Here is a 115,343-nt window from a genome sequence, read left to right as displayed (position 1 = left end):
TCGGCGTCATCGCGTACGGATTGGTGGCAGCGATTGCCGCGATGGTGATCTTTGCGTTGTTCGGCCAAATCAAAGCGGTCGCCATCGCGGCACTGGTGGTAATCGGCCTGACCGGTGTCTCGATGAACCCAGCGCTAATTACCCGAGGGGCGCGTGTTGGACATAACAACATGCTGGTCAACTCCGTACATACGGCATGTATCATGCTCGGCGTTATGGCGGGCTCTTGGATCGGAGGCTGGGGCATCGCAGCTGGCTTGGGGCTACAGGGGGCGCTTTGGGTTGGCGCTGGCCTAGGTGTACTGGCACTGTTCTCGCTGTTACCGGAGCTAAGGACACGTGCCTCTGAATCAACGTTTGCTCGATAGAGGCGACCTGTGGGGCGATTCACCCTGAGGCCAGATTTCAACGTACAAAATTGACCAAGCCTATCCATGGCAAAAAGCTTGAAAGGCTAGCTCTGAGGTTTGAGGGTGAAAACTTCCTCTCGGAGACAATTGAAGAAAAGCCCATCATCCGATGGGCTTTTTCATATCTCTAAGAAACCTCAGTAAACGTTAGCTCAACCACAACCTGTGGAACGGCCGCTTTAGGAACGTGCCGGCCTCATCAGTCGGCTCAGAAGTAAGCGTGTGAGGCACGCTTCCTCCCCGACGCGTCCATGAATGGGAAGAGCGTAAAGAATTCATGTTCTACTCCGTTGGTGTTGACGGTGCGGATATGTCGTCTCTCTCGCAGTTGGGTACACGTCAGCCATTGAAGCTGAAGGGATTGGCGTTTCGCGAGCTCTTTGCTTGGCTTTCCAGCTCGCTAAGCGCCGTATCGCAGTCCAATCCAGGGGATGTAGTTCCACTTGCCAATCCGACTGGTCCAGAGGGTTGGGCCATTGCTGGATAATCCTCGCTGGCGTTGGGCGGCTGCGTCGTGTATCGGCACGTCCCATCAGCGCATTGGGACGCGAAAGCAGGATGCCTACAGCGTTACTCGGATCAACTCGCATACGTTCTGTGCGGTAGTCTCCGACGCAGCGGGAAGCGCGAGTTACGGTGGGCAAGGCGCGTCCTTGGTTTGCCGCAGCCTGATAGCTAACTTCCGATCATGGTTCGAACGTAATGACAGCTTGCCAGATAATGAGCTGATCCTGTGTTGGATTGATCTGGTGCGAGACCGTCTATCCGAGGCATCCGCGCGGCGTGGTCTGACTCGGCGACAGTTCGCTGCGACGCTGGTGATGCTGGTTGTTTTCAAAGGGCGTGTCTTGGCTTTGCAGATTGGCGACAGTGCGCTTGTCGCTCGTAAGGCTGGTGTATGGGAGGCTTTGTGCTGGCCAGAAAACGGAGAGTTCGCGTCGACGACCTATTTCGTTACGGATGACCCTGAGGTTCGGCTGCGTACCTTCAATTTGGATCTTGAGTATGACGCCTTCGCTTTATTTTCGGATGGATTGGAGTCAGTCGCTTTGGAGCAAGCAACACAGCAGCCCTTTGCTCGGTTCTTTGATCCGATGATTAATCCGGTCGATTAAGTAGCAGGGGAGGGACGCTTGGTTGAATTGTCAGGCGCACTTGCGCGATACCTGAACAGTCCCGCGCTCTGCGTGCGAACGGATGACGATAAGACTCTCATCCTCGTTTCATGTCGATGAACTCTCCACCGGTACGGATCGCCGGTAAGAATGAGCAGCTCGATAAGCGCCTTGGCAAAGGAGGCGAGGGGGATGTGTACGCGCTGGCGGGACGTACCGATCGTGCAGTGAAAATCTACAAGGCTGAGCTTCGGCGCTCCCGCGAAAGTAAGTTAGGGCGATGGTAGAAGGGCGGTTGGCGGATGCGACCACTCTGGTGGCTTTCCCATCTGAGGTGGTTACTGATTCCTCGGGCAACTTCGCTGGTTTTTCTATGCGACTGGTTGCGGGGTATAGGCCGCTCCATGAGCTGTACAGCCCGAAGTCACGCAAAATCCAATTTCGGATAACGTCTGTTTCAGTCCACCGCTGCAAGGTCCGCAGCGATAGGCCGATTTCCCGACAGGCCCTGATTTTTCTGGCGCCCTTGCGGCGCAGTTCGCGCTCAAGTTCCTGGATACGTTTCTTATCTTTGCTCCCGGTCTTCTTTTTGCTGGGCCTTTTCCGATTTCTGGCCGGTGATGAAGGCTTGTCGCCACGCGCTGATTTGCTCGGGGTAAAGACCTTTGCGGCGGCAATACTCGCCCAGGTCGATCTCGGACAAACCGGCGGCTTCAAGGACGACAGCAAACTTGGTTTCGGCTGACCAGTTCTCGGTCAACGGCTTGTTTTCGGACACTGCACTTCCTTCAGAACTGAGCTGCTTGCGCCAGTTGGACAAAGACATTTCGCTGACCCCTTCGCGCCGGGAAACCTCGGCCATCGACAGGTTCAGTGGGGGAAGCAGTATTTTGAGTAATGAGGCTCTGCGTTCAGGTGAATAGTACGGCACGACCAGTCTCTTTCCGCCCCCGATGTGCTTTTTTAGGAAAATTCGGAGAGGCGACAACTATCCTGACACCGGGGGGCGTGATGCCAAGTTAGTGGCGTATTCCCCGTTCCCCCTCTAAGCCATTAACCGACTCAACTATGGATGGGTCGGTACGATGGAGTCTTATTCTGCTAAGGGTAATAGCAACAACAAAGGACAGGGTGACGCAGCGATTCCGAGTTTCCACAGTGCAACGGTGGGCACTTCCAGCAATCAAGGCTTTGCAGTTTGGCGGCAGACCATTGAGGTTCTGTTTGACGCAACCGCTCTTGATACCAACGACTTTTCCGCCTCAATGGCGGTTTACCATTTCAACCGTTTTCTGTTTTGCATGGGTAGCCTGGGGGGGGCCCGCTACTGCCGCGACAGGGCACGGTTGGGATGGTGCGACCTGGATCATTACCTGCTTCATATTCCCTTGCACAGAGGCCTGGTGTGCGGCAATGGCTTACGGGTGCGTCCGCTGGATGTGGTGGTGCTTGACCTGTCTCAACCGGCCGGCTTTTCCATGGCTGCAGGCGAGGGCGTCAGCCTGCTGATTCCCCGCACGGCACTGTCGCCTTTGCTGTATGACACGGGCCAACTACATGGCCTGGTGCTGCGTCGGGAGAGCGCATCCGGCGCACTGCTGACCCAACTGATGTCATCACTGGCGATCGCGGTGCCGAGGCTTTCGATGGATGAGGCCTTCAGGCTCACCCTGCCCGTGCTCGGCATGGTCGCCGCCTGCCTGGGCCAGGTAGCGGCCCGGACAGCCGCTGCACCGCGCTCCGGCCCAGCCCATCTTGGCCGCAGAGTGCGCCTTTACATCGAACAGAATCTGCAGCGCGAAGACCTCACGCCCGGCGTGCTTGCCAAGGAGCTGGGGGTTTCGCGCAGCCAGCTCTATCGGGAGTTCGAAAAATTTGGCGGTGTGCGCCACTACCTCCTTCAACGTCGCCTGCGCCGGTGCCTGTTCGCGCTCTGCGATCCGGGCAACGCCGCAAGGCGCATTTCGGACCTTGCCTACGACCATGGTTTCGCCGATGAAGCGCATTTCAGCCGGCTGTTTCGCAAGGCCTTCGGGCTGTCGCCGCGGGCTGCCAAAGGCGCCATGCAGCGCGGTGATCTGGCGGGGTTTGCACCTCTGGTGCCATACGCGGGCGATACGCCCGGGCTTGCGGATTGGGTGCGTGAATTGACCAGCAGCTAAACCCTTCAGCGGCCGTTCAACCGGGCGGCCGCTTTTTGGGACGCGCATCCAGGTTTTCGGGACGCACGTCCACAGACATCACCAGGCCCCCGGGCATAACCTCGACTCACCAACCAACCCATTAGTAAGTGGCGTTGCCAGGCACAGCATTCTGCATTGGCACTGACATCTGACAAGGAGTGTCTCGCGTGGCGAACCAATCTCTGCACCTTCTCATCCAGAGCATCGCTGGGGCCGTCGCCGAAGCACAGGACAAGATCCAGCGCTTCCAGGTGTCCACGGTGCGCCAGTATTTCGATGAAGATAACCGGCCGGTCAGTATCGAGGTCCGGTTGCCATCCACGTCCCATGGGGCAAAGGAAGGTGAGGAACGCGTGGTCTCCATACCACTGCTTTCCCTCGTAGGCTCACGGCTGCTTGCCGTGAAGGACATGGAAATCTCCTTCGAGGTTGGCCTCAACGCCGATGAAAGTGGCGCACCGACCCCTGTGCAAAACGCGGCGCCCGACGAAGGCGATGCCGATTCCCCATGGCCGACTGAATCCCACAAACCTTTGAGCGTCGATCTCGGCGCTCGCCGTAATGGGGAAGGCGGGCCACTCGCGCGCGTCACCCTCAGAGTCGAAACCCAACCCTCGTCCGAGGGGATGGCTCGGCTGGTTCAAAACCTCGATAAATTGATCTGAGTACAAATGGAGATGACTTATGCCTAACTTCTCGATGGGTGACCAATTCCGCGGCCTTCCCATGGGTGACCTGATCGGCGGCCCCCTGACCGCCGCTTGCGATGCCCAAGTACGCCTGGCCAATGCCACCGCTGACTTCATCAAGGTGATTGGCTTTCTGCCGCCCGCTACCGACGACGATCCCAACGCGGTCGGTGGTGTGCGAACGGTGATGTTCCGTTTCGATCGACCTTCACAAGCCAACCCAGGCACGGCCGGGGCGAACCCGATGGAAACGGTGGAGCTGCAAGTACCGCTTCTGGCCGTGGTCAAGGTGCCGAATTTGTCCATCAACAAGGTCGACATCAGCTTCGACATGGAAGTGAAAAACTCCGAGCAATCCCGCGAGTCCAGCGACTCCCAAGCGGCGTTGTCGGCCGAGGCGAAGATCGGCTGGGGCCCGTTCAGCGCCAAGGTGAACATCTCGGGCTCGGTGTCTTCCCACAAGGAAAACACGCGATCAAGCGACCAGTCTGCCAAGTATCACGTCGAGGTACATGCCTCGGACGATGGCATGCCTGAAGGGTTGGCCCGGGTGCTCGACATGATCGCCCAGTCCGTCGCGCCCAAGGCGATTACCCAGGCGGCGTAAGCCGGCATCGCTAGCGCTTAACAGCCAGCGGCTATAGGGGATTAACCCGGCGCTGGTCGTCAGGCTTTTCAGGAAAGGAGATCCAGGATGTTTGACCTGACGGACGTGGGATACGTGAAGCGCATCGTGGTCGGCAGTATCGATCCGGAAAAGCTGACTCCCGAAGTGGTGGTGCAGGCGCAAGCCGCGCTGCTTAATCGCTGCCTGACCGAAACCCCCAAGGGGCGGATTGTCGGCATCGAAAAGAATTTCACTTTGCTCAACATTGGTGAGCACCAGGTGGTGCTGCAAGCCCTGATCTATCACCTGGGCTTTGCCCGCAAACCGTACTGGCTGCCTGATGACGAAGGGCAGTCTTGATGACCCGCCTGGAGGAGTTCATCCGGGCATTGGGCGGCGAAATGCACCAGGCGCAGGTGGCCTCAGGCCGCTTGTGGCCCGGTACTTACGTGGCGGGCATGGAGGTGGTCATGGACGCCACAGTGGAGCGGGCTGCATCCGGGGCGCTGGCGCTGCGGATCGGGCGCGCACCACGGGGCACGGCGACCTCTCATCAGCTGTTTATCGAGGTCCCGGGCAATGGTGCCGAGGCGATCACCGTTCGCCTCGACGGCGATCTGCTTGGGCGCTACAGGGGGCATGGTGATGGCGAAGCGCGCTGACCGTTCGATGTTGTTGACCCTGTCGGAACAGGAGACGAAGACGTTGAGAGACATCATCAAGCCAAAAGTCGAAGGGCCCGAACGGATGTCGCTGCCCAAGCGTGTGTTGTGCGGGTTGAGCGCTGTCTTCCTGTTCGCCCTGGTGGTACTCGGGATGGTCAAGCCCGATATGGCGATAGCCATTGCCAAATTGGCGGGCCTTTTGCTGGAGCTGTGGTTCTAAACTAATCACTTAACAAGGAGAGTCAACATGAGACATATCGCATCCATATTCGTCGGCGCGATGTTGCTGGCCAGCATCCTGCCGGCCTCTGCCGATGAAAAGTTCGCAGGCACCATCAGCGACGGTAACGACGATATCCCGGTCGCCCTGACCATCACTGCTACCAAGCAACCGGGTAGCGCTGCCGGGCAGATCCGCTTCGAGGACCAGTGGAAGTGCGGCTTCGCGCTGCAGTTCTCCAAAAAACGCGACAAGGTCGATGTTTACTCCTTGCAGGGGGCAGGGTCGGGCCGCTGCATTGCCCTGGCATCCGGTTATTTGCACCGGGGGGCAGGTGCTGACGGCAGCACCGTCATTCAACTGTTTGATCGTCCCCACAAGGACCCGGTCTACACCGTCGATCTGGTCCTTCCGGGCAACTGACGATCACCACCGCTTCCTGAATTCCACCTTCAGTCAAATCCAGCAAGGCACGTTTTCCGTCGCCTGACGGGGAACGTGTGCCTGCGGCGAGGAGCAAGCCATGTGCATTAGCAATACGGTCGGCGACGGCGGCAAGAATACTCCGGCAGATGTTCGCAGCCTGCAATTTCTGCTCAACCTCAATAGCGGCCAACACGGCCTGGCCTGCAATCTCGCCACCGATGGTGCGTGGGGGAGCGGTTCACGCGGGGCCCTCAAGAGTTTCCAGCAAGGCGTTGGTGTGGCCCCGGGCGCGCTAGTGGCACCGGGCGACCAGACGATGGCGGCGCTGCGCAAAGGGCTGCCCCCAGGCCTGACGGTGGAAAAGCTGCGCATCATCATGACCACCGCCAGCGCCTTGCGCGTCGCCGAGTTTTACCAGCCGATTGTCGATGTACTCGCGCGCTACAAGCTCAATACACCGCTGCGCATCGCGCATTTCCTGGCGCAGATCGCCCACGAAAGTGGGTGCCTGCTCTACACCGAAGAGCTGGCTTCGGGCGCTGCTTATGAAGGCCGCGCAGGCCTCGGCAATACGCAAACAGGCGATGGAAAGCTGTTCAAGGGCCGGGGGCTGATCCAGCTCACCGGTCGCGCCAACTATCGCCAGTACGGGCTGACCTGCCACCGGGATTTCGAGAACCGTGATGCACCCGACCTGGTGAGCACTGACCGTGGCCTGGCCGTGGACGTCGCAGGCTGGTTCTGGTCGAGCAATAGCCTCAATGACTTGGCCGATACCGACAACGTGGAAAAAGTCACGCGGAAAATCAACGGCGGTGTCAACGGCCTTGCCGAGCGTACCGCGTACCTCGAACGGGCCAAGTGGCTGCTGTTGAATTGATCCTGTTTTGACGGCTTTCCTGCGCTGCGAGGCGCGGGAGAAGGGCGCAACCGCGCTCCCCTTTGAAAGGGGAATAGATGTGAAAGCAACCTCTCAATGTTCGTAACCTCATGCAAGGAGCAAGACCATGAGCACAACCCTGCTTTGCTGGTGCCGCGATGACACCCAGCTCACCGCCGCCGCGCGTAATTTTCGCGCCGACTACCGCTACAGCGGCTGCCGCCGCGCAGCCCTGCCGGCGACACTCGGGCGCCTGCGCAATGGCGACACCCTGGTCATCACCGCACACGGCTCACCGCAAGCCTTCGGTGAAGAAGGCGTCAGCTTCACCGATTTCACCCCCCGTCAGTTCGCCGATGTACTGCTGGCATACCCGCCGGGAGGGTGGAGCGGCAGCCTGTACCTCGACATATGCAACGGTTATGCCTTTGCCCAGAACGTACGCCCGCTGATTCGCGCCGGGCTTCCGAACCTGCGCTTGTTCGGTTGCGAAGGTGATACCGATATGGCGGTTGACCTGAGCCATCACCGGGAGGCCACGGCGTAAGTCGGTCTCCTATGGGAGCTGTCGAGCGTTAGCGAGGCAGCGATGGCAATGCCCCATCCAACACAATGTTGGCAGGACTGACACCATTGCAGCCTCGCTAAAGTTCGGCAGTTTTTGATCTTGCCTTGCCGATGTTGTACAGGCTTGGCAAGACAGGTGGCCTTGCGCTCTGATGTAACCAGCCATTGAGGTATACACCAAGATCGATTGCTGTCCGCCTCAGGCGGACTGATCGAAAGAGGCCAAGGCCCCAGAGTTTTCACTTGAGGCATTCATCAGACAGAAGATCAAGCTATTGCTCGCACGCAATAACCACGATGAACAAATTTTGGCTACGCTGTCTTGATGCTATCCCTACGTCGGGACTCAAGGTTCCCAACCAAGCCACTAGCCCCACTATTAAAATCGCCGTTGATAATTCGACCAATACGCTGCGCCTTAACGCATTCGCCGCCACTCGAAACTCCCCCTCCCGCAACGACCGCTCCAAAATCGGGCCAAGGTTAAATGGGTTCAGTGCGGCCGGCACCAGCATTCCGGCAAACAACACCACTTTGATGATCAGCTAAGAAGCGCTTGTTCAGCATTGAGAGTGGCACGCAACGTTGAACATCGTGTTTCTGGTTGTGGGGCTCGATAGTCCGGTCGGACCCAGAACCTCACGCTTCAATTGGCCGCCGAGTCGGCTGGCAGCGAGGGCGCTCAGGTTGCGATGTAGAGGCGGGCGCCTGACCTTCGCTGTTCATGGCCAGTTAAGCCGTTGGGCCAGGTCGGTGATCAGTCGTTGGGCAGGTGCAGTTGCACTTCCATGGCGTCATGCAGGAGTCTGACGACCTCGATCACGTCGTCGTTTGCCACACGATAGAACACGATATGGCGCGGGCTTTTGACCGTTCCATGGGTTTGTTTGGCCTGCTGGCGTGAATAGATGAGGTGATAGCTGCGAAGGCCCGGTGCCAGCTCATCGCGTTCGTGGCTGCCAATGCGATAAGGCGTGTCGGCAATCGCTTGCAGCGCCGCGAGGATCAGTGCCTGGTAGCACTGGCGTGCTTGATCGCCGAACTGCGTCTGGGAGAGTCTGAGGAGGTCGACAATGTCGGCGCGCGCCGCGTTGGAAATCCGATACTGCGGCATGCTCAGGGTTTCTCACGCGCGGGGAGGGTGGCTTCCAGGCTCAAGCCCTCAAGGTAGTGCTCCAGATCCCCTTCGTTCAACTGCGTGAAGCGCCCGTGCTCAAGGTCCATGATGCCGATCGAGGTCGCCTGGCGCAGGGCCTCAATTTTGGCGGTGTCTTCGGCGACGCGCTGTTCCAATAGACGCAAACCTTCTCGCATCACTTCGCTGGCATTCTGATAACGGCCGGACTGAACCAGGTCATGGATAACCTGTTCCTGGTGAGGGGTGAGCACAACGTTTCGCGTCGCCATAATTAGCTCCAGCTTGGGCAAACAGGTTCTTTCGACCATTGGCATATTATGCCATTACGCTTGCAAAAGCATAATTTGGGGTTTGAATCTGACGAGCTGGAGTCTAAGGTTGATCAGCACTGCAGGATAGCGCGTGCTGATTCGGGAAGCGGGAGCCGCGCGACAGAGAGTTTTTGAAGGAAGGAGGTCGGAACCACCTTGATTAGTGTGGCCGTTGGGTCCTCAGCTTGGGCAAGCCCTGTTTGATGTGTCCGGCGTTCTCACCGATCGTGTGAAGCGCTCCGCGGACATTGTCGCCAGTATCCGTCGCGCCTTGACGCTCGATCCTCAAGGTCAGCTCCATCAAGACCGCCTCTAAGGCGAGCGCAGGCCCCAGACGTTTGCAAGCTGTCTTGCAGACTTCGGGGGCAGTATTGTCGATCCGCTGCGACGAACCGCTGCCGCATGATCAGCAAGTCCGTCGACGAGTGCGGCCCACTCCGATCGAGGGTCCTTGACATAGTCCCAACCAAGTCCGAGCCATGGGCATCGCCCGCCGACCCGGGCTAGCACGGCGGGTGTAGCTTGCGTGGCATAGTTGGGGAGTGCCGGCTCATCTTGTCGGGGTTCGCGTGCCTTCACAGCCGGCACATGCAATCGCAGAGCGCCATTCGCCTCTCGTGTCACGTGCATCGCCCCGAGAAGCGCGATGTCATAGGGCACCGCTTGGCCTTGGGCAACATAAAAATAAGCCATGCGCCGGATGTTGTCGTAGTCGGCCGTCGCACGATAGAGATAGGCGCAGATGACGCCTAGCATTGGATCGGCATGCTTTTCGTGTCGTAGGTCTGCGGCGAGTTGATCAAGGCTGTCGACGCGGAGCCGACCGGCTGCAAAATCGTCGATGGCCCTCAGGGCCTCCAGGTATCTTTCGGGGGAGCCTCGCACCCCATAGGCCTGGAAAACGTCCCCGTCGGTGCCGGGTGCGATGACGGCATACAGACCATCATAAGGAACAACGGGCGTAAACAGCCCATCGGCTAACTCCACCAGAACAGGTAGCCCCTCAGAACTGCGATCAACGCGGAATCTGTAGAACGAGGGGCCGAGTCTTAGTGGTTTGGCCGGGGCGCTGGACAAGAGCTTCACCTGATCGCCCCAGACGATTAAATTCGCGCTACCGGGATGATTGATTTGTTCCAGTCGGCGTCGAACCTCCCCGGCGGCTGCCTCAGTTTCGAGCCGTTGGACCAGCGCCCGTACCTTTTGCTTCTTGCCAGGAGTGTGGGTGCCTGGGTGCCGCAGCTCAACCAAATCCAGCAGTAAATCCTTACTGTCGCTGGGTATCGTGATGACGTGGCTGTCTGGAGCCACGAGGTTGAAACGCTTGAGCCCAAAATCAGTGCCGAGTATTTGATCCCGGAAGTCGGGGTCGGTGTGTACCCGTTCAAGGATATGGTCGGCGGAATCCGGTACTCCGACGGTGGTGGTAGCGCCCAGGATCGCCGCATTGCTCCCGGGTGGCCAGGGTTGCAAATCGGCGGGGCCTTGCAGTGGGGTGGCGGTGTTGTAAAGCACCACTGACTCGGGATCGACCTGGCATTGCGGATTTAGCCTGAGGTGATACTCGCTTGCTCGCTCGGTTGTTCGCGAGCGAACGCATGTACCCAGTGTGGACGTAGTAATCAATCCATTGACGATGGCGGCCGGTTCCAAGCCCCAGAGCACATCCGCGATGACGCCAGAGAACACACACTTGCCCGGCGCGGCGGACGCCGGATCATAGACCATATAGCCGAGCTGTCCGTCCTGACAAGACGCCAGGCGATCAAATCTCGGGCTTTCAACTTGAGCACCCTGTACAACGATCCCGCGAACTCCATCAAGCCGCATCAGCTCGAGACTCTGGGGCGCTTCGCGGCAGGCATCGGTAATGAGCGTGATGCGCTTGACGCCGTGTAGTAGTAATTCCGCATAGAACAAATCGGCCACAATACGGTATTTCAGGCGCAGTGAGTCGCTGAACAGCCATGAGATCGAACCGATATTTGCATCGGTGAGTCCATGACCGCAAAAGGCCAGGATCAACTGATCAACCACCTCGGCGCCCACTGGAAACAACTCATCGACCGCCCGTTGCACCCGTTCGCGTGTGACGGGATTCTCGATACCGCCGGTGGAACCGTCGTCGACGACTCTTACATTGTCGGCGCCGAAACCGGTGCTCAGCGCCCATTCACCCATTGAACGGGCAGCGAAAATGGCGCCGTCCAGATACGCGAAGCGCAGGGCCTGGTTCAGGACAGGTGTAACCGTGCTCACTCCGATTGCCAGACAAACGCGCCTAACCATGGGGACGCTCCACATTGCGCTTAGTGAGGAGGGTGTAAAGGTGAACCGGTGAAAAAGCCGGGTGCCAGCCCCAGCGCACCGGCCCAGGAGGTGTGAGCCGTTCAGTCAGCATGATGACGCCGGCGAACAGCATCATCGGAATGTGCCATGCCCCGCTGACCAATGGCACTAGCATCCAGGCCCAGCACGAAACAATGCAAAAGACGCCATGCGTCATGCCGAAGATCAGGCAATCCCGGTCGGCAGCCCAGCCGAACAGGCCTATTCGCCGCCGTCGATGGCCACGATTGAGTGCTGCGCGGTGCCACGGGCTCGCGCTCCATAGCATCGCGATCAGCAGTGCCACGACCAGGGCGTTTTTGACGACAGCAATCTGTAGCAGCAGCGCCAGGGCTGTCAGGATGGGGCCGACTGTCATCCACAGCGCACAGTAACCGAGTAGAAACCCGACTGACGCTCGTATTCGCCTGCTTGGCAGGCTGGAGCGCCAGACATGCATGAGTGGCATCGCCAGAAGAGGCGGCATCATGGCCAGCAGCATCAAGGCCCAACCCGCCAGGATTCGGTGGATTGGGTTCAACGCGAGCTCCGCTTGCAGTGCGGCGGGCCAACTCGTGATGATCGATAGCCCATTCACGGCCACGCAAAACGCGGGACCTTCTGTGTTCACCTCGTTGTAAACGGAAAGGGCCAGGCCGAGTCCCCCCGTGGCCAAAAGCAATGGCCAGGGGGCGTAGATAAAACTGCGTAGAACAGGGCCTGGCCGCATGAGGTCGCTCTCAACTCACGACGCCACTTCGCTTGAGAACGCTTATGCGTTCAACCGTTACAGGTTGGTCTTGCGATATTTGTTCTCCAGGGACAAGTGTTACTCGCAGATGGTTTGGATCGAAGTCTCCGGCGCTTGTCAGTCGCTGGGCCAGGTCGGTTATGTCGATCGTATAGCCCAACCCATTGCCGGCGTGGGGGCCATCCGGCTCCGAGGCGACGTTGAGCCCGAAAAGTGTCAGGCTACCGGCGTGCCTATCGGGATGAAGCGCTGGATCGGCGCCTTCCGGCAGATTGACGTACACCTCTAGCAAAGGTGACGGTGCGGTGCCGCGCACAGACTCGAGGGAAAGGTAGAGCCGGGCCACTTCATTGCCTGGAGTCGTCGCGCCCATGGTGGCCATGCTTTTTGTGGTCGCGAGTGGTTCGAGGTCGATGTGGGTGTGTGCTGGTGTCCCACCGACCGTGACTACCGCTGCATTCGCACCGATTGGTTGAATGGTTTGTTGATTGGGCAAGCCCATTTTGACCCGTGCCACAGACTCCTCTCCTGGCGTTACGCCCGTGCCACTGATCAAGTCATCATAGGCCCGATAATATTTTCCACCCTTCAAGGTGTCTTGACTGGTGAACGTTACTCCGGGCGCATCCCCGCCGGGGACTGGCATGATGAAGCGGCGGTCGGCCGGGCCCTCGAACCAGCGCGGATCGCGAACCATCGTCTTGCCCGGCGTGTTCATCCATGCCTCCCACAGTCGATCGATGTTGCAATGGTGAAGCCAGAAGATTGGGTCAAGACCCGCTAACAAGGCATTCCCCATGAATCCCTGTGCGCCTCCGATGAGACGATGGACAGTGTTGTGCGGGTTGCCTTCCAGATCGCCGGTCATTCCGTCGAACTGCTCGAAATTGCCAGTGATCCCTCCGCCGAATCCTAGGGTTCCATCGTTGCCCACCAAAAAATCGTTCTCATCCATCGCGACGAGGCTGAACCCATCGTTTGGGCCCGGCTGCAGTGCGGTGAACCCTGGTCGGCGAGGATATTTGTTGAGCGGGTTTGGAGCCCCGTTGGGTAATGTTTTTGCCAGAAAGGCATCTGGCATCTGCCGCGCATCCGGATTGCTACTGTTGAGGTAGTTCCAATAGGGAAGCGCCCAGTCATCGCCCGTCAGCTCCTTCACTTTAGCCGCGACGATGGACTCGAATGCAAACAAATAAGCACGGTGCCACGAAACGAAGTACCAACTGCCGTGCTGACATTGATTGCCGTATGTATCGTTGGTTAAATCCGTTGGAATTGTGTCCGTTGCTTTGATGACGTGCTCGTCAATCCACAATTGGCGGCGGAATCCATGCATGGCGCCGAGGAACTTCCAACTATTGCGATTCGCTATTGGCAGTTCGTCCAACGCTTGCATTGCCAGTGCATAGTTCAGTAACACCTTGTTCCATCCCGGGCCGAGTGTTGCAACATCCTGGCGAGAAGTGGACATGAGCTCTCCCTCCGTTTCTGTTAAGTGATGCCTGTCTGACGTTCGTCAGGGGCTGAGGCCGGATATCATCACTTGAGCTCCGGCACTCATGGTCCAGCAGCGCTACTCTGTTTGCAGCAATAGATGCACATCGATAACGGGGTTGCCCATCAGCTTCTGTGGGTGCCGGTCGCCGACAAAGTCTTTGTTCACCGGTTCCACCCAGACGCTCAGCTTGCCGCCCAGCACTTCAGCCATCGGCAATTCGAAATCGAATTGGGTCATGGCGTTGGCCACGCAGTTGGCGCAGCTTTGAACCTCCACCGGCTGAAACAGAGCTCTGGACGCGATCATCTTTCCGTCTTTCTGCAAGCGCACCGAAAAGCTGCCGGGGATCTTCAAGCGATTAATGCCGCTGACCCGCACCCAGGTAGGGTTAGTGACAGGCGCTGTGGTGGAGGTCATTGTCATGCCCGACTCCTTGTCGTCAGTAACAAACAAAAGTTCCAGTGGACCGGATCCTGGTCGCCAGCATGCTCGTGCTGGGCCACCCGTGTTTCCGGATCACCGTCTGTCAACGCAGGGTTGTTGAGAAAACTTCTATAAGTCCATTTTCCTGTAAAGGGATTGCTCATTACTGACATCTCCTTATCAGTGTTGCTTTGAATCTGAGTGTTGATTCGATGCGTGCTTCATACCTGCCATGCCAATGCCACCGCCGATGGCATTGATGTCTGGAACGATCTGGATGTTGGTCATCATGCCGCCGTCTTCGTGGTCGAGGATGTGACAGTGGATGACGAACTCACCGATGTAGCGGTCGTAGTGCGTGCGCACCAGAACCTGGTAATCGTTCTGCACGAAGATGGTGTCTTTGAATTCGTGCCACATCCCGCAGTATTGGTTTTGCAGTCCCAGCTCATCGGCCGGAACCAGGCACTCGCCGTTGGGGCCGAAGATACTTTTGGGTTTCTCACCGGGCTTGGCGTAGAGCACATCCATCACCTGGAATGGGTTGACGTGAATGTGAAAGATGTGGGGTTCGCCCTGCGAGCTCAGCACCCAGTCGTCGGTGGTGTTGACCTGGCGAGTGAAGTCGATGCGGTCCGGGTCATAGGACTTGTAGTTGATGAAGAAGCCGAACGCGCTTGTCCACGGATCTCCCGATTTTTTCGGCTGGGTGGCAGGCGGAGAGGGCGGGAATGGTGGATTGCCGATGAAGAAGTCAACCTTCTGGATGTCGTTGTTGACCACCGCATCCTTGAGGTTGTCCATCCCGCGCCAAGGGTTCAGATTGCCGCTGCGCAATCCTTCGAGTGCGGCGACCGGCAGCGATGGGTCCGTTTTGTTGGCGTCGTAGAGCGCCTGCTGGATATAGCTTTGCGGATCGTCGGTCACGACCTTGCCGCCAGAGACGATCACCGTCGCCAACAATTGGGTTTCGTTCGGGCCCTGGCCGCCCGGGCCTCCACTGGGGCCGGCATTGGCGCGTTCTGCGGGTGTTGCCGCCTGGTTCAGCACACAGTAGGTGCCGTCGCGGGGGAATATCAGCAGCACATCACTGCGATAACCGGGTTGCAGGAAGTTGCTGCCGATGCCACCGCTGACACTCTTTTTGTTCACACCGATGGGGCGAATGGCGGTGCGCGTGAGTCCGTCGGCGGCGATCTCGAATTGAGGGACAAGCTCGACCGGTTTGCTGGAGTTGGGCACGGTCACCGGGCATAGGTCGGCGATCAGCGCAGCCTGTTCCTTCGGTGTACCGCTGAGCACGCCTTTGAGCGCGAGACTGGCTTTGGGGCTGGTCGTGTTCATGGGCACGATCTGCAGGTTCACGGTGTCGTGGATGCCCCCGTGAATGAAGCGCCAGCGTTGGATTTCTCCCGCGGCAATGCCTTGGAGGGTCGGTTGCACCACACCGTTGATGCTGGTGAACCGACCGCTCTCATCCCAGGCAGTAGCCGAGGAGAGTTGCGCATCGAAGTTTTCTACAACACCTGTTTTGCCGCTGGGACACGTCCAGGTGCCATCCTTTTGCGTAATGATGGCGCCCTTATCGTCGAAACAGGCATACGGGATTTGCTGGAACAGAAAGACTTGTTCGGTAATGGGCTTCCCGGCAGCGTCCTTGAGAATGGTGTCGATGTCACCTGGTTTGCCACCGGCGTAGGGGCGGCTGCCGCGCACAATCAGGGCGCCCGCGGCACCGCTGGCGACTTGCAGCGCCGTGGAACCATGCCGGTGTGCGTGATACCAGAAGGTGCCCGAAGGGTGATCGGTGGGGATGTTGATCTCGTATTCGAATTTGGTTTGCGGAGCGATGTTCAACAGCACGTTGTCGCTGTTGCCGGACGGTGAGACGTGCATCCCGTGGTAATGCAGATTGATCGTATTGAAGCAACCCGCCCCACCATTCGCTGGATCGCTTCCCCCCGGACAACTGGGATCGTTTTTATCCAGCTGGTTGTCCAGGTGCACCCGCAGGGTGTTGCCTGGCTGCACATCAATGAGCGGCCCCGACAGGCAACCGCCATAGGAGCGCAGCTTAACCTTGTCCTTCGCACCGTCGGGATTGCCCGGGTTGAAGATGTAATTCTCGCGTTTCTGCACTTGCAGGTTGAGTTCAACGGTTTGACCGTCACGGGTGATGTCCCCCACCGGGTTGCATCCTGTTTCCGGAAGGGCCAGTTCGGTCGCCTTCAGCGTGTCCGGCGCTCCTTTTTCAAGAAGTCTGGGCGGTGCGAGGAATGGCTGGGCTATGAGTTCGGCGAGCGCAGCAGAGGAGGTTGTACAGGCCATCAACCCGGCCAGAATTATACGAAGCGAAGTCATGTTGTTCTCCCTGCGCCATTGCGCGAATGTGAGCGACAGCCTCGACGGCTGGAGCCGGCATCGACCTTGCGGTGGCTGCGCGACTCCTAGGAAGAACCTTTGCGCTTGAGCACATTGGCGATGGTCGCGGCCATGCCGGAAAAGTCGCATGTGCTGCCGGCCCCTGGGGTGTAGACCGGCGGATGGGCGACGGAAGGATCACCGCTGTTGAACGGAGGGTCGGGGTTGTACTGGATGGTCAACTGCACCTTTTGGGCGACGATATTGCTGGAGATCATTGCGATAATTTCCAATGCCTCATCCAGCCCCGACGAAATACCACCACCTGTGATGCGTTGCCTGTCGACGATGTATCGTGGATAGCCTTGCACTACCTTGATCTGGGGAAACAGTTTCAGGCAGGCGATGAAGGCCCAATGAGTCGTGGCATCGTAACCGTCCAGCAAACCTGCCGCGGCTGCCAGCAATGCACCCTCGCAGACGGAGGCGGAAAATTTCGCGGCCTCGCCTTGTCGCAACAACCAGTTCATACGCTTTGACTCGTCCATCAGGCGCTTTAAATCGTCAGGTTCGCCGCCGGGAATCCATAGCAGACTGATGTATTCAGAATGTTGATCGAAAATCGGTAAATCGCCACCGAGGGTCAGGCCGTCCCGGGTGGTGATGGACGGCCCATCAAGGGATATCAGCCGAACTACTCGGGGGGGGGCTGCGGGATTGTGCTGCGGTTCGATCCGGGCCATCCAGTTGAACAGCTCGTACGGGGCACTGACGTCGAGCAAGTCCACGCCATCGTAGACCGGGATTGCAATCAAGTACTGTTCTGGTGCGGGCATGGCTCCCTCCTGGAGTACACCGCGGCGAACGCGCTTGCGTCGTCAGGTGTGTAGCGTCCTGCTAATCAACATTGCGATACCCGGACGGCAAAACCGGGGGTCCTGCTGCCTGAAACAAATGCCCAAGGGCAGCTTCTGGGGAGCATAGTTGGCGCCCTTCCACCTGCAAGGCGTTTTCTTAGCCAGGTGCTGAGTGGTATTGATCGATGCTGGGGATATCTATGGAGGTGTGGGGGAGTGATTAGCGAGGAGGGGAGTTCAGTCGGTGTTTTTAGCGGTCGCGGCAGGACCGTTTCAGGCCGAAAGTATTCGGACCCTTTGCAATTTTTCGCGAAAGATAATGCGACGAGTGTCTATCTTAAGTTCGCCATTGTCGAAAGCGGTTCCATGGCCGGCTTGAACACGAAAGCCAAGGCTGAGCTCAAGGCGTGGACCGACGCGATGGGACCGGTTGCAACGGATGCCTGGAAGAAAAAACTGGATAAAGCGGATGGCAAATGATTTTTCTGGCCGTAAAGGTGTTTTTGAAGGTGCTGGCGGTGACCTCGAAGGGTGACCGCCAGTTTTTTTTGCGGGTGCAATTTCATTGTGCTATTACCTTGGGACCTTATCCGCAGCGCCCTTTGGTAAAGACGCTAGCGTCGCAGTAGGGAAGGATCCGAGAAACACTGGACCAGGGCCTCGCTGAAGTCTCGCGTCTCCCCCAGCCTTGATTGCTCTCCTGTGTACTGGAGGCTTGACGTGAGATGCCTGTCCCGGATGATTTTGCAGATCAGCTGAATTTTAACGCCGAAGATCTCGAGCGCATCTTCACTGACCCTGGCGCTTATGCCCTGGCAGTCGAAGCGTTGGCGCAGATGCGGCTGGGGCGAGAAGCGCGGATCCCAAGCGCTGATGGCCTGAATGCCGGTGCCGATGGGCTCGGTGTAGATCGGGCCAGCTTCTGGGTCGAAGTGCTCAGGCTCAAGGAGTGTCTTCCCACGTTCGTGGTCGCTTTACGTGGGCGAGGCATCCTGTCTGCGCAAGCCTCTGACACCCCAGCAGAACCCGACGATTACGCAGCGATGTTCGACCCCGAAAGGTTGCGTGATTTTCTTGGTCGAATGGATTCCTTTCGTTGCACGATCCGCGTTCACGGTAACGTGAAGGGCTCAGGGATTCCCTGTGTCGCTGGCTTTGGTATCAGGGGTGGTGATGTTTATATTCTTGGCTCAGGCCGCCATATCCATACGCACTGGCCCTGCAATCGATGACGTGGATATTGGAGTGTGGATGCAGGTTGCCGATTTCCCCGGCCAATAGCGCGAAAGCCTCACGCTGAAAGCGCGCCTTCTGCGCTTTGGTGTTTGTCTCATCCGTGATGGTGACCTCCAGGCGGAACGAGTTGTAACCCAGTTCGGCCAGCGAGCAACTGTTGATGAACCACTGCTCATGGGGCACGAAATCCACGATCACAAGCGTCTGCTCCGGATGTTTCTCCAGCACGTCGCAGGTTAGCGCGGTGAGCTGGGTGACAATCCCCCGGACTCGCGCAAGGTCAGGTTGGCCAGAGATTTTGAGGGTGATGCCGGGCATGTTGGAGACCTCGTAGGAAGTTAATGTCTGGCTCAGAGTAAGGAGTGGGTTGAGTGCTGAAAAGCCGGAAGATATGATCATATCCTTCGGAAAAACAGCAGGATGAACATGCGCCCCTTTGACCTAGAACTGTTGCGAGCCTTCGCGGTTGCGATGGAGTCAGGCAGCCTTGCGGAGGCCGCGCCTAAGTTGTGTCGGTCGCAGTCGGCGTTAAGCGAGCAATTGCGCAAGCTCGAGGCCTTCACCGGGGTCACGTTGCTGGAGCGGGGTAAAAAAGGCGTAAGACCGACACCGGCTGGCGAACGCTTATTGGTCCATACACGAGACATGCTTGCCTTGAGTGATCGTGCCCTTGAAAGCGTGCGTGGCGTGACCTTTGTCGGCGAGTTGCGGCTCGCCATCACCGACTACTTTCTGCCCAGCTCGATCGCCGACCTACTGAAGAAACTGCGAGTACGCTATCCGCTCCTTCGCCTGCATGTGTCGGTACGCAAGAGTATGCAAATCGAGAGCGGGGCGGATTCGGGTGAATTCGATATCGGCCTTTCAATGCGAATTCTCGACGGGCGCAGCCTGCCTGAGGGCCAGCCGGTTCGACGGGAGGCACTGCGTTGGGTGTCGGTCGCGGGGTTCGAGGCTGAGCTGGAGGAAAATACCCCGTTGCCACTTCTGGTACTGCCGCAGGGATGCAGCCTACAGCGCCTCGCCAGAGAGACCTTGGAGGCGCACGAGGTGCCCTACGTGGTTGCGCATTCGGCGTCCGGAGTCGCGGGGCTGCAATCAGCGTTATTGGCAGGGTTGGGTGTCGCTTGTTTGAATGCGTCCGCTGTACCGATGGGGGCGGAGGTCTGCCGGTCGGCGCAACATTTACCGGTATTGCCGGATGTTGAGTTCAGTCTGTTGCCCCCTCGTCCTGGCGAATCTCAATTGGTAAGTGCCGTACGGGAAATGCTTGCGAGCCAGTTCAGTTAATCTTCCAGGCATCCATCAGCGCAGCTATGGCGCTCGGCTTGACCCTGCGTTTAGGAGAGTGAGGGGCCGCTGCTAGGGCCTTGAGCGTTTTCCAGCTAGTCTCGAATAGTAAATGTATTTACTATATCGCTTCGATACATGACCCAAGGAGCGAGCCATGCAGATCAAAGCGTCCATTGAGATTAAAACTGAGCCTGAGCGCGTTTTCCGTCTGTATCAGGACGCTGCCCACTGGGTCGACTGGGATCCGGAGGTGACCGCGGCAAGTTTGCCCGATGGTCTCAAGTTGGGGGCTAAGGGGTGGCTGAAGCCCAGGAGCGGACCGAAGGCCAATATACAGATCGTGGAGGTGACGCAAGGCACGTCATTCTCGGTGCAGACCCGGTTGCCGTTGTGCCGCATGTGGTTCGGTCACAGCCTGTCGGCGAGTGGTGGATCGACCGTTGCAACCCATTGGGTCGAATTCAGAGGCCCGCTGAGCTTTTTGTTTCGATATTTGGTTGGCAGGTCCATTCAGGCTTCGTTGCCCAACACGATGTGCGGCCTTAAGCGCGCCAGCGAAGCCCAGGTGAGTGCACCGTGAGTGGGGACACGTTGGCCATGGACGATAAATGGAGTGGTTCCGCCTACGCGGGACCCAGTGGTAGCCCGGGGTTCCGACTCTGGCGCGAATTCTTGGATTGGCAGCGCCAACTCAATGTGCTCTTGAAACCCTTGGGGCTCACCCAGCCGCAGTTCGCGATTCTGGCTGTGTGCGGTTGGTTGACGCGGGACTGTGAGCAGATCACTCAACATGGCATTGCGAACTTCACCGGCATGGACCGTATGCACATCTCGCAGATCGTATCTCGCTTGGAAAGAGATGGGCTTATCGAGAAACGGATAGACCCGCAAGATCAGCGTGCGAATCTGCTATCACTCAGTAAGGAGGGGCTTGCTCAGTTGCGCATCGCCATGCCTGTGGTTGAAGCGTTCGACACAGCGTTCTTTCTCAAAACCGCAAGCCGTGACTGAAGGACGTTTTTGAGTGTTTAACTGCGCTGAACGCCAGTAAGCCCGGCACGTACTTGTCGTGTCGTTTCACTCAGTCAAACCAACGGGTGCAACCCATGTTGGAGCATCAAAGGTTTTGATTGTCGAGGCGTCGTTTAAAAGCGCCGAGGGCAGTACCCATCAGTGGGCCCATCACCGGGTCGGTGGCAATGCTCTCGGCGCTCAATCGACTGGAGAGGAGGTTAACAGTCATTGACGCTTCCTCGATGATGCGAGCCGACATCGTATCCAGGACCAGCCGCAATGCAGCTTGCGCGTGACTGGCTCTGGGCGATGAGTTGAAAAGCGCGACAGGCTTGTCCGGAAACTCTTCACTGCTCACGAGCCAATCGAGCATGTTTTTGAATGCGCCAGGAATACCTCGAGCGTACTCGGGGCAAGAAAACAACAGCCCATCCGCCTGCCCGATAATTGCACGTAACGCTATGACTGCCTCGGGGGGATCCTCGAGCAGATCCGGGTTGAAGTGAGGCAATTCAGCTAGGCCTTCGTAATGCACGACCAATACCCCTTCGGGGCATAGACGCTCAGCTGCTCGTAGCAGAACTGAGTTGGAGGAGGCCTGACGCAGACTTCCAGAAACAGCAAGCAGACGCACCATTTCAACACCGTTCGTGATTCGTAAGTCGGTGAAGTTTCGCACGAGCCGGACCTCATGCACCATTGCTGCATAGCAATGCGGCGATGAACATATTCTTCCATCTTGCTGCTACGAACGACTGTGTTTACAGGATAAAAACCTATTCGTTGGATTCAGGGAGATGATTGGTCGGATGTCTACCGCCCTATCGTCATTCGAGTACTTGCGCGTTTCGAGCCAAAGGCTTGCGCATCTGCCAAAGCATCCAGGTGATCGCCAGACCGATGACAATAGCCCCGACCCAGGCGGTACTGATCAGGCCCATCCCCTCCAAACTCGCGCCCCCCAGCAGTGCACCCAGCGCGATCCCACCATTGAAGCCTGCGATATTCAGACCCGCCGCGACTGCCGGCGCCTGCGGTGCGTGTAAGTGCGACAAGCCGAGCACCCGTGCCTGCAATGCCGGCACAGCCGCATAGGTCAGCGCACCCAAGGCACCGGTCAGTAGAGTCATCAGTGACAGGGACGAAGTTGACAGCCAGATGGCCAGCAGTACCACCAGCAACCCAGCCAGCACCGTCATCACCGCAAAGTCAGCGCCTTTTCGATCGGTCAGGCGTCCGCCCCAGAAGTTGCCGATGGCCGCCATCACGCCGTACCCCAACATCAACAAGCTGGCTGTACCCTCGCTGACTCTCGTCTCCTGCAACAGAATCGGAGAAATATAGGTGTAGAGCGCGAATGACCCTGCGTAAGCCAGCACCGTGATGCCAGCGCCGGCTAACAGGTATGAATTAAAGATGGCTTTGATCCCATCCATCGCATTTGCCTGTGTTGATGCATCATCACGAACCGCTGGCATCATGATCAGCAAACCCAGGAAGCCGAGGGTGCCACTCGCAGCCACGGCCATGAAGATGACTTGCCAGCTAAACAAACCGCCCAGATATGTGCCGAGCGGAACACCTATCGCCAGGGCTAAAGTCAGGCCGCCAAATACCACGGACACAGCCGCTCCAGCGCGATGCCTCCCTGCCAGTTGCGTTGCGACGCTGGACGCCACGGCCAGGAATACGCCATGGCCCAGCCCGGAGGCGAAGCGTGCCATCAGCATGGGCATCAACGTATCGGACATGCTCACCAACACATTGCCCAGCGTGAACAAACCCATTGCCACTAGCAGCAGCCGCTTACGCGGCCAGCGTGTTGCCAGTGCGGTCAGCCCTGGTGCACCCATCATCGCGCCGAGCGCATAAGCGGTGACAGCCGCCCCCACTTGGCTAACGCTGGTATGCAAATCCGCGGAAATGGTCGAGATCAATCCGATCGTGACGAACTCGGTGAAGCCCAGGGCAAATGTGCAGAGTGCAAAAACATAAATCACAAAAGGCATGCGCTCGTTCATGAATCAAACCCACCGAGATCGAGACCATCGACTTGCGTATCGCCTCCCTTGGCGCTGACCAAGTCATTGGCGTCGAGGTGAACCGCAGGTCCTTTGCGATCGCGGTGGATCAGGGCGAAAAGAATGCGTTGTGTCATCAAAAACTCCTGGAATCTGGCAGGCGTATGCGGCCGGGAGCGCCATTCTGGCGATTTTGATATACCCTTTAAACGACCAGAATGGACAAGTACTTGCCCTGTAATTGCCCAAATGAGTGTGCGTAATCTGGATGACCTAGCGATATTCGTGCAGGTGGTAGACCGTGTGAGCTTCTCCGCCGCCGCACGTGATCTACACCTGGCACCCAAGAAGGTGAGCAAGCAGATTGCCCGTCTTGAGCACGCGTTGGGCACCACCCTGTTCGAGCGCAACACCCGCAATCTACGGATTACGGACGAAGGCCGCGCCATCGCTGAGCGAGCGCGAGTTGCCCTGGCGGTGCTAGAAGAAATACAGGAATTGGCAGCGGGGGGACGCCAGGAACTCAGGGGCATCATTCGCTTGACCGCACCCGCGCCGTTTGGCCGCAAGTACGTTACTGCGGCCATCCATGACTTTTGCCGTTTGTATCCCGGAGTAGGCTTCGATTTGCGTCTGTCCGATTCGGTGCAAGATCTGTTCAGCGCTGATCTGGATTTAGCGATCCGCATGGGCGAACTGGCCGATTCGCGATTGGTAGCGCGGCGAGTGGCTGATAACCGGCGTGTGCTGGTGGCATCTGCCTCTTACTTGCAGAAGTACGGCCAACTTGAACAGCCGGCGGAGCTTGAGCAACACAACTGCCTGGTATTCGCCTATCCGGGGTTGTTGCAAAATACTTGGCCACTGCGCAACGGGCGGCGAGAGGTGGCAATCGCGGTCAGTGGCACACTTTGCAGCGACAGCGGCGATGCGCTGCATGAGTGGTGCTTGGCCGGGCTGGGCATTTCGCTGCGTGAGACTTGGGATATCCACGAGGAGATACGCGATGGGCGGTTGCTGCGGGTTTTGCCGGATTGGGAGGCGCAACCCTCGAAGATAAGCATGGTGCGGGCACGCCGCGAGCCGGTGCCTCGGCGGCTGACGGTATTCAGCGATTTTCTTGTCGAACGCTGGCGTAAGGCGCCTTGGGATCTGATTTAGTCGAACAGTCGCTCTGATTACGGGATTTCAGCACAGTTTGCCTGGCTAAACAGACGCCCAGCCGTGGAGGCACAAGCTTAGTCATCCCCTTGTCTGTTGCGTCGTATCCGTTCGGCCAAGTCGTGTACTGGATACCGTATGACAGGAGACTGTCATGTGCGGTTCAGTGAGGATCCGAGGGGAAACTCCCTACAGTTGACTCGACTCGCAGGCGCACTGCGCAGCGGAAAACGGAGATGGTCCGTATGCATAGTTGAAGGATGTTCTTACACGCCTGCCGATGGATAGTGCGGGTGAGACCGGAGAACTACTGCCGTATCAGTGGATCCATTTCGAGCTTATGCAGGATGATCCAGCGGACGCTTGAAATGATACTGGGGAAACATATGAGGCTAAATGACATAAGCCTTCGTCAGTGTACGTCGGAGGACGAACCGTTTCTACTTGCCTTGCGGCGTGTGACCATGGATGAGCACCTGAGGCGTGCTGGGGAGCCTACTGATGATGCCGCTCACTTGGCCCGTATCAGATACCGAGCCTGCGATGCACATATCGTATTATGGGCATCTGTCCCTATTGGCTTACTTAAATACGTTGAAGGTCTAGCTGAATGGGAAATCGTTCAAGTTCAAATTTACCGGCTTACCAGGGGCAAGGTATTTCGAAGCAACTCCTAACCGAATGGCTGGCCCGGGCAGATCCAGCTGATATTGCTGTATCGCTCGCTGTTTTGAAGGGTAACAAAGCCATAAATCTCTATAGGCGGTTGGGGTTCCAAATCGTTACGGACTCAGGAAACTCTTTCAAGATGAAACGGGAGCGACAGAAATATCATACGGACGACGTGAGCGCCGATATTCGTCCTTGATGCACCGATGCGCCAGCGCTACGTGGGTGAACTGCATGGCGCCATACAATCGAGCCTGGCCGCGGGGGATCAGCGCCGGTTGCTGAGCTCGATACAGATCGAGGAGGTTGTTGATGGAACGTGGGGGGCGAACGGTGAGATCTGGCATTTGGCCGACTTCACCCGTGCAGCCGGATACGGGCATCTCGCGGACTAGCGATATGGGCCCTTCAGAAAGCGTACACCTGTACGCTTATTCGTCCCCCGGCTGAACTGTCGGTTGTTTCAGTCCCCGTCGAGATAAACGGTTGGCGGTACTGTTGCGATTCGCTGTGAGGCAGGGGGAGATGCTCGCCTGCCGCCAAATCGCTGTTGAACCTGCGTCACATCCCTGACTGCACCGCGAGCTGCGTTCGATGTCAGTGCCGCGTAGGCCTGAAGTGCCGCCGACACTTTTCGAGCCCGTGCGGCTGGCTGCCAGGCTTGCCCTTCCTTGGCATCCATCGAGTGGTAACGCTGGTTCAACGTTGCCTCATCGACCATCAGTTCAACGGAACGGTTGGGAATATCGATCTTGATCACGTCCCCTGTTTCCACCAGGCCTATCAGTCCACCTTCCGCCGCTTCCGGTGATACATGGCCGATGGACAGGCCGGAGCTGCCGCCCGAAAATCGCCCGTCGGTCAAAAGAGCGCAGGACTTGGCCAGCGCTTTGGATTTGAGATAGCTGGTGGGGTAGAGCATTTCCTGCATACCAGGGCCGCCCTTGGGGCCTTCGTAGCGGATGACCACAACATCGCCAGGCACCACCTGGTCGCCGAGGATGCCAGCCACCGCCGCCTCCTGACTTTCGAAAACCACGGCTTTGCCTTCGAACACCAACATGGAGGGGGCGACGCTGGCTGTTTTGACGATACAGCCCTCCGGCGCCAGGTTGCCAAACAGCACCGCGAGGCCGCCGTCCTTGCTGAAAGCCTGTTCAGCGCATCGGATCGCGCCCGTTGACCTGTCTGTGTCCAGATCATCCCAGCGCGCTGACTGACTGAAGGCTCGCTGGGTGAGGGCATTGCCCGGCGCGGCACGGAAAAAAGTCTGCACTTGCTGGTCTGGGTTACGGGCGATGTCCCAGCGATCCAGCGCATCTCTCAAGGTGGGCGCGTGGATTGTAGGCAAACTTGTGTCGATCAAGCCTGCACGGTCCAACTCGCCAAGGATCGCCATGATGCCACCGGCTCGATGCACGTTCTCGATGTGCACATCGCTACAGGCGGGCGCGACTTTGCACAGCCACGGGACTCGGCGAGACAGCAGGTCAATGTCGGCCATGTTGAACTCCACGCCGCCTTCGCGCGCAGCTGCCAATAGGTGAAGGACCGTGTTGGTCGAGCCGCCCATGGCGATGTCCAGGCTCATGGCGTTTGAAAAAGCCGCTCGGTTGGCAATGTTGCGCGGCAACGCCCGCGCGTCGTCTTGTTCATACCAGCGCTTGGCTAACTCGACGATCAGCCGCCCGCTCTGGCGAAACAATCCCTCACGCTCAACATGAGTCGCCAGCACCGTACCATTGCCCGGCAATGCCAGGCCAAGCGCTTCCGTCAGGCAGTTCATTGAGTTGGCGGTGAACATGCCGGAGCATGAGCCGCAGGTTGGGCAGGCGGCGCGTTCGACCGCCGCGACCTCTTCGTCGCTATAGGCGTCATCGGCGGCGATCACCATCGCGTCGATCAGGTCCAGAGACTGTCGCTTGCCTTTGATTACCGCCTTCCCAGCCTCCATCGCACCGCCAGAAACGAACACGGTCGGAATGTTTAGGCGCATGGCAGCCATCAGCATGCCGGGGGTGATTTTGTCGCAGTTGGAGATGCACACCAGCGCATCTGCGCAATGTGCGTTGACCATGTATTCAACGGCATCGGCGATCAGCTCCCGCGAGGGCAGCGAATAGAGCATGCCGTCATGGCCCATGGCGATACCGTCGTCGACGGCGATGGTGTTGAACTCCTTCGCCACACCACCGGCCTCCACCACTTCGCCGGCAACCAGTTGGCCAAGGTCCTTGAGGTGTACGTGGCCTGGGACAAACTGCGTAAAGCTGTTGGCGATGGCAATGATGGGTCTGCCGAAGTCGTCATCGGTCATGCCTGTGGCTCGCCACAGGCTGCGGGCGCCGGCCATGTTGCGGCCATGGGTAGTGGTTCTCGAACGATAAACGGGCATAGAGTCCTCCTGGGCTGACGGTATGGACTCAGGCTAAAGACTGGTTTTGTGGCTGTGAAATATATTATTTAATGCTTATTAAGTCTCTGGAGGTATAAGAAATGGATGTTCGCCAGCTCAGGCATTTTGTTGCTGTCGCCCAGACCTTGCATTTCAGCCTGGCAGCGCAGCGCCTGTGCATGACCCAGCCGCCGTTGAGCCAGTCGATCATGGCGCTGGAGCGCGAAGTCGGCGCGTCGTTGTTTGTACGGACCAAGCGCAGCGTGGCGCTGACCCCGTTCGCCGAGCAATGGCTACCTCAGGTGCGGGCCGCGCTGGGTGCTATCGATGCGCTTGGTAATACGGCGCAAGCCATCCTTCGCGGCGATGCCGGCGTGTTGGAGCTGTCTTTTGTCAGTACCGCTGACTACAGCATTCTTCCCGTGCTGGTCCAACGGTTCCGCAGCATGTACCCGGCGGTGGAACTTTCGTTGATGGAGGCTACCAGTGATCTTCAGATCGCTGCGCTGGTCGAGGGCAAGGGGCACGCAGGCATTGTTATTGCCAACCCGTGGGCCACGATCCCCGATCAATTGGCCTACCGGTCTTTGGTCGTCGAGCCACTGATTGCCGCTGTGCCGGAGGCGTGGATGGCGGACGGGCGCTTGGTCGATGTGGAGGGCCGACTACCTTCAGACGCGATGATATTTTGCCCGCTGGTGGTCTTTCCCAGGCGTGCGGCACCGGCGTTCTTTGATCTGGTCACCGGCTACTACGCCGCGTGCGGCGGTAGCCTGCATATTGCCCAGCACGCTATTCAGATGCAGACGATCATTAGCTTGGTATCGGCAGGCATGGGCATCGCCCTGGTGCCGGCCTCATTGCGCCATCTCGCTCGCTCGGGGGTGCGCTATCTCGCTTTGGAGGATAATGCGCCTCGTCTGGAAACAGGCCTGGTTTACCGCCGCGACGATATGACACCGACCCTCGCCAACTTCCTGCACATGGCCAGTCAATTGCTCGAACTGGACATGAGTTGAGCCCAGGTCGGGCGATTTGGCACCGGACACCTCAGGTCGACACGGCGACCTGTTACGGCGTTGGTGCCGGTTGGCGTTTTCAGAGGTGACGGCTCTGTCGACACGCGCGCAAATACGTTGTCACCAACGCTAAAGAGCCGGCTCCAGACTCGCTCCGCCGACAGCCTTGTACAGCGCGACCACTGCCAGTGCCCGCTGCTCGACAACGTCCGCGCTGCTCAGCTGAGCCTCGCGCAAAGCCTTCGCGGTATCGAGACGATTGAGCATGTCCGTGATGCCGCGTTGGTAAAGCGTATCGGCATGGCTGGCTGTGCGCTGGGCAGCCGCCAGACGAATCTCTTCCTCCATGGCTTTGCGGCGCCCGGTATCAATGGCAGTGAGTGCATTTTCGGTATCTTCGATACCTTCAAGCACTGCCAGGCGGCACGCAAAGATCGCTTCCGTCAAACCCGCTTCGCGCGCACTCACGGTCGCGCGGCGTGCGCCCCAGTCCAGCAATGGGATGTGGATTGATAGCCCAGCGGACGCGTTCGTCGCGCGTTCGGCTAAAGGTGTGCCGAGCAGGCTGCCGCTGGCTTTGATGTCTCCTGTTAGCGTCATGCGCGGGTAGAGATCGGCGACAGCGATACCCAACTCCGCACTGGCTTGTGCAATCAGGCGTTCTGCACGTTGGATTTGCGGGCGTACGCGCACAAGATCGGCAGGTAGAACACGCAGCGCCAAGCGTTCGGCAACGGGTTGTGGCATTGGCTTCAGTAAGTCCGAGTCGAGGGTGGCTTTACCGGTCAATACGGCGATGCGCTGGGAGGATTGCTGTATGGATTGTTCGAGCAGCGGCAGTTGCGCCGCTGTCTCCGAGGCTGCCGTCAGACTGCGATCGAGGTCGAGATCGCCCACAATGCCTGCGGTGCGTCGGTCACGCGTCAGCGCGACGAGACGGTTTTGATCTTTGAGGTTTTCTCTCTGGAGCGCCAGGCGGCGCTGTGCGGCGCGTAACTCGATGTAGCTGCGCGCCACTTCGGCGACCACGGAGACGCGCGCCATTCGAGACTCGGCCAGCGCACTACCCGCTGTTGCGCGGGAGGCTTGTTCGGTCGCTGCGAAGTGCCCGAACAGATCTAGCATCCCAGGATGCATCGAAACCCGCCTGGAAGTAACTGCTGGTTCGCGAACCGGTAGAAGACTGTAGGTTATCTTCCGAGGCTCGCTCGAAGTCACTTTCGGCGGGGCCGGACAAGCGCTTCTGGCGGCGGCCTTCAGTGGTTGCGCCCACCTGTGGCAAACGCTGAGCCTCGGCTGTTCGCACCAGTGCCCGGGCGGCTTGCAAGCGGCTGCTGGCCTGCAACAGCGTCAGGTTTTGTTCAAGCGTCTGTGCAACCAACGCATCAAGCACCGGCTCATCAAACGCCTTCCACCACTGAGCTGGGTCGACGATCGGTGTGCGAGGCACGGTGCCACGGTTCGCCCAATCGGTTGCAACGGGCTGCACGTTTTCGGGCTGCGGGCCAAGCTTTGCGCATCCTGCAAGCGTGGCGGCTAAAACCATGACCGCGGATAGAAGCGGCCTTTGCGTTATAGGGGAGTTTGCCGGTCGGCTCACGGAAAGATCCTTTCGTATCGTCGCTTGACTGTGCCTGGGGTTTTCTAAATACTAGACTAAGTAGTCGATCTAATGAAGGGGGCGAACATCAACACCTGCCTCTATGGAGAAGAAATGAGAAAAGTTGATCCTGAGAAGCACCAGGCCAAGCTGCACCAGATCCTCGAAGCAGCGGTCATGTGCTTTGCTGAAAAAGGCTTTCGCGGTACTTCGACCAACGAAATCTGTGCTGCTGCGGGCATGAGCCCTGGCAATCTGTTTCACTATTTCCCCAATAAACAGGCAGTGATTGAGGCCATTGCGGAGGAGGACCGACGCGAAATGAGTGAGCGCTTCGCCCGACTTGCCGATGAACCCGATGCCATTGTGGCTGTCGAGCGATTGGCGAAGGACCTCTTGAAGCAGTGCGCCGATCCTATCTACGCCAAGATCGGCGTTGAGGTTGTTGCTGAGTCCATGCGCAACCCTGAAATGGCAGCCTTATTTGCTGCCAGCGAGGCTTCGATCAAGGGGGATCTGGTCGCGCTTCTACAGCGCGGAATCACACAAGGTCAGATCGATGCAACCTTGGATCCGAAAATCGCTGCTACCTGGCTCATCGCTCTTATTGACGGTGCAGTTTCCCGCTCTGTTCTGGACCGGGATTTCAAGCTCAAAACCTATACGCCAACGTTGATGCGCATGATTCGACGATTTCTTGAGTAGCGCTTTTCACTAAGTTCATTGCCTGTACGCCGTTCCTTCTCCGGTGAAAACTGGAGCTGCACCGGTGTGCGCAAAGCCTTTTTGCCGACACGTTTTTTCGGACTACCTCAATGAAAACTCCGATGAACCCGAACCTCGCCTTTGCGGGTGCGCCACGATCTCACCGCCTGTGGCTTGGGGCGGGTGTATGCCTGCTGCTGGTCAGCTTGGGAATATTGCTGCTTTGGCCTTCCGACGAGCCCGCAGCCTCCGTTGTACCCCCGCTGCGCGTCAGCACAGCCACGGCAGGTCCAGCGATGCTCGATCGTTCTGTACAGGTGAATGGAGCACTGGTTGCCCGCGAGGAAATCGCCATCAGTTCATCCGTGCCGGAACAGCGTGTGGCAAAGGTGAATGTGGAGGAGGGCGACAGTGTCCAGGCGCAACAGTTGCTGGCTCGCCTGGAAACCCAAGGGCTGGACGCGCAGGTTCGCCAGGCGCAAGCGGTATGGGCACGTGCGCGTGCTGCAGTCGGCCAACAGGAAGCTGTCACTGTTGAAGCACAAGCCACCTTCAAACGCATCGAGTCGCTGGGGGAAAGTGGGGCGGTCAGTGAGCAGCAGGTCGATGAGCGTCGTGCCCAGGCGGACTCAGCAGCCGCCAACCTGCGAGCTGCGCGTGCAGAAGTTGAGCAGGCGCTCGCGCAACTTGCCGACGCTCGCCACCACCGCAGCAAAGCTGATATCCGGGCACCTTTTGCAGGTGTCATCGTGGAGCGTATGGCACGTACCGGCGCGTTGAGCGGTGGTGAACCCATGTTCCGGCTGATTCGAGAGGGGGTCATCGAATTTGAAGGGGAGGTGGCGGAAACCGATCTGGTCGATATCACACCTGGGCAAACGCTCCGCGTCCAGATTGCCGGGATATCGTCTCCCATGAAGGGCACGATTCGACGGGTGGTACCCAAGGTTGATGCGCGATCCCGACTCGGTCGTGTGCGTATTGAGTTGGGCTATTCGCCTCTGCTTCGCGTTGGTACCTATGCCCAGGCGACGTTGGTCCTTGCGCCGCGCAAGCTCGACGTGACGCTGCCGGCTCGGGCGTTTTCTATCATCGATTCCCATCGGGCCTGGGTGATGCGTATCAATGATCAGGGGCTCATCACTCGTCAAACAGTGGCAACCGGTCGGCGCAGTGGCGACTTACTGGAGATTACCTCGGGCTTGCAGGCCGGCGAGCGTGTAGTCGCGAATGCATCTGCGTTTGTGCGCGAAGGCGACGTGGTGAACGGCTCCGCCGCTCCTGCGCCGCTGATCGAGGAGGCGCCATGAGCTTCCAGGTATCATCCTGGGCGATTCGGCGGCCCATTCCCACGCTGGTTCTGTTCTTCCTGTTGGCTGTTGTCGGCATCAGCGCGTTCGTGCGCCTGCCCATCAACGCGAACCCACGTGTGGACTTTCCCGTCGTCACCGTTGCTGTCACCCTGCCGGGAGCCGCGTCGAGCGAGTTGGAAAATGCTGTCACCCGCCGCGTGGAAAACGCCATTGCCGGGCTTGCCGGTATCCGGCACATGAGTTCAACACTGAGCGACGGCACTTCTCTGACCACGGTTGAATTTCAACTCGGCGTCGATCCTGACCGTGCAACGAATGACGTGCGCGAGGCCGTTACCGTGGTGCGCCCCGAGTTTCCTCCAGCCGTGCTGGAACCGCGCATTTCGCGGGTAGATGTCGAAGGGGGCGCGATCCTCTATTACGCAGTCGACTCCGCTGAGCGCAGTACCGTGGAGCTTTCGTGGTTTGTGGACGATACCGTCAGCCGAGCCTTGCTCGCGACACCCGGTGTTCAGCGTGTGCAGCGCATGGGGGGCGCGGACCGAGAGATCCGGATTGAACTCAAGCCGGAGCGGCTTGCCGCGCTAGGCATCAGTGCCGAACAGGTCAACACACAATTGGTGCAGGGCAATGTGGATGTGCCTGGCGGACGTATCATTCTCTACGGCCGCGAACAAGCCATCCGCACGCTAGGGAGCGCCGCAAGCATGGAGGCGCTAGCGGCCCGTCCGATCTCACTGCCTGGGGCGCGGTGGGCCACTCTGGCCGACCTCGCGACCGTGCACGACGACAGTAGCGAGAATCGGGAACTTGCCCGGTTGAATGATCGGGAAGTTGTTGGTTTTGCCGTTTATCGCGCCAAAGGCTCCAGTGACACCGTGGTTGCTCAGGGCGTTGAAGACACCATCGCCGGCCTCCAACGCAGTTATGGCGATCTCAAGATCCAACAGTTCGCCTCCACGGTGGACTACACCCGCGCCAGCTACAAAATGTCTATGATGACGTTGTTGGAAGGCGCGGGCTTGACCGTCATAGTGGTGTTCTTTTTCTTGCGCAACTGGCGCGCCACCCTGGTCGCGGCCATCGCGCTCCCGTTGTCGATCCTACCGACATTCGCCGCCATGGCATTGCTGGGCTACACCCTGAACAGCATCACCTTACTGGCCTTGACCTTGGTTATCGGCATCCTGGTCGATGATGCGATTGTCGAAATCGAAAACATTGAGCGTCATCTGGACATGGACAAACGCCCGTTCCGTGCCGCGATCGATGCCTCCGGTGCGATCGGCTTCGCAGTCGTTGCCATCACCGCGACCATTGTGGCCGTGTTTCTTCCGGTCAGCTTTATTGGTGGCTACATTGGACGTTACTTCACACAGTTCGGCATCACGGTTTCCGTGGCCGTACTGGCCTCTATGTTGGTCGCAAGGCTGGCAACACCGCTTCTCGCCGCCTATCTGATGCAGCCGAAGGCAGGTGTGGGTTCAGTAGGTCATGGCCCGCACGCCCAACCAGGCAAGTTGATGGCGCTCTATCTCAGATTGTTGGACTGGTCACTTCGGCATCGCCGCATAGCACTAGGGAGTGGGGTGGCGTTCCTTGTCAGCTCGCTTCTTTTGATTCCTTTGCTCCCCACGGGGTTCATGCCCGTGAGCGATCTGAGCCTTACGCAAGTCAACGTCGAGCTGACCCCGGGTACACCACTGGCTCAGACCGACGAGAAGCTCCGAGAGGCCGGCAACCAGATCGCCCAGCGCAAGGAAGTGAATGCTGTATTCACGCTGGCCGGAGGACAGGATGCAGCGGGCGCGAACGATGTCACCAAAGGCATGCTTCTGGTCCGCCTCAAGCCCCCGAGCGAACGGGAGCTGGATCAAAAAGGGTTCGAGCAATTGTTGCAGCAAGATCTGAATCAGTTAGACGACATACGATTCACATTCCAGGGGGGAAGCGATGCGCGTGATGTTTCCATCATCCTGCTCAGCGCGGATCCCGCAAAGCTGTCAGAGACAGCGAACGAACTTCAGCGACAAATGCGTGGAGTTGCAGGCATTGCCAACGTTCAGGTCAACGAGCCGCTTGCTCGCCCGGAATTGTTGATCCAGCCGCGTCTCCATGAAGCAGCACTGGCGAGAGTCTCTGCGTCCAGCATCGGCAACGTCATGCGTATCGCCACACTCGGCGAAGTCGATGCGAGTTCTGCTCGATTCGACCTGACTGATCGACAGGTACCTATTCGCGTCGTGCTGGATGAGCGCTCACGCAGTGACCTGGAGACTCTTCGAAATCTGAGCATTCCAACCGATGATGGCAATAGCGTTCCGCTTCATGCCGTCGCCACTCTCAGTTTCGCAGATGGGCCCGCGCGCATCGAACGCTTCGACCGTCTTCGGCGGGTGTCGGTGGACGCGGACCTGAGTTCTGGCTCCACCCTGGGCGATACCCTCGACAGCATCAATACCTTGCCTGTGCTGCAAGCGTTGCCTGAAGGCGTGCGTCGCGTTGAATATGGTGACGCCGAGTACATGAACGAGATGTTCGACAAGTTCGGTGTGGCTATGGGGTTTGGCATCCTGATGGTGTATGCCGTCCTCGTGCTGTTGTTCAAAGATTTTCTGCAGCCCATCACGATCCTGGTCGCGCTCCCGCTGTCCATCGGCGGCGCCATTGCAGGTCTGCTGCTCTATGGCGCAGCACTCGACCTTCCCGCGATGATCGGCATTTTGATGTTAATGGGCATCGTCACGAAGAACTCTATTCTTCTGGTCGAGTTCGCCAATGAAAAGCGCCGGGAAGGGGTTTCGCGCCGGGACGCACTTCTGCGGTCGGGAGCAGAGCGGGCCCGCCCGATCATCATGACGACCATCGCCATGGCCGCCGGCATGGTGCCCGCGGTCCTCAGCAGTGGTGCCGACAGTGGCTTTCGGGCGCCCATGGCGATTGCTGTGATCGGAGGTTTGATCACGTCTACCGTCCTGAGTCTGGTTTTCGTGCCGGTGGTATTCACTTATATGGACGACTTGCGAAGGTATCTCGCCCAAAGATTAATGCGATTGACCTCGGTCACCGAGATGGATCGGAAGGAAAGCGATTCCTTGCTCCCCCCGCACAGCTGAAATGCGAAGCAGGTGCGACGAGTGTCTCGGTATGGATCAAGGTCCGCAAGGACGTGCTCGCCAATACCAAAGCGACTTATCTGCAGCAGTGCAAGCGGTAGAACATCGGAAAGACAGGTGTGCCTCAACGACTGCGCATTAGCAACGAAATCAGGCCAACGGTTCGTGCTTGCAACTGGAGCGAGTCAGGGAGCCAATTTAGGTTAGCGTTCGCATGTCTCAACTCGCACAGCTATCGTGGAGAGAGCAACTCAATGGATAAGGCATTTCATGATCGCCGTTTATGGCCGCCAACGATGATCAATATCCCAGGCGGGCAAGCAAGTGTTAAAGACGAAGCGGCAGGGACTCGATGGACGGCGGATCTTCCACCGTATCGCATCGGACGTTATCCGATAACTGCATGGCAATACCAGCAACTCGTCAATGATTTCGCGGTCTCTGATGAGGAAGGCGACACCCCAAAAGTTGAGGTGTCGTGGCTGGACGCGATCAGTTTTTGCAACCAAATCTCCCTGCAGCAGGGGCTTACGCCGAGCTATCGCACGACTGTTGACGGGAAATAGAATGCGACTGGGGTGTGAACGGCTACCGGCTTCCCTCGGAAGCAGAATGGGAATTTGCATGCAGAGCCGGCAGCTCGGAGGTGCGATACGGGCCACTCGAAGACGTCGCTTGGTACCGTGAAAATTCAGAAGGGTGCATTCATCCAGTTGGAAGCAAGGCGGCGAATGCATGGGGCCTACATGACACTATTGGGAATGCATGGGAGTGGTGCTGGGATATCTACGACCCGGCAGTCTATGGCCCATATCGGGTGTTTCGCGGCGGAGGCTGGTGCGATCCGGCTCATGGATGCCGAGCCTCTTGCCGCCGGAAGAGCCACCCCACCTACTGCATTGATGACGTTGGTTTTCGGCTGGCTCAGTCTGTTTGTAACGGCCCGGTTATGAGTAGTGTGAAGCCAGAACTTTAGAGGTCGAAATATCTGGCCTGTACGGTAGGCGTGCGCCGTATTGAATATGGTGACACCGAGTACATGAACGAGATGTTCGACAAGTTCGGTGTTGCGTCAATAGATAAGGGGCGGGTCGGTAATGCTCCGTGCTACGAGTTCTCTTTCGCAGGCGTCTCTTTGTGAAGCGAGAAGCGTACGAAAACAAGGCCGCGAGGGAGCGCTTGAAGGAGGGGCTCAATGCCCCGACTTTACAAGCGCACCGTAAACGCCATTGAGCTTCGTCAATTCGGTATGTGTTCCCTTTTCAACGACGCGGCCACGTTGCAGAACGACGATTTGATCTGCGTGGCGAATGGTCGAGAGGCGGTGTGCGATCGTGATTGTGGTTCGCCCTTTTGACAGAGCTGCAAGGGCAACCTCCATGGCTTTTTCGGTACGGGTATCCAGCGCACTGGTCGCTTCATCAAGAAGAAGGACCGGAGGGTTGCGCAAAATCGTGCGTGCGAGTGCAAGACGCTGCTTTTCTCCTCCCGAAAACCTGTATCCACGATCTCCAACCAGCGTGTCATACCCTTCGGGCAAGGCGGATAAACTGTTGTGGATTTGCGCAATCTTGGCGGCCGCGATCAACTCTTCGTCGGTCGCGTCTGGTTTTGCAAAACGCAGGTTCTCTGCCACAGAGGCGTAGAGGAGATAAGGTTCCTGCGTTACTACGCCTAGCAAATCGGTAAGAGATTCAAAACTGAGACTACGAACATCCACGTCGTCATAACGGATTTCACCGGCATTGACATCGTACAGACGAGCCAGCAGATAACCCAGCGTGGTCTTACCTGATCCTGTGGCTCCCACGATGGCGACACTGGCCCCGGCAGGAATGTCGATTGAAATATCCGACAGTGTAGGTTCCTGGCTGCCGGGATAAGAAAACTCAACATTCTCCAGTCGAACCGCGCCTTGCATTTGCTGCCGATCTAAACAGACGGCGTCAGGTTGTTCGGTGATCTCTACGGGCTTGTCGAGGTACTCGAAAACCCGGGTGAACAAGGCTCGGGTGGTGCGCAACTCTCTCCCGATCTCCAGCAGACCTTCCAGCGGCCAAAGTAATTGCTCCTGCAAAGCGATCATCGCCACTAGCGTTCCGATAGTGACCAGAACGCCGGCATGCATCAACAAGCCACCCAGTAGAAGGGTGAGTGCCGGAAACATCGACAACATCAGCAAAATCAATTGCCACTGCCATTCTCCTGTGGTGTTAGAACGGACCTCCAGCCTTGCGACTTCCTTGGATGTACGCGTGAAACGTTGGGTCAAATGTGCGCCACGCCCCATAGTACGAGCCAAGATGACACCTGAAATTGAAAGAGACTCTTGGACCACAGCGGACATATCGCCAAGACGAACCTGCTGTTCGTGCGTAATGGCTTCACGCATCTTGCCGACGCGATCACTCAAGATGATAGAGATGGGCACCGCAATCATCGAAAACAGTGCGAGGCGCCAGTCAAGTAGAAACATGGCGATGGTTGTCATCACCACGATGCTGAAATTACGCGCCAGCTCGTTGGCCGTATTGGTGACGAGCATTTGTAGGCCCCCGATATCGCTGGCTATGCGTGATTGGATTTCACCAGAGCGTGTCGCTGAAAAGAAGGAGAGTGAGAGCGATTGCAGGTGCGAATATAACCTTACGCGCAGGTCGTGCATGATCGATTGGCCGATCTTCGTAGACATGACAATCTGAAGTGTATTGAGTCCTGCCGTTAGGGCGGCAACGCCAATCAGCCCACCAGCGAGATAGGCGAGCAGGCTCATATCGGCGTTAGGTAACGCCTCGTCAATAATTGTCCGCAGCATGAAAGGTGAGGCCATTCCGATGGCTGAACACACCAGGATCAGGCAGATGACCCGTGCTATTTGCAGTTTGTATGGAGTGAACAGCGCAATGATCCTGCTTGCCGAAACATGCTTGGCTGCAAGGTCATGGTAGGTGTGATTTTTTGCTACTTCAGGCTCTGACATTTTCTATTCCTGGCGTGTAGGTACTGAATTGTTTGCCTACTGTCGGTAGGTGTTCCAAACACCGATATTCCTAGGCCGGAACCACCCTGACGCGCGTTGTATCTCGGTCTATTCGCGGCAAATGCTCTCGAACGAAACGATGTCCTTCCCCCGGCGAGTCGTGATCCAGCGCCGCTGGCGAAAATCTGCCTTTCTCCCGGCCTTCTCATTCCCATAGACGAGGGACTTGGCAGCAGCGTATTATAGACTAATCACTTAGTCTATTAATTGTGAAGGAGTAAAGCAGTGCTACCAGCAGCGACCGCAAACACCTGTCCTAACCATCGGCAGCCGTCAGCCTGCTATCCACTCTGGGGGGTTAGCGGGCTGACGTGAAGATGCAGGGAGTTTTTAGATATGACGTTGGAAGCCTCGGTTTTCGCTTGATTCATTGATGTATGACGACACAAGCGATTAATGCGTGGGCTGCTATTTTCGGTGCGGATTCGAGGTCAGGATGTCAAAAAAATATACGGTTCTGGGTGTCGCTAGTGTCGTTGCGGTACTTCTAGGATTGGCTGTATTCGTGTTCCAAAACTTATCCGACATAGAATTCAAAGATGCTCGGGTCTCTACGTTGCAGTTTCGGGCAGGTGGAGCGGAGTTGGTCGGCACGCTGGCATTGCCCATGAATGTTCAATCAGCGCCCGTGGCTTTGATCATTCATGGTGATGGTCCTGTGGATCGCTTCGCATCCGATGGATACTTCCCGCTAATTAACAGCCTTCTCGATGCTGGGATAGGTGTCTTTACTTGGGATAAACAGGGTGTCGGGGAAAGCAGTGGGAATTGGCTCAACCAGTCGATGTCAGATCGTGCCACGGAAGCCGTGGCCGCACTTGCTCGAGTGCGCAAGGAAAGTGGCGTTGCAACAAATAAGGTAGGTTTTCTTGGTTTCTCCCAAGGTGGATGGGTAATACCGAGGGCTGCGAGTGAAGGGGATCCGGATTTTTCGGTAATTATCGGTGGGGCTGTAAGCTGGCGACGGCAGGGCATGTACTACACCGGGTTGCGACTGGCGGCTGAGGGGCGTACTCAAGATGAAATCAACGTAATCGTACGGGAGGAATACGAAAAGAATGACAAGATTTTCGGCAATCCAAATGAAAAATACACCTCTGATACTTTTCCAGATATGGACCGCACCCATTTCAACTTCGTTCTGAAAAATTACAACGAAGACGTGACTCCATCATTGAAAACCATGAAGGGGCCGGTTCTGGCGATTTGGGGGGCTATGGATTTGAATGTCAATGCAGCCGAAGACTCGAAAGTCTACAAGGAGCTATTTTCTGGCGTCAGGGACAGGCAAGTTATCGTTATCCCCGATGCCACTCACGGCCTGTTGAGAGCAGGGCTGTTTAATTATCAGTTGGTATCGCAATGGCCGATATGGAAGGAGTATTTATTCGTGGCTCTCGGGCGCCGATCATATGCTCCCGGCACCTTGCACTTTATTAGTGACTGGATCAGATCTTCGTCATCGAACGACCAATCGTAAGATGGCAAGAGGACAGCCGTAAATTGATTTGTTTGTAAGCGTCTGTGGGACAAACTGAATCGCCCCAAGTTTTGTAGATATCTCTTTACTTTAAACTGAGGCCAATCAGGAGGTGTCATGAGTAACCTGTGTTACTCCGAAGAATGCAAAACCCAAGCGGTCAATCTGGCGACTGAGAAGAAATTACCCGGCATCACAAGCAGCTCGATGCGCCAACAGTCAGTTGTGGCTCTCCTGAGATGATGAGGAGTGGTCGACGATACGGGCATTTTTCGAGCATACCTGCACTCCTGATCCCATCAGGTTGATAACAGTTTTCAGCGGGCTCAGCGCAGAATCTAATAGCTTGTCTTGGAGTTTGGTCTTTTTTGCTGTTGCAACGATCCGATAATAAGTCAAAAATTAAGTCTTCTATTGTTTAGGCAAGAAAAGAAACCCTTTAGATTTCAAACGGTCGGACGCTAGTGTGCTGTTTTGAAAATAACTTACCCGCGAGCCTGTGAGGCCATTACCTCACGGGCTCGCTGTATCTTGTTCAAGGTATCCTCTCCCTTCGCATTCCACACATAGCGGGTTGGCTGCGCATTTCGCAATGCCAGGAACGTGGTAATCGAACTCTCCAATTCGCGAACCGGACTGAAACTGCCCTCGCGTAAGTACACCGTGATGTCACGAAAGAAGCGCTCAACCATGTTCGTCCACGAGCTGGAGGTCGGGGTGAAATGCATGTGGAAGCGCTTGTGCTTCTCAAGCCAAGCCTTCACTTTCGGGTGTTTGTGGGTGGCGTAATTGTCCACGATCAGATGCAACTGAAGATGCTTGGGCGTTTCGCGATTGATCTTTTTGAGAAACTCCAGCCACTCCTGATGCTGGTGTTGTCGCTCGATGCAGCTGATCAAGCGTCCTTGAAGATAATCCAGTGCAGTGAACAAGGTGACCGTGCCGTGACGGATATAGTCATGCGATTGCGTACGGATATGTCCGATCCCCAGAGGCAAACCAGGTTGCGTGCGCTCCAAGGCTTGAACCTGGCTTTTCTCATCGCAGCAGAGCACCAACGCCTTGTCTGGCGGGTCGAGATACAGCCCGATAACATCCCAAAACTTCTCTTCAAAATGCGGATCATTGGACAGTTTGAAGGTGCGTGTCAGGTACGGTTTCAGGTCATTGGCGGCCCAGAGTCTGTGCACGCTGGTGGACGAGATCCCGGCGACTCGTGCCATGCTCCGGCAGCTCCATCGAGGCTCACCTATTCGCGGCTGAGTGACCTGCTCAAGGACACGGCACACGGCGTCAGCCGGCAAGGACGTTTTGCGCCCACGACCCGGCTTGTCGAGCAAACCGTCCAATCTCAGCGTTTGAAAACGCTGGCACCAACAGGTGATTGTGGGGAGTGAGAAGCCGGTCAAGCGAGCGATCTCTATCCGCGAACAACCTTGGGCTGCCAGCAGGATCAGCCGGGCGCGACGGCCGTCGCGCTGACTGATGATGGCCGAGCGTACTCGGCGGCTCAGTTCGGCTTGTTCTTCTGGGCTGAGGACGATCTCTTGGGCGTTCACTTGCGTTCCCCCGAGCGCTGAATGACAGAGAAAGTGTAGCTAAGACCGCAGAAAAATTATTTCGAGAACAGCACACTAGCTGGCGCTACCATCCGTGCGCTTCTGGCCAAAAGAGGGCCACAGGAGTATCAATGCTGGCCAACGCTTCCAGTTACAGACCCACCCTGACCGCCCCTGCGCAGTATCAATACCGTCGCCTCATAAACAAGGACGTTTCCCCCCCCACGTCGTAGCGACGTGAATTTTAAACACAACCCACCCCTGTTCATTGTTTTCCGCATGGATGAGTTTAATTTCGCAAGGCGTATTTGCTGGACGCTTACGGGTAGCCTGGTTCGGATTCCGTTACAGAAACTAATGATGTCGTTTTATGTTCTAATGACCACCGAAGGGAAGGTAGGCACTAATTGCAATAGGCTGGGTAAACCCAAAGTTTATAGTGACACCTATGGAAACCTTCAGAAGTATCGAATGCGTTGTGCGTAGCGCCGGGGTCGGCAGCTTCGCCGAGGCCGCACGATGCTTGAGCGATACCAGCTGCGGGGCCAAGAGTGTCGCTAAGCTGGAGGTGCACCTCGGAGTGCGGCTGTTCAGCGCCGCACCGCGGAAATTCCTTGCGAGGTGAAACGGCTTGCGCCGCATAAGGTTATCCCCGGAAATCGACCAAGCAATACCTTAGTTCTTGAGCGCATCGATCCCAAGCGGCTAGGCGCACTGATCGCGATGTACGAACACAAGGTCTATGTGCAGAGCGTGCTCTGGGGCATCAATGCGTTCGATCAGTGGGGGTGGAGTTGGGCAAAGAGCTGGGTAAAGGTGTGTACTCGCGAATTGTGGGGCAGGAGGAGGTGCGGGCGGAAGACGGCTCGACCCAAGGGCTGATTGGCTTTTTCCGCGGTCGGCATAGAGGCTGACCTTAGCCGGGGCAGAGGCCATCGGAATTACCTATTTTCAAGGTGGGCTGCCACAGCACCTGGAGGTTCTCGGGTGATTCGCCATCGAGCAGCGCGAGCATAAGCTCTATGATTTTTTTGCCGACGGCGAGTGGCTCGGCGGATTGCAAGGCGGTTATCTCATACCCCATGAGTGCGTCCGGAGGGAGGCCGTCATGAACAATGACCGACATTTCACTGCCTAGTTCGACACCCGCCTCGACGAGCGCGCGCATGGCTCCCGCCCCGCAGGGAGGATTATCCACAATGACTGCGGTTGGTCGAGGATCGCATAAGAGAAGGCGACTCATGGCCTCATAGCCCCCAGTGCGATCCAGGGTACTCTCCACCATGTACTGCGCTTCGACCGGTAGTTTCGCATCGGCCATCGCCTTGACGTATCCCTCGCGGGCCTGCGACACAAAATACAGCTCCCGCGGGCCGCTCAACAAGGCTATACGTTGGTGTTTGAGGCTGACCAGTCGTTCTACTGCCATGCGCAGGCCTGCCGCTGTGTCGAAGTCGAGCCAGGCGTATGGATCGGGCAGAATACTGCGGCCATAGGCCACGAAAGGAACACCTTTTTTGGCAAGATAGGACAATCGGGCGTCATGCAAGTGTGTTCGCGCCACGACCATACCGTCGATGCGTCGCCCTTCGATCATGCGCTGGTAGGTGCGGATTTCATCAGAGCCGGACGCTGAAGCGAGCATCAGATCCATATCCGATTTACCCAGCGTTTCAGTCATACCCGCGACAACTTGTACGAAATAGGGGTCGCCAAGGTCATGGACCATGAGCGGATAGACAATGCCGATGGCATCCGCGCGCCCGGTAGCCAGACGACGTGCCACGGGATTGGGTCGGTAACCCGCGGCTGCAGCGGCGGCGGTGATTCGTTCACGGGTCTTTTCGCTGACATCCGTGTAGCCATTGAGTGCGCGACTGACCGTGGTCTGGGACAACCCAAGCTTGTGGGCAAGTTCTTTTAGATTCATCGACGATGATCGCCTGAATGGGCAAGAGCGCTGTGCGGCTGCATCAGGCGCATGAAGTGAGTATTTTTACCAATACTACATTTCCCATGCTGATCATCAAAGCGCTTTGACTCATCGCGACAGTGGCGTCGGCCAACAGGGCGTATCCGTGTCACTCGATGCGGAGTCGCACTGATCTCCTGCTTGCACGTGTGACGGCATAGCGCCTTTGCCTCGGCGTACGCCGCCCTTCATGTAGCCACTGGCCAAGCCGCCAAAAATCCCGCTTGCGTCTTTTTTTGAGCTGCTATAGTCTTTTCTCCAAAGCGCTTTGGAATAAATTAGAAGCGCTTTGGTAATGATTAAAAGCGCTTTGGATTCAAGTATGTGATGTGTCTACAAAAACAATAATAGTTGGAGATATGCCATGGGTAATACAGCGAAAAGAGGCCGGTTCAGCCGCCCTCGCTCATGCGGCAGCAACGTTTTCACTGCTGGTCAATCAGGTGGCCAATTGGGCTCGTGGATTTCCCACGGTTACTTGCGTAGTCGCACAGGCAGTCATAGAGGTGGGCGTTGTACGCACATGAATGTGCTGCTATTGACCATCGGCTCCCTGGTTGGGATGTCGACCGCCATCGCGTCGGATCAAGAAGGGGAGTGGACCCAATTCAAGGGGTACCTGCGCGCAGGAGTCGGCAGCAGCGAAGGCCAAAAACAAGCGTGTTTCCAGTTGGCCGGCGCTCAGAGCAAATATCGACTTGGCAACGAGTGCGATAACTACAGCGAGCTTGAGCTCGATCAAAAGATGTTCCAGTTCGAGAGTGGCATGCAGTTGTCGGCCGTTGGTATGGTGAATCTGGCAAGCGATCTCAACAGGACACCCACCTTTAACGACAGCGATGGCAACAATGGACGTATTCGATTGCCACAATCGTACGTGCAGTTGACCGATATTCCCGGGTGGGACACTGCTCGCGTCTGGCTCGGCCGGATCTATTACCACCGCAACGACGTGAACATTAACGACTTTTACTATTGGAACCCGAGTGGTCTGGGCTCTGGCATCGACAATATTTCCGTCGGTCATGACCTCAAGTTCAGCTATGGCTTTTTCCGGGAAGACACTGTCGACTCCAAGGATCTGGCAACCCGTCACGATTTTCAATTGTCCGGCTTCCACCCCAACCCCGACGGCGAATTGCAGTTTGGTTTGTCTTATATCCCTGCGCGCGCCCCGCTCAGAGGGGACGATGGCGTTCAGGAGAATGCCCATGGTGGTTGGTCGGTCGCTGCGCAGCATACCCAGATCAATCTGCTGGGCGGCAAAAACAAACTGGCTTTCCAGTATGGCGTTGGGCCGGGTACCGGGCTTGGCAGCACCGGCTCCTTGACCAATGACACTCGCTACAAGAGCTACCGGATCGTTGAAGCATTCGGTTGGCAGGCTACCCAGAATTTTGGCGGTCAGTTGGTGGGCGTTTATCAACGTGATATCGCCCCGACCGGGTCGCAGACCTGGGTATCCCTGGGTGTGCGCCCGGAATACGCGTTTACTAAACATTTCAAGCTGCAAGGTGATCTGGGGCAAGACATCGTCACGCCGGACGATGGACCCACGCGCAACCTGACCAAGGCGAGTATCGCGCTGACACTGGGGGTGGATCGAGCGTTCATGGCACGCCCGGAACTGCGCCTCTTCTATACCTACGCGCGCTGGAACCAGGCGGCACAACAAGCGGCCGCTCCCGGTGACACGTTGTCGTCAACCGGCACCTTCGGTGATTCCCGCGACGGCTCGACAGCGGGATTGCAATTGGAGTGGTGGTGGTAACACGGGCGTTTCCTGAGTAAGGCAAACGTTTATAAAAACAAGAGACCAACGCGCTAGCGTTTACTAGAGAAAAGTTCATGACTGACAAAGTATTAAGACACGGCTACGTGTTACCTGAAATTAAGGTGACTTCTCTGGGTGAACGCTCCCGCGTAGATACTCTAAGTAAGGGTTTTGTTTTTCGTTATATGTTGTTGACCCTTGGTTTATTTACCGGTCTTATGACGCCGGTCACCATGTCGCTGGCGATCAGAGTGAGTGAACTTGTACCTGCCAACAAAAACGCCACACTCGGCTGGATTCTGGGGCTGGGTGCACTGTTCGCAACATTAGCTAACCCAGTTGCAGGTATGTTATCGGACCGTCTGCGCTCGCGTTTTGGTCGTCGTCGTCCGCTGCTCATCGGAGGGGTCCTAGGCGCCGTAGCGTGCTCAGTAGTGATAGGAGCGAGTACCAGTATTTCCGTTATCGCAGTGGCATGGTGCCTGACTCAGTTATTTAGTAATGCGTCCATTGCAGCGTTGGTGGCAATTGTCCCGGACCGGGTCCCGGTTTCGCAGCGCGCACAAATATCAGCTTTTTATGGCATGTCCGCCAATGTGGCAGTCTTTGCTGGAAGCACGATCGTGGCACTGACAGGAACTCAGGGGCCTGACATGTTTGTCTACCCGTGTTTGTTTGCCTTGTTCACCATGCTGGTATTTATCGCCTTCTATGACGACGAACCGACCGACCAGGCGCCAAAACGCCCGCTGAGCCTGGCGACGGTGGGTTCTGCTTTCTGGCTTAACCCGATGCGTCATCCTGATTTTGCATGGGCCTGGTTCAGTCGCTTCATGGTCTATCTCGGCACTGCGACGCTGATGACCTATCAGGTTTATTACCTTAGGGATGGCCTGGGTTATGAGCCGGCTGAAATCAGCGAAAAAATGCTGCTTACCACCCTTGGAATGACATTGATGGTGATTGTGGCTTCTTGGGGCTGCGGCCGGCTGTCTGACCGTATGCAACGACGCAAACCGTTCATTGTTATCTCGGGTGTCGTTTATGCACTCGGCGTCTTGTTGATTCCTTTGATTGGGGGTTTTAACGGCCTGATGGCGGGCATTATCGTTTCGTCTATTGGTTTGGGTGCTCACTTGGCTGTCGATCAGGCTCTGGTCGTGGATATCCTTCCCGGTAGTCAGACCGACGCGGCAAAGAATTTGGGAATAATCAACATCGCCAATGCGGTTCCGCAGACGGCGGCACCGATCTTTGGCCCATTGTTTTTGGCGATTAACTCTGTAGCGCAACAGAACTATGACGCGCTGTTCATGGCCGCAGCGATCTTCGCCATCGTAGGCTCATTTGCCGTGTTATTTGTTCGAGGCGCCCGTTAAGGCAATTGTTTTCTCAAAGTTATCATCTTACATGTTCAAACAAGTGGAGTTTCAAATGTCGGCTCAGATTAAACATCCGTTCGTGGCGGAATGCAGTACGGGGGCAGAGTGGTGGCGCAGTGCTGTCATCTATCAAATCTATCCGCGCTCTTTCGCCGACTCAAACGGTGACGGCATAGGTGATATTGTTGGGATTTCCTCGAAACTTCCCTATCTTTCTTCATTGGGGATAGATGCTATTTGGCTCTCTCCCTTCTATCGCTCTCCCCAGATGGATGGGGGTTATGATGTGGCGGATTACTGCGATGTAGATCCACTGTTTGGCACGTTGGGTGATTTCGATCGGATGCTGGAGCAGGCACACGATAAAGGGATCAAGGTCATCATCGATCTGGTCCCCAATCACACGTCTAGCGCCCATAAATGGTTTCGGTCGGCTCTCAAGGCGCCAGCGGGGGGGGGCGAGCGTAATTTCTACCACTTCCGTGAGGGCAAAGGCGAGAGCGGCGAGTTACCGCCGAACGAGTGGAAAAGCATTTTCGGCGGAAATGCGTGGTCGCGCATCCCCGGGGAAACACAGTGGTATCTGCACCTGTTTGATAGCAGCCAACCGGATCTTAATTGGGAAAACCCCGAGGTCCGGGCGGAGTTTGAAGGCATCTTGCGCTTTTGGTTGAAGCGTGGCGTCGATGGCTTCCGTGTCGATGTGGCACATGCCTTGGTGAAAGAGCCTGGTCTACCCGATTGGGATGGAAAAATCTCGGAAGATAGCGGCATCAACTTTGGGCCGATGTGGGACCAGGAAGGTGTCCACGAGATCTATCGCAGTTGGAACAAGGTGCTAAAGGAGTTCCCTGGCGATCGCATGCTGGTTGCCGAAGCCTGGGTACAGCCGCAATCTCGACTGGCGCGCTATGTACGCAATGATGAAATGCACCAGGCCTTCAACTTTGATTATCTGCTGGCTCGCTGGGATGCCACGGCATTGAGATATGTCATCGATACCTCCCTGGCTGCAGCAGCCGAGGTGGGCGCGCCGACGACCTGGGTGATGTCCAACCACGACACCGTCAGGCATACATCACGCTACGGCCTGAGCGAGCCGGGTTTGCGCCCTAACGGTATTGATGCATCGAGAGAGCAGCCAGATGAAGCGCTGGGGTTACGCCGGGCTCGTGCTGCGGCGCTCTTGACGCATGCATTGCCAGGCTCGGCTTACATCTATCAGGGTGAGGAGCTGGGTTTGCCTGAGCATACAACCCTTGATGCCGCTCACCGACAGGACCCAAGCTTTTTCCGTACCGACGGGGTGCTAATTGGTCGCGACGGTTGCCGTGTGCCGATCCCTTGGGTTTCGGGGGAAGCGTCCTGTGGGTTCAGCGTAGCCGGGGATTCCTGGTTGCCTCAGCCGGACTCATTTTCCCGGTACAGCGCAGATGTGCAGCAGGGGGATCCGCAATCAACGCTAGAGCTCTATCGTCAATTGCTGAAGCTGCGTCATGACTATGCATTAGGTAACGGTAGGTTGACCTGGTTGCCTTCGGCACAAGGTGTACTGCTGTTTGAAAATGGTCCGATCCGCATCGTAATCAATTTCACCGATCTGACCACCGCACTTCCTGACGGTCATGTGCTGATTTCCAGCGTGCCGATCGATCAACCGGGCGTTTTACCGGCCAATGCGGCGGCGTGGTTGACGTGAGGTGATTGATACCCCGCCCGGTAGGGCGGGGGAGTATCAACCGTGCGTCCATCGGTATTCACGAATGGGTGTCTGGGCGCGCAGTTTCTATAGTTTACTCAAGGCGCTCTGGGCGGTACTGCAAATGCCTGAGCGCAACGATAAGAACAAGAAGAAAGTTGGAGATATTTATGATCAGTACCGCTGGCCATCGTGAGCTCAACATTGCCCCTTCATTCGGGAGCGACGCTTGCACTGCCAATCACATCACGACCACAGCGCTCGTTTACTACCGCGATTTTCTGTACCCATTCGGCCTTCTGGCTATCTCGTCCCGAAAGATAAAGCTTTCCACTGGCCGCTGCCCGCGAATCGAGCAAGTGTCCAACCATTAATTGTGCGCTTGGCGCGATGCGGTCCGCTCAAGTTGTTCGCGTGGATGCTCTGGAGGAAAAATGTCACGAGTTCAGTTACGTAACGTAGGTAAGTCATACGATACCCACCAGATTATCAACAATGTGGATCTGGATATCGAGGACGGTGAGTTCTGTGTCTTCGTAGGTCCTTCCGGGTGCGGAAAATCGACATTGTTGCGCATGATTGCGGGGCTGGAGGACATCACCGCCGGCGAACTATTGATTGGCGACGTGCTCGCTAACACCGTGCCACCGGCCAAGCGGGGTGTGGCAATGGTATTTCAGTCTTACGCGTTGTACCCGCACATGAGCGTGTACGACAACATGGCCTTCGGGTTGAAACTGGCCGGCAAGGACAGCAAGGACATCAGGGCGCGTGTCTTGCGAGCGGCGAGTATTCTGCAGCTCGATCATCTGCTCGATCGCAAGCCCAAACAGCTTTCAGGTGGCCAGCGGCAACGGGTCGCCATTGGCAGGGCGATTGTCAGGAAACCCGGTGTGTTCCTGTTTGATGAGCCACTCTCCAACCTTGATGCCTCATTGCGCGTACAAATGCGGATCGAGATCGCCAAGCTGCATAAAGACCTCAAGGCAACCATGGTGTACGTGACTCACGATCAGGTTGAAGCCATGACCCTGGCGGATAAGATCGTGGTGCTCAATAAAGGCAATGTGGAGCAGATTGGAGCACCGCTGGAGCTGTACAACTATCCGAAAAATCTATTCGTCGCCGGATTCATTGGTTCACCCAGGATGAATTTCATCGATTGCAAGGTTGTTCGCATTGATCGCCAGGAAGCCATTGTCGCTCTGCCTGGCGGTACGCAGGTGGCGGTGGCAGTAGAGGCGGTCAGCGCCAAGCCAGGTGACGAGGTGATCCTTGGTATCCGCCCCGAACACTTGGTCATCTCTGAACAGGGCTTCAGCGGCAAGGTGGAAGTAGTGGAGCAACTCGGGGACGAGACCTATGCCTACCTGGACGTACCGGGGACCCGTGAAGGCCTGCTGACTGTTCGTTTGCCTGTGACGACGCTCGTCCGACTGGGCGATACGTTGACGCTCGGTGTGCCGAAACACAGTAGTCATTTGTTTGCCGCAGACCAAAGGGCCTACCCGAGGGGCAGGCCAACTGAGGTCACGCCCGTCGAGAGTAACCCTGTTCTGGTGGTGCCCGGCAATTCATCTGGTGCAGGCCAATTATCCGGAGGCGCGCTCCACTAGGATGCGGTCACCGAAGGTCAGAACACAACAATAATAATTTCGCAGGGCGCAACGCTATCCACGTGTGGCCCGTGCGTCAGCAAGGCTGGAGACAATATGAATATTCGTAACTTCACCACATCCGGATTGGGCCTACTCTTGGGTTCGTTACTGCAGGCAGGTGTCTGCAGCGCAGCGACTATTAGCATTTCCTGCAGCGCGACTGGCAAAGACCTGGAAATGTGTACCCAGAGTGCCGAGGCCTGGGCAAAACAAAGTGGCAACCAGGTCAATGTGGTGTCTTCACCAGACGCGGGCCGATTGGCGCTGTATCAACAATTACTGAGCGCTGGTTCATCGGATATCGATGTATTGCAGATCGATACCGTCTGGCCGGGTATCCTGGGGCAACACCTGGTTGACCTGAAGGAAAAGGCTGGTGGCGTGACAGACCAGCACTTTGCTTCCCTTATCCAAAACGACACAGTCGGCAATCGGCTGGTCGCAATGCCTTGGTATGCCGACTCAGGGGTGCTGTATTACCGCACGGATCTACTGGAAAAGTACAAGGCCAAGGTCCCCGAAACCTGGGAAGAGTTGAGCGCCACGGCAAAGATGATTCAGGATGCCGAGCGCACTGCCGGCCAAGACAAGTTATGGGGGTTTGTCTGGCAGGGCCGCAATTACGAAGGGCTTATGTGCAATGCTCTTGAGTGGGTGTCGAGCTACAACGGTGGCGCGATCGTCGATGCCACCGGCAAGGTGACGATTGACAGTCCCGAGGCGGTCGCCGCTCTGACGCTCGCCAAGAGCTGGGTGGGCAGCATCAGCCCGCAAGGCGTTCTGAACTACAGCGAGGAGGAGGCCCGCGGGGTATTCCAGTCCGGCGATGCGGTGTTCATGCGTAACTGGCCTTACGCACTGGCGCTGGCCAACAATGCCGGTAGTCCTGTCAAGGAAAAGGTCGGTATAGCGGTACTCCCCAAGGGAGGCGAAGAGGGGCGGCATACACCAGTCCTCGGCGGCTGGCAGTTAGCTGTTTCCAAATACTCGAAAAATCCCGACGCGGCGGCGGATCTGGTGATGTACCTCACCAGCGCGGCGGAGCAGAAGCGACGTGTCATCGCAGGAGGTTACTCCCCAACGATTACCGCCCTTTACAGCGACGAAAGTGTTCGCTCGGCTGTGGGGCCGGTCGTTGATGTCCTTCACGACACATTGACCAATGCCGTATTGCGACCTTCGGCGATCACCGGGGGCCGATACAGTCAGGTGAGCGCCGAGTTCTCCAATGCCGTTTATTCCGTTATTTCCGGCCGTACTGACGCCGCGACGAGTTTGAAGGATCTGGACAGCAAACTGTACAGAATGGGTCGAGGTGGAAAATGGTAAATACTACTGCTAAAGCATCTGCCGCTGATGCTTTTCCCTCCGGGAAACCAGGCAACTCAGGACCTCGTAATAGCTCTTTAACGCGTGACCGTGTGCGCTCAGCGTGGTTGTTTCTAGCCCCGATGCTGATAGTTCTGGTACTCATCGCTGGCTGGCCGCTCGCACGCACTATCTGGTTTGGCTTCACCGATGCCAACCTCGCGGATTTGAGCAGTGCACGGTTTGTTGGTTTTGGCAATTATCTGACTATTGACGATGGGCGCTGGTCGGGCTTGCTGACGGATCCTGATTGGTGGCATGCAGTATGGAACACCGCGTACTTTGCGGTTGTATCCGTCAGCCTGGAAGTCGTTTTCGGGACGATCGTTGCCTTGGTACTTAATGCCAATTTTCCAGGGCGAGCATTGGTGCGTGCGGCCGTTCTCATTCCCTGGGCTATCCCTACCATTGTCTCGGCGAAAATGTGGGGTTGGATGCTGAATGATCAGTTCGGGATTCTGAATCACGCATTGATGGCGCTGGGAATCATCAGTCATCCGCAAGCGTGGACGGCGGATCCGGACCTCTCGATGATTGCCGTTGTGATAGTAGACGTCTGGAAGACCACCCCATTCATGGCGTTGCTGATTTTGGCCGGCCTGCAGATGCTTCCTTCCGATTGTTACGAGGCAGCGAAGATTGATGGCATCCACCCGGTGCGGGTGTTTTTCAAAGTCACGTTGCCGTTGGTTCGGCCAGCCATCATGGTCGCCGTGCTTTTCCGCGCGCTTGATGCCTTGCGCGTGTTCGATCTCATTTATGTGCTGACCTCCAACAGTAAAGAGACAATGTCCATGTCGATCTATGCACGCCAACAGCTCCTGGACTTCCAGGAAGTCGGCTACGGTTCTGCTGCGTCCACGCTACTGTTTCTGGTCGTGGCCTTCTGCATCGTTCTATACATCGTGGCCGGTCGCGTTCGCTTCGACGAAGAGCAATAAGGGGATCTGCAATGAAAAAAGTGCTCGGGACCTGCGCCTTTTACCTACTGGTGGCGATGATTGTTTTCATTTCTGTCTTTCCGTTTTACTACGCGATCATCTCGTCGCTCAAACCGGCGTCTCAGATGTTCAATGTCGACTACTTTCCTAAATTCTGGCACTGGGAAAACTATGTTGCAGTGTTCCGTGAACAGCGGTTTGCGGCCAATATCCTGAACTCACTACTGGTCGCGTTCTCAGTGGTGGCCGTGTCGTTGTTGCTGAGCGTAACGGCCGCTTACGCGTTGGGTCGAATACGCTTTCGTGGACGCAACACGATCCTCGTGATCATCTTGGGGGTGTCCATGTTTCCACAGGTCGCGGTGCTGTCGGGCATGTTCGAGCTGATCCGTTTACTGGGTCTCTACAATAACTTGCTTGGCCTGACGCTTTCGTACCTGATTTTCACGCTTCCTTTTACGGTATGGGTCCTGACGACTTTTATCAGGGGCCTTCCCAAGGAGTTGGAAGAGGCGGCAATCATGGACGGAGCCAAGCCATGGACGATCATCACCCGTGTGTTGATGCCGCTCATGTGGCCGGTTCTGGTGACGACCGGGTTATTGGCTTTTGTGGCGGCGTGGAATGAGTTCCTCTTTGCCCTGACGTTCACCTTGACCAATGAACAACGCACAGTGCCGGTAGCCATTGCTCTGATCACCGGTGGCAGCGCTCACGAACTGCCCTGGGGCAACATTATGGCGGCCTCGGTCATTGTGACGATCCCCATTGTATTGTTGGTGCTGTTCTTCCAGCGGCGCATTGTTTCAGGGTTGACCGCAGGTGCAGTGAAAGGCTGATATCAGCCAGTCAATAAGTACGAGCATGTCTAGCGCCGAAGAGGAGATATCAATGGGTGTTTCGCCACGAGTGGCTCTTGGGCAACAGGGTCTGGAGCTTTCTCGCATCGTATTTGGCATGTGGCGCTTGAGTGATTGGTCGCTATCGGTTTCTGAGCGCCAAGGATTGATTGACGCAGCGCTTACCCTGGGGTGACGAGTTTCGATCATGCCGACATTTACGGCGACTATCAGGCTGAAAGCTGGCCTGGAAAGACTTCTTCGGCCATATCGCTGAACTGGACTGGCATGTCGAGCGGCACCGGCAGGTGGAGGATGTGCCGGGATTGATTCGTCGACTGATGCCGTTCGGCATCAAACTCGTGATTGATCACTTCGGCCGTCCGGATGCGCGTTTGGGCGTTGATCAACCAGGCTTTTCCGAGATGTTGGAGCTGGGGCTAAGCGGGCAAATGTGGATGAAAGTCTCCGGCATCTATCGATTGGCGGAGACGGATCAGCAGAACGTCGAATTCGCCCAGGCCGCACTGCCGTTGTTGGAGCAGAGTTTCGGTCTTCGCCGTTTAGTATGGGGCAGTGACTGGCCCCATACACAACATGAAGAAAGCATTGGTTTCGGTACGGTGGTCGAGCAGCTTCAAGCGCTGGAGTGTTCGACTCAGCTTATGCGGTCGTTGCTAGTAGACGCGCCCCAAACGTTGTTCGGATTCGCTTCTGACCGCGAGTTGGCGATCCCTGTCGGAAAGCGTGCATCGATATGATTTCTTTCAAATGAAGCACCAGCTCGAAGCGTTCATTGCCCAGAACCAACTTTCTGGCGGGGCGGCAAACTGTACGGCGCTCGCGAGTGTGAGCCTGTGCGACGTGGGCAACGTAACCCCCATTGAGGGATCGATTGCGACGCAACTCGCGGCTGATCGTAGAGGGGCTTCGGCCAAGCATTCGAGCTATCTCGCGCTGACTAAGATCTTGATATTGCCCGACCTGGATCGTGGCGCGTTCTTCGACGCTGAGTTCTGTATAGGACATGGCGGCACCTTACCGGAGGGTGAGGTGTTGCACTCAGTTTTCGCGGCCGCCCTCCAATTGGATATGAGCAGAACCCAATAGCGTTGCCTAAAACTGCTTCTTTTTTGCTCTTGATACCCCCAAAAAACAAGTCCAAAATTGAGTCTTTTCCTGCTTCGGGAAGAAAAGAAACCCCTAAGATTTCAATGGGTCGGACGCTAGATGCGAGTCTCGTTTCCCGCTCCAAATATTGCACTGCAGAGTTCCACTGGATTCTGTAAGTGATTGAAAAAAGGACCTTCGGGTCCTTTTTTCGTTTCAGCGATTTCTACTGAAAACCACCCCCAGCCACGCTTTTTTGTACATTACAACGGACATCGAAATCCGGGCCCAGGGCGTGTCAGTTTTTAGATAGATGATGCATTGCTGGAACCCGTACATCTCTGCTCAATCGATCGAGACGAGGGCATGTGCATATTCCTTTAACTGATACGGCTGTTCGCCACGCAAAAAACCTCGGAAAAAATTACAGCCTCAAGGACATGGACGGCTTGCACCTATTTGTCAGTTCGACGGGTGTCAAGAGCTGACATTTTCGTTTCACTTGGCTAGGCAAGCCGGCTCGCATCTCCTTGGGAATGTATCCAGAGCTTTAAAGACGCTCGTTTTGCTCGCGACAATGCGCGTGCCCTGGTCGCAAAGGGGACTGGTCCTCGAGCCGCTCGAAGGGAGGATCGCCTCAGCGCCTTGGCTGCTGACGAGAATTCTTTTGCAGCAGTCTTTCTTGCCTGGCGCACCTTCAAGGCCGTCTATCGCGCAGCAGGTGTGGATGAACACTTGATCAATGTCCCGCAAATGCACCTGGGCCTTGATGCCCACATCCTCATGTTTCCGGTGCTTGAGATGTCTACGGTACCGGGGGCACTTTGCTGTTGCCAACACTCTTACCGCTGACTGCTTTTGGTTTCTGGTTTCCTTGATCCATCAAAGCGCCCAACGCTCATTTGCAGCTCTGAATCCTGTCAGCTTCCCATCCGAACATGCGCCTTTAGCAAGGCGTCGTGGGCACCAATGTGAAACGGCTAAACCTTCGACTCGATGAATCGTCTTGGAAAGATGATGGTATCGATTTTGTTGCATTCAGTTACGACCCCATCTATTTTGTGCGCCCCTGGTTTTTGGGGGGGGGGGCGGCCATTTTTTCGTCGAGCCGCTTCCGGTGTTATCAAAAGGATTTGTTCATGTGCCGTGCCCGAGGCGTCTTTCTGTTCGTCTGCTTGCTCCCTGCGTTTCTGCAGGCTGCGCCCATGAAGGATCGAGCTGAATTGATGGGCGTCTATCGCCAGGCCGTCCTGCATGACTCAGACCTTGCCGCCGCCCGCGCTGACTTTGCCGCCCGACAAGAAATAGTGCCGCAGGCCCGGGCCAATCTGTTACCCGTCATCAGTGCGGGCACAACAGTAGAGTCCACTCGCCTTGATCGTGATCAGCCTGAGCTTATGCGTGAGCGCAGTGGAACGACTGTGCAAGCCAACCTTAAACAGCCGGTGTTCAATGCGGCTTTCTGGTTTGAGCTGAAAGCGGCTCAGGCTAGTACTGCACAAGCGGCGCTGGAGCTATCCGCCAAAGAGCAGGAGCTCATTCTCAAAACGGCTGAGGCCTATTTTGAAGCATTGCGTGCGACTGACGAACAGGCGGCCTCAGTCGCTGAAGAGGTCGCGCTCAAGCAGCAGCTTGATCAAGCGCAGGGGCGACTAAAGGGTGGACTGGCGAGTATTACGGATGTTCTGGATGCCGAGTCGGCTTACGACAACGCTTTTGCCAATCGCAAACTCGCTCAGCGAAAAGTAGATGATGCTTTCGAGCAGTTGATACGTCTGACCAATAACAACTACGTGAGCATTGAGGGGATGCAGCATCAACTGCCAGTTTCCGCTCCGGTGCCCGATGACACCCAATCGTGGGTCGACGCGGCGGTTGGGCAAAACCTGATGCTATTGGCGAGCAACTATGCCGTGCGCGCAGCGGAACAAAACCTGAACCAGCGCAAAGCCGGACATGCCCCCACCGTAGATGCTGTCGCTTCGTACCGTCGCGGAGACAACGACAGTTTTGGCTACAGCAATCCCAGTGACTTTGGCCTGGATGGTTATCGCAGCCAGGTCTCCCAAAGCAGTGTCGCGCTGGAAATGACTATTCCGATTTTCAGTGGGGGCCGCACCAGTTCGCAGTCACGTGAGGCATATGACCGACTGACCCAAAGTGAGGAATTGAGGGAAAGCCAGCGTCGAGAGGTGGTGCTCGATGCGCGTAATTTCTTCCGTGCGGTCAACTCAGATATAGAGCAGATAAAGGCGCGTAAACAGACGATCATCTCGAGTCAGCGCTCGCTTAAAGCATCTAAAGTCGGTGCCGATGTCGGTACGCGTAATACCGTTGATGTCCTCAATGCACAACGTCAGCTGTTCAAGGCCGTGCGCGACTACAACAACGCGCGCTATGACTACATTCTCAATAATCTACGTTTGAAAGAAGTCGCAGGCACCTTGAGTGCCGATGACCTTCTGAGGCTGGCCGAGTACCTGAAAACCGACTATGAGCCGCAACGTGACTTCCTTCCTCCCGACTTGATACAACTCTCAACGTCCGACCGTTCATTCACGGTCACCCAATGAGCCCTACTTAATTGATGCAATTGCACGGAAGCGTTTATGCAAGAACAAGGGACAGAGCCGGCTAAGCAGACAGCCTTGCTCGATACAGGCCTGGCGTGTCTCGCCATGCTGGCGCGCTTTCATAACGTTGCGGTTTCTCCGGAGCAGCTTGCCCACGAGTATGTCGAAGAAGGGCAAGTATTCGGCAAGGCGGAGATACTGATGGCCGCCCGCCAACTGGACTTGAAGGCCAAGGCGATCCGCACCCCCTTCGAGCGGTTGGATAGAACCCCATTGCCCGCTATCGCCTGCGCAAACGATGGCAGTTTTTTTATCATTGCCCGTCTTGATCAGGACAATATCCTGATTCATGACCCGCAGTCACAGCGCCCGGAAATGATCAACCCCCGGCAACTTCAATCACGCTGGAACGGCGAATTAGTGTTGCTGCGCTCCCAATCATCGTTGGCCGCCGATCTGTCCAAGTTCGATTTCACGTGGTTCGTTCCCGCCATTGTCAAATACCGCAAGTTGCTTGGCGAAGTGCTGCTGGTGTCCTTTGTCCTGCAGATATTTTCGCTACTGACGCCCTTGTTCTTTCAGGTCGTGATGGACAAAGTATTGGTTCATCACGGCCTGACAACCCTGGATGTGATCGCCATCGGCCTGTTGGGCATCATGGTGTTCGAGACCGTCTTGAGTGGGCTGCGCAGTTATGTGTTTGCCCACACGGCCAGCCGCATTGATGTTGAGCTGGGATCGAAGTTGTTTCGTCACCTGGTGACGCTGCCGCTTTCGTATTTCCAGGCCCGGAGGGTGGGGGATTCGGTTGCGCGGGTCCGCGAACTTGAAAATATCCGCAGCTTCCTCACAGGCAATACCATCACCCTGGTACTGGATGTTCTGTTTTCCGTGGTGTTTATCGCGGTGATGTTTTTCTACAGTGGCTGGCTGACCTTGGTGGTGCTGTTGTCCCTGCCGCTGTACATCGTGGTTTCGCTGGTGATTACCCCGGTGTTGCGTGCACGGCTGAATGAAAGTTTTGCACGGGGGGCCGAAAATCAGGCGTTCCTGGTCGAAACGGTCAATGGTATCGATACGCTCAAATCCATGGCCGTCGAGCCACAGATAACGCGTAAATGGGATAACCAGTTGGCGGCCTATGTCAGTGCGGGTTTCAAGACGCAAACCCTGTCTACCATTGCCAACGAAAGCGTGTCTCTGATCGGCAAACTAGTCACCGTTGCGACACTTTGGCTAGGCGCCAGGCTGGTGATCGACGGTCAACTCTCTGTAGGCCAGTTGATTGCATTCAATATGCTGGCGGGTCGAGTGGCGCAACCGATCATGCGCTTGGCCCAGTTGTGGACGAATTTCCAACAGACTGGTGTTTCGGTCCAGCGACTTGGCGACATTCTCAACACGCGTACTGAAATGTCCCAGGCCACTCGGAGCGCGCTGCCGACCCTCAAGGGGCGTGTCGAGTTTGACCAAGTGCATTTTCGTTATCGCCCCGACGGTTCAGAAGTATTGCGTAGTGTCAGCTTGGTCATCGGAGCAGGAGAGGTCATCGGCGTGGTGGGGCGGTCTGGTTCGGGCAAGAGCACGCTCACACGGCTGTTACAGCGTCTTTACGTCCCGGAGCGAGGACGTGTGTTAGTGGACGGCATGGACTTGGCCCTGGCCGATGTGTCATCGCTGCGTCGGCAGATCGGAGTTGTCCTTCAGGACAACATGCTGTTCAACCGCAGTATCCGTGAAAACATCGCGTTGACCGATCCCGGCGCGCCACTGGAAACGGTGATGGGGGCCGCAAAAATGGCCGGCGCCCACGATTTTATCCTGGAGCTGCCCGAAGGGTATGACACGGTCGTTGGGGAGCATGGTGCTTCACTATCCGGCGGTCAGCGTCAGCGCGTGGCGATCGCAAGAGCACTGATCGGCAACCCGAGAATCCTTATCTTCGACGAGGCCACCAGCGCACTGGACTATGAGTCGGAGCGCATCATCCAGCAGAACATGCAGACGATTTGCAAGGGCCGCACCGTCATCATCATTGCCCACCGATTGTCCGCCGTGCGCGATGCCCATCGTATCGTGGTGATGGACCGTGGGCAGATCGTTGAGCAGGGCACCCACAGCGAACTTCTGGCGCATCAGGCGGGCCACTACTCTCGCCTTCACCGTTTGCAACAGGGGTAGTGGTCATGAGCGAACCTTCAGCAGCACGCGAATTGTTGCAACGTTACCGGTTTGCCTGGCGCCAGGCTTGGCGTCAGCGCAAACAGCTGGATGCGCCTTTGCGCCTGGCACATGAAGTGCAATTCCTGCCGGCGGCATTGGCCTTGCAGGACCAGCCCAGCCATCCGGCACCGCGGTACATTCAGTGGGCCATCATGTTCTTCGCAGCCTTGGCGCTGGTATGGGCCTGTCTTGGGGAAATCGAAGTCGTGGCGACGGCGCGAGGTAAGGTTGTCGCTAGCGGCAAGAGCAAGACCATACAGCCGAGCGAAGTGGCGGTGGTCAAGGCGATACGTGTTTACGACGGCCAGTCAGTCAAGGCCGGTGACGTTCTGGTGGAGTTGGATACCAGCGCATCCGGTGCCGATGTAAAACGTTTCAAAAGCGACGTATTGGCTGCGCAGGTCGATAGCGCGCGCGCCAGTGCCATGCTTGAGGCCATTCGCAGCGGCAAGGAGCCAGGATCCTTGGCGGGCTACATGCTGGAGGCCGAGCCGCAACAGATCCTGGCGGCGCAACGCTGGCTGAATGGGCAATACCTGGAAATGCGCAGCTCACTGGATCAAGTGGACGCCGAAGTCGAACAGCGTACTGCCGAGATTCAGTCAGCTAACGCCATTGTCAGCTCCTTACAGCAGTCACTTCCGATCACCCGCCGCCTGGCTGAAGACTACAAAGAGCTGCTTGATCAGCAATATGTTCCACGCCACGCCTACCTGGAAAAGCAGCAGGCGCTGCTGGACCAGAATCGTGATATGGCCGTGCAACAAGCACGTGTGATTGAACTCAATGCAAGCCGCAAGGAAGCCGAACGGCGCCGTCAAAGCATCCTGGCGCAAACCCGCCGCACGATGCTCGACTTACAGCAGCAATCCGAACAGAAAGCCGCATCGCTTACCCAAGAGCTGCGCAAGGCTGAACAACGCGATCACTTGATGAGCCTGACGGCACCCGTCGACGGTACGGTTCAGCAATTGGCCATTCATACCGTCGGTGGCGTGGTGACGGCCGCACAACCGCTAATGGTCGTGGTGCCGAGTGATCAGCCCGTAGAGGTCGAGGCCATGCTGGAGAACAAGGATGTCGGCTTTGTACGTGACGGGCAGGCCGTGACGGTCAAGGTGGAAACCTTTACGTTCACCAAGTATGGAACGGTCGAAGGGAAAGTCATCAGCGTGTCCAACGACGCCATTGAAGACGAGAAGTTAGGGCCGATCTACAGCAGCCGGGTTCGTCTGCTGACCGACTTTATTCTGGTCCGAGGTCAACGGGTGTCGTTGTCTCCAGGGATGGCTGTCACAGTAGAGATTAAGACAGATCGGCGCAAAGTCATCGATTACTTCCTAAGTCCGCTGCAGCAGTACGCCGATGAAAGTTTACGTGAGCGGTAAAGCCGACGGTCTACAAGGGGAACTCTATGAACGGTGTTAAAGCGTTCTTATACGGCATGTACGATGTCGTGGTTTTTCCGTGTTGGATCGTATTTTTCATGTGTTTGGTCAGGATGAATAAGCGCTTCGCAGCCCCTCTGTTTGTCTGGGGCTGCAGCCTCCCCGTCACGTTGTATTGCTACGTCGTCTACATCGTAGATGGCGGCAGGCCCTGGGTTCATTGGTCGGTAGTGGCGCTCGACTTTCTTGCGTTTTCTCAGTTGGGTTGGATAGGGGCGCTGTTGATGGCAGGCGGTTATCTGGCCAATAACGACCGCTTTAAAAAAGCGGCAGTTTGGACCTCCGTGGTTTCCGTCGCCTCTCATGGCTTTTTTCTCATCGTCGGGCTGGTATGGAATGCGCTATCGGAATAGACGGTAGGCATTCAGTGGTTGAACTTTCTATTCGCTGGAGTGTGATGTGCACCGTACGAAAAAAATATACTTGCTCATGGCATTCTGCATGCTAGCGGCCGTGCTGACGGGTTATGGCCTCTGGCTGTTTTCCGAGTCGCAGAAAGTGCGTTGGGTTGTAGAACTTGTCGGCGGTGCAGAAAACCTGAGCGCTTCTGAAACCTTCTTATCTGAAGGCGATGCGCTTTACATAAAGTCACTGCATCTGGCTCCAGACCAGCAGATGTACGACCGCGTCCGAGCATTGAACCTGTGCCAGGACATGAACGATGCGTGCTTGACCACCAGTTTGACGGTCGCCAATTTTTTGATGATCAATACCGCGGACGTGCGGGCCGCGAGGAATATCGTCGAGGGATATGCGCGTTACAACATTCTGCAAGCGCAGCCGTGCCCGGCGAAATATGAGACGTCCCTGGTCATCAAGGATACCCAGTATCTCTCTACGTTACCCATGGCTGACGCGAAGCGTTTTGCCAAACAACGATTGGAAAAAATTGAAGCTTCAGGCGGGCTGATTTTCTCGTTAAGAACCCCTGAGTGTCATCGTTATTTTGCAGCGCACCCGTCGGTGGCCAGAGGTTATCTGGCGCATATGGCGCTGCTGGTCAAGGCCGTTCAAGGCAAAACGTCTGCGGCCTGGTTGTATCTGTTATCCCGTCCGGGCGTGTACGCGATCATTAAGTAAGAGGGAGTTTGAAATGGCACAAGGTGCACAGCAGGCAGCAAGTGAAACGACGCAAACGCTTCCGGAAATGCTGGATGAGTTGGGCAAGGCGAAGGACCAACTGAACAAATCGCTGGAGGCGACGGGGGTTGCGGGTAAGGTCTCGCGTTACAACACCTTGCTCGATATGACCAGCTCCATGGGGATAATTGCCTATATAACCTCTGATAAATACAACGGTACCAGTACTCAAACGAATGTTCATATCCTGGAAGCCATCAAGCTGTTGAAAGTTCCGGGCCTGAAACAGGTACAGGAAAAAACGGTAGATAAAGGCATCAGTGGCCTGCAATACGTTTTGGAATTTACCGGCGATGGGAAAGATAATGATGTCGCGTTGGGCGGGCTTTTATATGCGCTGGCCTTATTTAGTAAAAGCACTAAAGCGTCACGTGATCGGGAGTATGGTCAATCACCATCGCTGAACGCGTGGTATGACGCGCTGAGTAACGTCACGAAGTTTATCGATGATACCGTTGCATCGTTTGGTGATGACTACGATCCGTCCAAAATTTCCGGATTGAACTTTTCCAGTCCAGCCGCGCGTTCAGCCGTTGAAAGCGCGATGACGAGCCGAATGGACGAGTTTTTCTATGGCGTTCCTACCAGTGCGAGTGCCTTTAATCTGCAGGTCAATAGTTCGGGTGAAATCATACGTAAGACCGCTACAGATCATGACGCCGCCGCCGCGCAAGTCGCCAACGGCCTTGTCACCAGTGGCGGCGGTTGGAACCTGAACTACGATCCCAACAAGCTCAACCTCAATCAATATCAGGGCAACTGGGTCAACAACACCTTTACTGCCGCCGCTACCCAGATCCTGGCGGACGGTTATCGCCCAGGTAACGTCAACACGGCAAAGGATGTGTTCGATTTCAGCTTGCGCAACTCCAGCCAGAGCCTGACCTACGGCAGCACCTTGGCGGCGCTGTTGAACTCCGGCGACGCGCGTGCGCGTTTGACCTTGCCGACTGACCCATTGGTGCTGGACTTGAACGGCGACGGTGTGCGCTTGACCGATTACCTGAGCGCGCCGGTGTTTTTTGATGCCGATAACGATGGCGGCAGCCTCGAAGAAACCGGCTGGGCTAGCCCCGAGGACGGCATCGTGGTCGTCGATGCCAATGCCAACGGCAAGATCGATAATATCAGCGAGACCTTGTCCGAATACTTCGGCGGTATGGCGGGCACCAACGGTGAAACCGGGCAAAAACGCTTCACCAACGGTTTTGCCGCACTGGCCAGCCTGGACGGCAATGCCGATGGCGTATTCGATGCGCGGGACGCAGCCTGGTCCAGCGTGAAGGTGTGGGTCGATGGCAATCACGACGGCAAAAGCTGGAAAGATTTGAATGGCAACGGTGCGATCGACGTCGGCGAAGCGAGCGAACTTAAATCGCTCGCAGATCTTGGGATCACCCAGATCAACCTGGGCAACCAGGCACAAAGTGGTGAGTTGCGCGACGGCAACGAAGTGCTGGCCCACGGCACTTTTGTGCAAAATGGCCTGACCCAGGAAGCCATCGCGGCCAACTTCCTGGCCAATCCCAATGGGCACACGTTCACCGCCAGTGGATCGGGGACGGTGGTTTCCACCCAAGGCTCGGGACAGGTGGCGGCCGTTAAAGGGTATGTGTCTTCTTTGACCACCGGCGAGACCATCGATGTGGCGCATAAAGGCGTCAATAACGCTACGGGCGGTTCGGGCAGCGACGTGCTGCAAGGCGATGCCCAGACCAACTGGCTGGCCGGCGGCCAGGGCAGTGATACCTTCTACGGCGGCGCGGGCGACGATGTGCTGCTGATCGACGGTGATGACCTGGCGGCCAACATCCATGGTGGCGATGGTACTGATATCGTCCAAGTCATTGGCGAAAAAGGTGTCAGCCTCAACCTGGCTGAGGCCCGCATAGAAATCGCTCAAGGCGGTCGTGGCGATGACGTATTTATTGGCGGCGGCAACAGCACCGTCTACATGCGCGGTGGCGACGGTGATGACGTGTTGGTCGGCGGTTCAGCCAATGATGCACTCTCGGGCGAAAACGGCAATGACACTCTGTTTGGCGGTGCAGGCAACGATGTGTTGCGCGGCCATCGCGGCAATGATCGTATTGACGGTGGCTCAGGTAATGACCTGATCGATGGCGGCCAGGACGATGACAGCCTGAGTGGCGGAGTCGGTGACGACATTCTGATAGGCGGTGCCGGTGATGATCGGATCGACGGTGGCGATGGGATCGATGTCCTCGAGCTGTCCGGCGACTTCGCCGACTATCGGATTACCCGTGCCGCAGATGGCGTTTGGATCAGCGATACCGTTACAGGGCGCGACGGGACCGACTTCCTGAAGAGCGTCGAGAAGGCCAGCTTCAAAAATCTCAAACTGGTGGAGATCCCGACAGATACAAGTGCGGGCATGGAAAATCCTTTGTTGGTCAAGGATGTGCTGAGCCAGAACAAGTCCGGCGCCAGTTTTGATCGCTCGCGGGCGCATCTGATCGGTCAAGAACAACTGTTGCGCAACGACATAGACTGGCAACAGGACACCTTGCATATCACCGGCCTGTTCGATGTGGTGGGCGGGACTGCGAGTCTCACCCAGGCCGGCGATGTGCTTTTCACCCCTGATGCCACGTTTACCGGGATCATGGGCTTCAAGTACACCGTGGCGGATGCCAAAGGCTATGAGGCTAGCGACATTGTCGATATGGCCACGGGCGAAAGCGCGACTATGCGCGCCGCCGTGTATCTCAGGACAGCGGACCTGCCCAGTGATCCATTGGTTACCGATCAGTGGTATCTCTCGCAAGCGAACATTCTGCCAGTCTGGAAGGACTACACCGGTAGAGGTGTCAAGATCGCTCAGATCGAGACCAACAGTCCGTTTGGAACCACCAAGGAAGTGCTCGACTATCGCCACGCCGATTTAAAAGACAATATCGACGAGAGCTGGCTGGCCAATGCAACGCCGGGGCAACTGGCCGGTGAGGGCAGCGAGGGCAAGTTCAGCGAGCATGCCACATTGGTCGCCGGTGTGATGGTCGCCGCGCGCAACGGCGAGGGCAGCGTTGGGGTGGCATACGATGCCACCGTTGCCGGTTACTGGATCAATAAAGACGACTTCAGCAACATGTCCCACATGCGTGAATATGATGTGGTGAACCACAGCTGGGGCAGTGAGCATCACTTTGATCTGAAGTTTACGCCGGCGACGTTGGGGGAGATGCCCGCAGCCTATCGTCAGGCCATTGGTATGGGCCGCGATGGCTTGGGCACCGTCATTGTGACGGCGGGAGGCAACGATCGGGAAAAGGGTGGCAACACCAACTATTCCAATCCCAGCAACACCCGCAGCAGTATTGTGGTGGGCGCAATCAACGCCACCACCGACCTGGGTGCGTTGCAGGCGGGGGGCAAGCCGTTCTCCAACCCTGGCGCCAGTATCCTGGTCAGCGCGCCTGGCTCCAACGTAACTTCAACCTCACGTCTGGTGCAGAACGATAACGGCTCCACGTTTGGCAGTGACACCGGGGTGTCCCAGGGCACCAGCTTTGCCGCACCGATCGTGTCGGGCATCGTCGCACTGATGCTCGAAGCCAACCCTGAGCTGGGCTACCGCGATGTACAGCAGATCCTGGCGCTTTCAGCACGCAAGGTGGCGGATGCGGGGACCTCTTGGCAGGACAACGGTAGCCAGAATTGGAACGGCGGTGGTATGCACGTTAGCCACGATTACGGCTATGGTGAAGTCGACGCCCGCGCTGCCGTGCGCCTGGCAGAAACCTGGCATACCCAGCAGGTGCTGACCAATGAGTTCGGCCTGTCCAAGCCTTTAGATTCAGGTGTGCTCAATCAGGCGATTGCCGATGGGCTGGAAGCCGGGGTAAGCCATTCGTTGACGCTGGGCAACGTGGGCATATTGGCCGAACACGTTGAAGTCAAGGTCAACCTCAGCCATGAAAATCCGGGTGACTTGATCCTCAAGTTGATCTCGCCATCGGGTACCGAATCCATTCTGATGAATCGTCCGGGCAAGGCGCCGGGGAGCGCTGCGAGTGATCGTGGGGATGCTGATTTTGCCGGTAAAAAGACGCTGGACTACGTTTTCTCTACCGCGTTGTTGCGCGGTGAGGCTGTTCAGGGTGAATGGACGCTGAAAGTCATCGACAGCGTAACCGGGGCGACCGGTACCCTGAACAGCTGGAGCATGAATGTGTGGGGGACTATCGACACGCACGATGATCAATATGTCTATACGGACGAGTATGCGCAGCTGGGGGTATCTGGCACCCGTGGAACGCTCAACGACACCAATGGTGGCAAAGATACGATCAACGCCGCAGCGGTAGGTCAGAAAAGCTATATCAACCTGGCGAAGGGTGAAGCGACTCTCGCCGGCACGCACCTGACCATTCAGAACCCCGAGCAGATCGAGAACGCCATCGGCGGTGAGTTTGCCGATGAACTTCACGGCAATGACGCCAGCAACATGTTGGTCGGCGGCAGTGGCGATGATGCGCTGTATGGCGGCGCCGGCCGCGATTTGCTTTTGGGTGGGAAGGGGAACAATACCCTGGCAGGCGGCGCCGACCTCGATTATTTCGTGGTCGAGCGCGCCAGCGGTTCCATCCAGACCATCACTGATTTCGTGGTTGGCACCGATAAACTGGTGCTGTCTGGGTTCTCTGACTTCGGTCACGGGCTGATCAATACCACTCAACAAGGCGCGGATGCGGTGATCAACTTGTCTGGTGTGCAGTCTATTCGGCTGAAGAATGTCGACGCAGCGCAAGTGAGCGCCGAAGATTTCTTGATCCTGGATACCGCAATGAGCTTGGCCGAACTCACCAAGTACGGCGCTTATGGCTTCGGCGTCAATAGCCGTGAAATACGTCTGGCTGACTCTGTCCGGGGCGAAGACTATTCCGCCCTCTCAGGCGGGCAGCGAGTGTTTGGAGGCACTGGCGCCGATATCATTCGTGGCGGCAGTGGTGCCGATGTGTTGGTTGGCGACAATACAACCGGCGGTACGCAAGGCTCCAACGATTTCATCGAAGGCGGTGCCGGTGATGATGTGATTCGCGGCGGTGCGGGCAACGATGTACTGCGCGGAGGCTTGGGCCAGGACTATATCAGCGGTGACGCGGGAGATGACATCATCTATCTGGAAGGCGACCAGGGCAGTTTCGAGTTGGGCGGCTGGACCTCGCCTATCATCACTTGGGACGGAGCTCGACTGACCGGGGCTGCCGTCGCGGGTGGCGCTGGGAATGATCGTTTTGTCGTCGAAAAGGCCTCGGGGGTTCCCATCGATCTGTTGGGTAATCTGATTGAAGATTTTGAGTTTTCCAATCCCAACGAAAAAATCGACCTTTCGCAGATTAATTCCGTGCACTCGATGGCAGATATTGCATTCAGCGAATTGACCGTAAACGGCCAACATTATCTGCGCGTGATGCTGGGGGGAACAGGCGCTTCGTTTATTACCCTCAAGGGTGTGACCGCGTCGCAACTGTCACCTGATAACTTTATTTTTGGCAGTGCGGGTTCCGGCAGTACCCCCTCGGTTCCCGCTACGGGAGGCATCATTGCAGGCAAGGAACTGCACATTGCCACTACGAACCCTCCGCCATTGAAGCCGCTGATTGACAGCGAGCTCACTGGCGAACTGGTCGCCGTACCACAACCGGTGCTGGGTGGCAGTGACACGGTACTTCCTGAGTTCGACCTCGGAATTATCTATTGGGCCAACGCCACCGGCGAACGCGTGGCGGGCACTTTGGGCGCCGATACACTTTACGGCGGAGAGGGAAATGACGTCCTCAGGGGCGAGAACGACTTGAGTGACGCGGCAGTTGGCAGTGGCGACAGGCTGTTCGGGGGAGCAGGCCACGATGTTGTTTACGGCGGCGCTGGTGATGACGTCTTGTGGGGCAACGATGGGATGGATTATCTCAACGGTGGCGCCGGAAACGACACGCTGTATATCGAAGGTGATCGGGGAGACAACTACACCGGTGAACTGGACTTCGAACTGCCACTAATCACTGTGAAGGGGGTTGTACTGACTGGAGCGGCTGTAGCCGGTGGAGCGGGTAGCGATCGATTCATCGTCGACGATTACTCCACGGACGGGCTGGTAGGCGGTCTGATCGAAGACTTCGAAGTTTCGAACCCCAACGAAAAAATCGACTTGTCAGAGTTCAGTTCATTACGCTCGTTTGCGGCGCTGAATTTCAGCGACCTGATGGTAAACGGACAGCAATACCTTCGGGTCTGGCTGGGCCCCGTGGGGGAAGATAATCCATACGTCACTCTGAAAGGGGTCACAGCGGATCAGCTGAGCGCGGACAGTTTCATCTTCGCCGAACGCGCCTACAGCGACACCTACATCTCCCGCGATGGCGACGGGACGCTGGTGGGCAACGCTGGCGGCAATACGCTCGCAGGATGGGGTGGGAAAGGGATCCTGGAAGGACGCAGCGGAGACGACACCTATATCGTCGATGATGCAGGTGACATCGTCCGAGAGGTCAGCGGTGGAGGGTACGACCGCGTGGAGTCTTATATCAGCTACACCTTGCCGGATGAGGTTGAGGAACTGGTGCTGAAAGGAGGGGCGAATGGCACGGGCAATGCGCTGGCAAACCGACTGGTGGGCAACACGCTTGCCAACATCCTGGATGGTGGTGCCGGCTCCGATGTCATGGTCGGTGGGAAGGGTAACGACACCTACATTGTCAACGAGGGGGCGGACCGCATTGTGGAACTGGCAGGTGAGGGCGTTGATACCGTCAAGGCTTCGGTTTCCTTTACGTTGTCCCCAGCCCTGGAAAACCTGATTCTCACAGGCACTGCCAACATCAATGCCACCGGTAACGCCACAAATAACCAACTGACGGGCAATGCAGGTAATAACCGTCTGGATGGCGGGATGGGCAATGATTGGTTGAGCGGCGGGTTGGGTAACGACCTCTACCTGTTTGATCGAAATGGCGGCCAGGACGTCATTGAAGATGTAGACGCCGGGGTCAATGCTGATGTATTGCAATTCGGCGCGGGGATTTCTGTCGACCAGTTGTGGTTCCGAAAAAGCGGCCTGGACTTGGAGGTCATCGTCATCGGCACGGCAGACAAGGTGACGATTTCCAAATGGTCGTCCGCAGACCAGGCAAGTTCGCAAAACGCCCAGCACATCGAACAGTTCCGAACCGCCGATGGCAAAGTCCTGCTGGACAGCCAGGTCGATCAGCTGGTTGGCGCCATGGCCGCGTTTGCGCCACCCGCAGCGGGACAGACGTCGTTGCCGCAAAACTATAAAGAGGCGTTGAACACGGTGATTGCCAGTAACTGGCAGTAATGGAGTGATTGCTGTATTCGGAGGTACGGCTCTCTCAAGCAATCGCGATAGCATCAGTTAGCTGAGTGGTATCTCAGACTTGATCTGACAGTTACCGGATTTACGTTCGTGACTGTCAGGTCAAATTCAATTGCAGGCGTGGCGTTACTGCGCCTTGATCGCTGTAACCGTGATCTCCACCAACCAGCCCGGCGGTACCAGGCGTATGACTTGAGCGCGGGTACGCGCAGGCACGTAAGGCTGGGCCTGCGTTCCGAAGTACTGGTTGTAAACTTCGGAGAACCCCTCGAAGTCGGCCTCTCCGTTCAACGCCGGGTCGCCGACGACAAGCGCTTGCATGCTCACCACGTCACCCAGGGTGTAACCGTGACGCTTCAGTGTGGCCTCGATCTGCTTGATGACACTCAGGGTTTGCGCCTTGGTGTCGCCGTAGGCCTTGATCGAGCCGGCTGCGGCGCTTGGGTCGGCAAGCTGAGGCCCGACCCCGCTGAGGACGATCTGCCTGGCATTGGCAGGGACCTCGATGGCTTCGGCGAACTCCCGAGCCCAAGGCTCGTTGGCACTGGCGGGGTTCAGGTGACGAACAATTGTGTCACTGGCTTGGGTAGTCATGGTAGTCAGCATTCCAGTTAGTACGATAGCGAAGGTTGCAACACGCATCGGAGTTCCCCTTTGATGTCTTGGCATTGCCGCGCCGAGCAGTCCTGTCATCAGGGATTGCGGCGCAGCAACCGATCATCGGCAGGTGCTCATGCACTGACAAACGATTTGATTGCACACAGGCATGAGCTGAGGGCATGCGTGATGGAGTTCACTTGGTTTCATGAATGATCTTTCTCGCCAGGTCACGAATCTGCGCCGCTTCACTCTGTACCCATTTGCAGAACAATCTCAGGGCGCGGTCCTCCGCCGCGTCTTTGCCGGTCAGCAGGTAATACTCCCCGGCACTCTCAAGCCCTGGCTCGAAAGGGCACTGCAGTTCATGGCGAAAATCACATTGCTGGAGCAGCACCAGTGGCACGATCGCCACGCCCTTGCAATCGCGTGCCGCCTGCAACGCAATAAAGAAGTGCCCGAAATCCGCCGTCTCCTTGAACTTTTCGTAATTGAGCTTGTGCTGCCCAAGCCAGTCAGGCCAGGCATGCTTGCGGCTTGAGGTATTTATCAGCCGGTAATGCAGCAGATCCTTGGGCGTCTCCAGCGGTGCGCCCTGGGACAGTAGGCGACGGGCAATGACCGGCACCAGCACGTCGGCAAACAACGGCTCAGCCCTGACGCCGGCCCAATCTTCGACCATCTCCATTTCTATGCGCGGCCGGTTCTTCTGATAGACCTTGCCCGGCAGCCTCCCCACCCGTAGGGCGACGTCGACGGTGCCTGAATGAAAATCCACCGGATGGATCGAGGTGATCAGGCGTAGCTCAATGTCTGGATAAGCCTGGGTGAACTTGCCCAGGCGTGGCATCAGCCAGAGTGTGGCGAGCGTCGGCAGCACGTTGACCGTCACTATCTGCGGGTCCTTGCTGTTCCTGACTTTGGTAGTGGCTTTGGCGATGGCCTGAAACGCGGCCTGAATGCTCTGCATGTATTGGCTGCCGGCATCGGTCAGCTCAATGCGCCGGGTCATGCGCACGAACAGCTTGCAGCCCAGGAAGGATTCAAGGGCGCGGATTTGGCGACTGACGGCGCTTTGGGTAATGAACAGTTCCTTGCCGGCGTCGGTGAAAGACAAATGACGGGCGGCGACTTCGAACACTTTGAGCGCAGCAAGCGGGGGCAACTGAGGCGACATGCGGGCACCACCTGGGAAAGGTTTATGCATGATTCTGGCTCATGCATAGAGGTGCAACAAGTTGTTTGTCAGGCCGCGCAGGTCGGCCCTACGATCACCCCATCAGCCGGCGACCAATGCCCGCTGGGGCGTGCAAACCCAGAATTGGAAGAGCCTAATTACAATGAAAACCATTTTTCAGGCGTCAGGAATTTCCAAACACTATGGCACCACCTGCGCTCTGCGCGATGCGAACCTGGTGCTGAAAGCTGGGCAGATTCACGCATTGATGGGGGAGAACGGCGCAGGAAAATCGACATTCGTCAAAATCCTGGTCGGCGCCATTCGCCCGGATGGCGGGGCACTGGTGCTGGACGGGCAGCCGGTAGTCTTCAGTTCGGTGCGTGATGCATTGAAACAGGGCGTGGTTCCGGTTTATCAGCATTCCACTTTGTTCACCCCATTGACCGTGCTTGAAAACCTGAGTGCCTTTGGCCTGGGTAGCGCGCAACGTTCGTGGGCCCGGAACAACTGCCTGGATCGCCAGCAAGCGACTGAAGTGCTGAGCCTGGTCGGCCTCGATGTATCGCTGGACAGCCTGGTCGATGAGCTGTCTCTGGGCGAGCGGCAGTTGCTGGAAATCGCCCGTGGCGTGGGCCGGCGCTGTTCGGTGCTGATTCTCGACGAACCGACCGCCGCCCTGGGCGCCAGGGAAGCCGATCGCCTGCATCAGGCGTTGCAGGTGCTGTGCGCCAAAGGCACGGCGATTCTCTACATCTCGCACAAGATCGACGATATCAAGCGCATGGCGGACGCCGTGACCATTCTGCGCGACGGTCTGACGGTGGTGAATGCCGCTGCCCGTGACGACATTTCAGCGGCGCAGATCGTCCAGCACATGCTCGGGCAAACCTTTGAGCCACAAGCGTTGTGCGTGAGTACCCGAGGTGAGGTGGTGCTTGAGGCCAAGGACATCCGGCTGACCCCCACGGCGCAACCGATATCGCTTTGCGTGCACCAGGGTGAAGTGCTCGGTATCGTCGGTGTCGCCGGTTCTGGCGCCCTGCGTCTGGGCGAGGTGCTGGCGGGTGCGGCCAGCGGCCACGGCGGGACGGTCTCGCTCAATGCAACGTCCGAGGTAGTCAATGATCGCCAGTCGGCAATGCGCGCCGGTATTGGCTACGTGCCCTCGGATCGACATGCCGATGGTTTGTTCCTCGGCTTGTCCGCGCTGCAAAACGCCTCGGCATCAGTCTTGCGTGTTTTTTCGAGCTGGGGCGTCCTGCGCTTGCGCGAGGAGGCCGCTCCGTTCGACGCCTTGATCGCTCAATTTAATCTCAACCCCCCACGGCTAGATCTGGACGCGGCGCATTACAGCGGTGGCAATCAACAAAAGCTGCTGTTCTTGCGCAACCTGGTACTACCGAACCTACGGGCCCTGGTGGTGTTGGAGCCGACCCGAGGGGTGGATGTGGGGGCCCGCGAAAGCATTCATCAAGCGCTTCGTGCACTGGCCTGTCGTGGCATTGCGATCATCGTGGTGTCGTCCGATCTGCTGGAGGTGAACACTTTGTGTCATCAGTTGCTGGTGGTCGCCTCCCATCAGGTCGCAGGCCGGATGATGGCCGACGCGCAAACTGATGCAGTCCTTTCAATGATGGTGGGAGCGTGCTGATGACGACGTTGATCAAACAGCGTCCGGCGATTGCGCTGGGCTCGCGGATCGGTGTGATTGCCGTGCCGCTGCTGGTGTTTGTCTTGTGTGTATTGTTCGTGCCGAGATTCCTGTCCGTGGACAACCTGCAGAACGTATTGCGTGTCGGCTCGATTCTGCTGATTGCGGCCTGCGGGCAGACCGGGATCCTGATCGTCGGCGGAATCGATTTCTCAATGGGCTCGGCGGTCGCGCTGCTCAGCGTTGTGACCGTGATACTGGCGCCCGAGCTGGGTGTCGCACTGGCATTTACCGGCGGTATCTGTGTCGCGGTGCTGGTCGGCTTATGCAACGGTTTACTGATCGCGTACCTGAAGCTTCCGGCCTTTCTGGTGACCCTGGGCATGTTGCTGGTGCTGCATGGTCTGGCGTCGCTGCTGTCCGGCGGAATGCCGCTGGACGCCGCACCTTCGCCGGGCTTCTTGTGGCTGGGCAGCGGGCACGTCGCGGGTATACCGGTGCCGATCATCCTTGCACTGCTGGCGGTACTGAGCCTGCATGGCCTGTTGCGGTACACGCTGGTCGGGCGCAGCTGGTACCTGATCGGGACCAGCTTCAACGCCGCGCTGAATGCCGGGCTGCCGGCACGCCGCATGGTGTTGCTGGCCTATATCGTCGCCGGGCTGTTTTGCGCACTGGCCGGGGCGATTCTGACCAGCCGCGTTGGCTCCGGTCAGCCCAATCTTTATCCCGACCTGGCGTTCGCCACCATCGCGGTCTGTGCCATTGGCGGGATTCCGTTGAATGGCGGACGCGGTTCTGCAGTGCAGGTGGTATGCGGGGCGCTGATCATCGCCATGCTCAATAACGCTGTGGTGCTGCTCAACCTGACTTCGGCCTGGCAGCAGTTGCTGATGGCGCTGGTTATCGGTGCCGCGGTGGTGCTGCCGCAAATGCCCAACGTTCGTCGACGCTGCATCCATCTGCTCAGGGGCAACGCTCAATGAAGGCATCAACGATCAACCGCCAGGCACGTTTTCTGGTGGCCCCCGGTGCTTTGCTCCTGGTTTTATTGATGGCCGGGGCCCTGGTTGCCGATTACGCAAGCCTGGGCAACCTGCAAAACATCGGCTCGCAAGCCGCCATCCTCGCGCTGCTGGCGTTGGGGCAGATGTTGGTGATGCTGGTGCGCGGCTTTGATATTTCGGTGGGGGCGGTCGCGGCCTGTTCGAGTACCGTCGCGGCACTGACCATGGATTGGCTGGGCACGCCCTCGATCGCCCTCGCGGTGGTGACCGGTTTGCTGTTCGGTGGCCTCAATGGGCTGCTGATTGCCTTCCTTCGGGTGCAGCCGATTGTCGCGACACTGTGCAGCATGATCGCGGCTCAAGGCCTGGCGCGGCTGATTTCCGATGACGGTCAACCGGTGGTGCCCATCGACGCCAGTGCACTGACAGACCTGGCCTTTCAAAACGTCGCGGGGATCCCGCTACTGCTGGCCCCGGCCTTGATTTGCATGCTGCTGGTCGGGCTGATCCTGAAGAAATTCACCCTCGGGCGGCACCTCTTCATGGTCGGCTGCGACCCGCAGGCCGCGTCGCTGGTAGGCGTCGACAGTCGCCGGGTGACGTGCATCGCCTATCTGGCCTGTGGCGCATTGGCGGGCCTGGCCGGCGCCGTGCTCTTTTGCAAGACCGGCACCGGCTTACCCACCGAAGGCGTCAGTTGGGCGCTGCAGTCGGTGGCCGCGGCCGTGATCGGCGGCACCGCATTGCAGGGCGGGACGGCGAGCGTCTGGCCAGTGTTTTTCGGCGTGTTGCTGATCCAGGCGCTGGAGACCGCATTGAATATCGAAGGGGTGTCACCGTTCATTGCGGAGATCGTGATGGGCCTGATCATTCTCGTTGCTGGCGGCCTGGATCGTTTGATCCTGCGGCTTTTTTCCTCCTCTACCGCATACGGTGAATCATGATGAAGACGTTCATACAGCCTTGGCGTGCGCCACTTGCAATGCTTGCCGTGACCCTATCGTGCGTCGCCGGAGCGGGCGCCGAGGAGTTGACGATCGGTTATGCCGTGCCAAGCCTGTCGCAGTCTTTCTGGATATCCAGCGCCTATGGTGCGCAGGACGAGGCGAGCAAGGAGGGCGTCAAACTGATCAAGCTCAGTGCTGGCGGGGATGGCAATGTCGCCCAGCAGATCTCCCAGTTGCAGTCATTGATCCAGCGACGTGTCGGAGCCATCGTCGTCGGCGCAACCAATGGTGACGCGGTGCGCGCGGTGGTCGATCAGGCGGTGCGCCAGGGGATTGCGGTGATCGGTATTTCGTCGCCGCCCAACAGCCAGCACCTGACCTCCATTGTCACCGCCGATCATTACGACATGGGTCGCATGCAGGCCGAATGCCTCGGTGAGGCGCTGCAAGGGCAGGGCGATGTGGCAATGCTCGCAGGTCCCGCCGGGCAAGCGTGGTCGGACCTGCGCGCCGAGGGTTTTCGCCAGACCCTCAAAGACAAATTCCCCGGGATCAACGTGGTAGCGCAATCGCGCTTGGCAGACAACCGCAACGCCTCGCTCAATACCACCGAAGACTGGTTGCAGCGATTCGCCAACCTCAAAGGCATCTACTCGGCCACCGAAGACATGGCCGCAGGTGCGGTGGCCGCGCTGCGTGCCTCGGGCCGTCTGGAGCAAGTCAAGGTTTCCACCTCTAACTTCAGCCCGACCACCCGGGAGCTGTTGGCCAACAACGAGGTGGTGTGCAGTTCGGTGCAGCAGGTGGTCGAGCAGGGGCGTTCCGCCTTGCGCCTGGCCGTTGCGGCAGCGCACAAGCAACGCGTCGAAAAAGTCGTGTCGCTGCCCGCCCTGAAAATCTCGCCCCAAGACGTGGCAACAATCAACCTGGACCAGGTCATGGCGCCTGCCAGTTACACCCCGTGACCATTGGCCAACGGTTGCTCCCACTCCTTCAAGAACTGTCATAAAGGGGACTTGCTCATGCTACCTGGACCTAATCGTTTCGCTTATTCAGGCATAGAGTCACGCGCAGATTTCCAATGGCCGGAGGGCAAGCGACTGGCGTTTTATGTCGCGCTCTGCGTCGAGCATTTTTCCTACGGCAGCGGCGGGCTCGGGCTGTCTTACTCGCCCGGTATTTCTCAACCGAACACCTACAACTGGGCTTGGCGCGAGTACGGCAATCGCGTCGGCGGCTGGCGCATTCTTGCACTGTGCAAGGAGTTGGACATTCCGCTCACGGTGCTGCTCAACACTGAATGCTATGAGCACTGCCCTGAGCTGGTACAGGCACTGGTAGACGCCGGAGCGGAAATCGTTGCCCATGGGCGCAGTAACTCCGAAATACAGAACGGTTTGTCAGAAGAGCAGGAACGGCAGTTGATCCATTCGGCGACCGAATCGATCAAGCAACACAGCGGCTTACAGCCCGCCGGCTGGATGAGCCCCGGTGCCAACCCCAGCGCCGTGACCGAAGACCTGCTGCAAGAAGCCGGCTATTTATACACGCTGGACTGGCCGATGGATGACCAGCCGGTATGGATGAAAACCCGTGAAGGCAAGCTGCTAAGCCTGCCTTACCCGCATGAAGTCAACGATGTGCCCATGGTCGTTCTGCACCACGGAACCGCACCGGCCTTCGCGGAAATGGCGATCGCCAATTTCGATGAAATGCTGGTCCAGTCCACCCAGCAGTCCCTCGTCTACGGCATGACCCTGCACACCTTCATCATGGGTCAGCCGTTTCGGCTACAAGCCTTGCGCAAACTGCTTGAACACATCAAGCGCCGGGACGATGCCGTTTGGTTCACCACCGCCGGGCAAGTTGCCAAGCATTATGCGCAGCAGATTGCGCCGGATTTCAACGATAGCTCTCAGGGAGCCCCAGCATGACCACTAGCCTATATTCTTCCGATTTGCGCATCGGCATCGTCGGCCTGGGCGCTGTCGGTGCCTCGTTGGCGCGAACCTTCGACGCAGGCATCCCCGGAATCCGCCTGGTGGGCATCACCGTACGCAACCCCGAGCGCGCAGCAGGGGTGTTGGCCAACCTGAAGAATCCACCGGCGCTGCTGGACCTGGATGAATTGGCGCAGGTCAGCGATGTGGTCATTGAATGCGCACCCGCGGCGCTGTTGCCGCAGATTGCGCTGCCCGTTTTGAGTGCCGGCAAAAAGCTGGTGGTACTCAGCTCCGGCGCCTTGCTGGAAAACCCGCACCTGATCGACCTGGCGCGGCTGCATGGTGGCCAGATTCTTGTGCCCACCGGTGCCTTGCTTGGGCTGGATGCAGTGACCGCAGCGGCGGAGGGCGTAATTCACTCCGTACGAATGATCACGCGCAAGCCACCTCGTGGCCTGGTGGGTGCGCCTTATCTGCTGGAGAACTTGATCAGCATCGAAGGGCTCGACAAGCCCAAACGCGTGTTCAAGGGCAGTGCACGCGAGGCCGCTCGCGGGTTTCCGGCCAACCTCAATGTGGTGGTGGCCCTATCGCTGGCGGGGATCGGCCCTGACCGCACGACCCTGGAAATCTGGGCAGACCCGTCGGTGACCCGCAATACTCATTTGATCGAGGTCGATGCCGATTCGGCGAGCCTGACCATGACCATCGAGAACATCCCCTCGGACAACCCCAAGACCGGTCGCATCACCGCGCAGAGTGTGGTGGCTCTGCTACGCAAAATGAACGCGCCGCTGCGCATCGGTACGTGAAGCCGCAGCTCCATGGCGTCTGTCAATTGGCCGCCTGCTGCTTGCCGGTGCCGACCCCGAGCGGTCGGCCCTGGCTAATCGCCCGATCGATCCTGGAGCTTGTCCATCATGAGCATGATGTCGCTGGAGTCATTGCGTATTGAGTTGGCGCGCGGTCGAACCACCAGCCGCGCGCTGCTTGAAACCTGCCTGGAACGCGCACTCGATCCAGACGGTGAAGGTGCGCGCACCTTTTTGCATATTGATGTGAGAGGCGCCCGGATGCGGGCGGATGCGGTCGATGCCAGGCGGAAAAAGGGCCAACAGATGTCGCCTTACGCGGGGCTCGTGGTCTCGGTCAAGGACCTGTTCGACGTGGCGGGGCAAGTCACGGCCGCCGGCTCCTGGGTGCTATCCAGCGCACCGCCGGCCCACGAGGACGCCTTCGTCGTTGCGCGACTGAAGGCCGCGGGCTTGATCATCATCGGCCGAACCAATATGAGCGAGTTTGCCTATACCGGCATTGGCCTCAATCCCCATTACGGGACGCCGGCCAACCCCTTCGAGCGGGCACTCAAGCGCATCCCCGGCGGCTCATCTTCGGGGGCGGCGATATCTGTCACTGACGGGATGGCGGCGGCGGGGCTCGGTACCGATACCGGTGGCTCGTGCCGGATTCCTGCGGCCTTGACCGGCATTAGCGGCTTCAAACCCAGCGCATCGAGGGTCAATGGCAGGGGCGTGTTTGGGTTGTCCAAGAGCCTCGACTCAGTCGGAGTACTGGCGCCTGACGCGGGCTGTTGCGCGATTATCGATAGCATCGTTGCAGGAACAGACATCCGCCTGCCCGCTGAAATCAATCTGCGTGGCGTGAAGTTCGGCGTGCCCCAGACCCTGGTGCTCGATGGCCTCGATCAGCACGTGGCGCAGACGTATTCGGCAGTATTGAAGCGCTTGCACGATGCCGGCGCCGAGCTGCGGGAGATGGCGCTTGATGAGTTGACCGAAGTGGCCACGATCAATCGCCGGGGAGCGATTGTGGCGTATGAAGCTTATGCCTTGCATCAGGAGATATTGCGCACCCGTGCGGATCAGTACGACCCCAATGTACGGGCGCGTATCGAGCACGGTGCGTTGTACCGCCAGGCTGACTATGAGGATGCCTGTAACGCTCGCCGGGACTGGATCACGCGTGTGCAGCGGCGCATGCAGGACGTGGATCTGTTGATATGCCCCACGGTCCCGATCATCGCACCGACCTTCTCCCAAGTGGCAGACAACAGGGATTTCCAACACTTCAACCTGCTATTGCTGCGCAATCCCATGCTCGCCAATTTTCTTGATGGCTGCTCCGTTTCGATCCCTTGCCATGAACCCGGCACAGCCCCTGTGGGGTTGATGTTGATCGATCGGCATGGCCGCGATGAGCCGTTGCTAAGTGTGGCTCAGTCCGTGCAACGACTTTTACGAAGTGTCGAAAACCGCGTGTGACCTAACATTCAGTTGTTCTGGAGAATATTATGCAGTCAATTTTTCACCTGGCTTATCACGTTCGCGACCTTGATGAATCGCGTCATTTCTACTGCACGTTGTTGGGGTGCAAGGAAGGGCGGAGTACCGAGACCTGGGTCGATATTGATTTTTTTGGTCACCAGCTCTCATTGCACCTTGGCGAGCCTTTCACCGTGACCAACACCGGACGCGTCGGCGAACATTGGGTACCGATGCCACACCTGGGGGTGATTCTCGCAATGCCCGACTGGCAGGCGCTGGCTGATCGACTGGTCGAGGCGGGGCTTGCATTTGTCATGGCGCCGAGCATTCGTTTTGCCGGCCAACCGGGCGAGCAGGCGACGATGTTTTTCCTCGACCCGGCTGGAAACCCGATTGAAGTGAAAGGCTTCGCGGATCTGCAGCAGGTGTATGCCATATGAATCCGCCGATTCCGTTTCTCGCTGCGCCTGACTATCCGGCGACGCAACAATGGATCGCAGCCCTGCAAGAGGCGATGCCTGGCGAACGTATTGTCACGTTCAGCCAACTCAATGATGCTGATAAAGCCGCGTGCACCCTGGCCATCGTGGCCAATCCCAACCCCGCGGACTTGAAGCAGTTGCCGCAGTTGCGCTGGGTACACAGCGTCTGGGCGGGCGTCGAACGCCTTGTTGCCGACCTGAAGCAGACTCAGGCTGAACTGAGGATCGTCCGCCTGATCGACCCGCAACTCGCCGAAACCATGGCCGAAGCCGTACTGGCCTGGACGCTGTATCTGCATCGCGACATGCCCAGCTATATCCGTCAGCAACGGCAGAAACGTTGGCAGCCACTGCCTGCCGTGCGCGCTCAAGAGCGGACGGTCGGCTTGCTTGGCATGGGCGTGCTGGGCGAAGCGGCCGCACAGCGTTTGCATGCAGCGAACTTCAAGGTCAGAGGCTGGAGTCGCGAGCGCAAGTCACTGGCGAATGTCGAGTGCTTCGCCGGCGCTGCAGAATTGCAATCGATGCTCGCCGCGACCGACATCCTGATCTGCCTGCTGCCATTGACCGAGCACACCACCGGGTTGCTCAACGCTCAAACCCTCGGCTGGTTACCGGCGGGCGCGAGCCTGATCAATTTTGCCAGAGGGCCGATCATCGATGACGCAGCGCTGTCGAGCGCACTGGACAGCGGCCATATTGGCCATGCGGTGCTGGACGTCTTTGCCGTCGAACCCTTACCCCAAGACCAATGGCAGTGGACGCACCCACAGGTGTTGGTGCTGCCACATTGTTCCGCACCGACCCATCATCAAACCGCATCAGCCATCGTCGCATCCAACATTCAGGCATTTCGCAGCAGCGGTTTGATCCCGGCAAGCGTCAATACGCAAGCAGGTTACTGATTCGGCACCGCCTCCGGGTGACTTATACCGTGGCGGTTCAACTCTTTGCGCAGTTTTCCGGGAGACATGCCAAACATATTCTGAAAATGTCGAATGAAATGAGGGGCATCGGCGAACCCGCATTCGAAAGCGATTTCGCCTATTTGTCGATCCGAGCTGATGAGAAGCCATCGGCCAAACCTGAGTCGAACCTGACGATAGAATTGGGCTGGAGTGTTACTGGTTTCGGCGACAAACAGCCGCTCAAGTTGCCGTTTACTGGTACCGACAAGGCTTGCGATTGAGTCAATGTCCAGAGGTTCGGTCATGTGCTTTTCCATCAGCATCACGGCTTCGTGCAGACGCCTGTTCGAAGCGCTGGCGTAGCCAAGTGCCTTTCGCCGGTCGACGAAACTGCCGGAGCTGCTTTTTGCGACCGTCATCTGATGAACAACTTTGCCGGCCCGATCCGGGCCGCAATGTAGCCCAATTAGATGAATGGCCAACTCAATCACCGAGATACCGCCTGCGCAGGTGATCCGATCCTTGTCGATGAGGAAGTCACTGTTGCTGACAAAGCGCAATCTGGGGAACAGACGTTTCCAGTCGTCGCAATGGTAGGCATGTACGCAAGCGGTACGTCCCTCCATCAAGCCATGTCGAGCGAGCACGAAGCTGCCCGTGCATAGACCGATCAACGGCACGTTAGCGGCTGCTGCCTGATGCAGAAATGCCGGATACGTCTTTGGTGCTGCCTCAAGGGAATCAAGCAGCCCACCAATCACCACGATGTAATCAAATTGATGAGGATGGGTGAGCTCAGTGTCGATAGGCACATCCAGTCCACAGCTGGAAATGACTCTTTGCCCAAGGGTACCCAGTACTTTCCATTGGCAGCGTATCGGACGGCTCTGATCACCCGTATCGGCGGCATGTCGCAGCGCATCGGTCAGCCCTGACAGTGACAGCAAGGGGAAGCGCGGCCACAACACAATGCCAATAGACAACTCGGTGGCGCCGCGTCGGCTTGGCGGATGTCGTGCCTGACCCTTATCAAGACCTTCCACGAGGCTTTCGCTGGAGGCCCTGGGCAGTACATCTCTGAAATGTCGCAAATGTTCAATCATTCATGCAAACCATCCAACCAGTTACACCGCCGATCACCATACGATGAGCGCCTGCCCAACACCATGCTGTTCATAAAAAAACAATCGAGGAGCACGTGATGAAGAAGCCCAACGTTCAACGTATTGCCGGTATCTATGCGGGTCTGCTGGTCTCCATGCTGGCCTCGGTACCGGCATTCGCACTGGAAACGGTAGAGCCGGGAAGCCTGACAATTGCGTTCAGTGGCGATATGCCGGGGACCGGTTATCAAGACAGTCGAATGGTCGGCTACGACGGTGAAATCCTTCAACAAATTTCTGAGAAGCTGGGTTTGAAAGTTAAACCTGCGTTGATGGACTGGGCCGGCACCATCGCCTCGGTGCAGGCCAAACGCGTGGATATCATGGCCGGCACCATGGGCTGGACCGAGCAGCGCGCGAAGATCATGACCGTGAGCGACCCGATTCACTATTTCAAGAACGGCATCACCCAAACCGACAAGACCAACTGGAGCAGCCTCAAAGATTTGCAGGGCAAGAAGGTCGGCACTATCACGGGTTTCTCGTTCATCCCTGAGATGCGCAAGATCGAGGGGTTACAAGTGGCGTTGTACGACACATCCGATGCCGCGGTGCGCGATCTCCTCGCCGGGCGCATCGATGCAGTGATCGGCGATCCTCCGGTCATGCAATACGCCATTTTCCGCAACGAGCAGTGGCACCTGCACTTCAACGCTTTCACCGACAACGATCCGAATTTCCCTCTGCTGACGGGGCTGGGCCAGGTGGTGTACGGCTTCAATAAAGGGGCCAACCCGCAGCTGGTGGCGGCCGTGAACGAGCAGATCCAGTCTCTCTGGAAAAGCTGTGAAATGCGCAAGATCGGTGCCCGCTACGGTCTGACCCAGGATGTCTGGTATGTGCCGGAAGGCAGGGACCTGAGGCTGGGTGTCGACCGCCCGGCGGACTGGAAACTGCCCGGCTGCAAGTAAGCACTTGAGCGGATGAGTCGGCCTGATGCCCCGTGCCGATTCATCGCCATGTCTATAACAAAAAAAAGGTTAACCAAGATGTCGACCCCCTCCGAACCTGCGTTGCTGCGAGTGCATGACCTGCACAAAAGTTATGGTGATCTGGAAGTACTCAAGGGTATCAACCTGGAATTGAAAGCCGGTGAAACCCTGTCGTTGATCGGCCCCAGCGGGTCGGGAAAGTCCACTTGCCTGCGTTGCATCAACTATCTGGAAAAACCCACTCGAGGCGATATCTGGCTGGGCGACGAGTTGATCGGGCAGATCAAGGACGGTAAACGCATACGTCTGATGAGTGATCGGGAAATGGCTCCGCAGCGACGCGAGATCGCGATGGTGTTCCAGCTCTTCTACCTCTGGCCACATTTGAGCGTACGCGACAACGTCGCGCTGGGGCCGATCAAGGCACAGGGTATGCCGCGCAAGCAGGCCTATGAGCTGGCGGATGCCATGCTGGAAAAAGTCCATCTGCGGCACAAGGCCGAAGTCTATCCCGAGCAATTGTCCGGTGGGCAGCAACAGCGGGTCGCTATCGCCCGCGCGTTGGCTCAACAACCTAAAGTCATTCTGTTCGACGAACCGACTTCGGCGCTGGACCCCGAACTGGTAGGTGAAGTACTGGCCGTGATTCGTGAGTTGGCGCAAGAGGGCCGCACCATGATCATGGTGACCCACGAAGTGCGATTCGCTCGGGATGTGGCGGATCGGGTGATCTTCATGGACGGCGGACACATTGTCGAGCAAGGGCCTTCGGCGCAGGTAATCGACAACCCAAGCCATGAGCGCACCCGTAGTTTTCTTGGGCGCATGGCCATGGAGGGCGCTTGATGGCGAACTTCGAGGTTTTTCTCGGGCTACTGCCTCTGTTGTTGAAAGGCGCACTCACCGCCCTGGAAATCGCGCTGTGTTCCTTGTTGCTGGCGAGTGCCGGCGGAATAGTCCTGGCGGTGTTGCTGACGTTCGGTCGGTCACGGGTGTTGCATGGGGCGATCGGCTGTTTCATTGAATGGATGCGCAATGTTCCCGCGCTGGCGCATCTGTTCCTGATCTATTTCGGTCTTTCCTATCTTGGCATCAATTTGCCCGCGTGGCTGGCCGCTATCGTTGGCTTGAGTCTGGTGGGCAGCGCGGTGTTGGCCGATATTTTCCGTAGCGGCTTGCAGTCGCTGCATGTCGGTCAGTATGAAGCCGGGCTGGCTGTCGGCCTGAGCCGGATGCAGATTCTGCGTTGCATCCTCTTGCCCCAGGCCCTGCGCGTTACGTTGCCGGCGTTCGCCAACTACGTCACGCAACTGGTCAAGGACACGTCCATCGCCTCGGCCATCGCCGTGCCGGAAATCATGTTTCTGGCGCGCAATCTGGTGACCTCCACCTTCCAGACTTCACTGATCTATTTGGCTGTGATGTGCATCTACGCCGCGATGATTTTGCCGATCGGTGTGGGATTCATTCGGCTCGAACGCCATTTTGGGAGCGCGCGATGATCAGTTTTTTTCAGCAATACCCAGAGTACTGGAGCGACTGGATCGCTCGCCTGTTGCTCGGTGCACGGATCAGCGCCGAGTTGTCCTTGATGGGGTTCGCTCTGGCGGCCATATTGGGTGCGCTGTTGGCCTGGGCGATGAGAAGCCCCAATGTCCTCCTGAAACGGTCGGCCGCGTACTTTATTCAGAGCATGCGCGCCGTACCTCTTTTGGCGCTATTGCTGGCCCTGTATTTCGCGTTACCCAGCCTGGGGCTGACGTTGTCTGGCTATTGGGCCGGGGTCATTGGCCTGGGTTTGCAGGGCGCCGCTTACGTCGCGGAAATCCTGCGTGGCAGCCTGGATTCGCTGCATCGCGGCCAGCGCGAGGCCGCCATCGCCACCGGACTGACACCGTTGAAAGCGTTTACGTCAGTCATCTTGCCGCAAGCGATTCGCGGCATGTTGCCGCCACTGCTTAACGCCTATGTGTCGATCCTCAAGGACAGCTCATTGTGCGCCCTGATCGCTACCGATGAGCTGATGCTGGCGGCGCGGGCCATCGCTTCGGAAACCTTCCTGCCCATGCATGTCTTTCTGTTGGTAGGGCTGTTCTATTTTGTTATCGCTTTCCCTCTTTCAATGCTGTCGCGTGTGCTTGAAAAGCACTTTTCACGCGGGCGCAAAACCCTGCGAGGTTGAATACATGAGCACCATAGATCGAGTTACTTCCCACAGCATTGCCCAGTTGCAGCAGGCGCTGGATGCGGGATCGCTGACTAGCGAAGCGCTGGTTCGTGCGCAACTGGCGCGCATCGAGCATTTCGACGAGCAGCTCAATGCCTATGTCGAGGCCTATCCCACGCGAGCTCTCAATGCGGCCATCGCCGCGGATCGTCAACGTGCGGCTGGCATACGCCTGGGACCGCTGCATGGCATTCCGCTGGCGATCAAGGATTTGTTCGAGATCGAGGGCCAGGCCATCACAGGTGGGTCATTGGCACAGGCACCGCGTGTTTCGAAGTTGACCGCCACCGCAGTGCAACGCCTGGAGCGTGCCGGAGCAATCATTCTTGGCAAGACCCACACCGTCGAATTCGCTTTCGGTGGCTGGGGCACCAACGCGGTGATGGGCACGCCGTGGAACCCGTGGGACCGCAACGTGCATCATGCTCCGGGTGGCTCAAGCAGCGGCTCGGCAGTGGCCGTGGCCAGTGGGTTGGCAAGCGCTGCGTTGGGCACCGACACCGGTGGTTCGGTGCGAATTCCGGCGGGCATGTGCGGCTTGGTCGGGCTGAAAACCACGCGTGGGCTTATCAGTCGCCATGGCTTGATCGAACTGTGTCCGTCGCTGGATTCGGTGGGCCCTATCACCCACACAGTTGAAGATGCCGCGTGGATGCTGGATGCACTGCTGGGCCCGGACCCGCTGGATCCGGTTTCGGCCCAGGCGCCTGTATTCAACGCCGCTGCCGGTCTCAATCAGTCGGTAGCCGGTTTGCGCATCTGGGTGTTGCCACAGGCCGAACGAGCGCATGTCGCTCCCGGGGTGCTGAAGGCTTACGATTTGGGGCTCGAGCAACTGGCCGCCTTGGGGATGCAACTGATCGAGCAACCGCTACCCACGTCGTTGGAGCAGTGTATGCGCATCGCGGGTGGGCTGATGAGCGCCGAAGGTTATGCCAGTCTGGGTAGCTTGTTCGAGCGCGACGATCTGCGTTTTGACCCCCATGTTCAACGTCGCGTCCTCAGTGGTCGCGCCATCGACGCAGCGTCGTATATCCAGTTGCACAATCAGCGCCGCGCCGCTCGGCACGCCATGCAGCAGGCCATGACGAACATAGACGCCTGCGCTTTCCCGACTAATGCTATCGGCAGTGTGCCGTTGGATGAGGTCGATGAATATGGCACGCCACTGGCCCTGTTGGGGCGGTTCGCCAACTTGCTGAACCTGTGTTCGGTGGCGTTGCCCATCGGGTTCGATGAAAAGCGCATGCCGGTTTCGATGCAGATTGTGGGGCGGGCATTCGCCGAACCGCTCATTCTGCGCATCGGCCATGCCTATCAACAGGTCAGCGATTGGCACACGCTACGGCCTGAGGGTTGGGAGCTGGCAGATAACGCGGTTGCGTGATGGATATCTGTCGAGATTATGGAAATAGCAGCGAACCAGAGCGTTTTGATCGCTGAGTTTTTAGGGGCGGGGAATTGAGCGGACCGTTGATAAAAGAGCAGGGGAGTATCGGGTTGATTCCAGATACTCCCCTGGGTTCTTAATGCTTTGAATTGCTCTCGATGAACTTCTCGTAAAACATCTGGAATCTTTCGATTTGCTGCTCGTTGAACCAGGTCTTGACCGCTTCGACCATGGGAGGAGGGCCGCACAGATAAATGTCGAATGGATCAGCCTCAAACGCATTCCGATCAAAGTGATCAGGAATCCATCCAGTTTTCCCTTTCCACTGCTCTGATGGCTTCGACACGATAAGGTGGTAGTCGAAATCAGAGATACGTTCGCGATAGCCCGCCAACCGCTGGGTTTCGCAGAGGTCATTGTCCTGCGTGACACCATAGAACAGCTGGATCGGGTGTCCGCAGCCACCCTTTTCCGCGATGTTATCCAGCATCCCGAGGAAAGCCGACAGGCCGGTTCCTCCTGCCACCAGTACCAGAGGCTTGGTCACTTGGCGTAGATAAAAACTACCCAGAGGGGCCTCGAGCTCGATGATTTGACCGGGTTGGCAATGTTCACGGATGAAATTACTCATCACGCCATCAGGCAGGAGCCGGATGAGAAACTGAAGCTGGTTAGTGGGATTGGGCCGATTGGCGAAAGAGTAGGAGCGCCACTCACAGGTTCCAGGTACATGCAATCGTGCGTATTGCCCTGGGAGAAAATCCAGTTGCAGCGGGCTGGCGCTAGCGTCGATATGAAGTATCGCGGTAGTGGCTGAAACCTGCTCCACACGGGTAATCACCGCTTGCAATAATTGGGTTGCCCCAGCGTTGCACAAGCTCGAATCGAAGTCGAAATAGAACGAGGCATCCGATTGCACCCGGGTCTGGCAGGAGAGCATCTTGCGTTGCGCCAGATCGTGTTCGGATAATGCCTCTTCATCGACGTAGTCTTGAGTGAATTGACCTGATTCGCAGCGCCCCTGGCAGGTGCCGCAGACACCTTCGCGACAGTCCAGCGGGATGTTCACGCCATTGCGTAGCGCAGCGTCGAGCAACAACTCGTTTGTCTTGACCTCGAAGAATGAGGTCTTGCCGTCGGCGAAGCTGAAAGCGACTTTATGGTTCATGACAGCGTGCTCCGCAGGTCACAGGTGATAGAAATCAAGCACTGAGTTGATGGTGTCGTTGAGCAACACGATGTGCTTGCGAGTGATCTTCCAGCTGTCTGCGACGGCTTTAAGGTGGTAAGTCACATGACCGTAGAACTGCTCGGACAACCCCTGTCGGGTATAAAGGGTGACCCAGGCTGCCTTGACTTCAAGCAAGCCATGATCGAGTTCCTTGATTCGCACGTTGCTGATTTGATGCAGGGTGCGCGGCATCGGGTTTGAGGCCGCCGACTTACCGGTGCGCAGGCGAAACACCCGGTCTTCAAGGCCGGAGCGGTTGGAGTAGTAAATCAGCGACATGCTGCGCTTGGGGTCGGTGGTGTACACATGCTCCGACTCCCATTGCGGCAGGTGGAATTCACTCTGCTCATCGAAGAGGGCGATGTAGGCATCCCAATCCTGCTGATCGCACAGCTCGGATTTACGGTAAAGGAACTGCTCGACGGAATGTTGTAGTGCGCTCATTTCACACCTCCTTCAACTTCAGGGCTTTTTGTTCCAGGCCTTGCAGAAGGAAGCGCTGCCAGGAACCGTGCTGATTAATGTAGAGCCCCTCATGGGTGAACTCGGTGCCGGTCAGTACCGGGTTGATGCCCAGAGCCTCGCTGTTGGGAGTGGGGCCTTCGACCCATTTTTCACTGCCGCGCGATACTTCGTTCCAGCGCTCGAGGCGGGCCTGGAATCCGCGTTGGGCTTCGCGAAACTCCACCAGGTCGTCGGGAGTGCCCATGCCTGAAACGTTGAAGAAGTCTTCGAACTGGCGAATGCGGTTTTCCCGGTCCGCATCGGACTCACCTTTCACGCCAATGCACTGGCTGGTGATTTCTGTCTTGTTCCAGGCTACCGGGCGCACGATACGTAGCTGCGAGCTGATCTGATCCATGAAGAACAGACTGGGGTAGATGTTGAGGTTGCGCAGACGGTGCATCATCCACTCAGCCTGCTGCTGGCCGTATTCCTCCACCAGGCGCGGCATGACGCTGGCATAACCGGCGCGCACGGTCGGGTTGGGCATGTCGCTGAACAAGAGGCTGTGACCATTCTTGAACGAGAACCAGCCGTCGTCGGTTTCTGCATCACCGGCGCCCAGTTTGCTGTAGTCCAGTGTGCTGGAGCCGCCGCCATTGGCGGCATTGACTTGCTGGCGATGCTGTACCGTGGAGACATAGTTGTAGTGCACGGTGCTGACGTGATAACCGTCCAGACCATTTTCGTGCTGCAGTTTCCAGTTGCCGTCGTAGCTATAGGTCGACTTGCCGGGCAGTATCTCCAACTCGCCGGTAGGAGACTGCGCGACCATCATGTCGAAGAACACTTTGGCATCGCCGAGGTAGTCTTGCAGCGAGTCGCTGCCGTTGACGTCCAGACTAATGAAGACGAAGCCCTTGTAGCTCTCGATCCGGGCTTTCTTCAGGCCGCGAGTGGCCTTGTCGAAGCCTTCCGGGTATTCCCCCGGGGCCTTGACTTTGACCAGGCGGCCGTCACTTTTGTAGCACCAGGCATGGAACGGGCAGGTGAAGGTGGACTGGTTACCTTTGCTGACGCGAGTCAGCGTCGCGCCACGATGCTGGCACGCGTTGATTAGCGCGTGCAGCTGATTGTTGCCATCGCGGGTGATGATCATGGGCTGACGACCCGCACGCATCGTCAGGAAATCATTGGGGTTGGCGATTTCACTCTCGTGGCAGGCGTAGATCCAGTTCTTCTCGAAGATCAGTTCCATCTCCAGGTCGAACAGTTCCGGCTCTGTGAACATGTCACGGGCGATGCGGTAAATGCCTTCAGCCGGACGGAAATCCAGGCAGCCCTGAATGTAGTCTTGCCACTGCGCAATGCTTCTAGTGCTGTTCATCAGGTACACCCTTTTTGTAGTTTTAGGCACAACCCGATTGAAAGCCTTTCTGTGCAGTGCAGCTATCCGGATTCGAGGCGATCTCTGTCCGTTTCTTGGGAGGATCGAGTGGTGGTGGCCTTGCGATCGCGGTCTTCGGTCGCTTCATCGACTGGAAGGCCGCGATCGCGCCAACCGGCGAGTGATCTCGAAGATCTGTTGTATCGCTGCCGTGGTGGATACGAAGGTATGCGGATTGACCACCTTGGCGCCGCCCTGATCGCCGCCGATGGGAATGAGGGCAACCGAGGCATTGGCCTGGATGATCGGCAGGGTCGCCCCGCGGCCGGCGGCCTTGATGATCTGAAAGGCCCATTCATCATGTCCGATGCCGTTGACCACCAGAACATCGATATTCATCGCGCGGGTGATGTCATCGGGCTGCGGCTGGTAGTTGTGCGGATTCGCCTCCGCCGGGATGAGCGCAACGACCTCCGCCCGATCACCGACGATGTTTGCCACGAAGCTGTAGTAGGGATGCAGTGTGATGCCGATTTTGAGCGGGACCTATTTACAAGCTTTGTCTGAAGATCTGTCAGCAGGGTTTAGTGATCTGAGCTGCAAATGAGCATGAAAACCTTTCGCTTCAATTGACATTAATTATCATTGGCACCTAGTATTCATTCCCCTTTGTGCCGGTCGGACCGTATAAGGATATTGAAGCGCCGATGAAAGACTTTGATGATGCTTTGCTTGCCTTGCTCCAGGATGACGAATTACAGCTGCCAGACAGCCTCCAAAGACAGTCTGGTGGTGGGCCGCAAGTCCTTTCTTTCGCTCAGCAGCGTCTCTGGTTCCTGCAGCGCCTGGAACCGAATGCCACGGCTTACAATCTGTCCCGCGCCTTTTTGTTCACGGGAGCCTTGAACGTCCCGGCATTGCGTTTGGCGTTCGAGACGCTGATCAAGCGCCATGGGGTATTGCGCACACGATTTATCGAAGTCGATGGCGAGCCACGGCAAGAGCTGCTGGAGGAAGTGGCGTTCGTCATGCAAGCGCTTGAGGTGCCGGGCGTCGATCGGGCCTCACGGCGCGAGCATCTGGCGTCGTTGTTGGCGCTGGAGGATCAATCGGCGTTTGTCCTTTCCCAGGCGCCCCTGCTCGAGGTCAAGCTGATTCGCTATGACGAATTCAGCCATGCTCTGCTCTTGAAAATGCATCACATCGTGACTGACGCCTGGTCCAATCCGATTCTCGTGCGCGATCTGGCGACGGCGTACAGCCAAGCCCTCCGAGGTGAGGCCCCGACCTTGCCCCCATTGCCCGTGCAATATGTGGACTATGCGATCTGGCAGCGTCGTCGCCTGGACACTGACGTGATGCAGGCTGATCTTGAGTACTGGAAAAACTACCTTGGCGCGTCGGTGCCGGTGTTGGAATTGCCCACCGATTTTGCGCGCCCCGCGCAGCAAAGTCAGCGTGGACAACGGCTGCGGTTCGCCCTGGACGATGTACAGTCCGCCCGGATCCAGGCGTTCTGCCGCGACTGCGCATCGACTCCTTTTGTCATTCTCCTGGCGGCCTGGCAACTGCTGCTGGCGCGCTATAGCGGCCAACAGGCATTTGCCGTGGGCGTTCCCCATGGCGGGCGCAGCCGTGAAGAGCTGGAGCAGTTGCTGGGATTCTTCGTAAACACGCTGGTCTATCGTGTTCAACTGGACCCGCAGCTGACGGGCCGTGCGCTTTGCCATCGTTTGCGCGGTGAGTCGCTGTCTGCGCTGCAGCACGCCGAGCTGCCGTTTGAGTGGCTGCTTGAGCATCTCGCGATCGAGCGTGACGTCAGCCGCACGCCGGTGTTCCAGGCGATGTTCAACTTGAGTACGGGGCCAGCGGTCAACCTTGCGCTGCCCGGGCTTGAGGTCGAACGCGTGTTGCCAACACAAGACAGCGCCAAGTTCGATCTCACACTGGATGTAGCGGTTCGACCAGACGGTGTGTATTGCGAGCTGGAATACAACCTGGACCTGTTCTCGCCGGCCACCGCCGAGCGTCTCGCCGGATGTTATCGTCAGTTGCTTAACGGCTTGTTGACCCAGCCCGACGTGCCGGTCTGGCATCTGCCGATGCTCGATGAGGTTCAGCGCTTGCAGCAGCTGGATACCTGGAACCGGACTGAGCGAGCGCTGTTACCGAATCAGGACATGCTGGCCTTGTTCGAGCGACAGGTCAGTGTAAATCCTGATCGCTGCGCGTTGATCAGCGGCGAGCAACAGTTGAGCTACGCAGTGCTCAACGCCCGTGCCAATCGACTGGCCCATTGGCTGAGAGCGGCCGGTGTTGTCTGGGATCAGCGGGTAGGCGTTTGCCTGGATCGCGAAGCTGATTTGCTCGTGACGTTGCTTGCCATTCAGAAAAGCGGCGGCGCCTATCTGCCGATCGACCCCGGACAACCGGCGGCACGCAATGCCGATATCATCGAGCAAGCCCGACCAGGCCTGGTGCTGACCCGTGAGGCCCTGCGGGGCGTCGTCGGTTCCGCCGCGCGGGTGGTCACCCTGGAAACGCTGACCGATGCTTTGCCGGCGCCGCCCGATACCAACCTGGCGCTGGCCACTCATCCACGTCAATTGGCCTATACCCTTTACACCTCTGGCTCTACGGGACGACCCAAGGGCGTCGACATTGAACGCCAGGCGTTTATCAATTTCCTGCTGGGCATTCAGGAGCACGTGCAATTGAGCGACGCCGATCGGCTCCTGGCGGTGACCACCCTGGGCTTCGATATCGCCGGGCTGGAACTGTTCCTGCCACTGATTCAGGGCGCGACGGTGGTCTTGGCCAGTCGCGAAGCCAGCCTGGACCCACGGGCATTGATCGATTTGCTCGAGCGTCACGCCATCAGCGTCATGCAGGCGACACCTGCCACCTGGCAAATGCTGGTCGACCACGATTCACCTGCCTGGAAAGGGCTGCGAGTGCTTTGCGGCGGCGAAGCCCTGGGGTCAGAACTGGCCGAACGCTTGCTGGCGCGCCAAGTCAGGCTGCTGAATGTTTACGGGCCCACGGAAACCACGGTGTGGTCGGCGGTGCATGCGGTAGAACAGGTGGACAGTGCTGTCATCCCCATCGGCCAGCCCTTGGCCAACAATCGCCTGTATGTGCTGGATGAGTTCCTCGAGCCCCAGCCGGTTGGCGTCGCCGGTGATCTATACATCGGCGGCAGCGGTGTTGCCCGAGGGTATGCCGATCGGCCTGAATTGACCGCCGCGTCATTTATTCCCAATCCATTCGTACAGCCTCATGCGCCGGGCGTCCAGGCAGGCAGTCGACTGTACAGGACCGGTGATCGTGCGCGTTATCGCCGTGACGGTTGCCTGGAGTTTCTGGGGCGCAGCGATTTTCAGATCAAGCTGCGCGGCTTTCGCATCGAGCCAGGTGAGATCGAGGCGGCATTGTCCGCGTTGCCTGGCGTGGCTCAGGCGGTGGTGGTGTTGCGACGCGGCCCCGGCAATCAAGACGTTCTGGTGGCGTATCTGTGCGGTGAAATCACCGAGGTGGACAGCGCTGCCGTTGGGCAGCGACTGCGTGAACGGCTACCGGCTTACATGGTCCCGGGGGCGTTTGTCGTGTTGACGAAAATGCCACTCAATGCCAACGGCAAGGTCGATCGCAAGGCGCTACCGGAGCCGCTCTGGAGTGCCGGGGAGGCGGGCGAGGCGCCAATAGGGCAGTGGCAGACAAGCCTCGCCGACATCTGGAAAGAAGTGCTCGGGGTCTGGCCCATCGCATCCGATGCCGATCTGTTCCGGTTGGGCGCGCAATCGCTGCAACTGGTCAGGATTCAGGCACGGATCAGGCACCAATTTGGTTGTGAGATCGCACTTGCGCAGTTGTTCGCTTACCCGGTGCTCAGTGACATGGCCGCGTTGATCGAGCAAACATGCGCTACACCCGAGGTTGATGAACTGACCGCTATTGAAAACCTGTTGCTGGCCTTCGAATAAACCATTCGATCCGCCGCACGCGTGTGCAGCCTCCGAGGAATTTGCATGACCCTGTTCTTATCTCTGCTCAAGCGTCACCGTACGTTGCTGAGTCTGGGCCTGTTGGCCAGCCTGGTCAGCGCCGCTGCCGGCATTGGACTGCTCAATGAGATCAATCGCCTTATTTCAGGCACCGCCGTCATGAACGCGCTGCTGGCCGCGAAGTTTCTTGGCTTGCTGGCGCTGCTGTTTGCCTGCGGTTTTGGTTCTCAGGCCTTGTTGACCGCGCTGGGCCATCGAGTGGTTTACGAGTTGCGCTTGCAAATGGTCAAGCGCTTGCTGGATACCTCCATCGAACAGCTGGAGAAAATCGGCGAAGCCAGTCTGTATGCGACCTTGAGCAAGGACATTGAAAGTATCGGGCAGGCCTTCAACCGCCTGCCGTTCGTGTTCTACAACACCGTCCTGATGCTCGGTGGTTGCCTGTACATGGCCTGGTTGTCCTGGCAGCTGTTGCTGATCTGCGTCGTCGGCTTGAGCCTGGGAACCTGGTTGGCCCATGGCTGGTTTACCAAGATGCGCCAGTTGATGAAGCGCGTACGGGAAACCGACGACCGCTTGTACGCCGCCTATCAGGGCGCGATCGAGGGGCGCTTCGAACTGGCACTCAATGCCCGGCGCAAAGAGCGTTTCTATTCACTGGATCTGCAGCCTGCCGCGGAATATGCACGGCGCAATGAAGTGCACGCCGATCGTTACTGGACCTTGAGCCTGAACTGGACGGTGACCCTGATCCTCGCCCTGGCGGGCGGCTTGTTCGCTGCCGGGGCCTGGTTGGGTCTGAGCAATGCCATCATCGCCGCGTTTGTTCTGGTGCTGATGTTTTTGCGCATGCCCCTGAACGACCTGATCGGCAGCCTGCCGACCCTGGTGGCGGGCAATGTTTCGCTGGCCAAGATCGAGACCCTGGCCTTTGCCGATTACCGTACCGAGTTCTCGACCCGGACCGGTCAGCCGGATGTCCGGCAGCCAATGCTCGAACTGCAGGGGCTGGGCTACGACTACCCCCATGCTGCTGACGAATACGGATTCCGTCTGGGCCCCGTGGACCTGAGTGTCGCGAAGGGCGAGATCCTGTTTATCGTCGGGGGCAATGGCAGCGGCAAGTCGACCCTGGCCAAATTATTGACCGGGCTGTATGAGCCAAGCACCGGGACTCTGCGTCTGCAAGGCGTGGAAATCACCCCTGAGTTGCGGGACTGGTACCGCGAACATTTCTCCACGGTGTTCTCCAGCTTCTACCTGTTCGAGCGTCTGGTCGGTCCGAACGGCGATTTCGACATGAACCTGGCCCAGGCATGGCTTGAGCGTTTGCGCATGGAACGCAAGGTCACGATTGACGAGCAAGGTGGCCTTTCCACCACTCGCTTGTCCCAAGGGCAGCGCAAGCGACTGGCGCTGCTGGTGGCGTTGGTGGAGGAGCGGCCGATCCTTCTGCTTGATGAGTGGGCCGCCGACCAGGACCCCGGTTTCCGTGGGTTTTTCTATCAAGAGTTGCTGCCTGAACTGAAGGCTCAGGGGAAAACCATCATCGCGATCAGCCATGACGATCGTTACTTCTCCATCGCCGATCGGATCCTCAAATGCGATGGCGGTCAGCTGTATCCGTTCGATCATGCCGGGGTAGATATCGAACAGCTTTCTGCGCAGGCGCATTGCGTTCCTGTTTGAGTTTTCTCTGCATTGTTTCTTGGCGAGCAGTGGTTTTGCACCACAACAAATCAAAAAAAATGATGGCCCTGAAGGGGCCACACATAGGAGCGAGCGGCATGCAACAACGGGGTAAAGGTCGACCAACGGCCAAGATGGGGAATCTGCTGTGGGTGCCGATAGTGAGCGGGGGTATGTTGCTCACGCCGTCGGCATGGGCGCAAGAGAACGAAGCCAGGCAGGCGCCAGCCGAAACAACGAGCACCATGACGCTGCCCGAGCAGTCGATTGTGGGGATGCAGACCGAAGCGCCCACCGTGTCGGTGGGGACCAAAGTACCGTTGCGTCTTCGCGAAGTGCCGCAGACCATCAACGTGATCGGCCAGGAACGTATCCAGAAGCAGAACCTGTATACCCTCGAGGATGCCTTGGGCAAGGTCGGTGGTGTCACCGTGCAGCGTATCGACGCCAGCCGCTTGAGTTTTTACTCCCGTGGTTTCGAGATTACTTCGTTGCAGCTGGACGGCACGCCGACCACCATGGACAACCGGATTTTCCTTTCACCTGATCTGACGATGTATGACCGCGTCGAAGTGCTCAAGGGCCCGTCCGGCAGCCTGACAGGCGCCGGCGGCCCCGGCGGCAGCATCAACCTGGTGCGCAAACGCCCGTTGGCCGAGGCGGCGGTATCGGCTGAAATCAGTGCCGGCTCCTGGGACGACTATCGGGGCATGGTCGATGTCACTGGTCCGCTGACCGACAGCGGCAACGTGCGTGGGCGCCTCGTGCTCAGCGATCGCAAGCAAGGTTTTTACTACGACGGTGGGGGTAAACGCGAGTCGAACCAGATCTATGGCGTCGTCGACATTGACCTGACGCCAGACACCGTCTGGACCCTCGGTGCAAGCAACCAGAACACCGATATTCAAGGCGCCCAGCGCTCTCTGCCTGCCTATCGCTACACCAATGCCGCCGGTGAAGCCGCCATGTCGCTGCCGGATGTTTCGCGCAAGAACTTCTACGGAGCGGACTGGAACCGCGATTACTTCTGGAGCACCGCAGTGTTCACCGAAGTTGAGCACCAGTTGGGTGACGGCTGGAAAACCAAGCTGGCCTTGCGTCACGCCGACAACAACTACGACCTGACCCAGGCGTATGCCCGCAATGGCGGAGGGATCGACCCTGCCGACAACCAGGTGTCGATGAACTCGATCATGTTCGATTATCGGGAAAAGCAGGACGAGGCGGACCTGTACCTCGATGGACCGTTCAACTTCCTTGGTCGTGAGCACAAACTGTTGGTAGGCGCCAACTATTCGCGCTCCGAGTTTGCTTCGAACGGTGGCTACTACTCCGACTTCCTGGGTGATGTCGACCTTAACGATCCGCAGATGGATTTCCCTTATCCCGCGTTCCCTGATTCGGACAAACTGCCGACCAGCGTGGCCAATACCCGCTCCAAAGCGGTCTATGGCAACGTTCGCTTGAGCCTTGCGGACCCATTGACACTGGTGCTTGGCGGGCGGGTAACCTGGCTCGATATGCACCGCAGCCAGCATCAACCCACAGACGGTTCGCCGTCGGAAAAGGTCAGTGATAGCGTTTCGCAGAAATTCACGCCGTTTTATGGCCTGATCTATGAACTCAATGACACCTACTCGCTGTACGGCAACTATGCCGAGGTGTTCCAGCCGCAGCCGATCAGCAACCTGGACATCAACAACGGCATCATCAAGCCGCGCGAAGGCGAGCAGTACGAGCTGGGCATCAAGGGTGAATTCCTCGACGGCGCTCTGAACGCATCGCTGGCGGCGTTCCAGATCGAAGAAAAGAACCGTGCGGTTCCGGATATGAACGACCCGAACTCCCGGGCAAGTGTCGCCAGCGGCAAGGCCAGAACCCGTGGTTTCGAAGCCGAGGTCAGTGGGCAGTTGACGCCGGACTGGTTCCTGACCGCCAACTTCACCCACACCTACAAACGCTATGACAGCCCCAACGAACAGTTGCAGACTTACCTGCCGAAAAACATGTTGCGCGTCTGGACGCTCTACAAGTTGCCAGGCGAGCTGGAAAAATGGAGCGTGCAGGGCGGCGTCAGTGTCGTCAGCGAAACCTTCAACAAGCTGGACGTGCCCGGGCTCGACATGAACGGCACCAAACTGCGTCAGGGTGGTTATGCCTTGTACGATGCCGGTATCGGTTATCAGATCACGCCGAACCTGTCGGCTGACCTGCTCGGTACCAATCTTGCTGACAAGAAGTATTTCCAGCGTATCAACACCTTCCAGGACGGGAACATCTACGGTGATCCTCGGGCTGTGTCCATGACATTGCGCGCCAAGTTCTGATCGGGACGGCCTGGAACAAGCCCGGCATATTTCGGTATGCCGGGCTTTTGTCGTTATCGGGCAGCTGCAGTAATCAAGGAGGGTGAGTGAGGCATCGATCTGTAAAACACAACAAAAAGCCGCTGGATCGACAGCGAGCGGGGTGGCTGGTGCTGGTGTTGTTGATCGGCTATCTGTTCATCTGGGCACTGACCACCCTGTCGGGGCTGAGTCTGTTGCAGCTTGGGCTGCAGCGAAGTGAAGCGGTGTTGGTCAGCACGATGGCGGGTTTTGTGATCTACCCGTTATTGGTGCTCTGGTTATTCTGTGCCCGACGCGCAAGGCGCAATGGCGTGCTGGTGGCTGGCGCGTCGATGCTGTTGCTCGGGACGGCTCACTATCTGGCGGGAGGATTCTGATGTTCGACAGTGTTCGTCAGTCCATGCTGTGGCTGCACCGGTTCATTGGGGTCGGTTTTTCCGGGCTGTTACTGATCGCTTTTTTCATGGGCAGCCTGGCGGTGTATGACCGTGAGCTGGACAGCTGGATGCTGCCGCAAACCCGTCTGGCCCCTGTCGATGTGCCGATCTCCCTGGACCGGCGCGTGGTGCCTCATGTCGCGAGCTTGAGCGAGGGCAAACCGCTCATGCAGTGGTACGTCGAATTGCCCGATGCGCGTCGACCGCTGTTGCGTTTTCAAGCCTGGACCCTTGAGGGCGATGGCTACAGTCGATTTCTCGCTCCGACGGGTGATCAGGTCTTGCCTGAAGCCGGCAGTCGCGGCGGTGATTTTTTCTATCGATTGCATTACACCTTGAACATAACCACCTGGAGCGCCGGTGCCCGCTTGCTCGGTCTGGCGGCCATGTTGGGGTTGATGGCGTTGATTGTCGGTGTTTGCATCCATGCCCGACTGTTCCAGGATCTGTTTACCTTGCGCGTCGACAAATCGCCAAGACGGCTGCTGGACCTGCACAACCTCACGGGGGTTTTCGCCCTGCCTTTTCATTTCGTCATCATGCTGACCGGCTTGCTGATTCTGTTCCCTCTGTATTTGCCTGCCAGCGTCCTGGCGGTGTATTCGCAGCAGGCCGATCAGTTCGGTGCCGAAGCCAGCGCGGCGTATCGCCGGGAGGCTTCAGGCACACCGGGGCTCCTGGCGTCGCTCGATCAGATGATGGCGCAAGCCCGATTGCACTGGGGTAACGGCGAGCCCACGTTCGTCAGGGTCTGGCACCCGGGGGACGCCAATGCCTACGTTGAGATCAGCCGCGCTGCCGGTGACCGTCTAAGCAAGGATGAGCAAACCCTGTATTTCGACGGTGTCAGCGCCAACCTGCTGCACGAATCTCGATTGCCTGCCGCTGCCGGGACGTTCAGGTTTCTGGCGGGTTTGCATGTCACACACTTTCAGCAACCATGGTTGCGCGCCTTGTATTTTCTCGCCGGTTTGAGTGGTTGCGTGATGCTGGGCAGCGGTCTGCTGTACTGGCTGGAAAAGCGCCGCCTGCAAAGCGCCAATGGGCAGTGGGGCGTGGCGTCGATGACGCTGTTTACCAGCGCACTGATCACCGGGATGCCGCTGGCCACCTTGGCCATGCTGGTCGCCAATCGCTGGCTGCCGGTCGAATTGAGTGCCCGTGCCGATTGGGAAATTCAGGTGTTCTACGTGGCCTGGCTGTTGGCGACCGCGCATGCCGCGCTGGCTGTCTGGCGCTCGCCGCAACGGCGCGCGCCGTGGGCTATGCACTGTCTGGCGATCAGTGTGTTGGCAGTGCTGGCGGTGATCTCCAATGCCTGGAGCACCGGCGATCATCCATGGCAAGCCATCAAGCAAGGCTTCACGGCAGTGGCGGGGGTGGACCTGGCGCTATTAGCGGTTGCGCTGCTTGCGGCAAGCATTGGCTGGCGTTTGCGCAGTCGCACTGGCGTAGTGGTTGCGCTCGGTGAGGTGAAGAATGGCTGATGGATTGTCGAGCCTGATGGTGTTGATCTTGCAGAGTGTGGGGCTCAGCACGCTAGCGCTGAGTCAGATCGTTCATTGGCGCAAGGTCATGGCGGGTGAACCATTCCCCGGACCCCGAGCGTTGCGCTGGGCCGCACTGTTGGCGTTGACCCTGGGGTGGGTGTTGAGCCAGGCCGTTCTGGGTGTCGCCATGGGCACAGTCTTCTGGTGTCTGGCGCTGGTGCCTTGCGCCATGGTAGTGACGCTGCTGCTGTGTTGGCGTGATTGGTGGCTACGCGGGTTGGGGCGCTTGTTCAGGGCGTGAGGCCTTGCGCACGTTGGCAGGCCCCGGGGCATTCCCCGGGGCCTGTTATTCAGCCAGCCAGCGCTTTGGCGTAACGGCTCAAGACATTGGCCAGATCAGCCAGTATCGGGTTCAGGAACACCAGGTGAGCGGGGATTTTCGTGCCCCACAGTGCCTGTAGCCGAGCGCACAACAGTACCGCCTTGAGTGAGCTGCCGCCGACTTCGAAGAAGTTCGCCTGCTCATTCAGATCGGTGTGTTCAAGCACCTCCTGCAAGGCGTCGAAAACCTGCGTTCGGGCGTCCGCCAGAGGCTCGACCTGTGGCCGGTTCATCGGTTTGAGCTGTTGCAACAGCGTTTCGAAGGACGGCGATGTTTGGCCCAGGACAGTATCGAGCAAGGCGCGGAAATCTTCGCTCAACGCCACGATGCTGTCGTGTTCGAACAGATCGGTGCTGTAGGTGAACGTCGCGATCAGCCCTTGCTCACGCTCGCTGATGTCCAGCATCAGGTCAAACAGGGTGCTGCGCTTGCCGTTGTCTTCCTTGACCGGCTCGATCCTCAAATCGCCAAACTCGGAGGAGGTGAGAATGCGCTCGCGATGCAGATCGAACATCACCTGGACCAACGGCGCACCGTGTTGTTGCGCGCTGGGCAGTGCTTGCAGCAGCTGTTCGAACGGCAGGTCCTGATTGGCGTGCGCCGTCAGCAGGTTGTCCCGGACCTGTTTGAGTACGTTGTCGAATCCCGGGTTGCCCGACAGGTCCGTGCGCAAGGCCAGGGTATTGACGAAGAAACCGATCAAGCCCTCCAGCTCCTGACGATGGCGATTGGCGATAGGAATGCCGATCCGTATGGCCTGCTGCGCGCTATGGCCGGCCAGCAGCACGTTGAACACGGCCAGCAGCGTCATGAACAGGGTCGCGCCCTGTTCCCGGCTGTAGGCGTGCAGCGCTTGGGTGATTTCCAGGCCCAGTTCGAAGGTGTATTCAGTACCCCGATGACTGGGCAGCGCCGGACGCGGCAACATGCAAGGCAGTTGCAAGAGCGTTCGGTCGGCGCCCAGGTGTTGCAGCCAGAAATCCAGTTGCGGCTTGAGCACGTCGTGATTGAGTTCACGGCGTTGCCATTGGGCGAAGTCCGCGTACTGCAAGGTTTGCCCGGTCAAGGGCGAAGGCTGCCCTTTGCTCAATGCGGCGTAGAGCTGGGTCAATTCACGGGTGAACACACGCATCGACCAGCCATCGAAGACGATGTGGTGCAAGGTCAGCCACAGTACATGCTCCTGGGCAGACAGCCGAACCAGGCCTGCGCGGATCAAAGGCCCCTGCGCCAGATCGAACGGGTGGGCGGCCTGGGCCCGGAGTTCGGTGTGCAGGTGTTGATGCCGAGCACTTTCGTCCAGATGACTCAGGTCAATCAATGGCAGCGTGAAGCCCTGCGCTGCGCTGATGCGCTGCACCGGTTGATTGCTTTCCAGTGTGAAGGTGGTGCGCAGGGCCTCATGGCGTTGCAGCAGTAGTGCAAAACTGCGCTCCAGCGCCAACACGTCCAGGTCGCCGTGCAGGCGCACCGATTCGGGCACGTTGTAAGTGGTACTTCCCGGGTGCAGGCGATCGAACAGCCAGAGCCGTTCCTGGGCGTACGACATCGCCGTTGAAGGCTGGCGGTGTTGGGCCGTGATGGGCGGCAACGTCGAGGCATCGGCCTTTGGCAGCGCCTGGTCAATGAACTCGCCCAGCGTCGGATGCTGGAACAGGGCACGTACCGGCACTTCCAGCCCCAGGCTGCTGCGCAGTCGCGACACCAGTCGGGTCGCGGTCAGGGAGTGGCCGCCCAGTTCGAAAAAGTTATCGTCCAGGCCGACACGCTCGACCCCCAGCACTTGCGTCCACAGCGCGGCCAGCAATTGCTCGCGTTCGTTGCGTGGCGCCCGGTAGGTAAGCTGGCGCTCGCGGGCGGGCGCCGGTAATGCCTTGCGGTCCAGTTTGCCATTAGGGGTCAAGGGAAATGCCGACAGCATCACATAGGCGTTTGGCAGCATGTAGTCCGGCAATTGCGTGCCCAGGTGTTCGCGCAACGCGATGGCGCCGGGGCACACCTCGCGCGCCACCAGATAAGCGACCAGCTCGGTATCGCCGACTTCATTCGGACGGGCGATGACGACGGCTTCCCGGATCGCTGGATGGCTCAGCAGGCGGGCTTCGATTTCCCCCAGTTCAATCCGGAAACCGCGAATTTTCACCTGGTCGTCGACACGCCCGAGGAACTCGATGTCGCCATGGGGGTTGACCCTGCCGATATCGCCGCTGCGATACCAACGGCTGCCTTGGGGAACGAGCGGGTTGCTCAAGAAGCGTTCGGCGGTCAGGTCAGGTCGTCCCAGGTAGCCTTGAGTAATGCCTGCGCCACTGAGGTAGATTTCACCCGCCACGCCGGCCGCCACCGGGCGCCGCTGCTCGTCGAGTACGAACACCTGCATATTGGCGATGGCCTTGCCGATCGGCAGCACACCGTGCTCATCGCCCCGGGCGCGGTAGTAACTGCACCAGACGGTGCCTTCTGTCGGGCCGTACTCGTTGTACAGCTGGGCGTGCTCGCATAGCTCGCGATGATGTCGGGCGAGGGCGGCCGGACAGGCTTCGCCGGCGACGATGGCGCAGCGCAGGCTGCCCAATTGGTCGGCGGCCTGCTCCAGTACCTGGGCGTAAAGCGACGGCAACATCAAGGTGTGGCTGATGCGCTGAGTCGCGATCAAACGGCCCAAGGCCAAGGCATCCTGCACCTGATCGTCCTGGGGCAGGCACAGTCGACCGCCACGGCCGAGGGTCCAGAAAAGACCGGCCACCGAACTGTCGAATGCCAGCCCGGACACCAGCAGGAACGATTCCAGAGGCTCTTCATAGGCCAGCTGGCGCGCCGAGGTCGAATGCACGGCATTGCGATGCGTCACCATGACCCCTTTCGGGCGCCCGGTGGAGCCCGAGGTGAAAATCAGGTAGGCCAGGGTGTCGGCATCACTGATGGGCTCGGGACGCTGATCGAAGGCGCTGTCGTCACTTGGCTGGTCGAGCCATAGCGTTTCGTAATTGCCTTTGGGCAAGCGTGTTTGCAGGCGCGTCAGGCTCAGCAGCAGGGGGGCCGCGGTCTGCTCGAGCATGTCGCTCAGGCGTTCGGCGGGGTACGTTGGGTCCAATGGCAAATAAGCGCCGCCTGCTTTGAGGATGCCCAGGATGCCGACAAGGGCTTCACTGCAACGCTCGATGAACAACCCCACCGGCTGCCCGGCCGTCAGGCCCGCCTGACGCAGTCGGTGCGCCACCTGGTTGGCCTGGCGCTCCAGCGTTTGATAACTCAGGTGAACATCACCGTGGGTAACGGCGATGGTGTCAGGTTGTGCGTCGACCTGTTGCTCGAACAGATGGTGCAACAACGTCGGGGCCGCCAGCTGCGTGGCGGTCGAGTTCAAGGCCGCCAGCCAAGCCTGATGAGCACGACTGATACCGTTGGCATCGCTCAACGGTTGCGAACTGGCAGCGCTGGCCTGCACGCACAGGGTCAGGTACTGATCGAGCAACAAACGGGCAGCGTCGATGTCCAGCGCCGAGGCGTCGAAGTGCAGGCGAAAATCAAACCCTTGCGCGTGTTCGGTGACGTCCAGCAGCAGTGAATGCGGGCATTCTTCGCCTTCCAGTGCCTGTACCGTCCAGGCCGAGGGCGCCGGTTTGCGCAAGCGAAAGCCGAACGGCGTTTCCACCGATTGAGCGGGCCACGCTTCTTGCCAGGTGTCGGCCTCGGTCAACAACGAGGAAAACTCACCGAGCAGGCCGGCCAGGGATTGGCTGTCGTCGAATGTCAGCAGCAGCGGCAGTTGCTTGGCATAGGGGCCCATCGCCGTCATCGTGGCACTGTTGCGGCCCGGATGTTCCCAGCCGAGCATCACCTGAGGCTGGCCCAGATGGCGCCTAAGCAGTACCGCCCAGCACGCGCCGAACAGATTCTGCGCCGGGGTATCAAGGCCGGCGAGGGCGCTTTTGAGTCGGTCTTGAAAATCCGCGTCCAGGGTCTGTTCGACCTGGGTCATTTGCCGGTCGCCAGAGGTCGTGGCGCGCTGGAACGGATGCAGTACCGTTAGCAGTTCCGGCGCCTGTTGGCGTTGCCAGAAGGCTCGACCGGCATCGCTATCGCCGCCGCTGGCGTATTCGAACTGCCATTCGGCGAAGTCGGCGAACTGGACGGCGTCTTCCGACAGCTCACTGCCCAGATAAAGCGCTTGCCACTCCAACAGTAGGCGTTCCAGTGTGGTGGCGTCGGCATTGGCGGCGGGTAGCGCGACCAGCACGGTGGATGGCAGCAAGGCAACGGCCAGGGCCGGTGGCGTGGCCTGGCTCAAGACGTCGCGCAGTGTCGATTTCAAATCGTCGACAGAAGACTTGGGCGCAGTGATTTCCCGCCAGTCAATGTTGATGTGTTCGGCGATCACCTGCACCGGCAGTTCCATGCCGGGCGCGGCCACCAGACGGGTGCGCAGAATTTCGTGGCGCTCCAGCACTTGCTCCAGGGCCGAGCGCAGGCGTGCGCTGTCGATAGCGTCAGGCAAGGCCAGGGTCAGGAACAGGGCGGCGCTGCGATCAGTGGCGCGCGACCAGTACAGGTTTTGTTGCAGGGCGGGGCGAAAGCCCTCTAAGGCATTACTGGACATAGGATTGAGGCCTTGAAAAATAGGGGCAAGTCAGGCCCGTAGAACGGGCGAGCGGTTCAGGGTTTGAGCGCCACGTCTGTGCTGTTCAGTGCTTCGGCCATGGAGACCAGGATGCGCCTGGGGCCGTTGTATTCATTGCGCGCATGCACCGAGAGCATGTTGTCGAGCAACAACACATCGCCGCGTTGCCAACTGAACTCGATCATGTTTTGCCGGTACACGGCGCGCAGATGCTCCAGCACCTCGGGCTCGATCGGGCTGCCATCGCCATAAAAAGTGTTCTGCGGCAGATCGTCGGCATCGGCGAAGTCAGCCTGCAGTGCGTCACCGACGCTGGCCGGCAGCGTGCTGACGTGGAAAAACGTGGCATGGTTGAACCAGAGGATTTCGTCGGTGCGCGGGTGACGGACCAACGCCGGGCCGACCTGGCGCGTGCGCAGGCGATTGTTGTCTTTCCATTGCGTCTGGATGCCGACACTGGCGCAGTAGGCCTCGACCTGCGCCCGGTCCTCGGTCTGGAACACGGTTTGCCAAGGCAGGCCAAAGCCGTCTCCGTAGTTACGCACGTACATGATGCCCAGGCGGGCGAAGCGTTCGCGTACCTGCGGATCGATGCCACGGGTAATGGCGCGGGTATCGCCGATCGGCGTTTCACCACGCCATTGCGGGGCGACGTCGCACCACAGGAAAATCTTCAACGGGAACACCGGTGAGTAAGAGTGTTCGTTGTGCGGGAAAATGCGCTGGTCTTGCGGGTAGTCGGTGGAGGTGTAGATGTTCAGGCGTGGATCGACCTGCGTCCTCGGCGAGGCCCTGAATTTGTACTCCAGCGCACCGCCCGACAGCGAGCTGATGCATTGGTCGAAGGCCGTGGCGTTGTCGACCTGGAAATTACGAAACAGCAACGCGCCGTGCTCCAGGAGTTTGCGCTCGATCAGTTCCCGTTGCCGTTGCGCCCAGGCGATCAGATTGACACCGGGGCTGGCAGGTTCGCACAGCAATGTGTAGTTCTGACCGTCATTGAGCGGCTTGAAGGTGACCAGTGCGTCTTCATCCAGGCGAATCGGCTTGCGGCGCATGCCGCCCAGGGTAGGTGTCGCGGGACCATTCATGTCTTATCCCTCCATAGAGTCAGTGGTGAATCGAGTACGCCGACGTGCGCTGCCCAACCGGGCCAGGCTCTGCTCGTTGCGTGCGCTCAGATGCTTCATGCGTTGTTCATGGGTTTGCCGTTTCAGGTCCTGGGCGAGGTCGTCGATCAATCGCTCTGGGTCGGTGACAACGTGCTCCAGCAGCGTACTGAAGGCCTTGGCGAAAGCCTCGGCCGTGATCGTGTCGAACAAGTCGGTGCTGTATTTGAGGGTGCAGGCCAGGGCGCCCCGGTCTTCTTCCACGGTGAGGTGCAGGTCCAGTTGTGACTGACCGTGCTCGATGCGCTCGGGCAGCACTTCCAGCCCCGGCATTTGCAACACGCTTGCCGGTTGGTTTTGCAGCACCAGCTTGACCTGGAACAACGGGTTGTAGGCGAGGCTGCGCGGCGGGTTGAGCGCTTCAACCAGCTTGTTGAAAGGCAACTCCTGATGTTTGAAAGCGTCCAGTACCTGGGGGCGCAGGCGCTGGATCAACCCACTGAACGTCGGGTTGCCGGTCAGGTCACCGCGCAGGGCCAATTGATTAATGAAAAAGCCGATAAGCCCTTCGGTCTCCGCGCGGTTGCGGTTGGCCACGTCGGTGCCGATCACCGGATGCTGGCGACCGCTTTGGGCATACAGGCACACCTGCAAAGCCCCCAGCAAGCCCATGAACAAGGTCGCCCCGTTGCTCAGGCAAAGCTGTTTCAGGGCTTGGGCGGTGTGCTCGCCGATCTGGAACGAACAGCGTGCGCCTTGTCCGCTCATGGCCGCCGGGCGCGGTCTGTCGCTGAGCAGGTCCAGCGGCGGCTGAGGTTCGCCAAGCGCCTGCTTCCAGTAGCCCAGCTGACGTTCCAGCATCGGCTCATCCAGGTATCGCTGCTGCCAGGCCGCGTAGTCGCAATACTGGATGGGCAAAGGCGCCAGGGTTGGACTTTCGCCGCTCAGGGCGGTGCGATAGAGGTGAGTCAGTTCGCTCACCAACAGGCCCATGGACCAACCATCGGAAACGATATGGTGCAGCACCAGCAACAGCAGGTGCTCATTGTCCCGCAGCTTGATCACATGCAAGCGCAGCAACGGCGCCTGGCGCAGATCGATCGGGCGTGTCGCCAGGTCAATCAACAATAGTCGGGCGGCGTTTTCGGATGCTTCGACAGGCAGGGCGCTGAGGTCATGCAATGGCATCGGCAGATCGATATCGGCCTGCACCTGTACGAAGAGTTCCGCGTCCCGTTCGTGGAAGCTGCTGCGCAACGCTTCATGGCGCTGCACCAGCCCTCGGAATGCCTGATGCAACGCATCGATCTCCAGGTGACCGCGCAAGCGCGCCGCGCTGGGGATGTGATACGCCGCGCTCTCGGGTTGCATGGCCTGCACCAGCCACATCCCTTGTTGTGCGTGGGACAGCAACCGCCGGCCATGAGACGGGATAGGTGCGGGCTCTATCGGTTGCTCGCTGCTGGCCTCGGCTTTGGACAGCGCAAGCGCCAATTGCGCGATGGTCGGTGCTTCGAAAAACGCCCGCAGGGGCAGTTCGATGTTCAGCGCCAGGCGAATTCGCGTGACCAATTGAGCGGCCAGCAATGAGTGCCCACCCAGGGCGAAAAAGTTGTCGTGCAGGTCTATGGATTCCAGCCCGAGTACTTCTTGCCAGAGCATCAGCAACTGCTGCTCCTGCGGGGTCTCGGGCCCGCGCACCGGTGTGGCTTGCAGCGAATAATCGGGGGCCGGTAGCGCTGCTCTGTTGAGCTTGCCGCCCGGGGTCAGCGGTATCTGCTCAAGGGAGACGAAGGCGGATGGCACCATGTAGTCAGGCAAATGTTCGGCAATGTGTTCGCGCAAGGTGGTGAATGCCAAGGGTTCTGCCTGGTAAACCACATAGGCGACCAGGCGACGATCGCCAGGCCGGTCCTCACGCACGATCACCAAGGCCTGGCGTATCGCTGGATGACTCTGCAAGCGTGATTCGATCTCGCCCAATTCGATCCGAAAGCCCCGCAGCTTGACCTGCTGGTCGATCCGGCCGAGGTATTCGTAGGTGCCGTTGGGCAAGCGCCGCACCCGATCACCGGTGCGGTACAGGCGGCTGCCCGGCGGGCCGAACGGGTCGGGGCAGAAGCGTTCGGCGGTCAACCCCGGAACGTCGTGATAACCCCGGGACAGTAATGAGCCGCCAATGCACAGCTCCCCGGGCACACCGACAGGCGCGAGGTTGTCATCGCGGTCGAGCAGGTAATAGGCACGGCCGTGCAAGGGTTCGCCGATCGGCATTTGCAGTGGCAAGTGTTCACTGGCCAGCAGCTCGGTGCAGTCCTGAATACTCGACACCACGGTGATCTCCGTGGGGCCGTAGATGTTCAGCAGCCGGACATGACTCAGCCCGGCCTTGCGCCAGGCGTTGAGCCCTTCGGGAGGCATGGCTTCGCCACCGACGCTGACCAGACGCAGGGTACCGTAGGCGTTGGCCGGGTCCAGGGCGAAGTCCTGGGCCAGTTGGTACCAATAGGCGGTGGTCAGGCAGGCTGCCACGGTGATGCCATGGCGATACAGTCGGGCGAGGAATTCGCGGCTGTCCCATAACTCGGGGCCGCGTACGACCAGGCTGGCGCCGCACACCAGTGGAGGAAACAGCTGATCGACGAAACCATCAAAGTTGAACGTGGAGAACTGCAGCACCCGATCTTCGGGGCCAACGCCGTAATAGGCACGAGCGACTTCGGTATAACCGGCCAGTGAACGGTGAGTGACCGCGACACCTTTGGGTTTGCCCGTGGAGCCGGAGGTGTAGATGACATAGGCCAGTTGTTCGCGATGCACGGTCCGGCCCGCCATGACGGGTTGAAGTCCAGGCATTGGCGGGAGTGCGCAGATGTCCAGGCATGGCCGTTGATAGGGCTTCACGACCGGCGCTGTGGACGCGTCGACCAACACCAGGCGAATGTCGGCATCGTCGATCATGTGAGCCAGGCGTTCGGCTGGAAATTGTGGGTCCAGCGGCACAAAGGCAAGCCCTGCTTTCAATGTGCCGAACACCGCCGCGATGATGTCCAGCCCCCGGGGCAGGCACAGTCCGATGCGCGCTTCCGGTGGCAGGTCGAGCGCCAGCAGATGTTGGGCAATACGGTCAGCCCGGCGTTGCAGTTCGGCGTAGGTCCAGGTCTGGTCATCGTGGATCAGCGCCAGGCTGTCCGGGGTTTTCGCCGCTTGCGCCGCCAGTCGCAGATGGACCAGCTCGGGCTGCGGCGAAAGCGCCAGTGAAGCCTGGCACTGCGCCAACAGATGCTGCTCGGCTTCGGCGTCGCGTATCGGCAGATGACCGATCATGCTGTCGGGAGCCTGTACCAGGCCCTGCAAAATGGCGCTGTAAGCCCGACCATGGTTGACGATGCTGTCATGTTCGAACAGATCGCCATTGTAGGTGAAGCACACCTCAAGTCGGTCGCTGCGCTCCGACACGTTGAGCACCAGGTCCAGTTGCGCGGTCATCTGCTGGCGCTCGATTTCCTCGATCTCAAGCCCTGGCAGTTGCAGTCGACGCGGCGCGTGATCGTCGAGCAGGTTGAACATCACCTGAAACAACGGCGAGTGGGAAAGATGGCGTTCAGGTTCGAGTGCCTGGACCAGTCGCTCGAAGGGCAGTTGCTGATGTTCCAAGGCACTGCGTCGCACGTTGTTGACGTCGTCCATCACCTCATTGAAGGTGCGCCGGCCGTTGAGTTCGCAGCGCATGACCAGGGTGTTGATGAAGCAGCCGATCAAACCTTCGGTTTCCACGCGCGTGCGGTTGGCCACGGGCACGCCGACACGCAGGTCGGTCTGGCCGCTAAGGCGATACAGCAGAACGTTGAAGGCGCTCAACAGCACCGTGAACAATGTGGTGCCGCGCGCTTTCGCAAGCTGTCGCAAACCTTCGGTCAATGTCGGGTCGACGGTGAGGTAATGGCGGGCGCCACGACCGCTTGAATGCTTCTGGCGAGGACGGTCGGTCGGCAGTTCCAGCAAGGGTTGTTCCCCCGCCAGGTGTTCGCGCCAATAGTTCAGCTCCGGTGCCAGTGCGCTGTCACTCAGGCAGGTCTGTTGCCACAGCGCGTAATCGGCATATTGGACCGGCAACGCGGCTAGTTGCGCCTCGATGCCTTGCAGGGCGGCGCTGTAGGACGCGCTCAGTTCCTTGACCAGGATCCCCAGGGACCAGCCGTCCGCGACGATATGGTGTGCGGTCAGGATCAGCACATGCTCGTCGTCGCCGAGTTTTACCAGCAGGCAGCGCAGTGACGCCTGTTGCAGGTCGAAGGAGCGGTTGGTTTCGCTGTCGATCAGATGTTGCAGGCGTGATTCGCGATCGCTGCCGGGCTCATCTGAAAGATCGATCAGCGCCAGCGCCAACGGCAGCTGCTCGTGAGTGATCTGATGCGCCTTGCCCTCGGCTTCGTGAAACGTGCTGCGCAAAATCCCATGCCGTGCCACCAGTTGATCGACGCTGTGTTGCAAGGCGCCGATGTTGAGCGCGCCACGCAAGCGCAATGCGGCCGGCATGTTGTAGGCGCTGCTGTCGGGGTCGAGACGGTGGAGAAACCACAGGCGCTGCTGGGCCCAGGACAGCGGGCGCGGCCCTTCGTCAGCAGACGGGACAATCGGCAAGCGATTGAGTGGTATGCCTTGTGCCGCCAGTGCCGCGGCAAAGGCTGCGCGTTTGTGGGGTGTGAGCCTGGCGATGCGCTCAGCCAGTTGATGCGGGTTGATTTCCATAGCGTGATTGCGTCCTGGGGTCATCAGACAGAAGGGCTGGCGGACTTGGCGCGTGCCTGCAAGGCGGCGCGTTCCTCGGGCGACATCGCGGCCAGGGTGCGGCGCAGCTCGGCGATTTTCAGCAGTCGCCCCGGCTGGCTTTCCTGGGCGCGCAACGCCTGCGCCAAGGTCGCGATGCTCGGGTTGTCGAACACCAGCCCCGGCGGCACTTCCAGTTGCAACAGGTTGCGCAGGCGCGTGCAGAGCTTGATGACCATCAAGGAATGGCCGCCCAGATCGAACAGGCTGTCGGTGATGCTCAGGCTGTCGCGCTCCAGCAGTTCCTGGTAAAGATCGGCCAGCAGGGCTTCGAGTGCATCCCTTGGCGCGAGCTCGACGCGGCGTTCAGCCAGGCTGTCGGGTGTGGGCAGTGCTGCGTAATCAACCTTGCCGTTGGCCAGGCGCGGCAACGCTTGCACGCGCAGCACGTGCGAAGGGGTCAGGTAGTCGGGCAACGACGTGCGCAACTCGGCGAGCAAGTCAGTGCTTTCACGGCTGCTGACGGCGTAGGCCAGCAACTTGCCGCCCGTGAAATGCACCACCGCCTGACTGACGCCGGCCAGCTTCAGGAGTGCCGCCTCCAATTCACCGGGCTCGACACGAAAGCCGCGAATCTTGATCTGCTGGTCGCGGCGGCCCGCCAGGTGCAAGCGCCCGTTGGGCGAAAGCCGTGCCAGGTCTCCCGTGCGATACAGGCGTTGGCCCGGCTTGAATGGATCATCGATAAACGCATCCGCCGCTCGGTTCAGATAACCACGGCTGACTTGCGCGCCGCCCAGGTACACCTCACCCAAGGCGCCCAACGGCGCGGGTTGCAGACCTGCCGGGGTCTGCTCGAGGACATAGGCGCGGGTGTTTGCCAATGCCTGTTCCAGGGCCAGCGGTGCCGCGCTCTCGAACGCCTGGCTGAGGCTGAATAGCACGCCGACCGTGGTTTCGGTCGGGCCGTAGTGATTGTGTACCCGGCTATTGGGGGCCACTTGCTGGATGCGTTGGCGCAATGCGCCCGGGCAAGGTTCGCCACCCAGTATCACGACATCCGGCAAGACGCTGGCCTGGTCTTCGAGCAGTGCCGCCAAGTGTGACGGTACGATTTTCAGGCAGTCGATACGCTGATCGCGAATATAACGCGCGAATGCGCTGGCATCGCGGCTGGCTTCGTCACTGGCCAGCACCATGCAGGCACCGTTCCAGAGCGCGCCGTACAGCGTGGTATTGCCCAGGTCCGCAGCCACCGAGGAAATCAGCGCGAAGCGTTTGCAATGGGCCAGGTTCAGCGCTTCGCTGATCGCTGCGGTGTAGTTGAGCAAATGACCGTGTTCGATGATCACGCCCTTGGGTTCACCGCTGGTGCCAGAGGTATAGAGCAGATAAGCCGCGTCGTTGAGCGAGATGTCATCTGTCGAAGGCACAGCGACAACCGCCGAGTCTTGCAGCTCGCAGATGCTCACGCCCTGAGCAGAGCCGATGAGCAGTTGCGGCTGCGCATCGCCAAGGATTTTCTCCAGGCGAGCGGCCGGCCACGTCGGGTCCAGAGGGATGTAGGCAGCGCCGGCTCGCAGCACGGCGAACAGACCCAGCAGCAAGTCCGCCGAGCGTGGCAGCAGCAAGGCCACTGTCGACTCACGGCCAATACCTCGCGCGCACAAGGCACCGGCCAACTGCTCGACCTGTTCGTGCAGTTGTCGATAACTCAAGGTTTGGCTGTCGGTCTGTAATGCCGGTGCATCCGGCGTGTTGTGCGCCCAGTGGAACAGCCGCTGAGGCAGCGCCCGGGAGCCGAAGTCTCGGCTGGGGCCGCACAGCTGGAATTGGCGGGCCCGATGCTCGGCGTTGCTCAGCGGCAACTCGCGCATGGCGCGGGTGTTCAGCCCTTCGGGCAACGCGCGCAGCAGGCAGCCATATTGCTCCAGCAAGCATTGCAGGTCTTCGTCGCCATAGTGCGCGCCGGGCGCCTGGACGCTGACCGTCAGCCCCGGACCGTGCTCATCCAGTACGACTTGCAACGCCAACTCGAAGCACGAGTCGACACCCGGCAATGTATCGACCTGCCAGCGCAGGCCTGCGTTGTCGATGTTTTGGCAGTGGCTTGCCAGGTTGAAACCGACGTTGCGATGACGGGTATGGGCCGGGTCGGCGACGTTCCAGTATTCCTGTTGTTGAGTGTGTTCGTTGAGTTGACTGGCCAGGCTTTGCAGCCACTGGTCGAACGTGCCGTTCAGATCGGGTTTGAGCACCAGTGGCAGGATCTTTTCATAGACGCCAATTCCGTTGGCCAGGGTGTCGTAGTCGACACGGCAATCCTGTTGCCAGCCGGCGCAGAACACCGAGTGCCCGCCAATACGGGCCAACAGTAACCACCACGCCGCTTGCAGCACTGCCCCCAGCGGTTGCTGGCATTGATCGGCGAGTTGCTGCAGCGCGTGATGCAATTCGACGGGCAGGCGTTGACTCACCGGCGGGAGGCTACGCGGCCCCATCGGCTTGTGATGCGATCCCAGGTGCATCGGCGGCGTGTCCGCAAGTTCCAGCGCGGCCCAGTAGGCGCGACCGTTCAGGGCTTCGTCATCGGCATCGAGGTCGTTGCGCCATTCCACGTACTGCGAGTACTGGAACGCTTCTTCCAGCACGGTAGCGGGGCGAGCATAGAACTCGGCCAATTCACTGAACAGGTTTTGCAGGCTGAGCCGGTCGCTGGCGCAGGCAGCGACCAGCAGGTCGAGGCGCCATTGGGCCGGTGCCAGTTGACGCAAGATGCCGCGAACCAGACAACCGCTTTCAACGGAGAACGGCGCTTCATGCAGCGCAGCGCTTTGCTGTTGCTGCTCGGCGTCGGACAAACCGGGCCCCAGCACATGCCATTGCAGCGCTGGTGCCACGACGTGCTGGCGCAGGCTTCGATACAGGTTCGAAGGACGCAGCGCCGTGCGCAGGCTGGTATGGCGTTCGATCACTTGCAGCAACGCTTCATGCAGTTGCCCCGGGTGCAGCGGGCCTTCAAGGGTCATGCCCAGATGCACGGACGGGCGGCTGCTTTGCAAGGCGACGGACTGCTCCGCGCTGAGGGGCTGGTCGTGGTTCGTTTCCGGGTTATTGCTCATGGTAGGGCTCAATCCTGCAGTTCCATTGCGTTGTTGTAATTGGCCAGGTGAGCCGGCTCATGCAGATCCCCCATGGCGACGACAATTTTTCGCGGGCCCTCAAAGGGGTCACGGGCGTGAGCGGCCAGCAAGTTATCGAGCATGATCACATCGCCCTGTTGCCAGTCGAAACGCACCGCGCATTCTTCGTAGAGTCGACCTATCAGCGCCATGGTTTCGGGGTCGATGGGGCTGCCATCACCGAAATACACCTGGCGTGGCATACGTTCCTGACCGACCATTCGCAGCAGGTCTTCGCGTACCTGAGGGTCCAGGCAAAAGGTGTGGTGCAGTTGAATCTGATTGAAGAAGCTGCGCTCGCCACTCAGCGGGTGGTGGATCACCGCCGGGCAACGGGTGCGGGTTTGCAGCTCGTCATTGGCCAGCCAGCTGAACTCGGTGCCGCTGGCCCGGCACTGGGCCTCGACTTCGTCGCGATCTTCGGTCTTGAAGAACTCCCGCCAGTTGACATCCAGTCGCTCGGTGAACGTACGCACATAAAGCAACCCTTTGCTTTCGAACCTTGCGGCCAGGGCTGTCGGCAAGCGACGGTACAGTTCGCGGCAGTCAACGATGGGCGTCGCACCGCCGACAGGCGAAGGTTGTTCACAGAAGAACCATTGTTTGCGTGGAGAGCGGGGCAGGTGCGAGCTCTCGTTGTGGAACAGGATCATCTCCCGCTCGGGATAAGGCGTGGAACGGTAGATATTGCGTCCGCCTTCCTTCTTCGGCAGGTCGCCATAACCCCCGAACAGGCCGGGGTGGATGGCCTCGGCGAAGGCTTCGAAGGCCTTGGCGTCGTCCAGGGCAAAGCCGCGAAACAGCAGGCCGGCGTGCTGGCACAGCAAGGTATCGATCAGGTCCCGGGAGCTTTGTGCCCATCCCACTGGATCCAGGTCCGGCACACAGGGTTCGATCATCAAGGGAAATTCCCGTCCCGGCAGCAGCGCGGCGGTGCGGATCAGCGGCTTGGGCGCGGTGGCGCGGGCCGGCATCTTTTTTAACTTGTCGAGTTTGCTCGATGGCGAGGGCGAATTAGCCAAGGCGGATGACTCCACGGAGGGCAATGTGACGGTGAAATGAGAGAGGGCAGCGTGGGGCTGCTCGACGACTTGTTGCAGCAGGTTCAGCCAGGCACGGATCAAGGCCTCGATACGCTCGCCCTTGAACAGTGCGCGGGCGTAGACCCAGTCGCCGCGCATGACATCGCCCTGGCGCTCGAGGAACAGCGCCATGTCGAACTTGCTGGTGCGTTCCGCCGGGGGCTGCTGGCGCACTTGCAGACCGGGAATGGCAAAGTCAGCCTGGGGCGTGTTCTGCAGGACGAACAGGGCTTGCACCAAGGGGTTGCGGCTGCGATCGCGGGGTACTTGCAAGGCTTCGACAATGCGATCGAAGGGCAACGCCTGATGCTCAAAGGCCTGCAGACAGGTGTCGCGAGTACGGCCCAGGAAATCGCTGAAGCGCTCGTTGCTCATTCGACGCGAGCGCAGCGGCAGGACGTTGACGAAGAAGCCGATCAAACCTTCAAGGCTGGCGTCGTCGCGACCGGCGACATCCGTGCCCAGTAACAGCTCATCGTTGCCAATCAAGTGATGCAGCAGCAATTCGAAGGTGCTGAGCAGCACCATGTACAGGGTGACTCCTTCAGCCAGGGCCAGTGCCTCGAGGCGTGCCAGCAGTGGCGCGGGTATTTCCAGGGCTTTGGCGGCGCCCCGTGCATCGGCCAGGGCCGGGCGCGGCCAATCGGTCGGTAGCGCGAGTACGGGTGGCGCACCGCGCAGCTGTTCCTGCCAGAAAGTCACTTCGTGATCGAGGCTTGGACCTTGCAGGCATTCACGCTGCCAGTGCGCATAGTCTGCGTATTGCACCGGCAAGGGAGCCAGTTGCGGGTCTTTGTCGGCATGGAGCGCGGTATACACATGACTGAGTTCATTGATCAGTACGCCGACCGACCAGCCGTCAGCGACCATATGATGCAAGCCCAGGAACAACAGGTGCTGATGCGCGTCGAGCTTGAGTACCCGCGCCCGGATCAAGGGCGCCTGTGCCAGATCGAAGGGACGTCGCAGGTTGTTCAGGCTTTCCTGATCGGCCACGGCCTGGCGCTGCCCGGCATCGAGGTGCGACACATCGCGCAGCGGCACGTCCAGTTCAAGGTGCGGCACGATCAGCGACACCGGTTCGCCGTCGATGTCCGAATAGGCGGTGCGCAGGACCTCATGACGTTCGAGCAGGGCATTGAAAGTAGCGCGCAGGACGCTCATGTCCAACGCACCTTGCAGGCTGAGGGTGGCGGCCATGTTGTAGGCCGCGGATGGCCCGTGCAGGCGATCGATCATCCACAGACGATGTTGGCTCAGGGACAGCGGCATGTGCACCTGGCGCTCGACGGGGTGCAACACTGGCGCGCTGGTGGCGGCGTTGACCGGTTGTGCCGCCAGAGCGTCCAGGCACTGCGCCTGTTGCCACAGCAGCGGCGCATCGAAAACACTGCGCAGCGCCAGCTCCAGGCCGCAGCGTTGGCGAATGCGGGCGATCAGGCGGGTGGCCAGGAGTGAGTGCCCACCGGCTTCAAAGAAATGACTGTTGCGCCCCAGTCTCTGGGCCGGCAGCAGCGCCGCCCATAGCTCGGCCAGCACGTGTTCGTTGGCGCTGCTCGGGGGATCGACCTCGACGCTGTCCAGGGTGGGTGCCGGCAGGGCCTTGCGATCGATTTTGCCATTGGCGTTCTGTGGCCAGCTGTCCATCTGCACCCATAGTGAGGGCACCATGTAAGCAGGCAAACCATCACGCACGAACTGCGCCAGCGCGGCATCAGTGAGTGCGTGCCCGTGACGACCCTGCCAATGGCCCACCAGCATCTCGCTGCTGTCCAGTCGTTGCAGGCTGACCATGGCGCGCAAGATGTCGGGATGACGCTCCAGATGCGCTTCGATTTCTCCCGGTTCGATGCGGAAGCCTCGCAGCTTGAGCTGGAAATCCTTACGTCCGAAATACTGCAACACGCCGTCGTCACCCCAG

At 58.3% G+C, this 115,343-nt stretch carries 89 protein-coding genes and 7 pseudogenes (2 of these 96 cut by a window edge); 61 read left to right on the top strand and 35 right to left on the bottom strand.

From position 1 onward, the window contains the following. Both LOY56_RS15230 and LOY56_RS15225 read left to right on the top strand, forming a co-directional pair. Positions 1–368: the end of an MFS transporter gene (locus tag LOY56_RS15230; protein WP_258615245.1), read on the top strand. It extends 793 nt beyond the left edge of the window; only the last 368 of its 1,161 coding nucleotides appear in the window; its start codon lies off the left edge, out of view; the stop codon is at positions 366–368. Between the two features lie 485 nt (positions 369–853). Further along, positions 854–1,525 carry a PP2C family serine/threonine-protein phosphatase gene (locus LOY56_RS15225; RefSeq protein ID WP_309474858.1) on the top strand — a complete coding sequence of 224 codons (672 nt, stop codon included), beginning with the start codon at positions 854–856 and terminating at the stop codon, positions 1,523–1,525. Positions 1,526–1,966: 441 nt separating this feature from the next. On the opposite strand, the pseudogene LOY56_RS15220 reads toward LOY56_RS15225, so the two are convergent. Then, a pseudogene (locus LOY56_RS15220) lies at positions 1,967–2,456 on the bottom strand (transposase); the annotation flags it as partial. A 235-nt stretch (positions 2,457–2,691) separates the two neighbouring features. Here LOY56_RS15220 and LOY56_RS15215 point away from each other — a divergent pair. The 9 genes from LOY56_RS15215 (at position 2,692) to LOY56_RS15175 (ending at position 7,742) form a co-directional block, all read left to right on the top strand. Continuing rightward, complete coding sequence (locus tag LOY56_RS15215; RefSeq protein ID WP_258615242.1) at positions 2,692–3,687, top strand: helix-turn-helix domain-containing protein; 996 nt, start codon at positions 2,692–2,694, stop codon at positions 3,685–3,687. A 188-nt stretch (positions 3,688–3,875) separates the two neighbouring features. Then, on the top strand, positions 3,876–4,373 hold the full coding sequence (locus tag LOY56_RS15210) for a DUF2589 domain-containing protein (protein ID WP_258615241.1): 498 nt from the start codon (positions 3,876–3,878) through the stop codon (positions 4,371–4,373). 19 nt (positions 4,374–4,392) lie between these two features. Continuing rightward, positions 4,393–5,004, top strand: coding sequence for a DUF2589 domain-containing protein (locus LOY56_RS15205; protein WP_258615239.1), 612 nt, complete (start codon positions 4,393–4,395; stop codon positions 5,002–5,004). A gap of 87 nt (positions 5,005–5,091) precedes the next feature. Beyond that, entirely contained in the window at positions 5,092–5,364 is a 273-nt protein-coding gene (locus tag LOY56_RS15200; RefSeq protein ID WP_258615238.1) for a hypothetical protein, read from the top strand. Then, positions 5,364–5,666, top strand: coding sequence for a hypothetical protein (locus LOY56_RS15195; RefSeq protein WP_258615235.1), 303 nt, complete (start codon positions 5,364–5,366; stop codon positions 5,664–5,666). Before LOY56_RS15200 ends, LOY56_RS15195 begins: the two co-directional genes overlap by 1 nt. Then, on the top strand, positions 5,650–5,889 hold the full coding sequence (locus LOY56_RS15190) for a hypothetical protein (protein ID WP_258615234.1): 240 nt from the start codon (positions 5,650–5,652) through the stop codon (positions 5,887–5,889). The genes LOY56_RS15195 and LOY56_RS15190 overlap by 17 nt, the downstream gene beginning before the upstream one ends. A gap of 27 nt (positions 5,890–5,916) precedes the next feature. Continuing rightward, positions 5,917–6,312, top strand: a complete 396-nt coding sequence (locus tag LOY56_RS15185; protein ID WP_258615233.1) for a hypothetical protein — start codon at positions 5,917–5,919, stop codon at positions 6,310–6,312. A gap of 100 nt (positions 6,313–6,412) precedes the next feature. Then, on the top strand, positions 6,413–7,195 hold the full coding sequence (locus LOY56_RS15180) for a glycoside hydrolase family 19 protein (protein ID WP_258615232.1): 783 nt from the start codon (positions 6,413–6,415) through the stop codon (positions 7,193–7,195). A 127-nt stretch (positions 7,196–7,322) separates the two neighbouring features. Further along, positions 7,323–7,742: a hypothetical protein gene (locus LOY56_RS15175; protein ID WP_258615229.1), complete on the top strand. Its 420-nt coding sequence runs from the start codon at positions 7,323–7,325 to the stop codon at positions 7,740–7,742. A gap of 292 nt (positions 7,743–8,034) precedes the next feature. On the opposite strand, the pseudogene LOY56_RS15170 reads toward LOY56_RS15175, so the two are convergent. From LOY56_RS15170 to LOY56_RS15125, 10 genes and pseudogenes are all read right to left on the bottom strand, one after another. Beyond that, positions 8,035–8,307 (bottom strand): annotated as a pseudogene (locus LOY56_RS15170) (CopD family protein); the annotation flags it as partial. 212 nt (positions 8,308–8,519) lie between these two features. Continuing rightward, positions 8,520–8,876, bottom strand: a complete 357-nt coding sequence (locus LOY56_RS15165; RefSeq protein ID WP_258615227.1) for a type II toxin-antitoxin system RelE/ParE family toxin — start codon at positions 8,874–8,876, stop codon at positions 8,520–8,522. A gap of 2 nt (positions 8,877–8,878) precedes the next feature. Beyond that, the gene (locus tag LOY56_RS15160) at positions 8,879–9,169 is read right to left on the bottom strand and encodes a type II toxin-antitoxin system ParD family antitoxin (protein ID WP_258615225.1); all 291 of its coding nucleotides are present in this window, start codon (positions 9,167–9,169) and stop codon (positions 8,879–8,881) included. A gap of 202 nt (positions 9,170–9,371) precedes the next feature. Then, positions 9,372–9,590 carry a hypothetical protein gene (locus LOY56_RS15155; protein WP_258622673.1) on the bottom strand — a complete coding sequence of 73 codons (219 nt, stop codon included), beginning with the start codon at positions 9,588–9,590 and terminating at the stop codon, positions 9,372–9,374. Next, entirely contained in the window at positions 9,524–11,500 is a 1,977-nt protein-coding gene (locus LOY56_RS15150) for a hypothetical protein (RefSeq protein WP_258615224.1), read from the bottom strand. Before LOY56_RS15150 ends, LOY56_RS15155 begins: the two co-directional genes overlap by 67 nt. Beyond that, a complete protein-coding gene (locus LOY56_RS15145; protein WP_258615223.1) occupies positions 11,493–12,080 on the bottom strand; it encodes a DUF2182 domain-containing protein in 588 nt (195 codons plus the stop codon). Before LOY56_RS15145 ends, LOY56_RS15150 begins: the two co-directional genes overlap by 8 nt. 199 nt (positions 12,081–12,279) lie before the next feature. Further along, entirely contained in the window at positions 12,280–13,761 is a 1,482-nt protein-coding gene (locus LOY56_RS15140; protein ID WP_258615221.1) for a tyrosinase family protein, read from the bottom strand. A gap of 102 nt (positions 13,762–13,863) precedes the next feature. Beyond that, the gene (locus tag LOY56_RS15135) at positions 13,864–14,211 is read right to left on the bottom strand and encodes a hypothetical protein (protein ID WP_258615220.1); all 348 of its coding nucleotides are present in this window, start codon (positions 14,209–14,211) and stop codon (positions 13,864–13,866) included. Positions 14,212–14,391: 180 nt separating this feature from the next. Beyond that, entirely contained in the window at positions 14,392–16,572 is a 2,181-nt protein-coding gene (locus LOY56_RS15130; protein ID WP_258615217.1) for a multicopper oxidase family protein, read from the bottom strand. An 86-nt stretch (positions 16,573–16,658) separates the two neighbouring features. Continuing rightward, positions 16,659–17,408, bottom strand: a complete 750-nt coding sequence (locus LOY56_RS15125) for a DJ-1/PfpI family protein (RefSeq protein WP_258615213.1) — start codon at positions 17,406–17,408, stop codon at positions 16,659–16,661. Positions 17,409–17,645: 237 nt separating this feature from the next. On the opposite strand from LOY56_RS15125, the gene LOY56_RS15120 reads away from it, so the two are divergent. Next, on the top strand, positions 17,646–17,909 hold the full coding sequence (locus LOY56_RS15120; RefSeq protein ID WP_258615211.1) for a hypothetical protein: 264 nt from the start codon (positions 17,646–17,648) through the stop codon (positions 17,907–17,909). Between the two features lie 681 nt (positions 17,910–18,590). Here LOY56_RS15120 and LOY56_RS15115 read toward each other — a convergent pair. Further along, complete coding sequence (locus LOY56_RS15115) at positions 18,591–18,983, bottom strand: 4-oxalocrotonate tautomerase (RefSeq protein WP_258615209.1); 393 nt, start codon at positions 18,981–18,983, stop codon at positions 18,591–18,593. 102 nt (positions 18,984–19,085) lie between these two features. Here LOY56_RS15115 and LOY56_RS15110 point away from each other — a divergent pair, with 102 nt between their 5' ends. The 3 genes from LOY56_RS15110 to LOY56_RS15100 all read left to right on the top strand — a co-directional run bounded on the left by LOY56_RS15110 (position 19,086) and on the right by LOY56_RS15100 (position 20,969). Further along, on the top strand, positions 19,086–19,955 hold the full coding sequence (locus LOY56_RS15110; protein ID WP_258615208.1) for a LysR family transcriptional regulator: 870 nt from the start codon (positions 19,086–19,088) through the stop codon (positions 19,953–19,955). Positions 19,956–20,112: 157 nt separating this feature from the next. Then, a complete protein-coding gene (locus LOY56_RS15105) occupies positions 20,113–20,538 on the top strand; it encodes an SRPBCC family protein (protein ID WP_258615207.1) in 426 nt (141 codons plus the stop codon). Positions 20,539–20,555: 17 nt separating this feature from the next. Beyond that, entirely contained in the window at positions 20,556–20,969 is a 414-nt protein-coding gene (locus LOY56_RS15100; RefSeq protein WP_258615205.1) for a MarR family winged helix-turn-helix transcriptional regulator, read from the top strand. A gap of 106 nt (positions 20,970–21,075) precedes the next feature. On the opposite strand, the gene LOY56_RS15095 is transcribed toward LOY56_RS15100, so the two are convergent. The 3 genes from LOY56_RS15095 to LOY56_RS15085 form a co-directional block, all read right to left on the bottom strand. Next, positions 21,076–21,651 carry an NADPH-dependent FMN reductase gene (locus LOY56_RS15095; RefSeq protein WP_258615204.1) on the bottom strand — a complete coding sequence of 192 codons (576 nt, stop codon included), beginning with the start codon at positions 21,649–21,651 and terminating at the stop codon, positions 21,076–21,078. 148 nt (positions 21,652–21,799) lie between these two features. Then, entirely contained in the window at positions 21,800–22,993 is a 1,194-nt protein-coding gene (locus LOY56_RS15090; RefSeq protein WP_258615202.1) for an MFS transporter, read from the bottom strand. Further along, complete coding sequence (locus LOY56_RS15085; protein ID WP_258615201.1) at positions 22,990–23,130, bottom strand: hypothetical protein; 141 nt, start codon at positions 23,128–23,130, stop codon at positions 22,990–22,992. The genes LOY56_RS15090 and LOY56_RS15085 overlap by 4 nt, the downstream gene beginning before the upstream one ends. A 112-nt stretch (positions 23,131–23,242) precedes the next feature. On the opposite strand from LOY56_RS15085, the gene LOY56_RS15080 reads away from it, so the two are divergent. From LOY56_RS15080 to LOY56_RS15075, 3 genes are all read left to right on the top strand, one after another. Then, positions 23,243–24,154 carry a LysR family transcriptional regulator gene (locus LOY56_RS15080; RefSeq protein ID WP_258615199.1) on the top strand — a complete coding sequence of 304 codons (912 nt, stop codon included), beginning with the start codon at positions 23,243–23,245 and terminating at the stop codon, positions 24,152–24,154. A 610-nt stretch (positions 24,155–24,764) separates the two neighbouring features. Further along, positions 24,765–25,022, top strand: coding sequence for a GNAT family N-acetyltransferase (locus tag LOY56_RS27045; protein ID WP_408980338.1), 258 nt, complete (start codon positions 24,765–24,767; stop codon positions 25,020–25,022). Positions 25,023–25,029: 7 nt separating this feature from the next. Further along, entirely contained in the window at positions 25,030–25,218 is a 189-nt protein-coding gene (locus tag LOY56_RS15075; protein ID WP_258615196.1) for a hypothetical protein, read from the top strand. 68 nt (positions 25,219–25,286) lie between these two features. Here the strand turns inward: LOY56_RS15075 and ilvD are convergent, their stop codons facing one another. After that, positions 25,287–27,218, bottom strand: a complete 1,932-nt coding sequence (gene ilvD, locus LOY56_RS15070) for a dihydroxy-acid dehydratase (protein WP_258615191.1) — start codon at positions 27,216–27,218, stop codon at positions 25,287–25,289. Positions 27,219–27,319: 101 nt separating this feature from the next. On the opposite strand from ilvD, the gene LOY56_RS15065 reads away from it, so the two are divergent. Continuing rightward, positions 27,320–28,237 (top strand): LysR family transcriptional regulator, encoded by a 918-nt coding sequence (locus LOY56_RS15065; RefSeq protein ID WP_258615186.1) that lies wholly within the window; start codon positions 27,320–27,322, stop codon positions 28,235–28,237. A 129-nt stretch (positions 28,238–28,366) separates the two neighbouring features. On the opposite strand, the gene LOY56_RS15060 is transcribed toward LOY56_RS15065, so the two are convergent. Together LOY56_RS15060 and LOY56_RS15055 are read right to left on the bottom strand one after the other, a co-directional pair. Next, positions 28,367–29,281 carry a TolC family protein gene (locus tag LOY56_RS15060; RefSeq protein ID WP_408980337.1) on the bottom strand — a complete coding sequence of 305 codons (915 nt, stop codon included), beginning with the start codon at positions 29,279–29,281 and terminating at the stop codon, positions 28,367–28,369. 19 nt (positions 29,282–29,300) lie between these two features. Beyond that, positions 29,301–29,726 carry a TolC family protein gene (locus LOY56_RS15055; protein WP_258615178.1) on the bottom strand — a complete coding sequence of 142 codons (426 nt, stop codon included), beginning with the start codon at positions 29,724–29,726 and terminating at the stop codon, positions 29,301–29,303. A 225-nt stretch (positions 29,727–29,951) separates the two neighbouring features. Between LOY56_RS15055 and LOY56_RS15050 the strand changes: the two genes are divergently transcribed. From LOY56_RS15050 to LOY56_RS27040, 5 genes are all read left to right on the top strand, one after another. Continuing rightward, positions 29,952–30,542 (top strand): TetR/AcrR family transcriptional regulator, encoded by a 591-nt coding sequence (locus LOY56_RS15050; protein ID WP_258615176.1) that lies wholly within the window; start codon positions 29,952–29,954, stop codon positions 30,540–30,542. 122 nt (positions 30,543–30,664) lie between these two features. Then, on the top strand, positions 30,665–31,852 hold the full coding sequence (locus tag LOY56_RS15045; RefSeq protein ID WP_258615175.1) for an efflux RND transporter periplasmic adaptor subunit: 1,188 nt from the start codon (positions 30,665–30,667) through the stop codon (positions 31,850–31,852). After that, the gene (locus LOY56_RS15040) at positions 31,849–34,971 is read left to right on the top strand and encodes an efflux RND transporter permease subunit (RefSeq protein ID WP_258615174.1); all 3,123 of its coding nucleotides are present in this window, start codon (positions 31,849–31,851) and stop codon (positions 34,969–34,971) included. The genes LOY56_RS15045 and LOY56_RS15040 overlap by 4 nt, the downstream gene beginning before the upstream one ends. A gap of 254 nt (positions 34,972–35,225) precedes the next feature. Next, on the top strand, positions 35,226–35,537 hold the full coding sequence (locus LOY56_RS15035; RefSeq protein ID WP_258615171.1) for a formylglycine-generating enzyme family protein: 312 nt from the start codon (positions 35,226–35,228) through the stop codon (positions 35,535–35,537). A 14-nt stretch (positions 35,538–35,551) separates the two neighbouring features. Further along, on the top strand, positions 35,552–35,947 hold the full coding sequence (locus tag LOY56_RS27040; protein WP_408980336.1) for a formylglycine-generating enzyme family protein: 396 nt from the start codon (positions 35,552–35,554) through the stop codon (positions 35,945–35,947). Between the two features lie 216 nt (positions 35,948–36,163). Here the strand turns inward: LOY56_RS27040 and LOY56_RS15030 are convergent, their stop codons facing one another. Beyond that, positions 36,164–37,951 carry an ABC transporter ATP-binding protein gene (locus LOY56_RS15030; RefSeq protein ID WP_258615170.1) on the bottom strand — a complete coding sequence of 596 codons (1,788 nt, stop codon included), beginning with the start codon at positions 37,949–37,951 and terminating at the stop codon, positions 36,164–36,166. Positions 37,952–38,447: 496 nt separating this feature from the next. Here LOY56_RS15030 and LOY56_RS15025 point away from each other — a divergent pair, with 496 nt between their 5' ends. Beyond that, a complete protein-coding gene (locus LOY56_RS15025) occupies positions 38,448–39,491 on the top strand; it encodes a S9 family peptidase (protein WP_258615169.1) in 1,044 nt (347 codons plus the stop codon). A 485-nt stretch (positions 39,492–39,976) separates the two neighbouring features. Here LOY56_RS15025 and LOY56_RS15020 read toward each other — a convergent pair whose 3' ends face one another. Continuing rightward, complete coding sequence (locus tag LOY56_RS15020) at positions 39,977–41,050, bottom strand: IS630 family transposase (RefSeq protein WP_258615167.1); 1,074 nt, start codon at positions 41,048–41,050, stop codon at positions 39,977–39,979. A gap of 448 nt (positions 41,051–41,498) precedes the next feature. On the opposite strand from LOY56_RS15020, the pseudogene LOY56_RS15015 reads away from it, so the two are divergent. Together LOY56_RS15015 and LOY56_RS15010 are read left to right on the top strand one after the other, a co-directional pair. Next, positions 41,499–41,657, top strand: a pseudogene (locus LOY56_RS15015) (LysR family transcriptional regulator); the annotation flags it as partial. Between the two features lie 11 nt (positions 41,658–41,668). Next, positions 41,669–41,964 (top strand): annotated as a pseudogene (locus tag LOY56_RS15010) (glucose-6-phosphate isomerase); the annotation flags it as partial. A gap of 2 nt (positions 41,965–41,966) precedes the next feature. Here the strand turns inward: LOY56_RS15010 and LOY56_RS15005 are convergent. Together LOY56_RS15005 and LOY56_RS27035 are read right to left on the bottom strand one after the other, a co-directional pair. After that, entirely contained in the window at positions 41,967–42,836 is an 870-nt protein-coding gene (locus LOY56_RS15005) for a substrate-binding domain-containing protein (RefSeq protein ID WP_408980387.1), read from the bottom strand. Positions 42,837–42,851: 15 nt separating this feature from the next. Then, positions 42,852–42,983 (bottom strand): annotated as a pseudogene (locus LOY56_RS27035) (LacI family DNA-binding transcriptional regulator); the annotation flags it as partial. A 562-nt stretch (positions 42,984–43,545) separates the two neighbouring features. On the opposite strand from LOY56_RS27035, the gene LOY56_RS15000 reads away from it, so the two are divergent. The 8 genes and pseudogenes from LOY56_RS15000 to LOY56_RS14965 all read left to right on the top strand — a co-directional run. Next, the gene (locus LOY56_RS15000) at positions 43,546–44,793 is read left to right on the top strand and encodes a carbohydrate porin (protein ID WP_258615162.1); all 1,248 of its coding nucleotides are present in this window, start codon (positions 43,546–43,548) and stop codon (positions 44,791–44,793) included. A gap of 77 nt (positions 44,794–44,870) precedes the next feature. Then, a complete protein-coding gene (locus LOY56_RS14995; RefSeq protein WP_258615160.1) occupies positions 44,871–46,175 on the top strand; it encodes an MFS transporter in 1,305 nt (434 codons plus the stop codon). Positions 46,176–46,230: 55 nt separating this feature from the next. Next, positions 46,231–47,877, top strand: a complete 1,647-nt coding sequence (locus tag LOY56_RS14990; protein WP_258615159.1) for a glycoside hydrolase family 13 protein — start codon at positions 46,231–46,233, stop codon at positions 47,875–47,877. 434 nt (positions 47,878–48,311) lie between these two features. Beyond that, entirely contained in the window at positions 48,312–49,493 is a 1,182-nt protein-coding gene (locus tag LOY56_RS14985; RefSeq protein ID WP_258615157.1) for an ABC transporter ATP-binding protein, read from the top strand. A 96-nt stretch (positions 49,494–49,589) separates the two neighbouring features. Beyond that, a complete protein-coding gene (locus tag LOY56_RS14980) occupies positions 49,590–50,864 on the top strand; it encodes an ABC transporter substrate-binding protein (RefSeq protein WP_258615156.1) in 1,275 nt (424 codons plus the stop codon). Then, complete coding sequence (locus tag LOY56_RS14975; RefSeq protein ID WP_258615154.1) at positions 50,858–51,844, top strand: carbohydrate ABC transporter permease; 987 nt, start codon at positions 50,858–50,860, stop codon at positions 51,842–51,844. The genes LOY56_RS14980 and LOY56_RS14975 overlap by 7 nt, the downstream gene beginning before the upstream one ends. 11 nt (positions 51,845–51,855) lie before the next feature. Beyond that, positions 51,856–52,683 carry a carbohydrate ABC transporter permease gene (locus LOY56_RS14970; protein WP_258615150.1) on the top strand — a complete coding sequence of 276 codons (828 nt, stop codon included), beginning with the start codon at positions 51,856–51,858 and terminating at the stop codon, positions 52,681–52,683. Positions 52,684–52,931: 248 nt separating this feature from the next. Further along, a pseudogene (locus LOY56_RS14965) lies at positions 52,932–53,444 on the top strand (amidohydrolase family protein); the annotation flags it as partial. A gap of 7 nt (positions 53,445–53,451) precedes the next feature. On the opposite strand, the pseudogene LOY56_RS14960 reads toward LOY56_RS14965, so the two are convergent. Then, positions 53,452–53,712: pseudogene (locus LOY56_RS14960) on the bottom strand (transposase); the annotation flags it as partial. A 1,220-nt stretch (positions 53,713–54,932) separates the two neighbouring features. On the opposite strand from LOY56_RS14960, the gene LOY56_RS14950 reads away from it, so the two are divergent. The 6 genes from LOY56_RS14950 to LOY56_RS26860 are packed head-to-tail and all read left to right on the top strand — an operon-like array spanning position 54,933 to position 68,516. Beyond that, positions 54,933–56,366 (top strand): TolC family outer membrane protein, encoded by a 1,434-nt coding sequence (locus LOY56_RS14950; protein ID WP_258622672.1) that lies wholly within the window; start codon positions 54,933–54,935, stop codon positions 56,364–56,366. 36 nt (positions 56,367–56,402) lie between these two features. Next, positions 56,403–58,547, top strand: coding sequence for a type I secretion system permease/ATPase (locus tag LOY56_RS14945; protein ID WP_258615144.1), 2,145 nt, complete (start codon positions 56,403–56,405; stop codon positions 58,545–58,547). A gap of 5 nt (positions 58,548–58,552) precedes the next feature. Continuing rightward, on the top strand, positions 58,553–59,977 hold the full coding sequence (locus tag LOY56_RS14940) for an HlyD family type I secretion periplasmic adaptor subunit (RefSeq protein ID WP_258615143.1): 1,425 nt from the start codon (positions 58,553–58,555) through the stop codon (positions 59,975–59,977). Between the two features lie 26 nt (positions 59,978–60,003). Beyond that, positions 60,004–60,390: a hypothetical protein gene (locus LOY56_RS14935; protein WP_258615141.1), complete on the top strand. Its 387-nt coding sequence runs from the start codon at positions 60,004–60,006 to the stop codon at positions 60,388–60,390. Between the two features lie 46 nt (positions 60,391–60,436). After that, positions 60,437–61,117, top strand: coding sequence for a hypothetical protein (locus LOY56_RS14930; protein ID WP_258615139.1), 681 nt, complete (start codon positions 60,437–60,439; stop codon positions 61,115–61,117). 13 nt (positions 61,118–61,130) lie between these two features. Then, positions 61,131–68,516: a S8 family serine peptidase gene (locus LOY56_RS26860; protein ID WP_309474857.1), complete on the top strand. Its 7,386-nt coding sequence runs from the start codon at positions 61,131–61,133 to the stop codon at positions 68,514–68,516. 144 nt (positions 68,517–68,660) lie between these two features. On the opposite strand, the gene LOY56_RS14910 is transcribed toward LOY56_RS26860, so the two are convergent. Together LOY56_RS14910 and gcvA are read right to left on the bottom strand one after the other, a co-directional pair. Beyond that, positions 68,661–69,128, bottom strand: a complete 468-nt coding sequence (locus LOY56_RS14910; protein WP_258615137.1) for a RidA family protein — start codon at positions 69,126–69,128, stop codon at positions 68,661–68,663. 199 nt (positions 69,129–69,327) lie between these two features. Beyond that, the gene (gene gcvA / locus LOY56_RS14905; RefSeq protein WP_258615136.1) at positions 69,328–70,338 is read right to left on the bottom strand and encodes a transcriptional regulator GcvA; all 1,011 of its coding nucleotides are present in this window, start codon (positions 70,336–70,338) and stop codon (positions 69,328–69,330) included. A 133-nt stretch (positions 70,339–70,471) separates the two neighbouring features. Here gcvA and LOY56_RS14900 point away from each other — a divergent pair, with 133 nt between their 5' ends. The 9 genes from LOY56_RS14900 to LOY56_RS14860 all read left to right on the top strand — a co-directional run bounded on the left by LOY56_RS14900 (position 70,472) and on the right by LOY56_RS14860 (position 79,531). After that, complete coding sequence (locus LOY56_RS14900) at positions 70,472–71,962, top strand: sugar ABC transporter ATP-binding protein (RefSeq protein WP_258615134.1); 1,491 nt, start codon at positions 70,472–70,474, stop codon at positions 71,960–71,962. Then, the gene (locus LOY56_RS14895; protein ID WP_258615132.1) at positions 71,962–72,948 is read left to right on the top strand and encodes an ABC transporter permease; all 987 of its coding nucleotides are present in this window, start codon (positions 71,962–71,964) and stop codon (positions 72,946–72,948) included. Before LOY56_RS14900 ends, LOY56_RS14895 begins: the two co-directional genes overlap by 1 nt. After that, a complete protein-coding gene (locus tag LOY56_RS14890; protein WP_258615131.1) occupies positions 72,945–73,913 on the top strand; it encodes an ABC transporter permease in 969 nt (322 codons plus the stop codon). Before LOY56_RS14895 ends, LOY56_RS14890 begins: the two co-directional genes overlap by 4 nt. Then, positions 73,910–74,881 (top strand): substrate-binding domain-containing protein, encoded by a 972-nt coding sequence (locus LOY56_RS14885; RefSeq protein WP_258615130.1) that lies wholly within the window; start codon positions 73,910–73,912, stop codon positions 74,879–74,881. Before LOY56_RS14890 ends, LOY56_RS14885 begins: the two co-directional genes overlap by 4 nt. A gap of 57 nt (positions 74,882–74,938) precedes the next feature. Then, positions 74,939–75,850: a polysaccharide deacetylase family protein gene (locus tag LOY56_RS14880; RefSeq protein WP_258615129.1), complete on the top strand. Its 912-nt coding sequence runs from the start codon at positions 74,939–74,941 to the stop codon at positions 75,848–75,850. Continuing rightward, positions 75,847–76,671 carry an aspartate dehydrogenase gene (locus tag LOY56_RS14875; protein WP_258615127.1) on the top strand — a complete coding sequence of 275 codons (825 nt, stop codon included), beginning with the start codon at positions 75,847–75,849 and terminating at the stop codon, positions 76,669–76,671. Before LOY56_RS14880 ends, LOY56_RS14875 begins: the two co-directional genes overlap by 4 nt. A gap of 108 nt (positions 76,672–76,779) precedes the next feature. Beyond that, entirely contained in the window at positions 76,780–78,141 is a 1,362-nt protein-coding gene (locus tag LOY56_RS14870; protein ID WP_258615124.1) for an amidase, read from the top strand. A gap of 29 nt (positions 78,142–78,170) precedes the next feature. Beyond that, positions 78,171–78,584, top strand: a complete 414-nt coding sequence (locus LOY56_RS14865; protein ID WP_258615122.1) for a VOC family protein — start codon at positions 78,171–78,173, stop codon at positions 78,582–78,584. Then, positions 78,581–79,531: a glyoxylate/hydroxypyruvate reductase A gene (locus LOY56_RS14860; RefSeq protein ID WP_258615120.1), complete on the top strand. Its 951-nt coding sequence runs from the start codon at positions 78,581–78,583 to the stop codon at positions 79,529–79,531. Before LOY56_RS14865 ends, LOY56_RS14860 begins: the two co-directional genes overlap by 4 nt. On the opposite strand, the gene LOY56_RS14855 is transcribed toward LOY56_RS14860, so the two are convergent. Next, positions 79,525–80,637 (bottom strand): GlxA family transcriptional regulator, encoded by a 1,113-nt coding sequence (locus tag LOY56_RS14855; protein WP_258615118.1) that lies wholly within the window; start codon positions 80,635–80,637, stop codon positions 79,525–79,527. The genes LOY56_RS14860 and LOY56_RS14855 overlap by 7 nt on opposite strands. Positions 80,638–80,735: 98 nt before the next feature. On the opposite strand from LOY56_RS14855, the gene LOY56_RS14850 reads away from it, so the two are divergent. The 5 genes from LOY56_RS14850 (at position 80,736) to LOY56_RS14830 (ending at position 85,243) form a co-directional block, all read left to right on the top strand. After that, on the top strand, positions 80,736–81,608 hold the full coding sequence (locus tag LOY56_RS14850) for an ABC transporter substrate-binding protein (protein WP_258615116.1): 873 nt from the start codon (positions 80,736–80,738) through the stop codon (positions 81,606–81,608). Between the two features lie 78 nt (positions 81,609–81,686). Beyond that, complete coding sequence (locus LOY56_RS14845; RefSeq protein ID WP_086945812.1) at positions 81,687–82,475, top strand: amino acid ABC transporter ATP-binding protein; 789 nt, start codon at positions 81,687–81,689, stop codon at positions 82,473–82,475. Then, positions 82,475–83,131: an amino acid ABC transporter permease gene (locus LOY56_RS14840; protein WP_095054992.1), complete on the top strand. Its 657-nt coding sequence runs from the start codon at positions 82,475–82,477 to the stop codon at positions 83,129–83,131. Before LOY56_RS14845 ends, LOY56_RS14840 begins: the two co-directional genes overlap by 1 nt. Further along, positions 83,128–83,811, top strand: a complete 684-nt coding sequence (locus LOY56_RS14835) for an amino acid ABC transporter permease (RefSeq protein ID WP_258615111.1) — start codon at positions 83,128–83,130, stop codon at positions 83,809–83,811. Before LOY56_RS14840 ends, LOY56_RS14835 begins: the two co-directional genes overlap by 4 nt. 4 nt (positions 83,812–83,815) lie before the next feature. Then, a complete protein-coding gene (locus LOY56_RS14830; protein WP_258615108.1) occupies positions 83,816–85,243 on the top strand; it encodes an amidase in 1,428 nt (475 codons plus the stop codon). A gap of 139 nt (positions 85,244–85,382) precedes the next feature. Here the strand turns inward: LOY56_RS14830 and antC are convergent, their stop codons facing one another. The 4 genes from antC to LOY56_RS14810 form a co-directional block, all read right to left on the bottom strand. Then, complete coding sequence (gene antC, locus LOY56_RS14825) at positions 85,383–86,414, bottom strand: anthranilate 1,2-dioxygenase electron transfer component AntC (protein WP_258615105.1); 1,032 nt, start codon at positions 86,412–86,414, stop codon at positions 85,383–85,385. Positions 86,415–86,432: 18 nt separating this feature from the next. Continuing rightward, positions 86,433–86,921, bottom strand: coding sequence for an anthranilate 1,2-dioxygenase small subunit (gene antB / locus LOY56_RS14820; RefSeq protein ID WP_095054953.1), 489 nt, complete (start codon positions 86,919–86,921; stop codon positions 86,433–86,435). A 1-nt stretch (position 86,922) separates the two neighbouring features. After that, entirely contained in the window at positions 86,923–88,308 is a 1,386-nt protein-coding gene (gene antA, locus LOY56_RS14815; protein ID WP_258615100.1) for an anthranilate 1,2-dioxygenase large subunit, read from the bottom strand. Between the two features lie 144 nt (positions 88,309–88,452). Then, positions 88,453–88,830, bottom strand: coding sequence for a metal ABC transporter solute-binding protein, Zn/Mn family (locus LOY56_RS14810; RefSeq protein WP_258622669.1), 378 nt, complete (start codon positions 88,828–88,830; stop codon positions 88,453–88,455). Positions 88,831–89,015: 185 nt separating this feature from the next. On the opposite strand from LOY56_RS14810, the gene LOY56_RS14805 reads away from it, so the two are divergent. The 6 genes from LOY56_RS14805 (at position 89,016) to LOY56_RS14780 (ending at position 98,577) form a co-directional block, all read left to right on the top strand. Next, a complete protein-coding gene (locus LOY56_RS14805; protein ID WP_258615097.1) occupies positions 89,016–92,291 on the top strand; it encodes an amino acid adenylation domain-containing protein in 3,276 nt (1,091 codons plus the stop codon). 45 nt (positions 92,292–92,336) lie between these two features. Next, complete coding sequence (locus LOY56_RS14800; RefSeq protein WP_258615092.1) at positions 92,337–94,001, top strand: cyclic peptide export ABC transporter; 1,665 nt, start codon at positions 92,337–92,339, stop codon at positions 93,999–94,001. 245 nt (positions 94,002–94,246) lie between these two features. Next, entirely contained in the window at positions 94,247–96,328 is a 2,082-nt protein-coding gene (locus LOY56_RS14795; RefSeq protein ID WP_258615088.1) for a TonB-dependent siderophore receptor, read from the top strand. 86 nt (positions 96,329–96,414) lie between these two features. Continuing rightward, entirely contained in the window at positions 96,415–96,726 is a 312-nt protein-coding gene (locus LOY56_RS14790; RefSeq protein WP_258615086.1) for a hypothetical protein, read from the top strand. Then, positions 96,726–98,273 (top strand): PepSY domain-containing protein, encoded by a 1,548-nt coding sequence (locus tag LOY56_RS14785; protein ID WP_258615084.1) that lies wholly within the window; start codon positions 96,726–96,728, stop codon positions 98,271–98,273. Before LOY56_RS14790 ends, LOY56_RS14785 begins: the two co-directional genes overlap by 1 nt. Continuing rightward, positions 98,266–98,577: a DUF3325 family protein gene (locus LOY56_RS14780; protein ID WP_258615081.1), complete on the top strand. Its 312-nt coding sequence runs from the start codon at positions 98,266–98,268 to the stop codon at positions 98,575–98,577. The genes LOY56_RS14785 and LOY56_RS14780 overlap by 8 nt, the downstream gene beginning before the upstream one ends. Positions 98,578–98,626: 49 nt before the next feature. On the opposite strand, the gene LOY56_RS14775 is transcribed toward LOY56_RS14780, so the two are convergent. The 5 genes in view from LOY56_RS14775 to LOY56_RS14755 are tightly spaced (at most 56 nt apart) and all read right to left on the bottom strand, a layout consistent with a single transcriptional unit that may run on beyond the window. Continuing rightward, positions 98,627–103,258 carry a non-ribosomal peptide synthetase gene (locus LOY56_RS14775; protein WP_258615079.1) on the bottom strand — a complete coding sequence of 1,544 codons (4,632 nt, stop codon included), beginning with the start codon at positions 103,256–103,258 and terminating at the stop codon, positions 98,627–98,629. 56 nt (positions 103,259–103,314) lie between these two features. Then, the gene (locus LOY56_RS14770) at positions 103,315–104,370 is read right to left on the bottom strand and encodes a TauD/TfdA family dioxygenase (RefSeq protein ID WP_258615078.1); all 1,056 of its coding nucleotides are present in this window, start codon (positions 104,368–104,370) and stop codon (positions 103,315–103,317) included. 3 nt (positions 104,371–104,373) lie between these two features. Beyond that, positions 104,374–109,140 (bottom strand): non-ribosomal peptide synthetase, encoded by a 4,767-nt coding sequence (locus LOY56_RS14765; protein ID WP_258615076.1) that lies wholly within the window; start codon positions 109,138–109,140, stop codon positions 104,374–104,376. A gap of 23 nt (positions 109,141–109,163) precedes the next feature. Then, the gene (locus LOY56_RS14760) at positions 109,164–112,280 is read right to left on the bottom strand and encodes an amino acid adenylation domain-containing protein (protein WP_258615073.1); all 3,117 of its coding nucleotides are present in this window, start codon (positions 112,278–112,280) and stop codon (positions 109,164–109,166) included. An 8-nt stretch (positions 112,281–112,288) separates the two neighbouring features. Next, positions 112,289–115,343, bottom strand: the 3' end of a protein-coding gene (locus tag LOY56_RS14755; protein WP_258615072.1) for a non-ribosomal peptide synthetase. 5,879 nt of this gene lie beyond the right edge of the window; only the last 3,055 of its 8,934 coding nucleotides appear in the window; the start codon falls outside the window, past its right edge; the stop codon is at positions 112,289–112,291.

This window comes from Pseudomonas sp. B21-048 (assembly GCF_024748615.1).
Lineage (GTDB): Bacteria > Pseudomonadota > Gammaproteobacteria > Pseudomonadales > Pseudomonadaceae > Aquipseudomonas.
Note: the sequence above shows the minus strand (reverse complement) of the source record. Positions and strands in the feature narration are given on the sequence as shown.

Bases quoted from the DNA above. Each gene is read 5' to 3' on its own strand.
- LOY56_RS15205 (WP_258615239.1), top strand. From the start codon at position 4,393: ATGCCTAACTTCTCGATGGGTGACCAATTCCGCGGCCTTCCCATGGGT.
- LOY56_RS15200 (WP_258615238.1), top strand. From the start codon at position 5,092: ATGTTTGACCTGACGGACGTGGGATACGTGAAGCGCATCGTGGTCGGC.
- LOY56_RS15195 (WP_258615235.1), top strand. From the start codon at position 5,364: ATGACCCGCCTGGAGGAGTTCATCCGGGCATTGGGCGGCGAAATGCAC.
- LOY56_RS15190 (WP_258615234.1), top strand. From the start codon at position 5,650: ATGGCGAAGCGCGCTGACCGTTCGATGTTGTTGACCCTGTCGGAACAG.
- LOY56_RS15185 (WP_258615233.1), top strand. From the start codon at position 5,917: ATGAGACATATCGCATCCATATTCGTCGGCGCGATGTTGCTGGCCAGC.
- LOY56_RS15180 (WP_258615232.1), top strand. From the start codon at position 6,413: ATGTGCATTAGCAATACGGTCGGCGACGGCGGCAAGAATACTCCGGCA.
- LOY56_RS15175 (WP_258615229.1), top strand. From the start codon at position 7,323: ATGAGCACAACCCTGCTTTGCTGGTGCCGCGATGACACCCAGCTCACC.
- LOY56_RS15165 (WP_258615227.1), bottom strand. From the start codon at position 8,876: ATGCCGCAGTATCGGATTTCCAACGCGGCGCGCGCCGACATTGTCGAC.
- LOY56_RS15160 (WP_258615225.1), bottom strand. From the start codon at position 9,169: ATGGCGACGCGAAACGTTGTGCTCACCCCTCACCAGGAACAGGTTATC.
- LOY56_RS15150 (WP_258615224.1), bottom strand. From the start codon at position 11,500: ATGGTTAGGCGCGTTTGTCTGGCAATCGGAGTGAGCACGGTTACACCT.
- LOY56_RS15140 (WP_258615221.1), bottom strand. From the start codon at position 13,761: ATGTCCACTTCTCGCCAGGATGTTGCAACACTCGGCCCGGGATGGAAC.
- LOY56_RS15135 (WP_258615220.1), bottom strand. From the start codon at position 14,211: ATGACAATGACCTCCACCACAGCGCCTGTCACTAACCCTACCTGGGTG.
- LOY56_RS15130 (WP_258615217.1), bottom strand. From the start codon at position 16,572: ATGACTTCGCTTCGTATAATTCTGGCCGGGTTGATGGCCTGTACAACC.
- LOY56_RS15125 (WP_258615213.1), bottom strand. From the start codon at position 17,408: ATGCCCGCACCAGAACAGTACTTGATTGCAATCCCGGTCTACGATGGC.
- LOY56_RS15115 (WP_258615209.1), bottom strand. From the start codon at position 18,983: ATGCCCGGCATCACCCTCAAAATCTCTGGCCAACCTGACCTTGCGCGA.
- LOY56_RS15110 (WP_258615208.1), top strand. From the start codon at position 19,086: ATGAACATGCGCCCCTTTGACCTAGAACTGTTGCGAGCCTTCGCGGTT.
- LOY56_RS15105 (WP_258615207.1), top strand. From the start codon at position 20,113: ATGCAGATCAAAGCGTCCATTGAGATTAAAACTGAGCCTGAGCGCGTT.
- LOY56_RS15100 (WP_258615205.1), top strand. From the start codon at position 20,556: ATGGACGATAAATGGAGTGGTTCCGCCTACGCGGGACCCAGTGGTAGC.
- LOY56_RS15090 (WP_258615202.1), bottom strand. From the start codon at position 22,993: ATGAACGAGCGCATGCCTTTTGTGATTTATGTTTTTGCACTCTGCACA.
- LOY56_RS15085 (WP_258615201.1), bottom strand. From the start codon at position 23,130: ATGACACAACGCATTCTTTTCGCCCTGATCCACCGCGATCGCAAAGGA.
- LOY56_RS15080 (WP_258615199.1), top strand. From the start codon at position 23,243: ATGAGTGTGCGTAATCTGGATGACCTAGCGATATTCGTGCAGGTGGTA.
- LOY56_RS27045 (WP_408980338.1), top strand. From the start codon at position 24,765: ATGGGAAATCGTTCAAGTTCAAATTTACCGGCTTACCAGGGGCAAGGT.
- LOY56_RS15075 (WP_258615196.1), top strand. From the start codon at position 25,030: ATGCGCCAGCGCTACGTGGGTGAACTGCATGGCGCCATACAATCGAGC.
- ilvD (WP_258615191.1), bottom strand. From the start codon at position 27,218: ATGCCCGTTTATCGTTCGAGAACCACTACCCATGGCCGCAACATGGCC.
- LOY56_RS15065 (WP_258615186.1), top strand. From the start codon at position 27,320: ATGGATGTTCGCCAGCTCAGGCATTTTGTTGCTGTCGCCCAGACCTTG.
- LOY56_RS15060 (WP_408980337.1), bottom strand. From the start codon at position 29,281: ATGGCGCGCGTCTCCGTGGTCGCCGAAGTGGCGCGCAGCTACATCGAG.
- LOY56_RS15050 (WP_258615176.1), top strand. From the start codon at position 29,952: ATGAGAAAAGTTGATCCTGAGAAGCACCAGGCCAAGCTGCACCAGATC.
- LOY56_RS15045 (WP_258615175.1), top strand. From the start codon at position 30,665: ATGAACCCGAACCTCGCCTTTGCGGGTGCGCCACGATCTCACCGCCTG.
- LOY56_RS15040 (WP_258615174.1), top strand. From the start codon at position 31,849: ATGAGCTTCCAGGTATCATCCTGGGCGATTCGGCGGCCCATTCCCACG.
- LOY56_RS15035 (WP_258615171.1), top strand. From the start codon at position 35,226: ATGGATAAGGCATTTCATGATCGCCGTTTATGGCCGCCAACGATGATC.
- LOY56_RS15030 (WP_258615170.1), bottom strand. From the start codon at position 37,951: ATGTCAGAGCCTGAAGTAGCAAAAAATCACACCTACCATGACCTTGCA.
- LOY56_RS15025 (WP_258615169.1), top strand. From the start codon at position 38,448: ATGTCAAAAAAATATACGGTTCTGGGTGTCGCTAGTGTCGTTGCGGTA.
- LOY56_RS15000 (WP_258615162.1), top strand. From the start codon at position 43,546: ATGAATGTGCTGCTATTGACCATCGGCTCCCTGGTTGGGATGTCGACC.
- LOY56_RS14995 (WP_258615160.1), top strand. From the start codon at position 44,871: ATGACTGACAAAGTATTAAGACACGGCTACGTGTTACCTGAAATTAAG.
- LOY56_RS14990 (WP_258615159.1), top strand. From the start codon at position 46,231: ATGTCGGCTCAGATTAAACATCCGTTCGTGGCGGAATGCAGTACGGGG.
- LOY56_RS14985 (WP_258615157.1), top strand. From the start codon at position 48,312: ATGTCACGAGTTCAGTTACGTAACGTAGGTAAGTCATACGATACCCAC.
- LOY56_RS14980 (WP_258615156.1), top strand. From the start codon at position 49,590: ATGAATATTCGTAACTTCACCACATCCGGATTGGGCCTACTCTTGGGT.
- LOY56_RS14975 (WP_258615154.1), top strand. From the start codon at position 50,858: ATGGTAAATACTACTGCTAAAGCATCTGCCGCTGATGCTTTTCCCTCC.
- LOY56_RS14970 (WP_258615150.1), top strand. From the start codon at position 51,856: ATGAAAAAAGTGCTCGGGACCTGCGCCTTTTACCTACTGGTGGCGATG.
- LOY56_RS14950 (WP_258622672.1), top strand. From the start codon at position 54,933: ATGTGCCGTGCCCGAGGCGTCTTTCTGTTCGTCTGCTTGCTCCCTGCG.
- LOY56_RS14945 (WP_258615144.1), top strand. From the start codon at position 56,403: ATGCAAGAACAAGGGACAGAGCCGGCTAAGCAGACAGCCTTGCTCGAT.
- LOY56_RS14940 (WP_258615143.1), top strand. From the start codon at position 58,553: ATGAGCGAACCTTCAGCAGCACGCGAATTGTTGCAACGTTACCGGTTT.
- LOY56_RS14935 (WP_258615141.1), top strand. From the start codon at position 60,004: ATGAACGGTGTTAAAGCGTTCTTATACGGCATGTACGATGTCGTGGTT.
- LOY56_RS26860 (WP_309474857.1), top strand. From the start codon at position 61,131: ATGGCACAAGGTGCACAGCAGGCAGCAAGTGAAACGACGCAAACGCTT.
- LOY56_RS14910 (WP_258615137.1), bottom strand. From the start codon at position 69,128: ATGACTACCCAAGCCAGTGACACAATTGTTCGTCACCTGAACCCCGCC.
- gcvA (WP_258615136.1), bottom strand. From the start codon at position 70,338: ATGCATAAACCTTTCCCAGGTGGTGCCCGCATGTCGCCTCAGTTGCCC.
- LOY56_RS14900 (WP_258615134.1), top strand. From the start codon at position 70,472: ATGAAAACCATTTTTCAGGCGTCAGGAATTTCCAAACACTATGGCACC.
- LOY56_RS14895 (WP_258615132.1), top strand. From the start codon at position 71,962: ATGACGACGTTGATCAAACAGCGTCCGGCGATTGCGCTGGGCTCGCGG.
- LOY56_RS14890 (WP_258615131.1), top strand. From the start codon at position 72,945: ATGAAGGCATCAACGATCAACCGCCAGGCACGTTTTCTGGTGGCCCCC.
- LOY56_RS14885 (WP_258615130.1), top strand. From the start codon at position 73,910: ATGATGAAGACGTTCATACAGCCTTGGCGTGCGCCACTTGCAATGCTT.
- LOY56_RS14880 (WP_258615129.1), top strand. From the start codon at position 74,939: ATGCTACCTGGACCTAATCGTTTCGCTTATTCAGGCATAGAGTCACGC.
- LOY56_RS14875 (WP_258615127.1), top strand. From the start codon at position 75,847: ATGACCACTAGCCTATATTCTTCCGATTTGCGCATCGGCATCGTCGGC.
- LOY56_RS14870 (WP_258615124.1), top strand. From the start codon at position 76,780: ATGAGCATGATGTCGCTGGAGTCATTGCGTATTGAGTTGGCGCGCGGT.
- LOY56_RS14865 (WP_258615122.1), top strand. From the start codon at position 78,171: ATGCAGTCAATTTTTCACCTGGCTTATCACGTTCGCGACCTTGATGAA.
- LOY56_RS14860 (WP_258615120.1), top strand. From the start codon at position 78,581: ATGAATCCGCCGATTCCGTTTCTCGCTGCGCCTGACTATCCGGCGACG.
- LOY56_RS14855 (WP_258615118.1), bottom strand. From the start codon at position 80,637: ATGATTGAACATTTGCGACATTTCAGAGATGTACTGCCCAGGGCCTCC.
- LOY56_RS14850 (WP_258615116.1), top strand. From the start codon at position 80,736: ATGAAGAAGCCCAACGTTCAACGTATTGCCGGTATCTATGCGGGTCTG.
- LOY56_RS14845 (WP_086945812.1), top strand. From the start codon at position 81,687: ATGTCGACCCCCTCCGAACCTGCGTTGCTGCGAGTGCATGACCTGCAC.
- LOY56_RS14840 (WP_095054992.1), top strand. From the start codon at position 82,475: ATGGCGAACTTCGAGGTTTTTCTCGGGCTACTGCCTCTGTTGTTGAAA.
- LOY56_RS14835 (WP_258615111.1), top strand. From the start codon at position 83,128: ATGATCAGTTTTTTTCAGCAATACCCAGAGTACTGGAGCGACTGGATC.
- LOY56_RS14830 (WP_258615108.1), top strand. From the start codon at position 83,816: ATGAGCACCATAGATCGAGTTACTTCCCACAGCATTGCCCAGTTGCAG.
- antC (WP_258615105.1), bottom strand. From the start codon at position 86,414: ATGAACCATAAAGTCGCTTTCAGCTTCGCCGACGGCAAGACCTCATTC.
- antB (WP_095054953.1), bottom strand. From the start codon at position 86,921: ATGAGCGCACTACAACATTCCGTCGAGCAGTTCCTTTACCGTAAATCC.
- antA (WP_258615100.1), bottom strand. From the start codon at position 88,308: ATGAACAGCACTAGAAGCATTGCGCAGTGGCAAGACTACATTCAGGGC.
- LOY56_RS14805 (WP_258615097.1), top strand. From the start codon at position 89,016: ATGAAAGACTTTGATGATGCTTTGCTTGCCTTGCTCCAGGATGACGAA.
- LOY56_RS14800 (WP_258615092.1), top strand. From the start codon at position 92,337: ATGACCCTGTTCTTATCTCTGCTCAAGCGTCACCGTACGTTGCTGAGT.
- LOY56_RS14795 (WP_258615088.1), top strand. From the start codon at position 94,247: ATGACGCTGCCCGAGCAGTCGATTGTGGGGATGCAGACCGAAGCGCCC.
- LOY56_RS14785 (WP_258615084.1), top strand. From the start codon at position 96,726: ATGTTCGACAGTGTTCGTCAGTCCATGCTGTGGCTGCACCGGTTCATT.
- LOY56_RS14780 (WP_258615081.1), top strand. From the start codon at position 98,266: ATGGCTGATGGATTGTCGAGCCTGATGGTGTTGATCTTGCAGAGTGTG.
- LOY56_RS14775 (WP_258615079.1), bottom strand. From the start codon at position 103,258: ATGTCCAGTAATGCCTTAGAGGGCTTTCGCCCCGCCCTGCAACAAAAC.
- LOY56_RS14770 (WP_258615078.1), bottom strand. From the start codon at position 104,370: ATGAATGGTCCCGCGACACCTACCCTGGGCGGCATGCGCCGCAAGCCG.
- LOY56_RS14765 (WP_258615076.1), bottom strand. From the start codon at position 109,140: ATGGAAATCAACCCGCATCAACTGGCTGAGCGCATCGCCAGGCTCACA.
- LOY56_RS14760 (WP_258615073.1), bottom strand. From the start codon at position 112,280: ATGAGCAATAACCCGGAAACGAACCACGACCAGCCCCTCAGCGCGGAG.